We start from the raw sequence: 115,343 nt of genomic DNA, 5'->3' as shown, positions 1-115,343 counted from the left end.
CGTGTACTTTCACTTCCCACAAACCATTTTTCGTGCGTTTAATGTTTTCGACACTATGTTTGTAGTTTAGCTCGACATTTTTCGTTTTTAAGTAATCAAACAACATTCGTGTTAATGCACCAAAATTAACATCTGTTCCAGAGTCAATTTTCGTTGCCGCCATAGGCTCATTAGATGTACGACCTTCCATAATGAGTGGAAGCCATTTTTTTAATGTTTCAGGAGAATCGGAAAACTCCATTCCTTGAAACAGCGGATTTTTTGAAAGCGCTTCAAAACGGTTTTTTAGAAACTGCACATTTTTTTCACCTTGTACTAAACTCATATGAGGTAGAGGCATAATAAAATCTTGTGGATTACGAATTAATTTGCTTTTTACAAGATATGCCCAAAATTGTCTTGAAAGCTGGAATTGCTCATTCACTTTTACAGCCTTACTAATATCTATAGATCCGTCAGATTTTTCGGAAGTATAGTTCAGTTCGCATAGCGCAGAATGCCCTGTACCTGCATTATTCCATTCATTAGAGCTTTCTTCCCCGGCACTTGCGAGTTTTTCAAAAACTTTAATTTCCCATTCTGGTGCTAATTCTTTTAGCAATGAGCCTAACGTTGCACTCATAATTCCTGCACCAATTAAGATAACGTCTGTTTTTTGCTGCATGTTGCTCATGATAATCTCTCCATCCCCTATATTGGCAAAAAAGAGTAGGTGTTTACTGTGTCTAAGCCGTAAAAAGAAAACACCGCCTAGGCCCCACCTAGGTATTTACCTTTTTTGTCTCAATTGTATAACCATCTCATACTCTATTATAATAATTAATAGACTAAAATATCTAGTGTTATCTGATAATTTTAAAATATTTAACGCTTTATTTGCCAAAATTCTTATTTAACAAGCACTTTTCAGTTAATGAATAGAAAAAAATTACAGTTTGAAATTATCTCGAAAAAGCTTACGTATCCAAAAGTGGGTAGAAAGGATACTTTTTTATGGGACTTTTTTAAAAATCTATTATATGATTATTCTGAATATTAAAAAGGGGGATACACATGCGTACACAAGAACAAATCGCAAACTTATTTCGAAATTTTTCAATAAAGGAATGTAAAGGGTCAAGTGACTTATATGAATATTTATCAATGAAAATTGCTGAAGATGAGGAAGTACTTACACTATCGTCCTATGCTCAGGTAGGTCAACCAGTCCCAAACTTATTATTAGGTGCAGTACATTATTTATTGTTAGCAGGGAAAGAACATCATGTAAAAACGTATTATAGTAGCTTAGTTGAACATGCTAATACGGATTTAGATCAAGCTTTTGATCATTTTAAAGATTTCTGTAAAATGTACAGAGAAGAAATGATTAATTTATTACAAACGAAACTCGTTCAAACGAATGAAGTAAGACGATGTGCGTACTTATATCCAAGTTTCAGTTACATATTTAACAAAGTGAATAAACCGTTAGCGTTAATAGAAATTGGGACAAGTTCTGGATTACAATTATTTTGGGACCAATATAGCTATTCGTACGGTACAGATGAAACATACGGAAATATAAACTCGAATGTACATGTAACTTCTGAAATAAGAGGGGAGAATGTGCCTCATTTATTAAAAGAAAGTCCACCTGTCGTAGAAAGAATTGGACTAGATTTACATGTAAACGATTTACATAGTGATGAAGATTATTTATGGCTACGTGCACTCATTTGGCCAGAACATAAAGAAAGGCTTGAACTGTTTGACCAAGCTGCATCTTTAGTAAAAAATAAATCTGTTCAATTAATAGAAGGAGACGGCGTGGCGTTATTACCATCTATTATTGAACGAATAAGTGAAGATGCGGTTATCTGCATTTTTCATACACACGTCGCAAATCAAATACCTGAACAAGTAAAACGTAAGTTAGAAAAACAAATCCAAGAAATCGGTGCAAAACGTGATGTATTCCACCTGTATAACAACATGTGGGACCGGGACCTTCATATTGATTATTATATTAACGGAAACGAATATCGTGAAACGGTTGGAGAAACAGAAGGGCATGGGAGATGGTTTAGCTGGAAACTTGGGAATGAGACGCTTTGTTAATATTTGAGAAATTTTTATTTTCAAGAAATTAGATAATGAAATTCCAGAAAATGAAAGTAACTAGTTACTTTCATTTTTCTTTTGTGATAATATGTTAGTAATTACTTACTTACATATTGAATGGAGGAATAAAAATGGGGAAATTAACAGCACGAGAAAAAGTTATGGAAGCTGCTACGCTATTATTCGGGGAAAAGGGGTATACAGCGACAACCATTCGTGAAGTGGCAGAAAAAGCAGGAGTAAGCGAATTAACGATATTCCGTAATTTTAAAAATAAGGAAAATCTTTTTAGGGAGAGTATTATTTTACGGACGACACCAGTTGCTTTGCTAGAGGAAATAGAAGAGCAATTTACTGGTGATTTACATAAGGACCTTACGAAAGTGGCGGAAACATATATTCAAACCAATTTACCAAAGCTAAATTATATTTGGGCTGCGTTAATAGAATCAAGACAAAATAGTGAAATGAAAGCATTACTACATGAGTTGAATTCACATCTAGTGAATCACTTAGAAAGATATTTAAAGCAACTTGGTGAGAAGGGACACATTTCCAACTGTAATTACCGTTTGATAGCGAATATGTTTTATGGACAACTGTTTTTATACATTATGAATGTAAGTATATCGGAAGAAGAAATTCAATTAGAAGAGTATATAGAGACATGTGTAAATTTATTTATGAATGGGATTTTAAATAAATAAAACGAATAAGGGTGGCAGAAATGAGGAATATATTTGCATTAATAGCTTTAATTGCAGGTTTTTTTATGGCAATTTTAGATTCGAATATTGTGAATATTGCATTACCAGAAATGACAAAGACATTTCATACTTCAATTGATACAATTTCTTGGGTTGCTAATAGTTATAATGTTGCCTTTGTATCGTTTGTATTAATTGCAGCACGCCTGGCGGATCAGTTTGGTCGCAAGAAACTGTATATTATTGGTTTATTGGGGTTTTCTATTAGTTCATTTATGTGTGGTATAGCCAATTCTTTTCATATATTAGTAGCTTTTAGGATAATACAAGGAATTTCCGCCGCAGTTATCGTACCAGTTGCTATGCCATTAGGCCTTAATTTAGTACCGAAAGAGAAACAAGGTATGATAGGAGGCATCATGGGAGCTTTTGGGGGATTAGCAGCGGCAATTGGCCCTTCACTTGGAGGTGTTTTAACTGACAAATTAAATTGGAGTTGGGTGTTTTTTATTAATATACCAGTGGGTATATTATCTTTCATCTTCGTGATTCTTTGTATTAAGGAATCGTATGATCATGCTACAAGCTCTAAAATAGATTGGGCAGGGATGATTACTTCTGCATCTGCACTATGCTTACTCGTATATGCACTCATACAAGTAAATACAAATCATTTAAGCACGATAAGCTTAATACTTCTTTTTATGCTCTCATTCATAGGTTTTATATTATTTTTTATCATTGAAAAGAAAAGTGAAAATCCAATGTTGCCATTAAGAATATTCACAAATAAAGAGTTCTCAATCTCGAATTTTTCTTTATTCTTTGTTGGAATGGGACTAATGAACTTTTTATTTATACTTGCTTTTTATTTCGTTCAAGTAGAAGGTATGTCTGAATTACAGTCAGGTTTAATAATTAGCACGCTAGCGATTGTTTCGATGCTTGTTACAGCAATAGTAACACCACTTGCAGCAAAGCGGGGAAGTTCATTAATAGGTAGTATAGGGCTATTAACATTTATCGTAGCGTCATATTTATTTAGTCAAATAGATTCAAACTTTACTACATGGGATTATATTTGGAGGCTAATAATCGTTGGAATTGGAACTGGGTGCACATTAGCACCATATACAACAACGGCAGTTTTAAGTGTGCCTATTGAAAACTCAGGTGTTGCTGCAAGTATTTGTAATATTTCAAGAACAGTTGGAAGTATTGTTGGGGTTGCGATACTTGTGATGTTTCTGAATCATCAATTGTTAGTTGAAAAAGAGAAGGTAAATAGGGAAGTAGTAACTGTGATTAAAAAAAGTGATTTGTCAAATTTAGAAAGTGGAGAAGTATTGCAAGCGATAAATAAAAAACAGCAAATCATCTTAAAATCTGATGGAGAGCGAAAAATTTACAAACAAGTAAAGGAGGAATATCAGCAAGGAATAATTCGTAGTTATAATTTAGCATTTTTAATGGGCGCAACTATATTTTTTATCGCATTTATTTTTAATATAGGAAGAGTCTTATTAGAGAAGAAAAGAAGAGGATCGTTTGAATAAAGAAAAAGGCTGTGCGTCATATAGAGCACAGCCTTTTTATAGTGATATGTATTTAATCAAAACCCAGGTAATCCATCAATCTCACAAACTTTCTTGGATGTAAAACTGATATTTAGTAAAATTTTGCGCGAGGGGATGTTGTTCGGATCAATAATTACAATATAGTTTTGGTATAGTATTCCTCCAAACTAAAAATTTTTTTGTTCGTCAGAAAAGATTGTCTTTAACACTATTACTTACACTACCATAACCGTTGTTTTCAGTAAAACACGCTCCATCTAATGTAAGATTCCCTGAATGTTGTAATGTATTAAAGGTTCATTGGTACGCTCATTACTAAGTCGTAACATGTCATATATGTATTTTTGGCTATATTGAGGATAGGTTGGTTTTATATATGTTTTAGTAATTGAAAGAAAACTATTAAGTATGAAGAAGGGGATAAAACGTTTATAGGGGATATAGAAAGTTATAATATATAGAATTAGAAATGAGAATTTGATAGTATTGGAGTAAGGAGTTTTAATAACAGTATATTAAGTCGTATTAATATATCTGTTGCGAATGCTTTCATTAAATCTCTTATTTTAATGGGAGTATTTGATAGAATTCAAAAAATATAATGGAGGTTAATATGAAAAAAGTAATTGGCGCAGCAACAGCAACAGTTTTTGGATTGGGAGCATTTACTACAACTGCTACCGCAGAAACAATCGTAACAGCAGATGTACTCAACGTACGTGAAAAACCGACTACGGAATCAAAAGTTGTCGAAAAAGTAAAAAACGGGGAAGAACTAAAAGTCATAAATACTGAAGATGGCTGGTCAAAAATTGAGTTGAATGGTAAAGAAGTATTTGTAAGCTCGGAGTTTACGAAAGATATTTACCATGTAACAGCAGATTTATTAAATGTACGTTCTGAATCAAACACGGAATCAGAAATTCTTGGCAGACTGAAAAAAGATGATGTAATTGAGTCAACGAACCAAGTAAAAGATGGATGGCTGCAATTTGAGTATAAGGGAAAAACAGCTTATGTAAATGTTTCTTTCTTATCAAGTAAAGCACCAATTGAAAAAAAGGCTGACGAGAAAACGAAGCAAGTAGCGAAAGTACAAAAAACGGTTAAAGCTAAGGAAGAAGCTAAAACACAGAAGATAACAAAGGCAAAAGAAACAATAAAACCTAAGGAAGAAGTGAAAGTGCAAGAAGTAGCGAAACCTAAGGAAGAAGTGAAAGTGCAAGAAGTAGCGAAACCTAAGGAAGAAGTGAAAGTGCAAGAAGTAGCGAAACCTAAGGAAGAAGTGAAAGTGCAAGAAGTAGCAAAGCCTAAGGAAGAAGTGAAAGTGCAAGAAGTAGCGAAACCTAAGGAAGAAGTGAAAGTGCAAGAGATAGCCAAAGCTAAGGAAGAAGCAAAAGTGCAAGAGATAGCCAAAGCTAAGGAAGAAGCAAAAGTGCAAGAGATAGCCAAAGCTAAGGAAGAAGCAAAGGCACAAGAGATAGCAAAGGCTAAGGAAGAAGCAAAAGCGCAAGAAATAGCCAAAGCTAAGGAAGAGGCGAAAGCACAAGAGATAGCCAAAGCTAAGGAAGAGGCGAAAGCACGAGAAATAGCAAAGGCTAAGGAAGAAGCGAAAGCACGAGAAATAGCCAAAGCCAAGGAAGAGGCAAAAGCACGAGAAGCACTAAAGGCAAAAGAAGAGTCTAAAAATAACGCGCAGTCTGCTAAACGTGAATTAACGGTGGTGGCGACAGCATATACTGCTGATCCGAGTGAGAATGGTACATATGGTGGACGCGTTTTAACTGCGATGGGGCATGATTTAACGGCTAATCCAAATATGAGAATTATCGCAGTAGATCCGAAAGTAATTCCATTAGGATCTAAAGTATGGGTAGAAGGTTATGGAGAAGCAATCGCTGGAGATACCGGAAGTGCAATTAAAGGTAATCGCATTGATGTATTAATGGGTTCAAAAAGTAAAGCGATGAATTGGGGAAGACAAACAGTTAAAGTGAAGATTTTATAATAAATCTAGAATATAACATAATGAAAATAAGACTGACATATTCTGTCAGTTTTATTTTCGTACCATCACATCATTAAGAATTGCATCAAATATATCTTTTTGTGTGAAGTTATCTGTAAAAATAGTTTCTCTAGTAACTTCAATTGTATCGTGCGGATTATACCATTTTTGTAGGGAGTCCTCACCAAATTCATGCCGCTTTTCCCTTGTGTTATGTCGTCGAATCGTTTCTTTTAACGATAAATCAAAGTAATATGTATACGCGTTTCCTTCAAAAAAATGTATTAATTCTTTCAGCATATCACCGTATCTACGACTGTTTAAAATACCTTCTAAAATAACAAACTCACATTTCCCTTTTCCGTACTTTGTAATTTCAAATAGTAAATTGTGTGATAAATTACCGATCGTGTCGTGTACTCTAAGCATATCTCTACGTACAACATCCTGTGATACTAAAAGTGTGCCTTGTCCGAAATGTTCTTGTAGTTGCTTTGCGATTGTTGTTTTACCACTTGCGGAGTTTCCTCTAAGGATGATTAATGTTGATTTTATAGGATTAGACATAATGTATTCCCCCAACGTGAATGATTATATAGAAAATTTTAACAAATGAAACGTAGAAAGTGTATAATTAATATGATGTAAATAAAAAAGGTGGGGCGAAATGGAAGCGAATTTAAATAAGGCGCAACCAATTTGGAAACGAACATGGTTTCGCTATCTTGGGGTATTTATAATTTTACAATTGTTGTTTATTATTTGTGAAGTAACTGCATGGGCACCAAACTTTAGACCTGGCGGAGAATTTTTTAATAGAGTATTAAATTCTCAATTTTTCACAGAATGGTTCACTCCATATGAAATTCCTCATTTTAATGTGTTTACAGCATTTTTTGCGATTACATTGTTACCATACGCACTAATAGGTGCAATGAAAGATTTCACTACAAGAAAAATATAAAGAATTAAAAAGAGGTACTATATGCTATTTCAAAAAGATAATGTATCGGTTAGGTACGTAGTAGAAGAGGATGCACCAATCATTTCAAAATGGTTAACAGACCAAGAAGTACTTCAATATTACGAAGGACGAGATAACCCGCAATCAGTAGAAATGGTACTGGATCATTTTATACATAATCCAAATAGTCATGAAAAAAGATGCTTAATAGAGTTTGATGGTGTGCCGATCGGTTATATTCAAATGTATCCAGTTGATTCGGAGTGGAAAACTTTATATGGCTATGAAGCATCACAAAATGTATGGGGGATGGATCAATTTATTGGAGAACCAACTTATTGGGGAAAAGGAATTGGAACAAAATTTGTTAAGGCCGCAATTACATACATTTTGAGCGAAATAGGAGCAGAAGCAATCGCAATGGACCCGAAAGTAAATAATGAACGTGCAATAAAGTGTTATGAAAAATGTGGATTTAAAAAGGTGAAGATTTTAAAGGAACATGAACTGCATGAAGGGGTATTAGAAGATTGTTGGATGATGGAATATAAATAAAAGGGAGCTGCGCGATATGAAAAAAGCATTAATAGTAATCGATGTACAAGCAGGTATGTATACAGCAGGAATGCCAGTACATAATGGGGAAAAGTTTTTAGAGACATTACAAGAGCTTATTGGGGAATGCCGTTTAAATGATATACCGGTTATTTATGTACAACATAACGGACCAAAAGATCATCCGTTAGAAAAAGGTACAGATGGCTGGAAGATCCATGTGGAAATTGCACCACAAGAAGGGGACAGTATCGTTGAAAAAACGACCCCAGATTCATTCCACAAGACGAACCTAAAAGAAGTATTGCAAGACAAGGGAATCGATCATGTTATCATTTCAGGAATGCAAACGGAGTACTGTGTGGATACGACAACGCGAAGAGCGTTTAGTGAAGGGTATAAAGTAACGTTAGTGAGCGATGCACATAGTACGTTTGATACAGAGGTGTTACGTGCTGAAGACATTGTGAAGCATCATAACGTAGTGTTTGGAGCGTTTGCTAATGTTGTTACGTTAAAAGATTTGAAAGAAACTGTCTCTAAATAAGAGGCAGTTTTTTATTAGAGGAAATCATGTCAAATAATGTCGGTAAGTCGATATCCTTTGTCGAAACGTCGATATATTGCAATAATCGTTGATATATTTGAAAAATCGTTCATATAATTTCACGTACCATAATGAAAACTTAAAAAAGGAGCACCACAAAATTAAAAAAGGCGCTCCTGCATCAAAATATTACTTCTTCTTATCTTTATCCAATATATTCTGTTCTTCCGCAAACTCCGTACCATATGCGAAGCGGCGATTAATACGAATATTATCGTTGTGGTGCCTTGTGTGAGAGCCAGAGAAACGATGAACGATTACTTCAGATAATGTAAAGACAATCGCGGAAAGGATGCTTCCCCATGCAATTTGCATATAGTTGTCTAATAAAATATTACCGAAAATCCATACGCTTAAATACGTTAGTAAGAAATCCGACATAATGGCACCGGTATTACCGATTCGATTTAATATGATTTTATCAACGAACATATAAGATACGATTGTAACAAAGAGACTGAACGAAATAATTTGGACGAACGTTGCTGGGAAAAATAAAGCGAGTCCGATACTAAATGCGATAATGCACGATATAAACTTGATAAGCACTACTGTGAAATCATTCAAAATTTACACCTCCGTTTTATCCATAGTTTTGCAATAAATATAGGAGTTCATACATTGTAACGAATATATTTACATAAAACTTTTTCATGTCAATTATTTGTCTAAATATTAAAAAAACAAAAGGAAAATGTTATAGTAAAATGAGAGTATATGACATTTTTAGGTAAGGGGGAATCCTCGGTGTGGATTACTTCAGAAGTAGAAATTCCAGACGAGTTAATTGATCATCTTGAAAAAGGAAAGTTAGTGCTATTTGTTGGAGCGGGAGTTTCTATGAAAGGGAAATCAAACTTACCGAATTTTGATGATTTAGTTGATGAAATTGCAAAAACGTTATATGTCGAAAAACGTGAAATTACAGAACCGCATGATTATTATCTTGGTAAAATTGCGAAAACAAAAGATGTACACCAAGTTGCAAGAGATTTAGTTCATATTGAAAAGTCAAAGCCGAATCCGCTTCATTATGCGATTCCGAGGTTGTTTCCTTTAGATACAGAAGTCCGCATTGTAACAACAAATTTTGATCGACATTTTACAACTGCGATAAAAGAAATGAATAGAGAATTAAACGTATATTACGCACCTGCGTTACCTACAGGTAGAGCGTTTAAAGGACTTGCTTACATACATGGCAATATAGAACAAGAAAAAGAAGCGTTAATTTTAACAGATGGTGATTTTGGAAGGGCTTACTTGACAGAAGGATGGGCAAGAAGGTTTTTAGTTGATTTATTCTCGAATTATACCGTTTTATTCGTTGGATATAGCCATAATGACCCAGTAATGAAATATTTAGCAACTGGTTTACCACCAAGTACAAGACGTTATGCATTTGTCGCACAAGGGGAAAATACGTACCACTGGGAGCATTTAGGAATACGGCCGATTGTATATCCGAATAAAGGTAATAATCATCAATCTCTCGTTAAAGCAGTAAAACGATGGGCGGAGTTAATGGGGGATAATTATATTACAAAACGAATGCGAATTCGTGACATAGTAACAGTACCGCCGTCAGTAGAGCAGGAACAATTATCATACATAAAACAATCTATAAAAAAAATTGAAACAGTCCGCTACTTCGTTGAATTTGCTCACGATTATGAATGGGTGGAATGGCTTGAAGCGGAAGGGAAATTACAAAATTTATTTTTAATTACATCAAACTATAATGAGGTAGATGAATTACTTGCAAAATGGTTAGTGGAACAATTTCTTTTTAGTCATCAAAAAGAATTATTTCAATTGATTTTTAAAAATCATTCTAAACTATCTCCGTTATTATGGAGAACAATTTGTAGCTACTTAAACGAAACGAAAATGAAAATGGACCCGTTGTTGTTTGCAAGGTGGACACTGCTTTTATTAGAAACAGCTGAAAAAGATAGTAAATCGATCGAAACAATTGCTTACTTACTGCAAAAATGTTCTTTTCCTGAGCATAAAGAAATCGCTTTATTGTTACTAACGTTTATTTTGGACGGCAAACTTAAGTTGAAGCGTGAAAGAAAGTGGGGAAATGATACCGGGGAATCAATAGAACTTGAGGAATCGAGTCGTTTACCCGTGTCTACATTTTCTTTTGTGGAGCAAATTTGGAATGAAAAGATGAAACCGCATATTTCCTATTATGCCGTTCCAATTATGATGATGGGAATAGAGAAGATGCGGATGTTATCACTAAGGCAAGCGGCACTGAAAAAAAGGGATAAGGAAAATGTGGAAAAAGAGTTTCAGCAAAATGATCTAGCGTTTTTAATTCAAATTGTAAAAGAATGTTTAACCTATCTATGTGAAAACGATGAGAAAAAAGCAAATTATTATATTACAGAAATGATAGAAGCAAACAGCGTACTTCAAAATCGAATTGCAATTGATGCGATGAATAAAAATGTATTTGTTAGCGCCGATGAGAAAATGAAATGGTTGTTACAGGAAGGAATTCTTTTAGACGTCACGTATAAACACGAAGTTTTTCAACTTATAAAAAATCATTACGCACTCTCTTTAGAAAAAACAAAGGAAGAAGTCATTCAAATTGTATTGAAGGACCTTGCGGAGGAAAGAGCATTTGATGTTTGTTTCGTGTTGGATTTATTATTCACTTGTGATTCGAATAGTCCATCTACGGCAAAAGGTTACGAGTTAATGAAGCAAAAACATCCTCATTTTCATTCTGAGCGATACAGTGTACAAAAGAAAGAGGCGGCAGAACAAAGTATTACTTGTAATGTGACAGCTGATGGATTATTGCAACTAAAAGACGATGAAATTATGAAGCAAGTTCAGCAATTTTCTCAAGATGGTGTTTTTGAACAACGTCATTTTTTAGAGATGTTATCGAAAGCATGTAAATTGAATACAGAATGGAGTATTTCATTTGCATATCAATTAGTTGGAATGCACGAAATAAGTAATGAAGTATGGTTTGTTTGTATTAGGGAGTGGCGAAATAACCGAGGACTGACAAATGAACAAATACAAAAAGTTATTCCTCTATTACAGAAATTCGTTAGAAATACAGCTTTTCATTGGTTAATTAGTAGCTTTCTATATGAAATTAGTAATCGATTAGAAGAGTTAGAGGAAAATAGTATACGCAATGTAAAGCGGTTTGCTTTTTCGGTATTCCCTCAAGTCATGAAAAGTGACACGGATTTTAAGCTGGCAAAACAAGATTTTTACAATGAATCGATTCAGCATCCTGTTGGGAAAATGACAGCAGTATTATTAAAACTGTTATCATATGATCATTTATACGATCGTAATGTGTATGAATATTTATTTTTGTTTGAAGAACAAGTAAGAATTAGTACAGAACGAACAAATTTTATGATAGCTCGTTTAGTAGCAGATATTACATTTCTTTATCATATTGAGAAGCAATGGTGCCGAAAATATTTGTTACCGTACTTAGAGTTAAAGAAGGAAAATGAGATTACGAAATATGCATGGGCTGGCCTATGTTACACACAAATCAATTTACCTTTATTTACAGAAATGAAGCGATTTATTAAGTATGCGGTAGAACATTTGAAAGTATTACATCCGCATACGAGGGAAGCTTTCTTAAAATGGCTCAGTTTTGTATTTATTAAATGTGTACTGTATTGGGAACAAAAAACAGACTGGTTATACCCTTTACTTATACGAGAAAATGAAGAAAATAAAATTAAATTTATGCAGTTCTTATGCTATTATGTCAAAACGTTAAGTGCAAAAGAACAACAAAAATTTTGGGCAGCTTGGCTCAGTATATTTTTGCGAGAGCGACCGAAAATGGGGGGAATCACAGCTAGAGAATATGTAATGCTTTTACGTATTATTTTATTTATGGATGAAATAGTAGAAAGAGGATTATCTATCATTTGTAAAACATTTTTGGACGTGGGTGGAAAAGGGAATCAAACGGAGTTAAAACAGTTATTTCATGAAATACTTGAGAAGACAGAGAGTATAAAAATGTATAAAGAGTTGTATGCAAACGTATTTTTCACTTTACTGCAAACGCTTCAGGAAGCTAATTTACTTGAAACGGAAATCATTCAAATAAAAGAATTATTAATTGGATATAGAGTAGAAAAATGTGTAATAAATGCAATAGATAATGAGATAATTCGCATCGGAATTGTTCTGGAGAATTTACAAGAAGAAATGTAGGGCAAAAATGTAATTTAAAAAAATATATAAAAAGTTGTTGACAGTGTTTTGAAAAGCGTTCTATAATACGAATCATACTTATTCAATTTCAAAAAACATTTGAATAAACAAAGTGCAATGAAGAGATCACAGTAGTGGTTAGTCTTACTGTAACAGAGAGCTGGTGGTTGGTGTGAACCAGTACAGAGATAATCATGAATTACAGTCTTGGAGCATCTTTTTCGTAGTAAAGATAGTATTGTCTTTATGAAGAAAAAGCGGTCAATTGATCGTTAACAGTGAAGAGAGGTAGACGGAAAGTTAGTCTACAACTAGGGTGGTACCGCGATAAATATCGTCCCTACTGATTTATTCAGTAGGGACTTTTTGTATTTTAGTGGCCCAACTTGAAAATTAAATATGTATGCGTTGAAAGGAAAAGCAGTAGTTGTTGTTTCCCTGTAACAGAGAGCTGGTGGTCGGTGTGAACCAGTACAAAAACAAGAGCGAATTACAGTCCTAGAGCATCTTTTTCGTAGTAAAGATAGTATATATCTTTATGAAGGGAAAGACGGTCAGATGATCGTTAACAATGAAGAGAGGTAGACGAAAGAAGTCTACAACTAGGGTGGTACCGCGATAAATATCGTCCCTACTGATTGCATCAGTAGGGATTTTTTGTACAAAAAAAGTGGGTTTTTAACTAGTAGAGAGTGTCTTTGTACGAATGATTAGTTTAAAATAAGAAGAGGTATCGATTCCACTTTAAATTTGTATAATTGACCAGTTCAGAAAATAGAGAATTTTTCATTCTCTTACTATACTTTTAAAACATTAGAGGAGGATTTCCAAATGGCAAATCATGAATTAGATCAATTACGTAAACAGGTAGATGAAATTAACTTACAACTATTACACCTTTTAAACAAACGTGGTGAAATCGTTCAAAAAATTGGGGAGCAAAAGCAAGTACAAGGTACGAAACGTTTTGATCCAGTACGTGAGCGTGAAGTACTTGATATGATCGCTGAGAATAACGAAGGACCATTCGAAACGTCAACGGTTCAACATATTTTCAAAACAATCTTCAAAGCTAGCTTAGAATTACAAGAAGATGATAACCGTAAAGCATTACTAGTATCACGTAAAAAGAAACAAGAAAACACAATCGTTGATGTAAAAGGTGAATTGATTGGTAACGGCACACAAACGTTCATCATGGGACCTTGTGCGGTAGAAAGCTTAGAACAAGTTCGCCAAGTAGGGCAAGCGATGAAAGACCAAGGCTTAAAATTAATGCGCGGTGGTGCTTTCAAACCGAGAACATCGCCATACGATTTCCAAGGTTTAGGAGTAGAAGGATTACAAATTTTACGCCAAGTAGCAGATGAATTCGACTTAGCAATCATTAGTGAAATTTTAAATCCAAATGATGTTGAAATGGCATTAGACTACGTTGATGTAATTCAAGTTGGTGCACGTAACATGCAAAACTTCGATTTACTACGAGCTGTAGGTAAAGTTAACAAGCCAGTATTATTAAAACGTGGATTAGCAGCAACAATTGATGAGTTCATTAATGCAGCAGAATACATCATTGCACAAGGTAACGACCAAATTATTCTATGTGAGCGTGGTATCCGCACATACGAAAGAGCAACACGTAACACATTAGACATTTCAGCAGTACCGATTTTAAAGAAAGAAACACATTTACCAGTTGTTGTTGACGTAACGCATTCAACTGGACGTAGAGATTTATTATTACCAACAGCGAAAGCGGCTCTTGCAATTGGCGCAGATGCAGTAATGGCTGAAGTACATCCAGACCCTGCAGTTGCATTATCAGATTCTGCACAACAAATGGATATTCCAGAATTCCATAAATTCATGGAAGAGTTAAAAGGATTCAAAAATAAATTATCTTAATTCCATATCATATATGCGCTGAAGAGGAAACAGTAGTGCTTATCTCACTGTTAAAGAGAGCTGATGGTCGGTGTGAATCAGTACAAAGGTAAGCATGAATTACAGCCTTGGAGCATCTTTTTCGTCAAGTTTTGATGGGAAAGACGGTCTAATGATCGTTAAAGAAGAAGAGAGGTAGACGAAAGAAGTCTACAACTAGGGTGGTACCGCGATGAACATCGTCCCTACTGAGCGCTCAGTAGGGACTTTTTTGTACAAAAAAATAGTAAAGGGGCAAGAGAAATGAGATACATTACAGCTGGAGAATCACATGGACCGCAGTTAACAGTTATTTTAGAAGGTGTACCAGCAGGTTTAACGCTGGCGGCGGAACATATTAATAAAGAATTATTAAGAAGACAAAAAGGGCACGGACGCGGAAGACGTATGCAAATTGAAACAGATACAGTTGAAATTGTAAGTGGTGTTCGTCATGGGATGACACTTGGCTCACCCATTACGTTAATCGTAAAAAATGATGATTTCAAACATTGGACGAAAGTAATGGGTGCAGAGCCAATTTCGGAAAAAGAAAGTAAAGAAATGAAACGTACAATTACGAAACCACGTCCAGGACATGCGGATTTAAATGGAGCAATTAAATATGGTCACCGTGATATAAGAAACGTATTAGAGCGCTCTTCTGCAAGGGAAACGACAGTTCGTGTAGCTGCTGGTGCAGTTGCGAAACAAATTTTAAAAGAATTAGGCGTGGAAATAGCAGGGCATGTACTTGAAATTGGCGGAGTAAAAGCAAAACATATTTCTAACTTGTCTATTGAAGAAATTCAAACAATTACTGAAAACTCACCAGTTCGATGTTTAGATAAAGAAGTAGAGCAAGAAATGATGAATGCGATTGACAACGCAAAAAGTAGCGGAGATTCAATTGGGGGCATTGTAGAAGTCATTGCAGAAGGCATGCCAATTGGCGTTGGTAGTTACGTTCATTACGATCGTAAATTAGATGCAAAACTTGCTGGTGCAATTATGAGTATTAATGCATTTAAAGGTGCTGAAATTGGTGTTGGTTTTGAAGCGGCAAGACAGCCAGGAAGTAAAGTGCATGATGAAATTTTATGGGATGAAGAACAAGGATACACGAGAAAAACGAATAATGCCGGCGGTTTAGAAGGCGGTATGACAACGGGAATGCCAATTGTCGTAAGAGGCGTAATGAAACCAATACCTACATTATACAAACCGTTAGCAAGTGTTGATATTGATACGAAAGAAGCTTTCCAAGCGAGTATTGAAAGATCTGATAGCTGTGCAGTACCAGCAGCAGGTGTAGTAGCTGAATCTGTTGTAGCATGGGAACTTGCACATGCACTAGTCGAACAATTCGGAAAAGATCGTATGGAATTAATTCAACAAAACATTACGCAACATAATAAATACGCAAAAGAATTTTAATAAAAAGGTGGTTTTAACATGCAAGTAAAAGATCAACTATCATCATTACAACCATATAAACCAGGTAAATCACCTGAACAAATGAAAGAAGTGTACGGAGATCATTCGTTTGTTAAATTAGCATCGAATGAAAATCCATTCGGCTGTTCACCACGAGTTTTAGATGAGTTGCAAAAATCGTGGTTGGATCATGCTTTATATCCTGACGGAGGTGCTACAACGCTCCGTCAAACAATTGCAAATAAGTTACATGTGCAAATGGAACAAGTACTTTGCGGTAGTGGTTTAGATGAAGTCATTCAAATAATAAGCCGTGCAGTACTAAAAGTAGGTGATAACATCGTAACGGCTGGAGCAACATTCCCACAGTATCGTCATCATGCAATTATAGAAGGTTGCGAAGTGAAGGAAGTTGCGTTAAATAACGGTGTATACGATTTAGACGAAATTTCTTCAGTAGTAGATAACAATACAAAAATTGTATGGATTTGTAATCCCAACAATCCAACAGGCACATATGTGAATGACCGAAAATTGACTCAATTCATTGAAGGGATTAGTGAAAATACGTTAATTGTCATTGATGAAGCGTACTATGAATACGTAACAGCAAAAGATTTCCCAGAGACATTACCGCTTTTACAAAAACATAAAAACATTCTTGTACTTAGAACGTTTTCTAAAGCGTACGGATTAGCTTCTTTCCGCGTAGGATATGCAATTGGACAGGAAGAGTTAATCGAGAAATTAAATGTCGTACGTTTGCCATTTAACGTATCTTCATTAGCGCAAAAAGCAGCGACGATTGCTTTTGGTGATGAGGAGTTTATTGAGGAAATAGTTCGTGTAAATACAGAGGGATTACAACAATACGAGAGCTTTTGTAAGGAACATGATATTCCATTTTATCCATCGCAAACAAATTTCATCTTCTTGCCAGTTGAGAATGCTGGAGAGATTTATGAAGCTTGTGCACACGCAGGATTTATTATTCGTCCGTTCCCAAATGGCGTCCGTATTACAGTCGGAACAAGGGAGCAAAATGAAGGAGTGATTTCAGTGTTACAACAACACTTTGAAAATAAAAAAAGAAAGTCTCGAGATGAGGCAAATGCATAAGAAGGTAGTATTAATTGGAACTGGTTTAATCGGAGGCTCTCTCGCATTAGCAATTAAGAAAGAGCACGATGTAACGATAACAGGTTATGATATATTTCAAGAACAAGTAGAGCGTGCAAAAGAATTACACGTAGTAGATGAAATAGCAGTAAATTTACAACATGCATGTGAAGAGGCACATTTAATTGTTTTTGCTTCACCAGTTGAAGAAACGAAGAAGTTATTACACAAATTAGCGTCATTTCGTTTACGAAAAGATGTTATTGTAACCGATGTTGGTAGCACAAAAGGAACAATTATGAATGAAGCGGAAGCTTTATTTTCAAAGGAAATTTCTTTCATTGGTGGACATCCGATGGCAGGTTCTCATAAAACGGGAGTTGAAAGTGCAAAAGCGCATTTATTTGAAAATGCATTTTATATTTTAACGCCAATGAATCATGTGCCAAATGAACCTGTGGAAGAGTTAAAAGATTGGTTAAAAGGAACAGGGTCACATTTCCTTGTTTTAAATACAGAAGAACATGATTATGTAACAGGGATTGTAAGCCATTTCCCGCATCTTATTGCCGCTGGATTAGTAAAGCAAGTGGAGAAACATGCAGGAGATAATCCACTTATTCATCAGCTAGCTGCTGGAGGTTTCAAAGACATTACACGTATCGCATCTAGTAGTCCGAAAATGTGGAGTGATATTGTTAAGCAAAATCGAGAGCATTTAATGGTATTATTAAAAGAGTGGATCTCTGAAATGGAAGATTTATATGATACAGTTTCTAGCGGAGATGCAGGCGAGATTCAAAACTATTTTGCGGATGCGAAAGAATACCGTGACTCTTTACCGGTAAGAAAGAGAGGGGCGATTCCTGCCTATCACGACTTATACGTCGATGTTTTAGATAAAGTAGGGGCATTGGCTCACATTACAAGTATTTTAGCGCGCGAAGAAATTAGTATTACGAACTTGCAAATATTAGAAGCCCGTGAAGGATTGCTTGGGGTATTACGTATTAGCTTCCAACGAGAAGAAGATCGTATGAAAGCAAAGCTAGCGCTTGGAGAAGAAAAATACCAAACGTATGAAACAATTTAAATGAGAAGGTGAAAACGTGAAGGAAAGAACAATACAACCTGTTAATAACGGATTAAATGGCAACATTACAATTCCAGGAGATAAATCGATTTCTCACCGCGCTGTCATGTTCGGTGCGATTGCAGAAGGAAAAACAACAATTAAAGGTTTCTTGCCTGGTGCAGACTGTTTAAGTACGATTTCTTGTTTTAAAGAAATGGGAGTAGACATCGTACAAAACGGTGATGAAGTTACTGTAGTTGGTAAAGGATTAGAAGGTTTACAAGAACCGAAAGCTGTATTAGATGTTGGTAATTCTGGTACAACTATACGTTTAATGTCAGGAATTTTGGCAAATACACCATTTTTCTCTTGCGTACAAGGTGATGCGTCTATTGCAAAAAGACCGATGAAACGTGTAACAAATCCATTAAAACAAATGGGTGCAAACATTGATGGCCGCGAAGAAGGAACGTTTACACCGCTAACAATACGTGGTGGGGATTTAAAAGCAATTGAATACACTTCCCCGGTAGCAAGCGCACAAGTGAAATCAGCTATTTTACTTGCAGGACTTCGTGCAGAAGGTGTAACAGCTGTTACAGAACCACATATTTCTCGCGATCATACGGAAAGAATGCTTGAAGCATTTGGCGTCAAAGTAACTCGCGAAGGAAAGACAGTGAAACTAGCAGGTGGACAAAAGTTAACAGCGACGGATGTTCAAGTACCAGGTGACGTATCATCAGCTGCCTTTTTCTTAGTAGCAGGTGCAATTATTCCAAATAGTAAACTAGTATTACAAAACGTAGGTATGAATCCAACACGTACAGGTATTATTGATGTTTTAGAGAAAATGGGTGCTACGTTCACTGTAGAGCCAATTAACGAAGGAGCATCAGAACCAGCTGCAAACATTACAATTGAAACATCTTCATTAAAAGGAATCGAAATCGGCGGAGATATTATCCCTAGATTAATTGATGAAATTCCTGTAATCGCATTAGCGGCAACGCAAGCAGAAGGAATTACAGTAATTAAAGATGCACACGAATTAAAAGTAAAAGAAACAAACCGTATTGATACAGTCGTAGCGGAATTAACGAAACTAGGTGCTCGCATAGAAGCAACTGAAGACGGGATGATTATTTACGGGAAATCAGTTTTAAAAGGAAATACAGTTAATAGTTATGGTGATCACCGCATCGGAATGATGCTTGCGATTGCCGGCTGTCTAGCAGAAGGAAAAACAACAATTGAAGACGCAGAAGCAGTAGGCGTATCATACCCTACATTCTTCGAAGAACTTCAAAGGTTAACTAAATAAATGGATGAAAAGCAGATACAGGATGTATCTGCTTTTTTATATTGAATTTGTGTCGTTAAGTCTATATAATTTCATTCACCGCACTGTAATATTTTAAATTATGGTACAATTCAAATAAAGAAGGGGGAAAATTTATGAACGTTATACGATTAAAAGAAGATAAATTTAGAGAAGCATTACGCTTATCAGAATACGCTTTTCAATATAAAGTTGAAGAAGAACGAATGCAGCAGCAACTTACAAGAATGAAGGAAAGTCATGAAGTATACGGTATTATAGAAGGTAATGACTTAGCTGCAAAACTACACCTTATTCCGTTTCATATATACATAGGAAAAGAAAAATTTAAAATGGGTGGCGTTGCAGGGGTAGCGACGTATCCAGAATACAGAAGAAGCGGATATGTGAAAGAATTGCTTCAACATTCTCTTCAAACGATGAAAAAAGACGGATATACAGTATCAATGTTACATCCATTTGCTGTTACATTTTACCGTAAATACGGCTGGGAACTTTGTGCGAATCTTCTCGTATGTCATTTGACAAAGAGTGATTTAGTTATGAAAAAACAAGTGAATGGTACTGTGAAACGTTTCAATAAAGAAAATCACCCAGAAGAGGTCGAGAAGCTTTATGAAACATTTGCAGAACGTTTTTCTGGTATGCTTGTTCGCAATGAAAAATGGTGGTTACAAGCTGTTTATGAGGATTTAACATTAGCAATTTATTACGATGAAAATAAAACTGCAGCCGGCTATATGTTATATAAAATAGAAAACTATAAAATGACAGTAGATGAATTTGTTCCACTGCATAATGAAGCACGAAATGGTCTATGGAATTTTATTTGCCAGCATGATTCTATGATTAAAGAGCTTGAAATGACAGTAAGTGAAAACGAACAGTTGTTATATACATTGCAAGAACCACGTGTGAAAACAGAAATAAAACCATATTTTATGGGAAGAATTGTAGATGTAGAGCAGTTCTTAAAACAGTATGAGTTAAACTGGAACAATGTACAACAAGAAGTCATTCTACACATTACAGATTCATTTGCACCGTGGAATAATGTATCGGTGAGACTTGCAAATTATGAAATAACAATTATAGAAGAACCGATGGATAAAGGGATCAAGCTAGATATAAATGCACTATCTACAATATTGCTTGGATACAAACGCCCATTAGAACTAAATGAATTAGAATTAATTAGCGGAAGCGAAGAGGAAATACGGGCATTTGAGAATGTAGTACCAGTGCACAAGCCGTTTATTTATGATTTCTTTTAATCTGCATATTTGAAATCGGGCTATTCTAAAATTTCATTTGGAATAGCTTCTTCAAATGTTGTCAGTTTTTGTCGGTAAGTCGATATATTTTGAAGATCGCTGATATAATTAGAGATGCGCCGATATATCCTGAAAATCGCTGATATATTTTAATAATCGCTGATATAAATTTTTTCACAAAACAAGGGATTAAAAACGCAATGATACTTGTCACACACTTGACTTTTAACCGATGTAATTTATAATTAAAAACGGAATGAATTTTCATTCCTGAAATTGAGGTGAAAAAATGGCTAAAAATAAACAAGAAGACATTTTTGATGCGGCAATACAACTTTTTGCAGAACGAGGTTATGATGGTACAACAATTCCGATGATTGCTGAAAAAGCAAAAGTAGGTGCTGGTACCATTTATCGTTATTTTGAAAATAAAGAAGCACTTGTTAATTCTTTATTTACGAAAAGTGTTTTACAGCTATCAGAGTTAATAAAAACCGACTTTCCAGTCAATGCAAATATTCGTGAACAGTTTAGCCATACATACAACCGTTTATTTGAATTTGCAAGACAAAATGCAGATGCTTTTCTTTTTACGAATTCTCACTGTGATAGTTATTTTCTCGATGAACATAGTAATGAAATATTCGAGGATTTTATGGGTTTCTTTATGGACTTGATTGAGGATGGAATCGAAAAAGGTTTTCTCCGTCCATTACCACCAATTGCGTTAATTATCATTGTATATCAACCGATTGAAAAATTAATTAAAGTAATGGAAACAGGCCAATTAGAATATACAGAAGAATTGGTAAAAGAACTGGAAGAAAGCTGTTGGAATGCTATTAGAATCATTTGATTCTATAGCGTTATAAGGATAGGAATGAACATTCATTCCGATGAGGGTGTGAAAAAGAAAAGTAGGAGATGATCAATCTGTACAATTAAAGGAATGAATATTCATTCCAAAATCCATAGTTTAATAGAGCTAAAAAGTAAATTAATAGAACGAGAGGAATGAACGTTCATTCCGAAAGGGTGTTTTCAAAATAATAGGAATGAATATTCATTCCGTAACTAACGTAAAATTTTAATCGTGGGAGATGATGCAAATGAGCAAGCTGAGAAATTGGAGAAGTTTATCTTTTCTATTGTGGATAGTTATTACCATTACAATGATCGTTACGATGCCTAATATGGATAAATTAGTGAAAGAAAAAGGGCACATTACGATTCCTAATACAGAACAAAGTAGTATTGCTGACAAAATGATAAAAGAAATGAATAAAGACGGGACAGAAAAGTATGAGATTATAGCAGTTTTTAATAGTGGTAGTAAAACAGCTTTAACGACTGAACAAAAAGAGGAAATAACAAAAACAATCAATGCTTTGCAAAATGAAAAAGAACAATTAGGAATTAAAGAAGTTGTTTCACATTTAGATAATAAAGAATTAGAGAAACAATTAGTTTCTAAAGATAATACGACTATTTTAACGCAAATATCGATAGATAAAAAACATGGTGAAATATCGAAAGTTTCAAATAATCTTCATAATAAAGTGAAAACGAAAGGGGTAAAAACGTACTTAACAGGAAGTGACTTAGTAGCAGGTGATTTTCTTACATCTTCTCAAGAGGGAGTGAAAAAGACTGAAGTTATTTCTATCATTTTCATTCTTGTAGTATTAATCATTGTATTCCGTTCACCTGTTGTTCCGATTATTTCACTTCTTACAGTTGGTGTATCGTACTTAGTTTCAATGGGGGTTATTGCCCATCTTGTAGATCAATTTAATTTCCCGTTTTCAAACTTTACGCAAGTCTTTGTAGTTGTTGTCCTGTTTGGGGTTGGAACAGACTATAACATTTTATTATTTACGAGATTTAAAGAAGAATTAAGTAAACAAGAAAACTCATTTTTGGCTACGAAAGAAACATTTAAATCGGCAGGGAAAACCGTTTTATATAGCGGGATAGCAGTACTAATTGGTTTTGCATCTCTTGCTTTAGCGAGCTTTAAATTATATCAATCTACTTCAGCGGTAGCAATTGGTGTTGCAGTATTATTACTCGTATTAACTACGTTAAATCCATTTTTCATGGTGCTTCTAGGAAAAGGGATGTTTTATCCAGTTAAAACATTTAAAGGCCATGAAGATAGTCGTCTATGGGGATTCTTTGCGAAAAATTCAGTTGCAAGACCGTTTGTCGCTTTAATTATTGTATTCGTGATATCGATTCCTTTCGTATTAAAGTATTCTAATACACTTAATTACAACGATTTATTTGAAGTAGACAATAAATATGAGTCGAAAATGGGGATTAACGTAATAGAAGAACATTTTCCACCTGGTTTTTCTTCACCAAGTACGTTAGTCATTCAATCGAATAATAAGTTAGATGAGGCGAGTTCGCTTCAAACTTTAGATGAACTAACTGAAAAGATTTTGAAAGTGAAAGGTGTTTCAGAAGTATATGCACCGACACGTCCAACTGGTGAAAGAATTAAAGAACTATATATAAATAAACAAGCGGGTGAACTAAATACAGGTTTAGGAGATGCCAATGGTGGTATAAAGGAAATTAATGATGGATTAACTACTGCGAAAGATAAAATGGGTAGTAAGGATTCAAATAGTCTTGCAAACGTTCAAAAGTTAATTGATGGAACAAATGAAGCGAAAAATGGTGTATTGGCATTAGGAACAGCTTTAAATCAACTATCAAATGGCATAAATGACGGAGCAAAAGGTGCGCAGCAAATTGAGAGTGGGTTAACTTCAGTAAATGAAAATATAAGTGTATTATCTCATGCAACTTCACAACTTCATGCTGGCTATACGCAGTTAGAAAAAGGTTTAAGTTCTTACGATCAATACTTCGGAAGTATTTCTCAAGCGATTGACGGTGCGAAGAAAGGTTATGAACAAATTGAAATGTTAATGACCAATTTCATTCAAACGAAACCAGAATTAGCAAATGATCCTAACATTCTGCAAACGATAGGAATTGCTAAAGAGGCTCAAAAGCAATTAGGTGGGCTGTCAAATGAATTAAATCAATTAGCAGCGCAGCACAATGCGGCGATGGGATCATTTAAAGAAGCGAATCAATCGTTATTGAAAGTGGATAACGGCTTAAAAGAAATGAGCAATGGAGTTACTAAGTTACAAAAAGGAGCAGCTGATCTTAAAAATGGATTAAATGAAGGAGCAACAGGTTCAAAACAAATTGCAAACAAGTCATCTGAGTTACAAACCGGATTAACGAAAATAAACGATGGGCAAGGTCAGCTATTAACCGGACTGAAAGACTTGCAAGAACAGATGGGACAATTACAATCAGGACTATCTAAAAGTACAGAAGGCCTTGAAAAGGTAAGTAACGGCCTAGGGGATGCTCAGAAATATTTAGGAGAACTAAATGAATCAAAAAGCTCTGAGAAATTTTATATTCCAAAAGAAGTTTTGGAGGGAGAAGATTTCCAAAAAGCTTTGAATACGTACATGTCACATGATAGAAAGACTGCTAAAATGACAATCATTTTAGACGTAAATCCGTATTCAAAAGAAGCCATGCCAATTATTCAAGAAATCAATAAAACGATAGATGGTACTTTGAAGGGGACGGAATTAAATCATGCGAAAACAGCAATTGGAGGAACAACAGCTAGAAACGTTGATTTAAAAGAAGTAACAGGGCAAGACTTCTTACGTACAGCTACAATTATGTTAATTGGAATTGCAATCGTATTAATCGTGATTACACGTTCATTATTAAACACAATCTTTATTATTGGATCTTTAATATTAGCTTATTTTGCATCACTTGGTATAAGTGAACAAATTAGTACACACTTACTAAACGTAGATTCACTAAGCTGGAATGTTCCATTCTTTAGTTTCATAATGATTGTCGCTTTAGGAGTGGATTATAGTATTTTTGTAATGATGAGATACAATGAGTTAGAAGAGGACCCAGCGACGAAAATTGTAACTGCTTCTCGTCATATCGGAGGAGTCGTATTATCAGCGGCACTTATTTTAGGTGGTACATTTGCTGCATTAATTCCTTCAGGTGTATTAACGCTTATACAAGTAGCATCCGTTGTTGGTGTTGCATTGTTACTATTAGCTATTATTGTGATGCCGATATTGCTACCTGCTTTAATAGGCTTAACGAGTAAAATGAAGAATTATGCAAAGAAATTAAGTGAAAGGAAATAAAAGAATCGCCTTTTAAAAGTAACTGTTTCAGTTATGGGAGAGAACATATAAAATAACACACAAATTAGGGATGTAAATCACATATGATTTAGCATCCCTTTTTTAATTGGTATTACATTGTTTAAGTACTTTTATATAGTAAAATTGCAAAGGAAGAGAAAAAGAAAACAGTAAAAACAGCAGCGCAACGATTGGGGATTACTGACAAAGTATTTGGTTTAAAAGATAAATGGAAAATTTATGTTAAAATAATGGTAGGGATTGTGAAAAAATGTTCTTAAACTAACGGTCAGGATACTTTAAGAAGGATTTTTCAAAGGAAATGGTGAATATCATATTTTGAAGGAGTGATTGCAGTGGAGTAATTAATTTTTTAAATCTTGGTTAAATACTTTGAAGGAAGGGATTTATAAATATGAATGCAAAACTAATAATAGTAGAAGGTTTACCTGGATTCGGAAAATCGACCACTGCAAAGCTAATAAATGAAATTCTAAGCCAAAATAAAATTGAAGTTGAACTATTTTTAGAGGGGAATTTGAACCACCCCGCCGACTATGATGGTGTATCTTGTTTTAATAAATTTGAATTCGATAGATTAGTATCTAACAGTGGAGATTTTAAAGAAGTGCTTCTTAAAAGAGTTTTAAAAAAAGGAAGCAATTATTTATTACCATACAGAAAGATAAAAAATGAGTTTGGTGACCAGTTTTCGGACGAATTATGTAACGATATTTCAAGAAACGATATATATGAATTACCATTCGATAAAAATGTTGAATTAATTGCTGACAAATGGAATGACTTTGCTGAAATTGCTCTAGAAGATGATAAGGTTTATATTTTTGAATGTTGTTTCATACAAAATCCATTAACGATTGGGATGATTAAATACGGTGAACAAAAAGAAAAAATAATAAATTATGTAATGAAAGTTGCAAAAATCATAGAGAATCTAAATCCAATGTTATTCTATGTAGAACAAGATAATCTTGAACTTTCATTTAGGAAGGCATTAAAAGAAAGAACTCCAGAATGGTCTACAGGATTTGTCGACTATTACACGAACCAAGGCTATGGGAAAGAACATAACCATTCAGGTGTAGAAGGAACGATAAAAGTTCTTGAAGCTAGAAGGAATTTAGAGTTAGAAATATTTGATATGTTAAAAATGAACAAAGAAAAAATCAATAATACAAAATATGAAATTGACTCGTATAGGTCAATGTTAAAAGATAAGTTAATAATACAAATGGTGAAATAGCTTTTTACACTACCTGGTGCTTTAGTTGGAGAAGGAAATGAAAACGCTCAGAATATTTTCTGAGCGTTTTAGTTTGCTCTTTATAATACGAAACGTGGTGTGAAATGCATACAAATTATTGTGTTATTTATAATGGGTATTAACATTTTTCTCTCCCTAAATTGAACCCGTTCTTTTAAAAGGTGATTTTCCTTATTTTACAAACTTGTCCATCACATCTTTATATTTTACAAACTCTTCATCTTTCATATCGCCATTCATTTGTAGAAGAAAATTGCCTTTTGCGTGTGTATGCGAGAATAACATAGGAGCAGAATTTCCTAATTCATCGTAATATTTCTTTACTTTTTCTAGGTCTTCTTTCTTTGTAATTTCGAATAATCGACCGCCTTTATCTTCACCAAGAGCAGGTACGACAATACGCTTACCTTCTTTTCGAAGGTTACCAAATTCTTTTTGTGGAAGATCGGTTGGATTTTCTGCTTGGAGACCAGCATTTTTAAATTCAGTGATAATTGAATCGACAGTTACTTTCGTTTCTTTTTTCTCTTGTTTTGATTCAGTAGGTGTTTTTCCATTGTTATTACTACATGCAGTTAAGGAAATAAGAGATAAACATAATGCTCCAATCATAAATATTGTTTTCAAAATGAATCCCCCTTAAAGTGTGTATGTAACTTTAATATAATTAAAAACAAAGGTTTTATTCAAGTTTGGAAAGAAAGGAATAGCAATCAACCGTTGCTATTCATCCAGCTTCTACTATATAATAACTATAGTCTACAATAATTGAGTCGTAATATGCGATTTTTTAAGACAATCGGTGAGAAAACGCTGAAATAAGCGGTATTAGTAGGAGGACACAAATGATTACAGTAAGTAACGTTAGTTTGCGTTTCGCGGATCGCAAATTGTTTGAAGATGTTAACATAAAATTCACGCCAGGTAACTGCTACGGTTTAATCGGAGCAAACGGTGCTGGTAAATCAACATTTCTAAAGATTTTATCTGGAGAAATCGAACCATCAACAGGTGACATACATATTACGCCAGGTGAGCGTCTTGCAGTATTAAAACAGAACCACTTCGAATACGAAGAGTTCCCAGTATTAGAAACTGTAATTATGGGTCATACTCGTCTTTACAAAGTAATGCAAGAGAAAAATGCCATTTATATGAAAGAAGATTTTAGTGATGAAGATGGTATGCGTGCTGCTGAACTTGAAGGTGAGTTTGCTGAGCTGAACGGTTGGGAAGCTGAGTCAGAAGCTGCAATTCTTCTTAAAGGTTTAGGTATTGGTGAAGACCTTCATGATAAGAAAATGTCAGAATTAACTGGGGCAGAGAAAGTAAAAGTATTACTTGCTCAAGCTTTATTCGGTCAACCTGATATTCTATTACTAGATGAGCCTACCAACCACTTGGACTTAAAAGCGATTCAATGGTTAGAAAACTTCTTAATGAACTTTGAAAATACAGTTATCGTTGTATCCCATGACCGTCACTTCTTAAATAAAGTATGTACGCACATGGCTGATCTTGATTTCGGTAAAATTCAACTTTATGTTGGTAACTATGACTTCTGGTATGAGTCAAGCCAATTAGCTTTAAAATTAACACAAGATGCTAATAAGAAAAAAGAAGAGAAAGTAAAAGAGTTACAGAACTTCATTGCGCGCTTTAGCTCAAACGCATCTAAAGCGAAACAAGCAACTTCTCGTAAAAAATTATTAGATAAAATTACATTAGATGATATTAAGCCATCATCTCGTCGTTACCCATTCGTTGGCTTCACACCAGAACGTGAAGTAGGAAATGACTTATTAACTGTTGAAGGTCTTTCTAAAACAATTGATGGTGAAAAAGTGTTAGATAATGTGTACTTCACTTTAAATAAAGGTGATAAAGTTGCATTTATCGGTCGTAACGATATTGCGATGACGACATTATTTAAAATCCTTATGGGTGAAATGGAGCCAGATAGTGGTTCATTTAAATGGGGCGTTACAACATCTCAATCGTACTTCCCAAGAGATAACTCTAAATACTTTGAGAACAGTGACTACAACTTAGTTGAATGGTTACGTCAATTCTCTCCACAAGATGAGTCAGAAAGCTTCTTACGTGGTTTCTTAGGCCGTATGTTATTCTCAGGCGAAGAAGTTAAGAAGAACGTTTCAGTACTATCTGGAGGCGAAAAAGTTCGTTGTATGTTATCTAAAATGATGTTAAGTGGTGCAAACGTTATTACACTTGACGACCCAACGAACCACTTAGACCTTGAGTCTATCACTGCATTAAACAATGGTTTAATTGCATTTAAAGGTACAATTTTATTCACATCACATGACCATCAGTTCGTACAAACAATTGCAAACCGCATTATCGAAGTAACGCCAAACGGTGTAATCGATAAAGAGGCTACTTACGATGAGTTCTTAGAAAATGAAGAACTTCAAAAACAAGTAGATGCAATGTACAAAGGTCAATAATAAATGATGAAAACCCTCGCTCTCGTTTTGAGAGCGAGGGTTTTTTTATAAATTGTATTTTATGGATTGTGAATAATTATTCAAAAATAATTTTATTGAAGGAAAGAGATTTGAATGTTGTACATAGAAGAATGGCTGAAGCATAAATAACTGACGAAATATAATATACATTAAAAAATAAATGTTATCTATTGTGAATTTAATTATATTACATTAATGTTCCAGAACTGGAGACATATTTATTTGCGAAGTAGGGAATAAAGGTATATAGTATGTGATGTCATAATTAGTGGATGAATCTTGGGAGAAAACAGAAAATGTTACAAATTTATTTTGTTAAATAGAAACCAAGGTCAAAATGTATAGAAAGAAATAGTTGAATAAATACTAGCTTCAAATTATAATTACTAGTATTCTTCATATAGTTAAATAAATAGAATCTATTTGAAGATAAAAAATTGAATAGAGAGACAGACTTATAAAAAAATAAGCCTTGGATGATCAAAAGAGGTGGAGAAATGAAACAATTCTTATTAAAGAGCAAAAGCGTGCTAAGCAATCATTTTGGATTCTTTCTGTTTGCCGTTATTTTATTTTGGCTCAAAACATATGCGGCTTATGTAACAGAATTTAATTTAGGTATTTCAAATACAATCCAAAAATTCTTGCTGTTTTTCAACCCGCTTAGTTCAGCAGTTCTATTTTTAGGACTTGCATTATTTGCAAAAGGGAAACGATCTTATATTTGGTTAATTGTTATCAACTTGTTATTGTCGATTCTTTTATATGCAAACGTCGTATACTATCGCTTTTTCAGTGACTTTATTACGTTCCCGACGTTGACACAAACGAATAACTTTGGAGATTTAGGTGGTAGTATTGTTGCGTTGCTACATCTTTATGATCCGCTATACTTCTTAGATACAATTATTTTAATTGTGTTAGTTGCAACGAAATTTGCAAATCCAAAACCAATTCGTGTTGCGAAGCATAAAGTATCACTAGTATTTGTAGCAGGTATTTTATTATTCAGTGTTAACTTAGGACTTGCAGAATCTGACCGTCCTGAATTATTAACAAGAACGTTTGACCGAAATTATATTGTGAAATATTTAGGGGCGTATAACTACACAATTTATGATGGAATTCAAAGTGCGAAAGCATCAACGGAAAGAGCGTTAGCTGATGGAGATAATATGACAGAAGTAAGAAATTATTTAACATCAACTTATGCTAGTCCGAATCCTGAGTATTTCGGTAAAGGTAAGGGAATGAACGTAATTTATATTCATTTAGAGTCATTCCAAAACTTCTTAATTGATTATAAATTAAACGGTCAAGAAGTTACGCCGTTCTTAAACTCATTTACAAAAGATGCGAATACGCTTTATTTTGATAACTTCTTCCATCAAACAGGACAAGGGAAAACGTCTGATGCGGAGTTTATGTTAGAGAATTCTATGTTTGGTTTACCACAAGGGTCTGTATTTACAACGAAATCTCATAATACGTATCAATCAGCACCAGCAATTTTAGGACAACAAGGATACACATCAGCTGTATTCCATGGTAACTATAAAACATTTTGGAACCGTGACGATATTTATAAATCATTTGGTTTTAATAAATTCTTTGATGCTTCATACTATGATATGAACGAAAAAGATGTAGTAAACTATGGATTAAAAGATAAACCATTCTTTAATGAATCCATTCCGTTATTAGAAACATTGAAACAACCGTTCTATACGAAGTTTATTACGTTATCGAATCACTTCCCGTATCCGATTGATAAAGAGGAAGCGACAATTGAACCAGCAAACACAGGTGACTCGTCTGTAGATACGTATTTCCAAACAGCACGTTATTTAGACGAATCTGTAAAAGGTTTCATCGATTACTTGAAACAATCTGGTTTATACGATAATTCTATTATCGTTATGTACGGAGACCATTACGGTATTTCAGATAATCATAATGCAGCAATGTCAAAAGTAATGGGTAAAGAAATTAACTCATTTGAAAATGCACAGTTACAACGTGTACCATTTATCGTTCGTGTACCAGGTGTGAAAGGTGGCGTACAACATCAATATGGTGGTGAAATTGATGTTCTTCCAACTCTTTTACACTTACTAGGAACAGATACAAAAAATTATGTTCAATTTGGTTCAGATTTATTATCACCAGATCATAAACAAGTTGTTGCGTTCCGTAACGGCAACTTCGTAAGCCCAACAGTTACTGCATTAAACGGCAAATACTATGATACAACGACTGGAAAACCAGTAGAATTTACAGATGAAATAAAACAAAATGAACAAATGGTTCAAAACTCGTTAAAATACTCTGACCAAGTCGTAAATGGTGACTTATTACGATTCTACACACCGGAAGGATTTACACCGATAGATCGTTCGAAGTATAACTATAACAATCGTGATAAAAACAAAACGAAAGTAAAAACGACTCCGGAAGGGGAAGCTAAATAAATAACAAAAGGCACTATTCCTATGAATAGTGCCTTTTGTTTGTAAATAAAACATCATCATGAGATAGAACCATCTGTTGCTTTCTGTTTTGCCTTTCCGAAGAAAACTACACCGGCAATAATGATAATGATGAATGCCCATTTTATGAAAGGGTTACTTTCGAAAAATGCAGCGAACCATTTCTCGTCTACAATCATTTTCGCAGCGGTATAAGCTAAAACAGCTGCTCCAATCGTAATGATGATAGGATAACGGTCAACCCATTTTAAAATTAATGTACTGCCCCAAACTACTACTGGAATTGAAACTAATAGCCCGATGATTACTAAAGAAAAGTTGCCATGCGCAGCTCCAGCAACAGCGAGAACGTTATCAATTCCCATCAATGCATCAGCAATGATAATGGTTTTAATAGCAGACCAGAAACCTTCTTCCGCCTTAATATCGTGATCTTTGCCTTCAGCAATTAATTTGTAAGCGATCCATATAAGGAGTGCACCACCAATTAGAAGTAGCCCTGGTATTTTTAACAACCAAACGACAACTAAAGTAGCGAGGGCTCTAATCGCGATTGCCCCGATAGTTCCCCATATAATAACTTTCTTTTGTTGATCTTTCGGTAATCGTCTTGCTGCTAACCCAATTACAATGGCATTATCACCTGCTAACACTAAATCAATTACAATAATGGCAAGTAAGGCTGACAAATATTCAGCTGAAAGGAAATCCATATACATATCACTCCTTAAGAGTAATATGTGCTAAAGTGTTGATAATATAAAAAATAGGATTGACTTTGTATATTCAATCCATAATTTCTTACTGTATTTTGATAAATCTGTTTTAATTTCGTATCAATCGCCTTTGCAATCTCTTTTGCTTTTCGATTCATCTTTTTAATACGGTTTTTTCTTCTACTATCCAAGTTTTTACTTCTGATTTCATGAATAGATCTATCTTCCTTAGCACGAAAACGTCGTATTTTTTTACGAAGGAGAGAGGGGGAATTGAGTCGAATATACGAGGAGTAATTCCAAAAACGATAAAAAGACTTGATTCCTAGTTAAAGGAAATCAAGTCTTTTTATTACATACGATTATCGTGCCAGAAGTTTAATGGGAAGTGTTCGTTCTCACTATAGGCTTCTAATTCATATCCTTTTTCTTTCAGCCCTTTAATAATACCAGGTACTGCTTTTACGGACTGTGGATGAATGTCGTGCATAAGGATAACTTCTGTTGGCTTGTTTGCACCATTAATAACGTTTTCTACAATTTTAGCTGATGCAGCGTCAACCGGCATTTTGTTATATCTCCAGTCTAATGAATCAATTGTCCAATCCCAAACTTTTAGCCCATTCTCAACAACTTTGTTGCGAAGCGCTTCGTTTAATCCTGGCATTGAGCCGTAAGAAGGACGAGTTAATACTGGTGATTTACCTAGAACGCCAGCGATTAATCCTTGATCTTCTTTCATCTCATCTACGTAATGACCTTCTGTGTAAAGTTTCTTGTAGTTATGAGTCATACTGTGCATCCCAACGTAGTGGCCTTCAGCATCTTCACGCTTTACAAGATCAGGAAAAGCTTTTACATTTGAACCAATAAGGAAGAATGTTGCTTTTGCATTTTCTTTCTTTAACATATCTAAAAGCTCAGCTGTGTATTTTCCAGGACCATCATCAAATGTTAAATAAGCTACTTTTCTAACTTGCCCATTGTATTGTTTTGGAGCTTCTTTCGGTGCAAGAGACGATTGAATTTCACTTACAAGTTGAACAGATTTTGCTTCATCCTCTGTACTTGCTAGAGCAGTATGTGTTGATCCTAAAGCCGCTTCGTATGTAAATAATACCCCCGCGCAAATCAACATAGCCCTTTTCACTAAAGTTGTCATTCGAATTCCATTGTGCATAATTTTCCTTCTCTCTATAAAAGTTCTACTCTACTATATTAGCAATTATAGGGAGGTAATTGCAAAAAAACTTTTTTACAAGTGCAAAAAAGTTTGTCCAAAAGTATGCAAGATTTCAATATTTTGCAGGTTTATTAAAATGAAACAAAAATTGAATGAAAATGCATGTGATTTGTTCATATATAGTAAATTCAATGAGTGAGTTAGTAGGGGGTATACATAATATGCTAGCGAAGAGGGTGCCTGTTGTATGAAAACGTGTCTTTAAAATTTCACATACCGAATTTAAAAAGTAAATATAGGAAAACCAAAAAGTAATGTAGAATATATCGTACATACATATATGAAGTCAACATAAAAAATAAAGAGGTGGGTATATGTTACTTGAAGAAGTAATGCAGCAACTAGAGGAATACGGAACAGAACAGAATCGTAAAACGTATAAAAACCACGGAGCGAAAGAGCCACTATTCGGAGTTAGTTTTGCTAATTTAAAATTGTTAAAAAAGAAGATAAAAAAAGATCATGATTTAGCAATTTCATTATGGGAAACAAAAAATATGGATGCAATGACTTTAGCAACAATGATATTAGATCCAAAAAAAGTTACGACAGAACTACTAAATAAATGGGTACAGGAAGTTGATTATTATTGTTTAATGGACGTTTTAATGACGGCTATTTGTACGTCGCCAATCGCGATAGAAAGAATGGAAGACTGGACAAAGTCTGATGATGAATGGATTGGAAGAGCAGGCTGGTCTTTATTAGCAAATATAGCGATTAAAAATAAAACGTTACAAGATGATTTCTTCTCTCCTTATCTAGAAGAAATTAAAGTAAATATACATAATGAAAAAAATAGAAAAAAAGAAGCAATGAATAGTGCTTTAATTGCGATAGGAATTCGTAATGAAGACTTAGAGCGAAAAGCGATTGAAATTGCACGTGAAATTGGAAAAGTACACGTTGATCACGGAGCAACGTCATGCAAAACACCAGCCGCAGAGTCGTATATAAAAAAAGCGAGAGAAAGAGCTGCAAAAAAGAAAGTGAAATAAGAAAAGGGGAACGGTTATGAAAGCAATGGAAGCGGCAAAAAGCATCATTACATCACACTTTCCGAATTGTGATGTAGCTTTACTTGGAGGAAGCGTTGCAAGAGGGGAAGCGACAAAAACATCTGATCTGGACATTGTAATAATAGATCCTAGTTTGTCATCTTGTTATAGAGAATCTTTCTATAGTAATGGATGGCCAGTTGAAGTGTTTGTACATAATTTTGAAACGTATAAAACCTTTTTTAAAATGGATTGCGATCGCGGGAGACCTTCGTTACCACAATTAGTTGCAGAAGGTGTTGTATTAAAAGGTGAAAATGAAATTGTTGAAAAACTAAAAAGAGAAGCAAATAATTTACTAAATAAAGGACCAGCAAAATGGACCGAAGAAATGATGAAGCAGAAGCGGTATTTTATTACAGATACTTTGGATGATTTTATTGGTGCATCAAAAAGAGAAGAAGAGTTGTTTATCGCGAATTTATTAGCTGATTTATTACATGAATATGTATTAAGAGTAAATGGGAAATGGCTTGGAAGTTCAAAATGGTTTATAAGGGTACTTAGAAAATATGATGAACAATACGCAGATCAATTTGTAGCGGCGTTCGATCATTTTTATACAACGGGAGAGAAAGGAAACTTAATTACTTTTGTAGAACAAACGCTAGAACAGTATGGAGGAAGAATGTTCGAAGGGTTTTCTATAGGAAAATAAAAAGGGGATAGCATAATGAATGTACCATTTGTTCAATTAAGAGAACTGACATTAGATGATGTAGAAGATCGATATCAATGGTCATTAGATACACAAATAACGAAACATTTAGTTGTACCAGATCAATATCCACCGTTCACTCGTGAAGATACAAAAAAATGGATTGAAGCATGTATAAATCGAAAAAATGGTTACGAACAAAGAGCTATCACTGCGGAGAACGGCATACATATTGGATGGGTAGATCTTAAAAACTTTGATAAAACAAATAAAAATGCAGAATTGGGAATCGCGATTGGTAATAAAGAATACTGGGGTAAAGGGTATGGAATAGCCGCCCTATATAGTATGTTACATGTAGCATTCTTTGAGTTTGAATTAGAAAAAGTATGGCTACGTGTAGATGAAGATAATTTACAAGCTAGAAAGAGCTATGAAAAGGCTGGTTTTGTATGCGAAGGGTTAATGAGAAATGATCGATTACGTAAAGGTCAGTTCATTCATCGCTATCGTTATAGTATGTTAAGAGAAGAATATCAATCTTTAATTAGTAGTTTGTAAAAATATTATGTTAACTAAAAGGGGATAGAGAAATATGATTCGATTACTTACGAAAGAAGATGCAAAAAAATATTGGGACTTACGTTTACAAGCATTACAAGTAAATCCAGAGGCATTTGTAACAACTTATGAAGAGGCGATTCACCAAGAAAATCCGATTAAGCGAGTGGAAAGTAATTTAACAGCTGCTACTAGTTGTACATTTGGTGCTTTTAATGAAGAGCATCAATTAGTTGGAGTTGTTACTTTACTAACAGAAGAGAAAGAGGCGTATAAACATAAAGGTCATATCGTTGCGATGTATGTAGATGCAAGCAATCGAAGAAGTGGTCTTGCACGTGAGTTAATACGTAAGGCAATCGAAAAAGCAAGAGAAATGAACTTGGAACAATTGACATTAGGTGTTGTATCCACTAACGAGCCAGCAAAAAGGTTGTATGAATCAATAGGCTTTAAAACGTATGGGATTGAAAAGAGAGCTATAAAGATGAATGGTGTGTATAGTGATGATGAACATATGGTTTTGTTCCTTTAAAAGAGGGAGTTTACTATGAAAGATCTCTATTTAGAAAAAAATATGAACCCGCAAGTAGCAATTCTATATGCGACAGTTGCCGATACATTTAAACGGTTGCAAAAGTTAGTAGAGGGTACCGATGAGAAAGAACTGTCTTTTAAAGGGTTAAAAAATAATGAAAATAGTATTGGACAACTACTTCAACATTTAGCAGTTGTCGATTTGCATTGGGTATACCGCTTAAAAGGAGAACCCGTTCCACTGGCACTTGATAATATATATGGACCTATGTTAAATGAAGCAGGAGAGCTGCCCAGTTTAAGAAAACATACATTGCAACAATTAATGCAAGATTATGAAGCAGTGCAACATATGTTTTATGAGGAATGTTTGAAACTAACAGAAAATGATTTAACACGAGAGGTTTTTTATCCGACTTTAATGGGCAGTAAGACCCCCACCTCAAAATGCAGCGAAAGCAAAGAAGTTAGGTGGGGGATCAACTGCCCATAAAAGTCCGATTGGTTCAACTAATAATCAGTGGGGGATGAACAAAACCCCCACTGATTAAAGTTTCACTTTATGAAAAGGGAGAAAATGCGACTATAAGGTGGGGAATATGGCATATAGCTGATCATAATCGGTACCATCAAGCTCATATTAGTCAGTTAAGAAAACTATATAGAGCTAGAATGCATACGAGATAAAGATTTCGAATTTTAATTATATTTAATTTGTTGTATAGTATAAGAAGAAACTAAACAAGGGGTTTTATAATGAAAGCTATTGCAGTAGGGATATTGGCATCATTTTTCTTTGCCTTTACCTTCGTTTTAAATCGGGCAATGGACCTAGAAGGTGGAAGCTGGATTTGGAGTGCATCATTACGGTACTACTTTATGGTTCCAATGCTTTTACTTATTGTCATGTATAGAGGGAATTTAAAGCAACTCTTTCAATATATGAAAAACAATCCGAAAGAATGGTTAGTGTGGAGTATCGTTGGATTTGGTCTCTTCTATGCACCACTTAGTTTTGCTGGAGCTTTCGGACCTGGTTGGCTCGTTGCATCAACATGGCAAATTACGATCGTAGCAGGGATTTTGTTAACACCATTTTTTGCAGTAGATCCGTTACATAAAAAACTCCCAATGAAGGAATTAGTTATGTCGGGTATTATTTTATGTGGTGTTGTACTTATGCAAGTAGAACATGCTTCTTCATTAGGAATTCGTGAAACCGTTTTATGTGTAGTTCCTGTACTTATTGCAGCGTTTGCGTACCCTCTTGGAAATCGAAAAATGATGCAAGTTTGTAAAGGGGAATTAGATGTATTTCAGCGAGTTCTCGGTATGACATTAGCAAGCTTACCATTTTGGTTTTTACTATCTGGTTATGAAGTATCAACAGGTGGTCTACCGTCAAGTAGCCAAGTTTTCCAATGTTTTATAGTAGCAGTTAGTTCAGGTTTAATCGCAACGGTATTATTCTTCTTTGCGACAGATCTTGTAAAAGATGATCCGCAAAAACTAGCAACAGTGGAAGCAACTCAGTCCGGTGAGGTTTTATTTGCGCTAGTAGGAGAACTTATCTTGTTATCTGCACCAATTCCGTCATTTTTATCTTGGATTGGTATGAGTCTAGTTATTATTGGAATGATACTACATAGTTATGTAGCGGTCGTTGTGAAGAAAGAAGAAAAAATAACGGCATAATGAGATTAGCTCTTTATATAAAGAGCTAATCTTTTTTCATAGAAAGGAATGATGATATGAATTTGCAACGCGTTGAACAAATTGAGAAAGATCCTATTTTAAATGTACTACAGTATGCAGTCGGACCAAGTGAAATTAGCTTAAAGAAAGCAGTTTTATTTTATGAAAGGAATAAAGCGACTTTGCATAGATATGAAGAAAAGGCTTGCATAGGTATTGAAATAATTGGAGCAAAGAAAGCGAGAATTTGTCATATAGCAGTCGTTCCACAATATCGTCATAATGGAATTGCGTGGCAAATGATAAAGGAAGTATTAAGAATGCATCAATTGATGTATCTAGAAGCAGAGACGGACGATGAAGCGGTAGAATTTTATAAAAAAATTGGTTTTCAGGTTAAAAGTTTAGGAGAAAAATATCCGGGGGTTGAAAGGTTTTGTTGTTATTTGGAAGTTCATTATAAAAATATATAAATATACATCTTATGTTTCGTTTGAAAAAAGTGATATTTACATTATATAATAAAGGTATCTGGAAAAATATAGATAATAGAAAATAGGTGTATAACACATGAGAATGGATAAAAGTAAATTTATAAAAATTGCTACTTCAATAGGAGTGTCATCTTTTTTATTAACGGGCTGTGGAGATTATGAAGAAGATACTGCCCAGCAAGAAAGTACTGCTGTTAAAACAGATGGTGCAAAACAAGGAAATGAACAAGAAAGATTAAATTGTGATGATAAAGCTCCAACTAATGAAAATGTAGAAAAAGATGAGTTATGTAAGGAAAATAATCCGTCATTTTCTTCTTATCATGAAAATTCACATTTACCGATACTGCCGTTCGTTGCAGGATATTTATTAGCAAGCAGAACTTCAAATATGAATTATACAGTAAAACCGAATATAATGAAGAAACCGTATGCAAATAACATTATTCCATATCGTGAAAAAGACCAAAGTAGAACTGGAGGCAGCGGTGGTGGCGGGTATTACGGCGGAACTAACAGTAACAATAATAAATCTTCCAATAAAGTGGATTTAAATAAACAACAGCCAAATCCATCAAATAAAGTAACACCAGATACAAATACGCCGAAATCATCTACGACACAAACGCCGAAAGTGAATTCTGGTTCTAGTGGAATTGGGAACGCAAAAGCGCCAGCAGGATCCTAAAATGAAAGGATAATGGAGTAATGTATACAGAACAAGAACAGAAAGAGTATATGAAAGTATGGTTTTCACTTGCAGAAGAGGCTGGTCGGAATGGGTTTACTTGGCCGAGTCTATTAGAAAATGAAGAATGGAATCAATATATGGCAACAGGTATGTATCGTATGCCAGTAAAAACTTATACTGCTATTTCAAAAGCGACAGAAGAAATTATGTATGTGCTATATAGAACGTATCAATACATTCTCAATACGACAAAAGATTTTCAAAAATTAGGATTTCCAGCTGAAACGTGGGAAATTGCGAGAATGAAACATACAGGTTTGTTTTCATATTTTACAAGGTTTGACTTTATCGTAAATGGTGAAGATATAAAGTTAATAGAAGTAAATTGTGATACACCAACAGGTTATTTAGAGCCATCTGTCGCAAATGAAGTATTATGCCGTTATCACGATGTAAATCATCCAAATCATATAGAAGAGCATATTGTGCAGGCGTGGGAACAAATTAAACATGACTATAGTATAGATCCTAGAGAAACGATTTATTTTACGAGTTATGATTGGCATGATGAAGACCATCAAACAGTTCAATTTTTAAGAAGCTATTGTTTAGATCAGTCAACGGATTATATAGGTATTCAAGATATCGTCGTTGCAGATGATGGTATATATACGCAAAATGGTGAGAGAATTCATTATTTATATAGACTATATCCAATTGAATATTTAGTTTCAGATGCTGATAAAAGCGGGAAAAGAATTGGACTCCAGTTTTTAGATCATATAGCGCAAGGCAGAGTGAAAATCATTAATCCACCAGCTGCTTTTCTTATGCAAAATAAAAGTGTACTCGCATTAATTTGGCAACTTTACGAAGAAGAAGTTTTCTTTAAGGAAGAGGAGCGAGGAATCATTCAGAAATACTTCCTACCAACATATTTTACAAATAAACCGTTTATAGAAAGAAATGAATCCTATGTTTCTAAACCTTTATACGGCCGTGAAGGCGGAGGAGTATCTATATACGAAAATAATGAACTATTAGCTGAAGATAAAACAGAGTATTACTTTGAACAGCGGAAAATATATCAGCAATACATAGAAATGCCAGACTATACAATTGACACGTGGGACGGTCCGTATACTGGTAAACTATTAATTGGTTCACACTGTATTAGCGGGAGAGCTGCTGGTTTATTTTTACGTGTAGGTGAGAAAATAACAGGAAATTTATCGATGTTTACTGGAGTTACAATTGAAGGATAAATGAAACAAAGAGCTTATCATTTTTGGTGAGCTTTTTGTTTGTATATAGTGTTTTTATGTTTTTGATGTAACGCCTTCATTTTTTGCATAGATAAAATGATTAAGTTAAAAATTAAGAAAAATATGATAATATATGTATGTAGTAGTTTAAAACAAATGGGGGAACAATCGTGAAAATGAATGACATAGTGGCAAGTACGCAATTGCCAAATACAATCAAAACAATTACAAATGATTTAAGAAAATTAGGATTAGAAAAAGGAATGACAGTTATTGTACATTCTTCGTTAAGTTCCATTGGCTGGGTATCAGGCGGAGCAGTTGCAGTAGTAGAGGCGTTAATGGAGGTTATTACAGAAGAGGGAACGATTATTATGCCAACTCAGTCTTCGGATTTATCTGATCCGAAACATTGGTCAAGACCACCTGTACCTGAAGAATGGTGGCAAATTATTCGGGATAACGTTCCAGCATTTGAGCCACATATAACACCAACAAGGGCAATGGGAAAAGTAGTTGAATGTTTTCGTACATATCCGAATGTAGTACGTAGTAACCATCCATTAGGAAGCTTTGCTGCATGGGGAAGGCATGCAGAAGAAATAACAGTAAATCAGTCACTATCGATGAGTTTAGGAGAAGAATCTCCATTAAGAAAAATATACGATCTAGACGGATACATATTATTAATTGGTGTTGGATATGATTCGAATACTTCTGTACATTTATCAGAAGTACGTTCTGGTGCATGTGAGTTAATAAAAGTAGGGGCACCTATTATAGAAAATGGTGAAAGAGTATGGAAAGAATTTGTTGATATGGATTACGATTCTGACAAATTTGTAGAAATTGGTGTAGAGTTTGAGCAAAAAGGAACCGTAACAATGGGGAAAATAGGAAACGCAAAGTGCCGTCTTATGAAACAACGTGATATAGTTGACTTTGGAACAGAATGGTTTCGTAAGAAAAATTAGTAAGGGATGGTTACGATGAAGGGGAAAAAGGTATTAATTACAAGCGGTGGTTGTTTAGAAAAATGGGATCAAGTACGCGGCCATACAAATATGGCAAAAGGAACAATTGGAAGAATAATCGCCGAAGAGCTTATAAGTAAAGGGGCCCATGTTATATATTTACATGGTTATTTTGCGGAGAAACCGAATGATATAAACAATCAATTAGAATTACATCCATTTGAAGGAATTGTTGATTTACAAGATAAAATGAAAAGTATCATTACGCATGAAAAAGTCGATGCGGTTATTATGGCAGCGGCTGGATCTGATTGGATTGTGGACAAGATTTGTGATCAAGAGGGTAATGTTCTTGATATGAATGGAAAAATCTCAAGTGATATAGCGCCAATTATACATTTTCAAAAGGCACCGAAAGTATTAAAACAAATAAAAGAGTGGGATCCAGAAACTGTACTCGTTGGCTTTAAACTTGAAAGTGACGTAAATAAAGAAGAATTGTTTGAAAGAGCGAAAAATAGAATGGAAGAAGCGAAGGCGAGTGTAATGATTGCAAATTCACCACATTCTTTATATTCGCGCGGAGCAATGCACTACGTAATTGGACAAGACGGTAAAGGGCAGTTATGTAATGGAAAAGATGAAACAGCGAAAGAAATTGTCAAAAGGTTAGAGGTACTATGTAATCGCGTTACTGCTTCATAATTTCAAGTATTTGGATAAGAGTGAATCCGCATAGTATATATTGGTAAGCGCAACTTTTTGCTTTGATACAAACGTTAACCATTCAATATGGATACATAGAATAATTGGTGAGGAGTGAATTCTATGGAACATTTATTAAAGCAAGCTATTAAACTCCGGAAAGAAAAGAAATATGCGCAGTCTAAAGAGATACTCATTGGATTAACGAATTTTACGAGGGATGCAGAAGTACTTTATCAATGTGCTTGGATACATGATGTAATGGGGCTGGAAACAGAAGCTATGCCGTATTATGAACAGGCAATTGCAAACGGTCTTGAAGGTGAGTCACTTTGCGGAGCTTATATCGGCCTTGGTAGTACATATCGTTGTATAGGTGAGTATGACAAAGCAATTACTGTTTTAGAAACAGGATTACAGCAGTTTCCAGATAATGATGTGATGAAAGTATTTTTGTCATTAGCGAAATATAACGTAAACGATCATGAATCCGCGATGAAATTATTACTTGAAACAGTCGTAAAAGTAGAAGAAGTGAAAGAATTTGAACGTGCTATTTCATTTTATAAAGATCATTTAAATGAGGTTTTTAAATAGAGGAGTGAACATATGAGTGTCACACTTTCGCGAAGGCGAAAAGGTATATGGATTGGACTCGTATCTTTAATCTTGTTATCAAACTATTTATTATATGCTCTTCCAATTGTACCAGCTGCTCCGAAAGAAGTTGTCCTTGGATCAATATTAGATTGTATGTTTGTAATTCCAATCATTACGTATTTCTTTATTATTCGAAAAAGATACTCGTTAACGTATATATTTCCTGTTGTAATAGCTGGTTATATATTTGCAAGATTTATTATTCCAAGCGACTATTTACAAGCTTTTTCATACGTTTCTTATATTATAGTTGCAGGGGAAATTGCTTTTGTATGTTTTGAGTTATTCCTTCTATATAAAATTGTTAGAATGCTTCCTACAATAAGAAAAAAATATAAAGAATATAAAAGTGAGTATTCTTCATTTTCTTATGCAATTGATGCAGCGTTTGACACCACTATGAAAAGAAATAAATTAGTAGATATCATTGTAACAGAGTGTAAGTTAATCTATTATGCATTTTTATCGTGGCGTGAAAAAGTGCCAGAAGGTGAATGCGTATACTCATATCACAAAAAGACTAGTGCAATAGGTGTATATATTATGATCATCCATGCGACTTTAATAGAAAGTATCGGTTTTCATTATTTGTTTCATCAATGGAATCCAGTTGTAGCATGGGTGTTACTTATTTTAAACGTATATGCAATGTTTTATTTTTTAGCTGAAATACAAGCAATGCGTAAAAATCCAATTATTGTTACGGAAGAACAGGTAATTATTCAAATTGGATTAGGGAAGAAAATCATTATACCGTTTACACAAATTGATAAGATTACGTTTTATAAAGGAGAACTTTTAAAAAAAGAGAAAGAGCTTCTTGACGCAACGGTGATGGAATTTATAAAGGAACCTCCAACATTTGAAATAATACTTAAAGAGCCAATAAAAGCACAATTGTTATATGGATTTTCTAAAACAGTAAGTCGCGTTCACTTAAATGTTGATGAGGAACGGAAATTTTATGATGCAGTTACCGAGAAATTAAAACATGGGTAATGCTATTAATTTTCATCGTGCGTTTGGTGTGTACGGTATTTGTATCGAAAATAATAATATATTAGTAATCGATAAATCAAAAGGTCCATATAAGAATAGATATGATCTACCTGGTGGGAGCTTATATGAAGAGGAGTCGCTGTTAGCGGCACTCCATAGGGAATGTAAAGAAGAAACTGGATTAGAAGTAAAGGTTATAAAGCAAGTAGGAACGGTTGATTTTCAATACCTTTCAAAGTTTAAAGATTATACACATGTACACCATATTGCAGTTTTGTATGAAGTTGAAAAGAGTGCAGGGAAAATCATAGTACCAAAACAATTTGAAGGTCAAGATTCTTTAGGAGCGAGATGGGTTTCTATAGAAAGCATTACAGAAGACAATTCATCTCCGCTTGTATGTAGTGCAGTAGAGTGGCTGAAAACAAATGAGCTTCCATTAGAAGTAAAAAAATATGAAACATGGACAGTGAAAAACTCCTTCTAAAATAAGAGGGAGTTTTTATTGTGTATTTGGAGACCAAACACTTCTTTATCACTATATAAATGGATATAATTAAGGTTAGAAATAGCATAAGGGGAAACAAAGAATGAATAAATTACTAACACCAAAAAGTGAAATTATAGAAAGAAAAATAAGATATGACTCGACAACAGTAGAACACACTTGTTTATTACTTGAAAAGCAGTTGCAAAGTATCGTGCTATTTCATGAGGTTCAGTATTCATTTACAATGACTGCACATCGTGCGAGTTTAACAATCCCAAAAGGAAGTTACACCATTGCATACTACTGGGAAGATCGTCCGTACAATTTATACATATGGAGAGATAAGAATGGAACGTATTTAGGCTCTTATTTTAATGTTGTAAAAAATACGCAAATAACAGATGAACTAGTGTCATTTGAAGACTTAATTATTGATATTTTGGTACTTCCAAGTGGAGAATATTTTATTTTAGATGAGGATGAGTTGCCTGAGTCTTTAGAGGAGTTTGAGGATGGTTATGTGAATGAAGCTCTTAATGTATTAGAGGAAATAATTCAAAAGACGCTTCCTCAAATGATTGTAGAGACAGAAAGAGTGAGGTTAAACTAAATTGTAATCGATTTGAAAATAGAATACGTGTTTAATGAAATTGAGTAGTCTCAAGTTATATAATCTAACTTTTTTGATAAGTCTAAGGTTAGATGTATATTTCTTGGGATTACTCTTTTTTTGTGGAAATTAATATTGACTGAATAAAGTTCAGTCGTTTATGATTGAATCATATTCAGTCGCAGAAAAAACATAATAGGAGATAACATATGAAAAGAATATCGAAAGAACCAGATGTTAGAAGGCAGGAGTTGATGGATATTGGCTTTGAACTATATATGAAAAATGGTATGAAAGGATTTGGCATAAAAGATGTTGTGAATCATGCTGGTGTAGCAACGGGCTTATTTTATTATTACTTCAAGTCTAAAGAGAATTTTGTTGATGAAGTATTAAATGATTTTATTGTGAAAAATATGGAGTTAATTGAAGAAATACTTGTTTCTAATGAACGGTCTGTCATGCAAAAGCTGAAAGATTCTCTAAATATATTTTGGACATTTATCGAAAAATTAGCGCCTTATAAAAATGTGAGTTCGTTTCAGACGGAACAACATTTTCAACTGGAACAGAAATTATTTACGCGAATGCAGCCATTAATTCGACAAGTAATCGAAGAAGGGGTGAAAACTGGGATTTTTAATATTGATAACTCATTATTAGCATCAGGATTTATTTTATACGGTCTTAGCAGTATTGCTCATTCAGAGGTGAATTTGAATCTAGACATGAAGCGAGAAATGGTTAATTTAGTATTAAATACACTACGATATGATCAAAGAGAAGGAGAATGTATATGAAGATCATGATTGATGGAAACAATATTTCGAATGAACAACTTACAAAGTGGAAAAAAGAACGTATGAAAAAAGTTTTCAATACATAGGACATAAAGAGCCAGAATTAAATGATACAGACGTTATGATAAAAAAACTAACAGAACTAAAATTAAATTATTCATACAATGAAATGTATGATAAGTTAAAATCTAAACTTAAATTAAGTGAAATGGGTATGCGTATTTGTACTGCTTTATCTGGTGATAGACGAAAATTTTCAAAAACAAATATTTATTTAGATGGGATTACAGCAGAAGAGGCGATAAATGGAATTGATAGTTTTATGCTTGAACAATCAGATGAAAATAATCAAGCGAATTTATCAGCCTGTCCAGATCACTACGTACTAAGACCCTTTGGGGAAAATGAATTGGAGGTTATCGAAACTACTGGTAATTCTCCATTTCCAGTTCAATTTTTTATTGTTTTTGGTGACGAAACAGGATTAAAGACACCTAGAGATAAGTCTTATCAATACCAATCAACAGGTGTTGCACGTATGAAAGACGGTACTACTATTGGTGGAGTTCGACATCAATTCAAAGATACAGATACTGGTATAGAAGTAAGTCTAGTTGTAGAGTTTCCGGCACTTTGTCCTAATAGTCTTATTGAATCGCATCAAATGCATTTGGCATGTGAGTTTTCTTATTGGTTACAGTGGATTAAGGAACATAAAAAATAATTTTTATATAAATAACAATAAGGGTATTTAAACGAATCATATATATTTTTTAATAAAACCTAGTTGACTTATCGGAAATATTTGTATAATATGTACTTAATTCTATTACGTATTGCTGATTGGAGAAACCAAAGGCATTTTATCTATTGATAAAATGCCTTTGGTTTTTTTATTACATAAATACTGAATCTATTCATTTAGATGAATCATTTCAAGGAGGGGAAGAAGTGACTGTTTCAATTAATGAGGTATCAAAATATTTTTCGAAGCAAACTGGTACTGTTCAAGTATTAGAGAATATTAATTTTCAATTAGAAAAAGGGGATTTTGTTACAGTAATTGGTCCGAGTGGTTGTGGAAAAAGTACATTATTAAAAATTATTGCAGGTTTAGACAACGATTTTGAAGGTGAAATCATTATTGATGGGGAGCGTATAACAAAACCGAGTAAGAAGCAAGGATTTATATTTCAAGAGCATCGTCTGTTTCCGTGGTTAACAGTTGAAGAAAACATTGCAGCTGATTTGTCATTAAAAGATAAGTATGTGAAGGATAAGGTAAAGGAATGGGTTAAAATTGTTCGGTTAGACGGTTTTGAAAAATCATATCCGAAAGAAATATCAGGCGGGATGTCACAACGTGTTGCGATTGCAAGAGCGTTGCTAAGAGATCCTAATGTATTATTACTTGATGAACCATTTGGAGCATTGGATGCATTTACCCGAAGTCATTTGCAAGAAGTACTGCTCAACATTTGGGAACAAAAAAAGACGACAATGATATTCGTTACACATGATATAGACGAAGCAATATATCTTTCAAACAGAATTGTCATCATGAGTGCAAAGCCTGGAAAAATACATAAAGTAATTGAAAATAATTTACCTTATCCGCGTAGTAAAACTTCGGAGTCATTCCAAGAAATTCGAAAGAAAGTATTACAGCAGTTTGAGTATGGAGGATTGATTCAAACAAGTTTATAGGGAGAGGGTGAGTATTTATGTATAAAAAATTTAAAGTTCTTTCTTTTGCATTAGCTATTTCTTTATTTTTATTCGGATGTGAGAAAAGTACAGCAAGTAGTAAGAAGGAAGATGTAACAGTACAAATTGGTATTCAGCAAGGGTTAAGTCCACTATTACTCGCGCAGAAAAAGGGATGGTTTGAAGAGGAGTTTAAAAAAGAAGGAGTTAAGGTGAAATGGACAGAGTTCCAAAGTGGACCTCCTTATTTTGAGGCAATCGCATCAAATCGATTAGACTTTGGTGAAGTTGGCAATTCTCCAGTTATTTCCGCGCAAGCAGCAGGTATTGAATTTACTGAAATTGCTAATACAAGTTATGCGAGAAAAGGAACAGGGATTCTTGTACAAAAAGATAGCAAGATTACGAGTGTAAAAGATTTAAAAGGTAAAAAAATCGCAGTAGCAAAAGGAAGTAGCGCATTTAATTTATTGTATCGAGCGCTTGATAAAGAAGGTATCAATGCGAAAGATGTAAATGTTATTCAACTGCAACCAGATGAAGCGCAGCCAGCATTTGAATCAGGATCAGTAGATGCATGGGCAATTTGGGATCCTTTCATATCGTTACATACGGTAAATAAAGGAGCGAAGGTGATTACAGATGGTGAACAATTAAATGTATCTTCTCCAGAGTTTTTAATTGCGAGAACAAAATTTGCGAAAGAGCATCCAGAATTAGTGGAGAAATTCCTTAAAGTATATGAAAAAGCACGTGTATGGCAAGATGAAAACTTGGATGAAGCAATAAAAATATACACTTCTGCAAAGAAAATAGATGCAGATATTGTAAAAGAAGTGTTTAATCACGACAAACCCATCTTAGTTCCGGTAACGAAAGAAATAGTTGCAGAACAGCAACAGACAGCAGATTTTCAATATAAGCTTGGTTCTATAAAGAAAGAAATTAAGACAGATAAAGTTGTAGATAATTCTTTCGTAGAAAAAGCGTTAAAGGCGAAGTGAAAAGAGGTTGTATAAATTGGAGAATACGAAAGCGGTTATTAAAAGGGCGAGTATAACGATTGAGAAAAACAATGTAAAGAAAGTACAGAAGACGAATATCAAATTTTTGATAAGGGCAATTACTATACCGATTATTATATTAATAATTTGGCAATTGGCCGGAGTTTAGGAATTATTTTAGGAACAATTGTTGGATTTTCAACGAGAAGTGAGCAATATTTAGATCCGTCAGTACAAATGTTAAGAACTGTGCCTCACTTAGCTGTTGCACCGCTTTTCGTATTATGGTTCGGTTTTGGGGAAACATCAAAAGTGTTATTAATTGCAGATGGTGCATTTTTTCCTTTATACGTAAACGCGTTTCTAGGAATACGAGGTGTAGATTCAAAGTTATTTGATGTTGCGAGAGTGTTAGAGTTTAGTAAAAGAAAATTAATTACAAAACTAATTTTACCGGCAGCATTGCCAAACCTATTACTTGGGGCAAGATTATCATTAGGAGTAGCATGGGTGAGTTTAGTAGTAGCAGAACTTATGGGATCTACAGAAGGTATTGGCTATATGATTATGGATGCAAGGCAATTTTCAAATACAGATATTGTATTTGTCGGTATTATTATTTTTGCATTCGTTGGGAAGTTTTCGGATTCACTCGTACGTTTACTAGAAGTGAAGTTTTTAAGATGGCGAGATAACTTTAAAGGCGAGATAGGAAATTAACATATAAATTATTAGGGGTAATTTATATAGAGTAGTTTAGTGTACGTTTCAAAATAAATAAGGGGTGTGTAAAGGTATGGAATTATTATGGTTTATTCCGGCGTATGGAGATGGACGATATTTAGGAACGACAAAACGAGGAAGAGCAGCTGAGTATGGTTATTATAAACAAGTTGCACAGGCAGCTGATTATTTAGGATATACAGGTGTGTTACTTCCAACTGGCCAAGGTTGTGAAGATCCATGGGTATTAGCATCGGCACTTGCAGCTGAGACAGAAAAGCTAAAATTTTTAGTAGCAGTTAGACCGGGACTAATGTCACCGACAGTTGCAGCAAGGATGGCATCTACATTTGATAGAATTTCAGACGGGAGGTTACTTATTAATGTAGTCGCTGGAGGAGATCCAGTTGAATTACAAGGAGATGGATTGTATCTTGAGCATGATGAAAGATATGAAGCAGCTGATGAGTTTTTAAAAGTTTGGAAATCGACATTGCAAGGTGAAACATTTTCTTTAGAAGGAAAACATATTAAAGTTACGGAAAGTAAAGTTGTGTTCCCGCCAGTGCAAACGCCATACCCTCCTATATATTTTGGAGGATCATCCGCTGCTGGAAAGGAAGTTGCAGCAGAACATAGTGATGTATATTTAACGTGGGGCGAGCCACCAGAGCAAGTGAAGGAGAAAATAGAGGAAGTAAGAAAACTGGCAGAAGAGAAGGGACGTTCAGTGCGATTTGGCATCAGGTTACACGTAATTGTAAGAGAAACAGAAGAAGAAGCGTGGGAAGAGGCAGAACGTTTAATTCAATATGTAGATAATGAGACAATTGAACTTGCTCAAAAGACATTTGCAAGATATGATTCAGTTGGTCAAAAGCGAATGACCCATTTAAATAAAGGTACACGGGAGTCGTTAGAGATAAGTCCTAATTTATGGGCTGGCATCGGGCTTGTAAGAGGTGGTGCAGGTACTGCGCTTGTTGGAGATCCGCATACAGTAGCAGATAGAATAAAAGAATATGAAGCGTTAGGAATTGATACGTTTGTATTATCGGGATATCCTCATTTAGAAGAGGCATATGAAGTGGCAGAACTGTTATTTCCTTTATTGAAAGAAGATAAGAAACAAGAAAATAAAATTGTTGGTGAAATGATAGCTGATGCATATGCATTAAAAAAATAGTGAGAAAAAACCCGCAAGTAAATCACTTGCGGGTTTTCATCGTAAACTATCAGAAAATATGGTAAAATTAAATAGTAACTTAAGGTACGGTTGGTTGTTCAATTATCACTTCTCCAAGTAGGAGGGGGGTGATAATAAGTGAGTGAAATAGCGTTGTTACTGCAAGGTGGACTGTTTCTCGTTGCATTGTTAACATTCGTCGTCGTTTTAATAGACAAGCTCAAAAAATAACAACCCACCTATGCCAATAGAATGTGGGTTGTTTTGTTTGTAAGAAACAAATAGGATAAATGAACAATCCAATCTGCTAAGTTACGTGGACTAGTGTGTAGCCGCACACTAGTCTTTTTTATTTATATACAATTTATAATTGGTTTATGTGATTGTATTGTTCTTTTCATACTTATTATAACACAGTGTCTTTTCATCAAGAAAGGAGACCGTATGTTCTATTTCTAATTAAATAGAAGGTGACTTTTCTTTAAAGAGCCCGTCCATATACTGTTTTAAAGTTTGAACGTAAAATTTTTGCTTATTTACATCATTTACACCGACTATTGGTGATGGAAGTTCATATCTCTTTTCGGATAAATGAACGACAACGTCAAAAATATCAAATAGACGGATGAAACAGAACAGACCATCTTTATCACTTAATAAAATAAAGTAATGGTTTTCACTATTTGTATTTAATGTATTCCATAATGAACTTTTGCTTAAATCGCGAACAATGCTCTTTTCTTTTAATTCCATGAAGTCGGCATTCGATAGGATGCTAGAAATATCAATCGCATCTGGATCTTCAAAATAGCCATCGACTGCTTGTACAGCGAAAGTATAAGCCATTTTTAATACACTCATTTTATACTTACGGTTATCTAAAAGTAATTCCCGTTGAATAGAGCTAGCTACTTTCGTTACACGTTCTTCTTTCCAGATTTCGTTATGTAGTGAAATATCGTGCTTTTTACATAGTTTCATAATTAATGCATTGGAATAAAGTATTTCGTCACTTACTTCAACAACATCTGTCTCAGCGGCCGCAAGTTCCTCACCATGCTCATTCGTATAGAGCGGGGAGTCAATCTGTTTTTTCATATGTTCAATCTTAAACTGACTTAATTTATGCCGAATTAAGGGGCGATCAATATTTGTTGTCATTTGTTCATAACAAGTATCACAAATTGAGTTTGTGAAATAATATCCACATAATATTTCTGGGATGACATATTGTTCACTAAGTTCTTTCGTATCTTTTCTGCAAATGATGCATTGTGTCATTTTTATCACCTTTACCTGCAAATTTGTATGTAATCTCATTGTAGTGTATTTATTGGTATTTTGGAATATTGTAAAGGAAAATATTATGTGAAATTGTTACTTATTTTGGTACAATGAAGAGAAGTGCTAGTTTAAAGGAGGACGTTTTTTTGAAATCGAAAGTGCACTTTTGGACATTAGAAGTGCTAATGGTTGTAGCGATCATATTTATTTGCACAAAAATATCGTTTCTATTTCAACCGATTGGTATCTTCATATCAACGTTGTTTTTCCCAATCTTAATCGCGTTATTTTTATACTTCATATTTAATCCGGTGTTAGTCTTTTTAGAGGAGAAAAAAGTACCTAGAAATTTAGCGATTTTACTGTTATATCTTTTTATCATAACATTAACTGCGGTTGGCGTTGGGGTAGTTGTTCCAACGATCTCACAACAGCTAATGGATTTAGTGAAAAATATGCCAGGCTATATAAAAGAGGGAAAACTATACATACAAGATTTATCCCATCATAGATTGTTTGAATGGTTATCTACACAAAATTATGTTTCCATTGAAACAATTGAAAAAAATGCAATTGAATACTTAAAGGATATACCAAACACAATTACGTCGAGTGCAACGGCTTTATTTGGTATCATAACGAACGTCGCATTAGTTATTTTTACAGTACCGTTCATTTTATTTTATATGTTTAAAGATGGACATGCGTTTCCAGGAAAAGCAGTAAGCTTATTACCAGAGTCATACCGTGAAGAAGGGCTTCGTATCATTAAGGAAACGAACGAAACATTATCTGCATATATTCAAGGGCAAGCGCTCGTTTGTATATTTGTAGGTGCTTTTACTTTTATCGGTTATTTAATTATCGATTTACCGTACGCTTTTGTTTTAGGAATTATAGCTGCATTTACAAATATAATTCCTAACTTAGGCCCATTTATCGGTGCAGCACCAGCTGTTATTGTAGGTTTGTTCGTATCTCCGATGCAAGCGTTGTACGTAATTATTATCGTAACAATTGTACAACAATTTGAAAGTAACATCATTTCACCGCGTATTATGAGTTCAAAATTAAATATCCATCCGTTAACAATTATTATTTTAATTTTAGGGGTAGGTAACTTTGCGGGAATTATTGGAATGATCTTGGCGGTGCCAGTGTACGCAGTAACGAAAACAGTTGTATCGAACTTAGTGAGACTGTTTAAGACGAAACGAAGTAATCGAAAATAGTATATGTTGAGAAAGATACACCACTTTTTAAGTGGTGTATCTTTTGTTTATTAATCAATGTTAAAAAGTGTACGAATGCAATTTTATTATATATTTATTACATATCAAATAAAACGGTAAAGTTGTATGATATAGCCCCCAATAAACTATGTGGAATCCCTCTGAACTATCCAAATCATTTCCTTACAACGTGCTATCAACATCATAATCGACTCCTTTCAAGTTTTATATTTTTAAAGGATTATAGGTGAGTGTAGTATTTGCTTCTACGATCTCGAATTTCGTCCATAATCTTTTTGTATTGTTGCTCTTGTTTTAATTCATCTTCAGAAAAGATTTCTTTCTGGATTGTAATTGTTAAGAAGAAAAGATGAAACGTCATGATACATTCCTCCTTTCGAAAGGAATTATAGATGGCTACAGTAGTGACTTTGACGTTCTTTTACATCTTCCATAGCTTTATTAATTTGATGGTCATGCAATACCTCACTGTCCGAGAACTTAGTTTTTTGAATGGTAATCGTTAAAAAGAATACTTTAAATTTCATTAGATAAAACCCCTTTATAATTGATTTAGAAAAGACGGCTGTAATAAGAAGCTTGACGCTCTTTTACTTCGTCCATAATGGTTTGAATGTGTTGCTCACGTAAAATCTCTTTCTGTGAAAGTTTACGTTTTTGAATAGTGATAGTTAAAAAGAATGCTTTAAATTTCATTAGATAAAACCCCTTTATAAGTTTATTAGAAAAGACGGCTGTAATAAGAAGCTTGACGCTCTTTTACTTCGTCCATAATAGTTTGAATGTGTTGCTCACGTAAAATCTCACTTTGAGAAAGCTTACGTTTTTGAATGGTGATAGTTAAAAAGAATGCTTTAAATTTCATGAAGGTATTGCTCCTTTAAAATATATTTTTAATACATATGCGTATAATATGAACTTTTAATGTCAGTCATTTTATCAGTCAGTTGTTTTATTTGTTGTTTACGAATGATTTCACCTTCAGATAAAGTATTTTTCTGAAGTACAGTCGTAAAAAAGAAAATATGAAAAGTCATAAATGAATTCCTCCTTTCGAAAAGGAATTACATGTGATCACAATAAAGTGTTTGGCGCTCCTTAACATCATTCATAGCTTTTTCAATTTGCTCATTATGAAAAATTTCATGTTTGGAAATTGTATTTCTTTGAATCGTAATACTTAAAAACAATACGCTAATAGTCATCGAATGTTGCTCCTTTCTTTAAAAAATAATGTAAGAGACTAAAAAATCGCACAAAAAAGCCACAGGAAGATATAGTTCTCCTATGGCAGGGCGTGAAAAAGCCACAGGAAAGTATACGACCTCCTGTGGCGAATTTATGAATTAATAGAAATAAAGTACGATTTTCAATTCTCCATTAGGGTGGTCGAATTCATATTTAATTGTTCAGAAAATACAGGTGCAGTTAACGCTAAAGTTAAAGCATGTAATTGTAATTTCATCATTTCCTTCGACCTCCTTTTAGAATATTTTTCTTACGTTAGTAAGTATATACAATTAATGGATAATTGTAAACATAAAAAGCGAAAATTTTTAATTTTGATTAAAATGCGTATATTTTAAAGGGTTTTGAGAAGGTGTATTGTAATTAACGAAATATCGATAAAAATGGGGGATGCTAAATGAAATATATGCATCGTAATGTAGTTGTTATGCTAACAATTTTTTTATGTATTACTGCTTGTTCTAGCGGAGAAAGAATAAAAGAAATATCTGATGTTGAACCTGGTGACTTTAAGAAATATGCTGGGACATATGTTGGGAATAACTCAGATGTAGTTGCAATTGTTAATCGTTTACCCGGTGGTGAAACATTTCAAAGTGTAAGTTTAGAGAATGAAAGTATAAAGGTGAACTATGGTACAAAAGAAAATGGAACTTTGACAGAAGACATGGTTGAGACGTATTGGTTTGATGGTAAGGATACGATGGAGAAGAATTTTCTCTTTAACGTTATTTATTTAGCGATTTTAGTACCAAATGCAAAAGGTTACGAGTTGCAAGTAGAAAATAAAAATTTCACGATAAAAAGAGAAGAAATACTATCAATCCTGTATGAAAAGTTTGATAATTTCCCAAAAGAAAATGATATATGGGATAAAAAGGAAGTAGTAAAGTTTCTTAACGAAAATAACGAAGAAATTACAATGCTTATGAATGATAAAGAGTTTAGGAATGCTTTATTTGTAAAGTATCCAGTACAGCAGTTGAAATGATGGGAGGAAAATAGGTGGAGTTAGTATATAAAATTACTTATCATCGAATGCAAGATCATTATTTACCTAAGTTAATACAGGCAATTAGCTTCGTTAGTGAAGAAGATTTATGGAAACAAGGGGATTCTGTGAATTCAATTGGTGGAATCGTACTACATATTTGTGAACATATACAGAGAAATACTAGTCGTTATAAAAATCCAAATATAGTCTTTGAAAAGGGAATTGAGGAGTATTTTCCAGTAAAGCGACAACGTACTGAACTTTTGCTACAGTACGTTGAAGACGTATTTGATGAATGGGGAACAGAATATATGCAAGCATGTGGAGAAAAAAGACATATTGACCTTCATAGTTTATTACATTTAGTGGAGCACACAAGTTATCATTTAGGGCAAGTTGTAGATCGTACAAAGTCTATAAAGGGACAACAATTTAATTTTTGTCAAAATGGTATAAATGAAAAGAATTTAAAAATTAGAGTTGAAACTTCAAAATTTTAGAAAGAGAGTCATTCTTAAACGAATGACTCTCTTTTTTTATAAAAGAAATTTATGGAAATATACATTTTTATGTGATATGGTTAATTACATAAGTAATGAACCTATGAACCTAAGGTGGTGAAATTATGAAACCTACTCTGGAGCAAAATAAATTAATATACTTGCAAATTGCAGAAACGATTGAATCTGATATTTTAAAAGACATATTACTTGAAGAAGAACAAGTCCCATCAACAAATCAATTTGCGAAGATGTTACAAATAAATCCAGCTACTGCAGCTAAAGGGGTAAACGTATTAGTGGATGAAGGGATTTTATATAAAAAGAGAGGGATCGGGATGTTTGTTGCAAAGGGAGCGAAAGAAGTTGTACTTAAAAAAAGACAAAATACTTTTATGACCGAATATTTACCTAAAGTGTGGGAAGAAGCGAAAGTATTAGAAATATCCAAAGATGAATTGATGGATATGATTCAAAAAATTACGAAGGGGGGGAACGAGGGATGATTGCACTTGAAACGAAAGATATAACGAAAAAATACAAAAAGAAAGTAGCAGTAAATGAAGTAACGATTTCATTGGAAGAGCATAAAATATATGGTTTGCTCGGTAGAAACGGAGCAGGAAAAACGACACTATTAAATTTACTTGCAGGTCAAATTACTTCAAGTAGTGGAAGCGTATCAATATTTGGCGAACATGTTTTTGAGAATAGTAAAGCGATGCAAAATATTTGTTTTGTTAGAGTAAAAGAAGAAGCTCAGTTAAGTTTTAAAGTAAAAGAAATTTTTAAGATGTGCAGCATGTTTTATAAAAACTGGGATGGAAAGTATGCTGAAGAACTCGCTAATAAATTTCAGCTTAATATGACAGTGAAATATCATAAATTATCACACGGCATGCAAACAGTCGTCGGCATTATTCAAGGGTTAGCAAGTAGAGCACCAATTACTATTTTTGATGAACCAACTACAGGTTTAGACGCAGCACACCGTGAATTATTTTATAGTCTACTACTAGAAGATTACGGTGAGTATCCACGAACAATTATATTATCAACACATTTAGTAGAAGAAGTAACCCATGTGATTGAAGATGTGATAATCATAAAAGAAGGAAGATTAGTTGTTCAATCATTGGTAGAAGATTTATTACAACAAGTTCAGATTATTTCAGGGCAAAAGGATAAAGTGGACGAGTTCTTGATCAATAAAAAAGTATTAAATCGAGAAGTTTATGGAAATAAGGGTATTGCTGTTATATGGGAAGAACTTTCTAATGAAGATTATTACTCTCTTGAAAAAGAAGGTTTAGCAATTGATAGAATTACATTGCAAAAATTATTTATTCATATAACTGGTGGTGAAGTGAAATGACGATGTTAATGAAGCAGTTAAAGTTACATATTAATTTTCATTATAAAGCAATTTTAATATTTTGGATTGTAGCCTTATTAATAAAAGGAGCTTTAAATGCTGCGCATTTAAATGGAGTGAACATTGGTTATTTACCCGAAATTATAAATAACCCGTCAATAGCAATTATGTTGTTTATAGTAGGGAGTGTTTTCATCATTCAAGATGAGCTATTTCGTTTAGCTGTTTCATTTGGTGTAACGAGAATTCAATATTTCATCGGAGCAATTTGTTATATCATCTTGCAATCCGCAATGTTTTCGTTTCTTCAAATAATGCTTTTACAAGATATAAAATATAATTTAGTAAATGTTAGTTTTGGGGAGCAATCGGTGCAACAATTTATTTTGCAATTTTTATTTTATGTTACAACAGCATGTTTCTTTCAAGTGGTAGTAGTTTTTAAACAACGATTTCAGTGGATCGGTCTTATGATTGGTGGGACCCTTTTCTTATCAACAAATAGTGTACTTTATGGAGAAGCAGGGGTAACCAATTTATTATTTACGAGTGATGGATCTTTAGTAAATATACCGTATTTTACTGTTATTTCAATTGGATTAACTGTCCTTTATATCATAACTAGTAGTATATTTATTCGTAAAGTATCATTCGAAAAAACGATTTGAAATATTATTAGATTACTATAGAGAGAAGGATAGCAAATGGGAGACACATCTTCACTCATTACAGTCTTTTTAGGCATTGCACTATTAATATTCTGGCGTCGTTATCGCTCCATGCATAAGCCAATAAAGGGATCAGGAAAACGTATTTTATGGCCGTTATTATTTTTAACACCAGGTGTTGTATGGTTTTTTGGTCCAGTACATCCAGCTATATTACAAGTAGTTATAGCGGTATTCATTGGGGTACTTTTCTCTGTGCCGCTTATAGTATTAACAAATTATGAACGAAGAGATGATGGGAATATTTATACGAAAAAAAGTGCTGTCTTTTTAATTACTTTTATTGCACTTGTCGTTTTAAGATATGGTTCAAGACAATTTATTGTAGATTTAGATCAACAAACGGTTGGTTTATTATTTTACGTAGTTGCAGTATCGTATATTATTCCGTGGAGAATTGCTTGTTATATAAAGTTTAGGAAAGTTTTGCGGGGGAATAGTAATCATACAGTGTAAAAACAAAGACTTCTCAATAGAGAAGTCTTTGTTTTTATGAAATCATTATATGCTATGTAACTAATTTTCCCTCTCAAAATCATCACTATATGGTAAAATTTTATAATGAATGAAAGAAATGTATGGTAATGGGGGTAAATCAAATACATGAAATGAAATAGTTCTTTTTGAGAGGAGGTAATGAGTCGATATGAGCTACTTTATTGCGTTAGTATTTGCTGTTTTATTAGCTTTTTCATATAAAATTGTTGATATTACAGTTGGCATTATTATTGGAAAAACGTTGTACCGCAAGATAGAAAATGAGATTATTTATATATGGGGGACAATACTGACGATAATTAGTTATTTTTATGTAGATAATTATGTATTCCGTTTACCAATTCACTATGAATCAATTGTTGTATTAATCTTGATTGCTTTGATAACGAATATTGTCATTTCACGATACTCAGGATATAATCCAATTGGGAAAAAGAATATCTTAAACTTTGTAATTATGTATCCTATTTTTGAAGAAGTAATTTTTAGAGGGATGATTATACCAATACTTAACAACGCATTCCCAATCCTCTCTAATTTTGAAATAGCTTACATACCAGTTACGCTACCAATTCTAATATCTTCCTTTCTATTTGCTGTATCTCACTTACAATATTACAAATTTAATCAGACTAGTATAAAATTTATGCTGTTCGCATTTTTAGGTGGAATAATACATGGTATGATTACGGATTCCACACTATCAATTGTTTTCCCAATATTATTACATATAGAATTTAACTTCCTTTCTGTATATTACGCAAAAAAGCTGTAGTAAATTGATAATTGAGTTAGTGTATTTATAAATGAATTATTGAAATCTTATTAAAAAAGGTAAGAAAATAGTTTTTTTACTACAGCTAACGAATTTTACGTCAACAATCACCTCTAGCTGGGGAACTAGTTGATTTTTACAGTAACAAAGATAAAATCTCACATGTAGAGACTGTTTTAGCGTATAAAATCCGCATTTCAAAAAGCTGACAAAAGTCAGCTTTTTTTATTCGTAGCATAAAGTAAAGCACCAATCGCACCGCTATTACCACCATCTCGTAAAAAGATGGGTGTTTTATTTTGGTATTTTGTGTAGCTACTAATAATATTTTGAAGATGTATGTTATTACATAGAGTCGAACCAATATAAATAATATGGTCAATGTTTTTTGTTTCGGCGAATTGAAGGCTTAATGCAGTAACGACTTCACCGACAAGTCCTTGTACAGTAGCAAGTATATCTGAGCTATTATAATTTGATTCTGTCATAGCGGCTTTACCAAAATTGCTTGCAGTTAAACTATTATCAATAGGGGAGAGAATACCACCATAAATATCTCCAACCGTAATATCTAGTTTTTTTCTAGTTCCTACTTTTGTTAAAGGGATCACATCTTCAAAATGATCTAGATTTGTTAATAATTTTGAAAGTCCCATGATAGTACCACCGCCAACACCAGTTCCGCCAGCTCGAATATATTGGTCATTATAAACGTAATGAATAGAAGTACCTGTACCGATATTTGTTAAAATAAAGTTGTTTATATCATACTTCTCTTCTTTTAAAATGTATCGGACGCCTATAAGAGTAGCTTCAAATTCATTTAGTTCTACTATTTTATATGAGTTTGAAAGTAGTTGCTGTAATTCTTTCGCTTTACCACCTGTAATACATATTTGCTTTTTACCAGTGTTTTTCTTAAGCCAATCTATTATTTTATCTTGTTCATTTGAATAAAATTTTTCAAAAGCTAATTGCCTTTGTTCATCCAAATAAGCAATTTTCGTTAATGTGCCTCCAGCATCGATACCAATAGTACTTTCCATTTGTCTGCTCCTAACCAAGTGATTTATTTACTCTGTTCATGTTGATGAAACGAATTTTTAGGAGATAGACACCCCCGTTGAATTACATGATTTTTATTCTGCTTGATATATTAATAGCTTTTCTATCGTTACAATCGGTTGATTATTAACGGTTGCGGTACCTTTACCGAGAACAAAACCTCGGCGATTGCGAGTTAACTCATAATGCAAATTAAGTTTATCACCGGGATATGCTTTTTCATGGAACGTAACCCCATCTAACGAGGAAAGGAAGCCTAGTCCGTTAGAATCACTTGTATGTACAAATGCACTAAGCTGAGCAAGTGCTTCTACAATTAACATATGAGGCATATGTTTTTGACTATCATTTATAAACCATTCGTTATTTGTAATGAGTTTATATCCTGTAACGGATTCACCTTGTTTTACATTTGTTACTTTATCAATCATTAAAAATGGATAACGATGAGGAAGAGTGTCTTTAATATGCATTTAAGTACCTCCAATGAATAATACCCCTGCTTATAGTTAAGCAGGGGAGTTATCATTAATTTTTAACTAATTCTTCTGCTTTTTCAAGAGAAAAAATGCCACTATTTCTAATGTTTTCAACAACTTGTTGTAACACTGCTTTATCTTGAACGAGTGCAATGCGTACAAAGCCTTCTCCGTGAGGTCCAAATGCATGACCTGGCGTAACAACGACATTCGCACGATCCATTAATGCATAAGCGAAGTCTATAGAAGTCCAGCCTTTTGGAATTTCGGCCCAGACGAACATACTGCCAGCTGGTTTATCAACATTCCAGCCAAATGTTCGGAATCCATCAACTAAAGTATCTCTACGTTCTTGATAAATACCGCGGTTTTTCTCACAAAAAGCAGCGCCATTTCTTAGTGCAACACATGCCGCTTTTTGGATTGGTAAAAACACTCCGTAATCTGTATTAGATTTAAATTGTGTAAGTGCCCCGACAATTTCTTCATTTCCAATCATATATCCAATACGACTACCTGCTAAACTATAACTTTTTGACAAAGAGTTGATTTCTACGCCAACTTCTTTAGCGCCAGGTACAGAGAGGAAGCTAATTGGTTTATTACCATCAAAATAAAATTCAGCATAAGCAAAATCATGGACAACAATAATGTTATGCTTTTTCGCAAATGCGATTACTTCTTTAAAGAAATCTTCATGAGCCATTGCTGGAACCGGATTCCCTGGGAAGTTTAAAATCATCATCTTCGCTTTATCTGCAATTTCTTCAGGAATTAGCTCTAAGTTAGGTAAGAAATCATTTTCTTTTTTTAAAGGCATGTAGTAAGATGTTGCTCCAGCCATTTGAATTCCTGTTTCATAAGCTGTATATCCTGGATCAGGAACTAATATAATATCTCCCGGATTCGCATAAACCATAGGTAAATGAACGAGTCCGTCCTGTGACCCCATTAATAATAAAACTTCTTTATCGGCATTTAATATAACATTATGAGTGTTGTTGTAATATTCAGTTACAGCTTCGTGAAATTCTTGAATACCACTTAATGTGTATCCATAGCTTTCTTTTTGATTTGCTGTATGTACCATTTCTTCTCTTACGAAATCAGCAGGTGGCATATCAGGATTCCCGATACTTAAATCAATCATTTTGTGACCTGCTGCAATTTTTTCTTTTTTATAGGTCCCTAATTCACTAAATATAGAAGATTGAAATGCTTTCATTCTAGTTGCTAACGTGTAAGTCATCAAAACCCCTCCTAAAAACAGTGTTTTCTTTCTGCATTTTTAATTATTCTGAAAACACATGGTTACATTTTATCACTTTTTTGTGAAAATTAAAATGATTGACAAATTTAGAGGGAGGATAAAGAGATGGAATACAAAATAACGCAGAAAACATTTTCTGCGTTTGATATGAAGTGTAATTATTTCTTTTTATATGTACATAATTTTTCCACTGCATAAAAGTATACGTTTAATTTGCCATCGACAACTTTTAAAGTTTGATCTGATGTAAATGAGTTACCATAATCAATGTGATATACATTAGAATCCTTAACAAATGAGCCTTTGTATAAATCTTCTTTTTTCTTCGTTGTTTGCATCTCTACTAAATATTGAATGATTTTTTCTTTCTTTTCTTCTTTTACAACTGTTTCAAATTTATACGATATAGGACAAAGACCGTTTTTGTTGTCAACGACTTCCCAAGTGCCGTATATGTCATTATTGCTACATCCACTGAGTAGTATAATGAATAATGGAATAAGTAATAGAATCTTTTTCATTTTGTACTCCTTTCTTTGCATTTTCAATAAACGTGCGAATACGATACGAACATTGTAATAAATAAAGTTTAAATTTTTATAAAGAATTATTTAATTTCATATAAAAATTTAGGGGGGATTGAAAAAGCATGAATCTAGTGTAAAGTCAGATTCATGCCGAGTACAATAGTTTATGTGATGTTTCTTTTGAGGAAGAATAAAGAGGAAAGTAGGATCACAATTCCATTTAAAATATATACAATTGCAACAATAAAGGCTAATGTACCTGCGACAAATCCAGCTTTATCAAATATAGAAGCGAATGCTGTGGTAGTCAAAAAGACAAGGGGAGTCAGTAGTGAAAATATAAAACCTGCGACAATTCTTCTTTTAAAGTTATGCTGAGAAAGGAAAATGGCTAAAAAGTTTAGGATGCTAAACATAACTATTACAAAAATAAAGATAATAAATAATTGCATACCATCAGACATTCCTACACCGCCTTGTTGTAGATAATAGTTTATATAATGTATTCGAAGGTAAGAGTGTTTACTCCTTTTAATAATTTCAATAAACGTAATAAATAAGATTATATAAAACAAAGAAGCATGGATTAGTTTAATACTACTAAATCCATGCTTCTTTAATTATGTTATAAATTCGCAGATTGCGAAGGTTGTTTTTCATACTGTTTCTGTTTAGATAGCGATATGAAGATAATGAATAATGAAATAACACCGAAAATAAGAACCATATATTGCAATCCAATCGTATCTAAGAAGAAGCCTGTGCCAAGTAAGACAATTTGGAACATCACTCTCTCAAACATATTACGGAATGAGAAGAGTCGGCCGTGATAGTTCTTTTCCACTTTCGTTTGGAAAATTGTTGACATAATAGGGAAGAAACAACCAACACTAAAACCAAACAACCCAAATGATGTAAGAGACATCCATTTTATATCGCTAAAGAACAATGATAGATGTGCAAAAGCGGTACAAACAGCGAAGAAATATAGTAACTTTTCAGGTTTGAAATGATCAGATAAACGTTTAATAACGAAGGCACCTAACATAAATGCGATACCTTCAATCGTATATATAAAGCCTTTAATCGTTGGATCATGTTGCATTTCGCTAATATTAATTACCATTAAATTAAATCCAGCTATAAATAATAGAGGGATAATACTTAATATAAGTGCTGTGAAAGCAATCGGAATTCCTCTTAAAATACGAAATACTTCCATAAAGCTATTATCTTTTGCCGCTTGCTTACTAGGTGTTGTTGATTTCTTATCTTCGAATTGTAGGAAGAAAGTTGAGAGGAATAATAAAGCATATGCTGCCATTGAGAAGGCGTACATATATTGTAAACTCATTACAACTAAAAGAATTCCACCTAGTGAAGTACCTGCAATACGAGCGATTGTACCTACATTCATATGTACACCGTTCATTTGTAATAACTCATGCTCACGTACGATGAGTGGAATTACAGATTGTAATGCAGGGAAATAAAATGCTGCTGAAATTTGAAGCGCAACCATAAATGCAATCATAAAGGCGATACTTTCAAATTGGATAGCGAAAAACATAAAAATAACACTAATAACACGACCAAAACCAGCATAAAGAAGGACTTTTTTCTTTTCATATTGATCGATGATACGACCAGCCATAGGTCCCACTAGAACACCTGCTAATAGCCCGATAAACAATATAACTGATTTCATGAAATCAGAAGGGACATATTTTTGCATAAATTCCAGGTTGCCAAGAATTCCAAGCCATAACCCTAAACCAGCAATAAACTCCCCAATTAAAACAATCCAAACATTTTTATTACGCCACATAATATAAAACCTCGCCGTCTTTTAAAATGAAAAACTCGTATATAAAACCTCCTTATTTTATGTATTATTTTTAACGAACTTTTTTAGAGTCAGAGTCTATATTACGTGTTTCATGAATGGAATTCAATCTTTTTGATTTGTCAAAAATTTGATGTGTTAATAGATGAAACAAGTAAGTCCAAATGTACAAAACTTATGATTAAAAATTCATTGAAGGTATGGAGAAATAAAATAAAAGCATCAAGAAATTATCACAAGTAAATGATATTTTTCTTGATACTTTTTATACATTAGGCCGAAAATTCTTCTTTGCGTACTTCGAAAAATTCATTACGACGTAAGTAATTATAAACTTTCTCGGAAACCTCTTCTTCTTCAGACATTAAGAAACGATGATTAAAAGCATAGAAGGATTGACCTTTAATTAATTTTACGTAGTAAATTTTACACGCCTCCTCTAGCAAAATTAGTATTCACTTAATATTATGATGACCTATATGCTTGTGAATCATACTTGAAGTTTCAAAGTATAGAAGCGAAACAAATTAAAAAGCTTACAAAACTGTAATGTTGTTGTCACGTTTTCCGATAGTTAAAAATAACCAATCTCTTCTATACTACAAATAAGTTACATAAAATAAGGGGGTAAACATGATGGATGAAGTGATTGGAGAAGTTGTAGCAGGAATTTGTGAATTTGTGGTGGAAGTAACAGCAGATGCTATTGGGAATTTAGTTTCTGGAAAGGATGAGGAAAAAGAAACATTATAATAGTTTGTAAAAGTATACAGATGATTAAACTATAAAGGCTGATTTCTAAAGGGAAGTCAGCTTTTTTATTTTTTACATTATATTAATATTATTTGAATATTCATTTGTTATTATGTTTATGAAACTCATAAAGGAGGTGAATAAATAAAGATGTCGAATTTAGAGGCTGATTTATCTGATTTTCGTTTAATTGTGGCGAATGTGGAGGAAAAGGAATATCACTTTATTGTTCGTGAACACCCGATTGTAGGAAAAATTATATCGCTATTGGAAAATGGAAAAGAATATGGTTTAATAGATAAACAAATTGCTAATAAAGATAAATTTATTAAATCGGAGCTTACTAAATTAGAGTATTTTAACATAGATGTTCTCTATCATACACCTGGATGGATATGGATTGGTATGGATCAATTTGGTTTACATGCTCGTGAGGCTACTTATAACGAAGTAGACGTTATTATGAAGTTGAAAGAGGATTTATATTATATAGATGTATATGAAAAAGTAAAAATGTAATTGATATTTGGTCAGGTTAGGGGACAAGTTCCCGTAGCCTTTTTTGTTTTATATGTAAACGGAAAATCGATTTTATGTTGATGATAGGACAGCATGATAAGAAGTGAGCTGAAAAGAGGATTTGAAAATACATAAAGAGAACTTTAATTATTATATGAATTCTATATGTAAATAACAATAGAAAGAAGATGATAAAATGAGTAAAGAAGAGCTTGTGAAACAACAGTTTGGTAATAATGCGGAGAAGTATGTAAAAAGTAAAATTCATGCTAAAGGACCGGATTTACAATATGTAGTTCAACAAGTTGAGTCTCGTCATAATAATCGTCTTCTTGATATTGCTACTGGCGGAGGACATGTTGCAAATGTATTAGCGCCATTGTTTAACGAAGTAGTTGCTTTAGACTTAACAGAAAAAATGTTAGAGAATGCAAAAAAATTTATTATAAGTAACGGCCATGAAAATGTGTCTTTTGTTGCTGGAAACGCTGAGAGTTTACCGTTTTCTGATAGTTCTTTTGATACAATTACGTGCCGAATTGCAGCACATCACTTTACGAATCCAGCTCAGTTTATTTATGAAGTAAATCGTACGTTAGAAGATAATGGATTGTTTATTTTAATAGATAATGTTTCACCGGAAAATAATGAATACGATACATTTTATAATTTTATAGAAAAAAAGCGGGATCCGAGTCATGAACGGGCTTTGAAAAAAACAGAATGGATTACCTTATTAGAGAAAAATGGTTTGCAAATGCAGTCATGTCTTACTTTTGACAAGAAATTTGATTTTGACTGGTGGTGCGATATGATGAATGTACCTTTGCAGAAGCGGGTGAAGTTAACAGAATGTATGATGAAAACATCAGTTGAAATGCAAGAATTCTTTAACATTCAATATGAAAATAATAAAATTATATCGTTTTATACTGAAATGGCATTGTTTGTATGTAGAAAAAGTTTAACATTAAAAAGATAAATTTCTTGCAGTCTTTCCAAAGTACGTTATACTTAGTAACAGAGAAAATGAGAATTGAGGAAATGTAATAATGATTCGCGTACGTATTGAAGGAACTGAAGAAGAAATGCTTGAATTTATGGAGAAAATGCCGGATATTCCTGGATTTGAAAAAACACATACGAGAGAACCAAGAAAAGGAAATAATCCAAAGTATGATTCAAGTAAAAATGTGCTAGCATATTTATCTTATAAAAAGATTGAAGTCGCCAATAAATAGGCGGCTTTTTTAGTTTGCACCGTTTCACAGCCTTGTCTTTTTTACATACTAATAATAGTAGATAATGCTGAAGAGGGGTGAGTATAGTTAATAAGAAAATCATCTTTTTTGGAGACTTTGGTATTGATGATGCTGTGGCGTTAATTTATGCAAATAAAACATGTAAATTAGATATTTTAGGTATTGTTGCTGAATATGGGAATGTATCGCGAGAAATCGTAACAGAAAATGTGTATTTTTTAGAAAGATACTATGCTACAGAAGTAAAAATCATTGAGGGTGCAGCAAGACCGATGACAGCTGAAGAACCTTTGTTTTTTCCTGAAATTCATGGAGAGCACGGCCTAGGTCCCATTATTCCACCTGAAATGAGGATTTGTAAACGGGAAAATTTTTGTGAATTAATTAAATTAATTGAGCCTTGTCCAGAAGATATTATTATCGTAGCGACAGGACGATTAACAACATTGGCAACATTATTTTTATTATATCCAAATGTAATGGATAAAATATGTTCGTATTATATTATGGGCGGTGCGTTTTTATTTCCTGGTAACGTTACTCCTGTATCGGAGGCAAATTTTTATGGAGATCCAATTGCTGCAAATATTGTAATGAAGTACGCAAAGAATGCGACTATTTATCCATTAAATGTAACGCAACAGGCCCTAATTACGCCTGAAATGGTGGATATTATTAATAAAGAAGGAACAGGGCAGGCAAAGCTTATTAAACCAATGATTGATTTTTATTATGAGAACTTTTATAAAAAAGAATACCCGGGTATTGCTGGAAGTCCGATTCACGATTTGCTTCCGTTCATTTCATTTATAAATGATGATATTTTTGAATATAAAAAATCTGCAGTTTGGATTAGTACGACAAATGACGTAACAAGAGGACAAAGTGTGGCTGACTTTAGAAAAATAGCTGAGCCGACGAGGTTTGATGATCGGCCGATACAAAGAATTGCGGTTGGTTTTAATTATCCTGCATTTAAAGAAGAGTTTATGCGGACAATATTGAAGCCCGATTGTCCATAATAAGTGTAATATCTCAAGCTGCATAAATCGTTAGTCTAAAAAGTTAATTAACATGTATTATTTTTACAAAAAAATACAGTTATGCTCCATGAATAACTTATGAAAAATGTAACATAACTAATGGTAAGCAATTGTTTCTAATTATATTTTGATTGGTGAAATATAAAGGAGGTTATCATATGATTTGGTCTTTAATCGTTGGTGGTATATTAGGGTGGCTTGCTAGCTTAATTACTGGTAGGGATGTACCAGGCGGTGTAATTGGTAATATTATTGCTGGTATTATTGGTTCTTGGATTGGTGGGAAATTACTTGGTAGTTTCGGCCCAGTAATCGGCGGATATGCAATTATTCCAGCTTTAATTGGTGCGATTATTTTAATCTTCATCGTAAGTTTCTTATTGCGAGCAATGCGAAAATGAATGTAAGGACTGTTTACATTTGTAAGCAGTCCTTTTTATATGTTATGCTAGTATTATACAATCAGGAGGTGTCAGCATTGAAAACATTTACAGTAAATTTTCATCAAGAAGATAATGCTAAAGCGACAACAGTACATAAATTAAGTGAAGAGGACTTCAATAAAGCGACAGAAAAAGGTACTCGTCATCTATTTGATTTAGATACAAACGTTGGATTCTTCGTATTCTTTGACGCAGAAGATGCAGAAGGAAATGATCAATACTTAATGCTACAATATGAAGGAGATCATGAAGAGCCAACTGCGTGTTACGGATTTGACTTAAAATTATACTATCAATTTTTAGCACTATACTTAAATGATCTTGAATTCCAAGGCGAAACGGATGAGGAAGAGGAAGAATATGGTCCAATTCATCATTTAGCTCACTTACTTTACCATATTGTTGAAGATGGTAAGTCAATCGAAGTGTAAAAATACATATGTAAAGCTGTCCTTTTTGGGCAGCTTTTTTCTATTTAAGGAAGGAGTGCAGTGTAAATGGCGAGAAGGGATATATAAGGAGATGGAAAAATGATAAACAATACAATTCCAAGTTTTTTAAAATTATGGGAAAGCACCGACGTAGAATTAGCAGTCCTCAATCAATACTTCACTTCGCATCCAGAGATATTTGAAGAATACTTTAAGTATCATTGTCCTAATACGAATGAACGTCTTTCTAATGCCATAAAACAATATCCCGCAAAAATAGAAGACATTCGTATCATTACTAAAACATTACCAATCATTATCCAAGAGGTAACAAATGCATATCATAATAAATTTAACTTTGATGTAAAAATGAAATTTCATTTATTTGTTGGAGGATTTGGATCAAATGCATTTGTAGAAAGAGAGATTATTGGAGATATGTTTTTTGCCGCAGAAAAATTATCTCCAAATTTAAATCACCTTCGTGTTATTGTCGCTCACGAAATAGGGCATATATATCATAATGTTATGTTACAAAATAATGGAATGGATTGGGAGAAAGCTGAGTGGACCGATGCGGCAGTTAATTTGTATCGTGAAGGTGTTGCAACATACGTATCAAAGCAAATTGTGAAAGGTTTAAATGAATCCGTGTATTACTCATATGACGATGATGGTGAACGTTGGTTACAATATTATATAGAAAATGAAGAACAAATAAAGAAACGTTTTTTGAAAGATTATATAGAAGGATGGACGTTTGAAAAAGAGAAAGAGTGGTTTCGGTTATCTGGCGGACAATATTTTGGATACAACCGACTCGGTTATTTTTTAGGAACAACTTTTGTAGAATATGTTGCACAAGCATTGGGCGAGAGTGAAGTATTTACTTTTTGGAACAAACACAATTTGAAAAGAGGTGTAATGGATTGGTTATCGAAATGAATCAGATTATGATAGGGGGCTGAAATGTATGAGAGTGTATGTAAAGATAGGTATGTTATTTCTCGCTTTTACATGTATTTTTGCATTAGTAGCATGTAAAGGAACGGACGAAAAAAAGGAAACAGATCCAACAACGGAAAATAGTAAAAATGAACAGAATAATACTTCTGAAGAAAAGAAAGAGCCTGAGGTTAAATCAAATACCGATTCAAATTCGAAGGATACAGTTATAAACCAAAAATCAATTAACCACGTTAAAAACTTGTTTGAACTAGCGAAAGAAGGAAAAGTACCTAATGTTCCGTTCGCAGCGCATACAGGAGATATTGAAGAAATAGAAAAAGCGTGGGGGAAAGCAGATAAAACAGAACAAGCAGGAAACGGAATGTACGCAACTTTTACAAATAAAAATGTTTCCTTCGGTTTTAATAAAGGATCACAAGTTTTTGATGTACGCTCCTATCATGCAGAACTAAAATCAATTACATTACAAGAAATTGAAAAGGCATTAGGAAAACCAAACTCAGTTAAAGGAAATGGTGAAGATAAAATATATGTATATAAAGTAAACAATCAGTTTGAGTTAAAATTCATCATTCCAAAATCGACTGGTAAGGTAAATCATATTTCGGTATTTTCACCTGAGGATAGTATTAATAAAATGGCAGGGTAGGATAATAAAAAAGGATGTCACAAAAGTCGAAATCGATGACCGTGTGACATCTTTTTTGGTGTAAATAAGAAACTTCTTTTTATAAAATATGATGGGGATGCTCTAAAACATCTTTTTGAATATCTTTTCTTCTTTTCTTACGCTCTAAATTTTGAACAAAAAGAGCTTGGATAATGCCGCCAATCATTAAGAAACAAGCACAACTATAAAATAGCATACTACCGTTTAGTTTACTTAATAAAACCGCACCGATAACAGGGCCGCACGTTCGAGATACATCCCAGTGTAAGCCGTAAATTGAAAAATACAATCCACGTTTATCTGAAGGAGCGATTTCTGAAACAAATCGAAGTAAATGGTTTAAAGCAATACTTTCGCCAATGACTAAAAAGAGTAATGTGAAAAATAGTGACACGATTGTTGCTGAAAGGCCGTAGCCAATTGCAGCTATCGTAAAGCAGGTGTAAGCAATAAGTATGATTTTCGCCATAGAAAATTGTTCAGACCATTTCACAAGGAAAACTTGTAGAGTGATTTCCATAAGAGCTTTGCATGTTGTAATAAAAACGAGTATGCGATCGAAATCTGGAATTGTATGTTTCACGAAAATAAGATAATTTGTTTCAGTTTGTGCATAAAAAAAGCTAATAGGAATTGTAGTAATCATTAGTCCAAATACGGCGTAATGTTTGTGTACAAATTGCTTTGGAGATGATACTTTAAGCTTTTGCGTTGGTGTTATCATTGCCGGAGCAGTTTCTGGAAGCTGCGTCCAAACAACGACTGCATATGCTATAAGTGTAATGCTTTGCACTATAAATACATATTCAGGGTGAGTCTTATAAAAAATAGTACCAATTAAAGGACCGATTAGAGTACCTATTGCTCCCATCGTTTGCAGAAGTGAGAAGATTTCTGCTTGCTGCCCATGTTTTGTTAAATCAGCAATTTGTGCACGTTGAGCGGGAATATATAAGGAACGGCCAATACCATTTATAACGTATAATAATGCAAAGATAAAAACGGATTGAGCGAAAATGAAACTACCGATTGCAACGCCCTGTAGTAACAATCCTAGTAACATAATTTTCTTTCGTCCATATTTATCAGTCACTCCTCCAGCAATAAGTGTAAATACAATGTCTGAAAGTGGTTGTAATCCGAAAATTAGCATAGTTATTATGATATTACCGTTTAACATTTTATCAACGTAAATAATCATAATGATGGCTAACATGGATTCTGTTGTTCGGATTAATAATTCGCCGCACATTCTTATAATAATTGGTTTGTTATAACGTAGTAAGAGATTGGTCAATATTAATTCCTCCTTTCTATATTGAAATGATAAGATGAAAGGAGAAAGAGAAAAAGGGTAGAAATAAAAGGGGGTATTTTTCACCTTTTAGGGGGAGTATGATGTTTATTTTAGATCAATATATTGAACTATGGTGTGCCTATGGTAAAGAGAGACAAGAAGGCGAACAATTTGAAGTAACAGTACAAATGATTGCAGAAACATTATTTTGTACAGAACGGAATAGTAAATTAATTATCAAAAAGTTAGATGAATTAAATTGGATTGCTTGGTTTCCAGGGCGCGGAAGAGGGAATCGTTCTAAACTAATATTTCAAAAGCAACCAATGACATTAATTTTAGACAGAGGAAAAGAACTAACGAAAAAAGGGGATGTAAGAAGCGGAATTTCATTTGTGGAACGCTACAGCTTACAATTTCCGTTAGTAAAGAAAGAGTATGAAGCTTGGATGGATTCCATATTTGGTCATCAAATAGAAAGGACATCCGAAGGGAGAAGAGATGTCCTTCGTTTGCAGGTTCAAATGAATTTAGATATTGCATTAGATCCGGTCTACGCTACAATGCGATCGGAATGTCATATGGTTAAACATATTTTTGATACACTCGTATATGTAAATGAGGAATCAAACTATATAGAACCAAGGCTAGCTTTTCAATGGGAATATAATGATGCAGAAAAGATATGGACGTTCTATTTACGAAAAGGAGTTCACTTTCATAATAGGAAACAACTTACTGCACATGATGTTATACATTCATTGAATCGATTTATGAATGCTGAAAATAACCCACATACGTGGATGTTACAACATATTGAAAGCTTCCGCGCAGTAGATGAATATGTTATTGAAATTCAGTTACGTACGGAAAATAGGATGTTTTTACATATGATAAGTGCAGAACAGTGTTCTATCGTAAAGGAAGATGAAGCAGGAAACCTCATTGGAACAGGTCCCTTTAAATTAAGCGAAAAGAATGCACATTTATTTGTATTGGAAGCACATGATTTATATTATCGTGAAAGATCTTTTCTTGACCGAATTGAACTATTGAATGTAGAACAAAGTGTAAATACATACGATATTTTAGTAAAGGCGCAGTATAAAGATAAAGAAAAATATAATAAAGAATTATCTCGGCTTGAGTCGAACGTGACATATATAACATGCAATATTGCAAAAGAAGGACCAATGCAAAATTATATGTTCCGAAAAGCGTTATATAAAATCATTCATGGCCATGCAATCGTTCAAGAACTCGGCGGAGAACGTGGAGAAGTGGCAAAGGAAATACTATTAGCTAGTGACAGTATAGTAGAGATTGAGGAAGATATAGAAAGTTTAATTAAAGAAAGTATGTATCAAAATGAAGTGTTACAACTTTACACATTTACAGGGCAAGATCATGTAGAAGATGCGCAATGGATACAAAAAGAGTGTGCGAAGTACGGGATTCGTGTAGAAAATAATTTTCTTGAAATAGAAGAGTTATTGGAAATAAATACAATACAAAAGGCTGATATGATGCACGATAGTGCAACGATTAGCGAACGAATAGAAGATAGTCTACTATACATGTTTCTTACAAAAAACAGTTTTATTCATGGGCAAAGCAGCGTGGATTTTCATAAATTATTGTCCCCTTATTTTAAACAAGAACAAGTAGAGGAAAGAGTTACACTGTTACGCGATATTGAGGACACATTGTTACGTCAAATTCATGTTATTCCTTTATATCGCAACAAACAACAAGTAACTTCTCATGAAAAAGTACAAAATATAATGATTAATTCACAAGGGTGGATTGATTTTTATAGAATATGGTTTAAACCTTGATAGATAAAGGTTCTTATGCATTTTTTATGAGATGTGTAAGAGCCTTTTTGTATGTAAAATAGGATTGTTTTACACATTGTTACGCTACTTGTGATAAAAGTCCATTTACAACGTAACAGTGTTATGTTACATTGTTATCAGGAAGGAGTGTTATACAGTTGAGTACAGATTTAATTTCAAAAAAAGATTTATTAGAACTTACTGGTATTTCATATGGACAGTTATATAGGTGGAAAAGAAAAAATTTAATACCGGAAGATTGGTTTGTACGAAAGTCTACATTCACGGGTCAGGAGACATTTTTTCCGAAAGAAAAGATTTTAGAGCGAATTGATAAAATCCAAACGATGAAAGAGGATCTATCACTTGATGAACTAGCGAATATGTTTTCACCGAGTGTGAGGGAAATTCTTTTAACGAAGGAAGACATTTTACGTAAAGGGATTGCATCAGAACCAGTTTTACAATTTTTCATAGAACAAACGAATAAAACAGCGGAGTTTCAATTTGTAGATATTCTTTATGTGTACATGTTAGAAGAATTACTACAATCGGGAGAGATTAGTTTAGAAGAAGGAAAAATGGTCTTGCAAGTTTTATGTGAAAATTATGAAGCAATGAAACATAAAACGTGTGACTTAATCATTATCCGAAAGTTAGGGATTTCTACATGTTTCTTAGTTTCAAACGTGGACGACTTAATTTTTGAAAAAGGCACCAAAATCGTTTTACGCGAAGCGATTATGAAATATACCGAAGCATTAAAAACTAAATTGTTGTAATGGAGGAGAAAGTATGCGTACAGATAATTTGATTATAAATGGTTACGGTTCATCGAATGGCGGTGAGTTTCATAAAGTGCAATTAAACGGAAAAGGAACTGTGAATGGAAATGTCGAATGTGAGCAATTTGAATGTAACGGTTACGGAGCAGTTACTGGCGATTTGAAAAGTAACAGTGCACGAATTAGCGGATCTGGTAAAGTCGATGGCACAGTTCATGCTGAAACGATGCGAATTGATGGGAAAGCTACAATTACGCAAAATGTAAAGGCAAACAGTTTGAAAATTGCAGGAAAAGGTACGATAGGCGGAAATGTCACAGGTGAAGAATTTAAAGTCAATGGTCAAGCAACAATTGACGGTAATTGTGAAGTGGATACTTTTTCTTCAGAAGGACAATTTACAATTGGCGGATTATTAAGCGCTGATGAAATAAATATTAATATTCACGGTACATGTCGCGCGAAAGAAATTGGTGGTCAAACGATTAAAGTAAGACATAGATCAGGTACATTAAGTAGGCTATTTAAAACAGTATTTGGCTTGCAATTAGAAGCTGAACTATTAGAAGGTGACAATATTGATATTGATTATGCTCACATAAGAACGGTAAGAGGAAACAATATTACAGTAGGACCGAACTGTGAGATTGAACTCATTGAATATACAGGTGTTCTTACTGTTGATAAAAGCGCAAATGTAAAAGAAATTAAGCAGGTTTAATGGGAAGGAGAAAGTAATATGGAACATCCACATAGTCTCACAGTAAATGGTTCCGGTAATTCAGCGGGCGGAGATTATAATAAAGTGAAGATTCGCGGTGAAGGAACGATTTCTAATGATATGAGCTGTAATGAATTTAAAACGTACGGCACGAGTGATGTACGGGGGAATATGAAAGTAAAAAATTATGTTGTGTATGGAGATAGTGAAGTACAAGGAACTGTAGATGCAGAATATGTAAAAGTATATGGTAATACAAAAATGCATGGTGATGCACATATTGAAAAAACAAAAGTTAGAGGTATGATAGATATTGCTGGGAAGTTTTCAGGTGATTTTGTCGATGTAAAAGGTGCTTTAAATGTGAGGGGAAATATTGAAGTAGAAGATTTATCATTAACTGGTGGTCTTGAAAGTGATGGATTACTTAATGGTGAAAATATTCAAATCTCACTTCGTTATGAAGGAAGTAAGGTAAGAGAAATTGGTGGTAAAAAAATTACGATTCGTAAAAAAGCGAGATTTCTTCCTTTTATTAGTCATGTTGGAAACCTTCAAACTTCAATTGTTGAAGGAGATGATATTTATTTAGAACATACGATTGCTGACATAGTGAGAGGAAACAACGTTACAATTGGCCCTGGGTGTGAAATTAGTGTTGTAGAATATCATACTAGTTTTAATCAAAAGGGTAATACAGTCGTAAAAGAACATAAACAAATATAAGTAGTATGAGGGAGAGCAAGGTTATGGTTGAGAAGAATAATAAGCTCGGCTTTATTGTGGCGGGCTTATTGCTAGGTATTTTAATGGCATCAATGGATAATACCATTGTCGTAACAGCGATGGGAACGATTGTTGGTGACTTAGGAGGTCTTGAAAACTTTGTATGGGTCGTTTCTGCCTATATGGTCGCAGAAATGGCAGGTATGCCGATTTTCGGTAAACTATCAGATATGTATGGAAGAAAGAGATTCTTTATTTTTGGTTTAATCGTCTTTATGATTGGTTCGGCACTTTGTGGTACTGCTGAAAACATTACACAGTTAGGCATTTATCGTGCCATTCAAGGTATTGGCGGCGGGGCATTAGTACCGATTGCATTTACTATTGTTTTTGATATTTTCCCTCCTGAAAAGCGCGGGAAAATGGGTGGTTTATTCGGAGCGGTATTTGGATTGTCAAGTATTTTCGGGCCGTTACTTGGCGCATATATTACAGATTATATTAGCTGGCACTGGGTATTTTACATTAACTTACCGCTTGGCATTTTAGCACTTATTTTTATTACATTCTTTTATAAAGAATCACGAGTTCATAGAAAACAAAAAATTGATTGGTTTGGCGCAATTACTTTAGTTGGTGCAGTAGTTTCTTTAATGTTTGCACTTGAACTTGGCGGACAAAAATATGATTGGGATTCTAGCTTTATTTTAAGTTTATTTGGTGGATTCGCTATTTTAATTATTGCATTTATTTTTATTGAACGAAAAGTAGAAGAGCCAATCATATCATTTGAGATGTTTAAGCAGCGCTTATTCGGAATGAGTACCATTATTGCTTTATGTTATGGTGCTGCGTTTATGTCAGCAACTGTATACATTCCGTTATTCATTCAAGGTGTATACGGAGGTACCGCAACAAACTCAGGGTTATTACTATTACCGATGATGTTAGGATCAGTTGTAACAGCGCAATTAGGTGGGTTTTTAACGACGAAGCTTAGCTACCGAAACATTATGATTATTTCTGCTGTTATTATGCTAATTGGACTATTTTTATTAAGCACATTAACGCCAGAAACAAGTCGTGTATTATTAACAGTGTATATGATTATTATTGGATTTGGAGTTGGTTTCTCATTCTCTGTACTAAGTATGGCGGCTATCCACAACTTTGGTATGGAACAGCGAGGGTCTGCGACTTCAACGAGTAACTTCATTCGTTCATTAGGCATGACGCTTGGTATTACAATCTTCGGAATGATCCAAAGAACAGGTTTCCAAGATCAATTAGAAGAAGCATTTAAAGGTATGAACGGGGGAATGAATACAAACGCTTTAGGAGATTCAAGAGCTATTTTATCAGAATCGGCAAGATCTCAAATTCCACCGCAAATATTAGATAAAATTATTGATGCTCTTTCTAGCTCAATTGTCCAAACATTTATGTGGGCATTGGTACCAGCTGGTTTAGCATTCATATTTATTTTCTTTATGGGAAATGAGCGCATGGTAATTAAAAAACAACAAAAGAATAAAAAGAGTGAAACATCAAAAGCGTGATGAAAAAGCTCCCTTCCAATTGGAAAGGAGCTTTTTCGTATGTACGGATTTAGATTAGCCTTCGATGATTTCGTATTCTTCGTCTGCTAATAATAAAATTTGTGTTTTCTTACCTTTGTTTTGAACTTCGATTACATCGTAAGCACCTAGGTCTCTTATTTTGCTTTGAGAAGCGTTAACCATAACTTCAATAGAATCAATTAAGATATCTTCTTCAATGTATGATTCAGGCAATGCCATATCTTCAGTATCTAATACACATGCGTATAGATTTTGTAAGTTTTCAGCAGTTGGATTTTGTTCTTCAACATCAATGATGTTTTTTACTGCTTCCATATTTTCTTCTTTTGCTTGGTATACTTTAATTTTAGCCATTGTTTTAATCTCCTTTATAACGTAATCGTAGAGGCTACACTTCATTATAACGTTTTTTTCATGAAAGATGAAATTGTTATATGTATTTATAGGGAAATTTATGTGTTAGTACTCATTTTTAATGCGATAAGTAGGCAAATATATTCCTACGTTAAAGTTATATTGTCCAAGCTTTTCTCATACCCCCCTCATATTATGTGTATGAGATAAAACATATAGAGAAGGGATGGAGTGTAAGTGGGTTGTGAGCCGAAACGAAATGATCGATGTTGCCAAAATAGTATTTGTGAATTTTTGCGAAGTCTAGAGCCTTTTACAAAAGTTGAGAGTATTGTAATTGCCGGAAATGAAATTGTTGTATCTTATTTTCTTTCATTTAATAAGAAGAATGGTGTCGTATCCTTCGTACAAGAGGACGATGAGGTTATTTTTGTAGATTGCTCTAAGATTGATGCAATTCGAATAGGAAAAGTTTGTAGTTGTAAAACGAAAGTCAAATTTATTGAAGAGGATTTCAGTCTACTTGGAAACGTTTGTCCGCAATGTTTAACAGAGGGAAGCACACTCTTTTTTGACTTTCACAATTCAGAATTGAATTTATCACTTCAAGCAAAAACAATTGATGGACCTAGTTGTACTGAGTTTATAGATGAGATGGGAAATGTAGTAAAACAAATTACTATAATAGGTGAAGCAATTGTTTCTAAAGATTTTGTTCAAGTGCCTGAATTATTAAGTTTCCGACTAGTATTATCTGATACGGCTACGAATCCTTTAAAGTTTGGAATACTGTTCATTAATTTCCCTGATCTTACGTTTATTATTCTTTTCGCATCGAGTGGACACCTCAATATTTCGAACTGTTTGAAAATTAAGAGTGGAGCTGGTAATGTTGAAATAGAAGAGATGAAAAAGATAATATCGAATGACGATAATACGTACACATCAGTTGTTAAAGTGACTAAAGTATATAAAAACGGAGGAAGAGAATCATTTGTTTATAAGAAGGAGTTATAACATATATTTTTAAATGAACCCTTAAACTAATGTTAAGGGTTTTACATAATAATATAGATTGCGAATTATTATTAAGTATATTATCTGTAAACCTTTTTACAGGACAGTTATTTACTTATTTTTAGATGTTATAATAATTTTATATTTATGAATAATTTATAATTATATGGAATGTAGTAGACGTTTGCTTATATGTAGAAAAGAGTAGAAGTACATTAATTCTAAAGAAAGCAGGAATGTAAATGATATATGAAGCGAATATACATACAAGAGAAAAATGAGTTACTATGTTCGAAGATTTCAATAACGTTGTTTTACTTTCTTATTTACAAGGACATATGGGTACCGCTTGGGTAAATAATCTTGAAAATCCGACAGTAGCGCAAATTACAGCCCTTTCCGAACGGGAAAGCCCATCGCCTTTAGGCATGGGATGAAAGTGAGGTTGGATACGGAGTACCACTAAAAATCGCTAAGTTTGTGATACTTTAAGTATTCAAAATATTGGTATCTTTTGTGGTGTAGTTTAAAAGTAAAACTGATACAATGTGAATATGATACATGATTATAGAAGAACCAAAACAACTGTGTCATTAATTAACTACCATTTTGTGTTTTGCCCGCGATACAGAAGAAAGATTTTTCTTAACACAAAAGTAGAAGAACGTTTCAAAGAGTTGGTTCAAGAAATATGCGGAGAAATGGATGTTGCTATTGTCGCAATGGAATGCGACAAAGACCACGTTCACTTGTTCTTGCATACACTACCAACACTTAGTCCTGCTGACACAATGGCGAAAATTAAAGGAGTGGCATCGAAGCGTTTGAGAGGAGAGTTTCCTCATCTTCAACACTTGCCAAGTCTATGGACACGTTCCTATTTTGTTTCTACTGCTGGAAATGTATCGACTGAGACAATTAAACAGTATGTTGAAAATCAAAAGACGAGGGGGTGAAAATTGTGTCACAAACAATCACAGTCAAAGTTAAATTGCTTCCAACAAAAGAACAAATTCAGTTATTGGAACAAAGTAGCTATGAGTATATCAAAGTCATTAATACACTTGTATCTGAAATGGCTGAAGCGAAGAAGAGCACTAAGAAAAGTACAAAAGATGTTGAAGCTAATCTTCCAAGCGCAGTGAAGAACCAAGCAATTAAAGACGCTAAAAGTGTGTTTTCTACAAAGGTGAAAAAAAGTAAATACAAAGTTATTCCGATTCTAAAGAGACCTGTTTGTGTATGGAACAATCAAAACTATTCGTTTGACTTCACGCACATTTCAGTTTCACTCATGGTAAATGGAAAATCAACTCGCTTAAAGGTTCGTGCTTTATTAACTGATAAATATAATCGCAATTTTAATTTGTTAACACACAAGTTAGGTACACTTCGTATCACGAAGAAATCTAATAAGTGGATTGCTCAAATATCTGTCACGATTCCTACAAATGAAAAAACAGGAACGAAGATTTTAGGGGTAGATTTAGGTCTTAAAGTCCCTGCGGTAGCTATCACAGACGATGATAAAGTTCGTTTCTTCGGCAATGGTAGACAAAACAAATATATAAAACGTAAGTTTCGTAGTGTTCGTAAGAAGTTAGGTGAAAATAAGAAATTAAATGCCATTCGACAACTTGATGATAAAGAACAAAGATGGATGCAAGACCAAGACCACAAAGTAAGTCGTGAAATCATTGACTTTGCAACCGATAATAACATTTCTGTTATTCGTTTAGAACAACTAACGAATATTAGACAGACGGCAAGAACAAGCCGTAAAAACGAGAAAAATCTACACACTTGGTCATTCTATCGTTTAGCACAATTCATTGAATACAAAGCGAATTTAGTTGGTATTAAGGTAGAATATGTGAACCCTGCTTATACAAGTCAAACATGTCCGAAATGTTCTGAAAAGAACAAAGCACCAGACAGAAAATACAAGTGCCGATGTGGATTTGAGAAACATCGTGATATTGTTGGGGCGATGAATATTCGCTACGCAACTGTGATTGATGGTAACAGTCAATCAGCCTAAGATGCTATACGTACTGTCTTAGGAGGGGCAATGAGATGCCCTCATCTTGAAGTCTGTTCAAAACAGAAATGGACTGCGAACGTTTAGTCATTCAAGAATCCCACCCGTCAACCCGTAAGGATAAGGGCTTGCGACTTTAGTCGTGGGAGTCTCAAGCTGGGGATTTAAAGGTGAAAGAAACAGAAGAATTGCTTCGAAACATTCCTGATAGAATGTTAGCCATCGTAAATAGTGTAGAATGGAAAAAGCGTCTAGAAACATTTTACGAAAGAAAAATAGATAAGTTTTTACGCTATAAATTTAAACGTAATGCAGAAGTTTTTGATCGTTCAAAATTACAATCTCTTATATCAGCGCTTCCAAAAGGATACGAGTTAAGAAGAATAGATGAAAATATCGTAAATAACCCTACATTACATAAAGTCTCTAAAGATTTTACAAGTCAATTTCAATCAGTAGAAGATTATATAAACCGAGGTATAGGGTATTGTATCTTGTATAAAGGAGAAGTTGTATGCGGTGCATCATCATATAGCATTTATGATAATGGCATTGAAATTGAAGTTGCGACTGATCACAATTATAGAAGAAAAGGATTGGCGACTATAGTTAGTGCAGCACTAATCTTGGACTGTTTAGAAAAAGGGATATATCCAAACTGGGATGCAGCGAATACTACATCTGCAAAACTAGCTGAAAAACTAGGATATGTTTTTGATAAGGCGTATGATACTTATTTTGTGGATAATAGTTCAAATAAAAGAGCAGTTAGCCAAAGCTAACTGCTCCTCTCCAAAGGGGGAATGGAGAGATACAATCATGTTATTTACATTATTGACGGGAGGTTGATTTTTAATCAATCTTCTATAAAAGTTGAGATAAAATATTTTTAATTAACCCTGAGGATCCAATTAAGAGTACTGATAAAAAAACGATTGAGAATATACTTTTTTTAGGTTTTTTAAATTCTATGTATATGTTAATAATGGCACCAATTGCAACTACAGTAAAGATAACGAGTCTTATTACATCTATCATAAATAACGCTCCTTTTAATTACTTAATTGTATTATATAGGAATTGTCCTTTCGATTAGTTTATTTGAATACGATTTAAGGTAATTTTAAACAAACTAATCATTTATACAAAAGTAAGGTTAAGAAAAAAGACAGCGTAAGAAGTAATAGTATATCTTGTAGAAGCTGATGTTGACCAAATAAATTAGGGTTATTATCTATGCAGAAAAGTATAATTAATATTTATATATACTCACTTTAGGTACTTTTACAACTTAAATAATAAAACATGCTTTTCATAATGATCCAAACACCAATTATATTTTTCTAGAATAATTGGATGAACAACTTCTTTCGGAGTATCGACCTCAGTATAGCCATATTTCTTATAAAAGTTTTTTAATTCCTCAAAAGGAAGACAATATACATTTGGAACTTGTAATTTCTTCGCAGTTTCTACTAAAAATGAAACAAGATCCCCAGCTAATTGTAGCCCTCTAAATTGAGGAAGAATATAAATTCCACCCATTTCTAAAGTATCTTCATCTATTTGGACTAATCGTCCAACACCTGCATAATCATTGTTGTATGTAATAATTGCAACTTTGTCTCTTTTTAAATCACTTCGTACAAATCCTATTGAGTCATATTGATTATTAATCCATTCTAAATCATTAGATGTAGCCATTTGGATACTCATAGACATCCTCCTTCGGAATACTAGCACTATCTTTATTATATAAAACATAAGATGCTATATCAAAAGAACCTTGATATAGCACATTTGCAAAATTTATTAGTTGAAGTTGTAGATTTGCTGGTATTGAAATGATAATTTCAACTAAAAGAGGATAAGAACCTTGTGAATTTAGTGTAAAACTAGTTCTTGTGTTTGGTAACGCATTATTATTTAAGCGTATAGAGTTTATAGGCTTATTTTAATTGGTGTAGCTACTATATTATTGGAACTAGTAAGGAAATATAATAATCCCCAGCCTGAGTGATAAAAATCGTATTAGGATTTAGCAAAAAAAACCTCCTGAAAAAGAAAAGGGATTTAAAAATAAGAGCACTTCGAAAAGTGCCCTTCAGTAACGACTACTCATTCTAAAAAGAAAGGATGCAATATATCATATGAAGTTAAGTGTATTTAATTATGGGCCTTTTATATAAAAGTTTTATTTTGTATTTTATTCCGAATAAAAAGGCGGTTGTTTCCGCAACCACCTTTCAGTAAAATAAAGCACTTTTTATGAAATAAATTATGGATGATCCCTAAAAAAGGTTATAGGATATACTCACATTTTTATAACTAAAGTGACGAGTTCAGGTTATAAGAAAGGAACAATTATATTGTATGAAATCTATTCTAGAGTAGTCGCAAAGAAAGCTGTCTTCTTATTTGAAGGCAGCTTTCTTTTATTAGAAAAAGAAGTAGAAGTAAAATAAAAGATTAAGTTACTTGTCCAAACAAATCTTTAAAAAATACATAAAATGCTAATAGTTAGTCAATATTTTAATATTGCTAACTTTTAAGACTAAAAGGGGTGATTTTATGTGTGAATGTGAAGTTTGTAGAAGAAAGAAAAACCGAGATCCATTAAATCGGGATTGTGAGCCGAAAAAACGAGCTCCTAAGCTAAAAAAAGAGGATTGTGAACCAAAAAAAGAGGATTGTGAACCAAAAAAAGAGGATTGTGAACCAAAAAAAGAGGATTGTGAGCCAAAAAAAGAGGATTGCGAATCATTAAATTATTATTCGTTTAGTAAAAATACAAATTTTTTAGAGGAAGCTATACAAACAGATAAAATCGATCAAATTTCTGAGGAATATATTGAAATAGTTGATTCAGCAGATGTACAAGTTACTACTACAGATACAAAAGCTGCGCTATCTATCCAAGCGGCATTACAAGCAGCTATTGTGGTTGTAGTAAGTATTTCTATAGCAGATAGTGAAAAGGCAGATAAAATAACACAAGAATTATTTCAAAAATCAGCTATTAAACAAATTAATAGACAAAAAACATTTATTAAAAATTCCAGAAACGTAACCGTAACAACTACTGATACAGATATTGCAGTGAATATTCAAATTCTCCTTCAAATTTTATTAGCTTTATTAGTTAAACTAAACATTTTATAAAGTGTCTATCCTATTGATATTTAGCTATAAGTTTTCACTCTAAGTAAACGTTTTTTGTTGTAACATATGGTACAAGCTTGGACTTCTTATTATGACTGAATTAATATTCAAGATAAATGAAAAAGCAAGTGTGGAAAACTACAAATGAAGTTGAAATACATTATTTAACAGTAAATGAAACTTATATTTATGTGAAGTGAAGGAAAGAAAGCTGACTTCTTATTAGAAGCCAGCTTTTTAAAGTTATTAGTAAAAAGAAGTGGAAAATAGAAGATTAAGTTACTTGTCCAAGCAATTTTTATTAAATTACATATAATGCTCTTAGTTATTTGAAATTTTTATAGAAAATTGATTGGAGTGAATATTGTAAATGGATGATTTAAACAAATTTTCTTCCTTTAAGTTTGATAAGGATCAAAAGAATATAATTATAGACCTTTTACTCTCAGATATTTTTAATAGGCATGGGATAAATGAAGAAAAACTAAAAAATTTATCGCCAGAAAAAAAGCAGCAAATTAAAAGTATTGTTTCTGAAATACAATCACAAGTTAATAATTATTTAGATTGAAAGGGGGTGAACGTATGGACAAAACATGTCATTCAGATGAAAATAAAAAATGGAGTGCATTAGATTACTCAAATCCTCATCCATCTTTTAAAAATGCTAGTGTTTCAGAAGCAGCTGCGCAAGAAAGTAAAACTTACCAAATTTCTGAAGAATCAATTACAATTGTCGATTCAGCAGATGTAGAAGTTACTACTACAGATACAAAAGCTGCGTTATCTATTCAAGCGGCATTACAAGCAGCTATCGTGGTTATAATAAGTATTTCTATAGCAGATAGTGAAAAAGCTGATCGTGTTGCACAAGAATTGTTTCAAAAATCATCTATTAAACAAATTAATAAACAAGAAACTGTTATTAGAAATTCTAGAAATGTTACAGTTACGACTACTGATACAGACATAGCAGTAAATGTTCAAATTCTTCTCCAAATTTTATTAGCGTTACTAGTTAAATTGAATATTTTATAAAGTGTTTAACTTGTTTTTTATCTAGTGATTCTTTTACTGTTTTAATTATAGTACAGGCTATAAATATTACTCATAGCTGGATTAATATTTAACATCGCTAAAATAATAATGAGAGCAATGTGATGGAAAATGAAGTTTGGTTATTTTATGAAAATTTAAAAGCCATTTCCTTTATTGGATTTGGCTTTTAAATTTTAAACAGTATGAATTTGAAAAGATTATATTAAGATAAAGAATTAAAATATAATGATACAAAATACTTATAAAATTATTCGTGTTTTAGAAAAATAATAAGAAAAAGGTGTTTAAAATAGAATCATTTGTATTAACAGTTCAAGTTTTGAAGAATAGTGCATACAATATAAAGTGTTTTCCTTTCTTCATTTAAGTTTTACGTATATAATTTAAAAGTACTATTTTTATTTTATATTTTTTATATTTATAACAGAATAGAGGTTTAAAAATGGGTGTTAAAATCATTACGGATAGTGCGGCGGATTTACCAGTAGAATTGCTGCAAGCATATGATATTGATTTAATTCCACTCCGTGTTTATGATGAATCAGAAACAGAGTATTTAGATGGAGTAACATTAGAGTCAGTTACATTATTGCAAAAAATGAGAGAAGGCGCTGTTTATAGAACGTCATTGCCCTCACTTGAAACTTTCCAAGAAAAATTTGTTTCTTATGCAAAAGAAGGTAATCCTTGTATATATTTAGCTTTTTCATCTGAACTGTCTGGTACATATCAATCATCAGTTCTCATTAAAGAGGAAGTAAAAGAAACATATGCTAACTTAGATTTAGAAATTATTGATACGAAATGTGCTTCGCTTGGTCAAGGTCTTGTTGTTTTAGAAGCTGCTAAAATGGCGAAAGACGGTGCATCAAAAGAAGATATTTTAAAACGTGTTGATTTTCTAATGAACCATATGGAACATATCTTCACTGTAGCTGACTTACAGTACTTAGTGAGAGGTGGACGTTTAAGTAAAGTCGCAGGATTTATCGGTGGTTTACTAAACATTAAACCGATCTTAAACGTGGAAGAAGGAAAACTTGTACCACTTGAAAAGGTAAGAGGGAAAAAGAAAGTACTTGGCCGAATTGTCGATATAATGGAAGAGCGTGGAAAAGAACTTAAAGGTCAAACAATCGGTATAACTCACGGTGACGATTTAGAAACAGCTGAAGCATTAAAAGCATTAATTACAGAAAGATTTGGCTGTGAAGTATTTATCGTAAATACAATTGGTGCAGCAATCGGAGCACATACAGGACCTGGCGTTATAACGTTGTTTTTCTTAAATGAAGTAGAGTAAAGGATTGATCTTTTGATCAATCTTTTTTTCTTCAAGGTAATGTTACTATTTCTGTAGCAGATGAGCTGAAAAAATTTAAGGGATTATTACATATGGGTGTTATTACAGAAGATGAATTTAATGCGAAGAAAAAGGAGTTACTAAATATATAAATTAGTTTTTTATGAAATTAGTATGAAAATGCTAAATATAATATATAAAAAAGATGATTCTGTTGTGGACAGAACCATCTTTTTTATGTATTGAAGTATTTTGTTTATAGAAATCTAAATATTTGAAGATATTAAAATTTTACCATTTCATATATAATTGTGTAGGGAGAAGAATCTGTAACTATTTGTAAAAAAAGGGGGCGGCTATAAAATGCATGAAATTGCTAGATGGGATTTAGATCGATTATATACGTGTGGAGACATTATATTTCCAATATTGGAGTTAAAAGAGCAATATATTGTGACAAAGGACGTAGAAATCCTTTCAAAACTTATTCAATCTATTGAAAAAGCAGAATACTATTTGTACTGTCGATTGACTGAAGAAAGTGTTTCATCTGACATTACTAGATTAACTATGAAAGTAAAAGAACTAAAAAGTGAAGTGCAGCAAGTCATACAGCAAAGTGAAGTGGAAATTACTGATAATACTAGGCTAATAAAAGATGAACTACATGCGTGGGAAAATATGTACATACAATTAAGGAATAGGATAGAAATAGAGCACAATAATAAGCAATTATCATTTGGACAAGCAAATCATGTTGCAATGAATAGTGATAATGAAAAGGAAAGACTAGAAGTATTCGAGTCATTAATATGTGCTTTACATAAGGAGAAAGAAATTTTTGCTACTGTATTAAATCAAATAGGAAGATTGCGTAATACAAAGAGTAATGAATTAGAAGACATAGATATTTTAACTCAATCTTTTCATGCAAATGGCATTTCAGAAACTGTATTATTACAAATATGGAATACGACAGAAGAAAACCTAGATAAATTAGTAAGTGCTTTAAACGTGTATAAGAAAGGTAGAGCTTCGATTACATGGCATGAACTTATGACAGTAAAGGAGAATAATGAGGTTATTATTCCTTTTTCAGTAGCAGTACAAAACATATACGATGCATTAAAAAATATAGATGAAGAATTAGCAGAATTTGCACGTCATGCGATAGAAAGTGGTTGGGTAGATGCAGAACCGAGAGAGAATAAACCCCCAGGTGGATTTTGTGCTCCTTTTTTCAATGAAAAAGAATCTCGAATCTCTATGCGTTATGACGGAAGTATCGATAGTGTAAGGATACTTGCCCACGAACTAGGACATGCTTGGCATTTTTATAATATGAGTTTTGAGCAATCCTCTTCTTTTTTAGATGATTATTTGCCAATGAGTACAGCTGAATCAGCGTCTATTTTCTTTGAAACATTGCTTATAAATTATCTAATTCAAACAACAGATAGTATAGATATAAAAAAGTCATTGCTTAGCTGGAAAATAAGAAACTGTTTTAATTATATAATGGCAATTCGAGCATCGTTCGAATTTGAGAAGAACTTTTATGAAAAATGTAAAGTAAGTCCTTTAAGTGCTGATCAAATCGAGAAATTATCTATAGTAGCGCAAGAAAAAGCATATGGAAATTCATTATCAGAATATCAGCCGTTTGTTTGGATGAAATATGTTCAGTTTTATTTAGCAGATGTTCCTTTTTATAATTATCCATACACATTTGGGTATTTAGCTAGTTTTAGTTTATTAGAAATAGCTAAAGAAAGGAAAAGTACTTTTCACTTGAAATATAAAGAGTTTTTACGAGAAACAGGAAAAAATTCAGTGGAAGAACTTATGAAAAAACATTTTGAAATAAATATAACAAGCTATGAATTTTGGGATAAAGCTTTTAAACAAATTTCTAAAGATATTGATGAATATTTGCAACTTATGTAAGGGGAGAGTAAAGTGAATCACCAACTTATAAAGGGAATACCTTTTTCAACTTTAGAATATGCACAAGTTATAAGTTTATTAAAAGGTTGGCTACATGAAAAACAAGAGAAACCAAGATTTGTAGTAACTGCAAATCCTGAAATTGTGATGTCTGCAAAGGAAAGCACGGCTAAATCTAAACAGTTTAAAAAGATGTTACTATCTGCGGATTTAATAACAGCGGATGGAATTGGTGTCATAATTGGCTCGAAAATATTAAAAGGAACGCTGAAAGAACGCGTCACTGGGGCAGATATCACTCACGATTTAATAAAATATTGTAACGATAATAGATACCGCGTCTTTCTTTTTGGAGCTGCTCCAGAAAGTAATAAAAAGGCATTAGAAAAATTAAATGAGCAGTTCCCGGGAGCACAGTTTAAAGGACAGCATGGATTTGTAAATGGCGAAGAAATAGAAGAAGTAAAAATGAAAATAAAGCAATTCAAGCCGCACTTATTGCTAGTAGGACTAGGTTCACCAAAACAAGAAGAATTCATCTATGAAAACATACAAACATTAAACATTCCACTATCTATTGGTATTGGAGGTATGATCGATATATTATCTGGTACTGTAAAAAGAGCACCGAAAATTATGAGGGATACAGGAACTGAATGGTTATATAGATTACTCTCACAGCCGAAAAGATTAAAGAGACAAATCGTACTTCCGAAATTTTTATTGTCGGTTATGTCTGAAAGAATTAAAGGGAGTAATTAATAAAGGAGAGTACATTCATGAACAGAATCGGCATTATCGGAGCAATGCAAATTGAAATAGACTTACTTTTAGAAAAATTAGTTGTACAAGAAGAACAAATAATTGCGGGAATGCCTTTTTACGTTGGAGAATTCATGGGAACTGAAGTAATTGTTACAAGATGTGGTGTAGGGAAAGTAAATGCAGCCGCATGTACGCAAACATTAATTCATAAATTTGATGTAGATGCTATCATCAATACAGGTGTTGCTGGTGGGTTACACCTAGATGTAAAAGTTGGTGATATCGTTATTTCAACGAATGTTACCCATCATGATGTAAGTAAGACTCAAATGAAAAACTTATTCCCGTTTCAAGAAGAATTTATCGCAAGTAAGGAATTAGTAGAGTTAGCGCGTATTGCATGCAATAGTAGTAATTTACATATAGAGGTTCATGAAGGAAGAATTATAAGCGGTGAATGTTTTGTTGAAGATTCAAAACTAAAAGCGAAATTAATAGACGAATATGCACCGCATTGTACAGAAATGGAAGGTGCAGCAATTGGACATGTTGCCTACATAAATGAAGTACCGTTTCTCGTAATGCGATGTATTTCTGACAGTGCAGACGATGAAGCACAAATTTCTTATGATGACTTCGCGAAAACGGCCGCAAACTATTGTTCAGAAATTATCGTTGAGATGCTGAAAAATATATCAAGTAAAACTGTATTATAATTCAAAAGGAGAGAATGAAATGTTACAAGCATTAATTTTTGATATGGACGGAACGTTATTTCAAACAGATAAAATTTTAGAATTATCGTTAGATGATACTTTTAATCATTTACGTTCATTACAATTATGGGATACGGTAACACCTATTGATAAGTACCGTGAAATTATGGGCGTGCCGTTACCGAAAGTTTGGGAAGCTTTATTACCGGATCATTCTCTTGAAATAAGAGAACAAACAGATGCATATTTTTTAGAAAGATTAATTGAAAACATTAAGAGCGGAAAAGGTGCTTTATATCCGAATGTAAAAGAGATTTTTACATATATAAAAGAAAATAATTGCTCAATACATATTGCAAGTAATGGTTTAACTGAATATCTACGAGCAATCGTATCTTATTATGATTTAGACCAATGGGTTACTGAAACGTTTAGTATTGAACAAATAAACTCACTTAATAAAAGCGACTTAGTAAAAAGTATTTTGAACAAATATGATATAAAAGAAGCAGCTGTAGTCGGGGATCGTTTATCTGATATAAGCGCAGCTAAAGATAATGGCTTGATTGCGATTGGATGTAATTTTGATTTTGCACAAGAAGATGAACTTGCCCAAGCTGATATAGTAATAGATGATTTACTGGAGTTGAAGGGGATATTGCCTGCTATATAGAGAGAATGAAGTTGTTTAAATTACAATATAATCATTCTAAAAATAATAAAGTCGTTTAAAAATCTTTCTTCCATTAACGGAGTAAATTGCTTAGTGGGGAATTAAAATAAGTACTTGTGGCTTCTGAAGAAATGGAAAAAGAAAGATGTTAAATACAAAGTAGACTCTGTTATACAGAGGTAGAGATAGTGGTATTCATTTGTGATGGATTAGTAATGGTTTGATTTGGATTATAAAGTGTGTGCGTTTTTTGCCAAGTACTATATGACTTATTCTATGGAGGAAATATGCTTAAAGATAATTTTAACATTAATAATATTCCCACGGTTTTGTGGGGAGATAAAAGTGAAAAAGTTTTTATTGCAGTACATGGAAATATGTCAAATAAGGAAGATGCAGTTATTCAAATATTAGCTGAAGAAGCTAATCAAAAAGGTTATCAAGTATTAAGCTTTGATTTACCTGAGCATGGAGAAAGAACAAATGATAATACTCCTTGCAAAGTACAGTTTTGTGTTAGTGAATTATCTATAATTATGAATTACGCAAAAGAGCATTGGAAAGAAGTAAGTGTGTTTGCATGTAGTATAGGAGCTTATTTTAGCCTTTTAGCCTATCAAAATGATGTGATTGAAAAGGCATTATTTTTATCACCAGTAGTTAATATGGAACGAATTATCGAAAATATGATGAAATGGTTTAATGTAACACCAGAACTTTTGCAAAAAGAAATGATTATAGAGACACCGATTGGTCAAAAGTTATATTGGGATTATTTATGCTATGTAAAAGAACATCCTATTAATACATGGAATATAGATACATATATTATGTACGGAGCTAAGGATGAACTGTGTGAATTTGAAATTATTAACGATTTTACAAAAAAACATCGTTGTGCATTAGAAGTCATGGAGACAGGTGAACATTATTTTCATACTGAAGAACAGTTAAAGATATTTGAACTGTGGTTACACAAGCTTATAGATTAACAAATTATAACTTAACTTGAACAATGTTAGAGTAGAATGATGAATTTATAAACTGATATTATATTTGAGAGACATTATAAATGTAAATCTATTCATTTAAGCAAACAGCTACTTTAGTTCAATAAGACTTAAACAACTATATTATCGATTTAAAACTGAAGTGAAGAATACACATACTACGAATTGAATAAGATAACAATCATAAAAATGCTCAGAATAAATGATTCTAGAGCATTTTTATGTGTTTCTATATTAAGGGGGGATTTACTTGAAAGATATACATATTCAACAAATTGAAGATTTAATGATATACGAACACGAATATCTTGTTCAGGAAAGCAAAGACGAAGGATTTTATTTCCTAATAAAATTAATAAGTGAATATGAAAATAAAATAAACACATTTAATAAAACGGGTGAATGTCTATATGGTATTTTTCAAGGGGAAAAGTTAATTGGAATAGGAGGGTTAAATGAGGATCCATATACAGAAAATAATAAGATTGGCCGATTAAGGCGATTTTATATTTCAAAGGACTATCGTCGTATAGGGCTAGGAAAGTCGTTATTAAACAAACTATTATCTCATGCGGAAAAGAATTTTAAAGTAGTTGTTTTACATACAGATACAAAACAAGGTGATGCATTTTATAGTGCAAATGGATTTGTGAAGGGGCAGGTATATAAAGGCTCTAGTCACTATAAAGTATTATGTTAGTAAAAAAAGAGACCTCTGCTTCGAAAAATAAGCGTATGAAGTCTCTTTTTTCTAGTCAATTATGTTTAACATTCATTTTTTTCAATAGTCCCTTCGGATCACCTTTTACATAATAAAAATGTGGATTATTTTCATCGTCGTAAAGCATAATATAAGGTTTTTGATTAAGAGGGAGAAGAATAAGTACTTCATCAATTGTTGTTTGTAGCCATTGATTTGTAATAGAAACTGGTTTAGATAAAGGAATTTTTATCATGTGACCATCTTTTGGAACGACATTTAAGTTTTTGAAGGGGCCAGTAATGGATTTAGCATATTGAACAGCTTTTTTTTGAATAGCTGGATCTAAAGATTGTTTTTGAACGACCATTTCTTTTTGACAATCAAATACTTCAATTTGTTGATTTGTATTTGCGAACGCATTTGTTGATAATAAGAAGAAAAGAAGAGTAATGACCCCGATTTTTTTCATCATAGTACAACACCTCGTTTTTACTATACCCTTAACTGGTTCAAATATTTTTCTGTCACATACATGTAACAAAGAAGTTGTATGATACAATTAATTTTTGTTTAAAAGCAATGGAGGATAATGTATGAAAGTATTAATCACAGATGATGAACAAGATATGCTAAGGATTTTAAAAGCTTATTTTGAGAAAGAAGGCTTCGAAGTTTTCTTAGCGAAAGATGGAGAAGAAGCACTTCAAATATTTTATGATGAAAAAATTGATTTAGCTATTTTAGATTGGATGATGCCGAAACATAGTGGTATTACTGTTTGTAAGGAAATAAAGAAAAACTCAAGCGTAAAAGTATTAATGCTTACGGCGAAAAGTGAAAGCGAAGATGAATTAGCAGCGCTTCAAAGCGGGGCAGATGAGTACGTAAAAAAACCATTTCATCCAGGTGTATTAATCACTAGAGCGAAAAAGCTTATACAGCACGATGATGTCATTCAAGTTCAAGATTTGAAAATAGATTTTACGAAAAATAAAGTTTATAAAAATGACAAAGAGTTAGATATTACAAAAACAGAGCTAGAATTAATAAAGTGTTTTTTAAGTCATAAAGGCATGATTTTGACTCGTAAAAAATTGTTAGATATCGTATGGGGATTTGACTATTTTGGAGAAGAGCGAACTGTTGATACACATGTAAGAAGGTTACGTAAAAAAGTAGGAGAAAATATTATAAAGACGCATCGTGGTTTAGGGTATAGTTTGGAGGAGCAGAGTGAATAAACTTGGAAAAAAACTATTTCTCAGCATTTCTTTAACTGTTATTCTTATTTTTACGATCTCTTTATTAATAATTAACTATCTTTTACCGAAATATAATATTTACAAAACGAGAGAGAACTTGAATGAATTTACAATGCAAATACAAAATACATCTGTAAATGAGTTAGAAGATGTAATTCGTACAATTGAAAGCGAAAATAACGTTACGTTTGCATATACGTCAATCAATCAGTCAGAAGATGATATGAACGAATCGTTACGCATGCAACTTACGAAAAAGAAAGTAGTTTTAAATAAACTGTGGATTACGAAAGATGCAGTCATGAAGGTGAAAGTGGAAGGGCAATCGAATAAACTATATGATCAAGAGAAGTTAAAAGCAAGTTTTTTCGCTAAATATATTGCAAAAGATAATACAATAATTTTAATGGGAACTTCTATTGCACATTCTAACGAAATTATAAAAACGTTAAATACATTTTATTTATACATTCTTTGTTTCTCACTCCTTCTTATTATTTTACTTGTGTGGATACTTTCAAAAATAATAACGACTCCATTAAAAGAGCTAAGTGATGTAGCTCAGGACATTTCACATTTGAAGTTTAAAAGAACAAAAGTGAAAACGAACGATGAAATAGGGGAGTTAGCCGATAGTATTAATATCATGAGTGATACACTACATGAAGCACATCAAGATTTAACAGATCGTAATGAACATTTAAAACGATTTATGGGTGATGTGACGCATGAATTAAAGACACCAATTGCATTAGTAAAAGCATATTCTATGGGAATTAAGGATGGGTTAGATGATGGGACATACGTAGATACAATTATAAAACAAACAGATCAAATATCAAACTTAATTGAAGAACTATTACGATTTTCGAAGTTAGAAAGAGATGTTTTACAAAAAGAAGAATTCCCTATTGAACCATTAGTCCGAAGTATAATAGATAAGCATAAAATTGAACTGGATTCAAAAGAAATACAGTTGCAGACGAACAGTAATATTAAAAATCAGGTCATTTATGCGGATTTAAATAAAATGGGAATGGTGTTTCAAAATTTAATTTCTAACGCAATAAAATATACAACAAATCAAAACATAATAATCACTTTAGAAGAGAGAAATAAAAGTGTATATTTTCAAATTAAAAATGGGATTAATGCAGAACAAATTCAAGATATCGAAAAAATTTGGGAACCTTTTTATGTCTTAGACTCTTCACGAAGTAAAGAAAAATCAGGTACAGGATTAGGACTAGCGATAGTAAAAAGTATTTTAGAAAGACATGGTCTTGACTATGGAGTTTCTTCTACAGATGGAGAAATTCAATTTTATATAAATATGAAAAAGGACTAATGGAAATATTAGTCCCTTTTATAGTTTTAGAAGTTAGTCACCGCAATTTTCAAAATTGAGGTATTAAATGGAGAATTTGCAAATGTCCTACTTTAATTTAATTCACGTGAAGTTCACAGGGAAACGTTATATTTATATAGTTGTATTTAATTTTAATAAAGCGAGGTATTAGAATTTGATAAGAAAGAAAATCGTAATTGGTAGTGTTTTAATGGGAATGACGTTATCTTTATCTGCATGTGGTTCATCAGAAAATATTGTAACTACAAAATCAGGGAGTATTTCAGAAAGTGATTTTAACAAGAAATTAAAAGAGAATTACGGGAAACAAAATTTATCTGAAATGGTAGTAGAGAAAGTATTAAACGATAAATACAAAGTTACTGATGAAGAGGTAACAAAACAAATAAAAGAATTAAAAACAAAGATGGGCGATAATTTTAATACGTATATGGAATCAAATGGTGTGAAAAATGAAGACCAGTTGAAAGAGAAGCTAAAGCTTACTTTTGCGTTTGAAAAAGCGATTAAAGCAACTGTGACGGAAAAAGAAGTTAAAAATCATTATAAACCAAAACTTCAAGCAAGTCATATTTTAGTGAAAGATGAAAAGATAGCAAAAGAAATTAAAGAAAAACTAAACAATGGCGAAGATTTCGCAGCACTGGCTAAACAATATTCAGAGGATCCAGGCTCTAAAGAAAAAGGTGGAGATCTATCTGAATTTGGACCAGGTATGATGGTAAAAGAGTTTGAGGATGCTGCATATAAATTAGAAGTTGGTCAAGTGAGTGAGCCTATTAAATCTTCTTTCGGCTACCATATTATTAAGCTAACGGGTAAAAAAGAGCTTAAACCGTATGAAGAAGAAAAGGTGAATATTCGTAAAGAATTAGAACAGCAACGTATACAAGATCCTCAATTCCATCAACAAGTTACGAGAGACATACTTAAAAATGCAGATATAAAGGTATCTGATAAAGATTTAAAAGATACCTTTAAAGAGATTGAAAAATAATATATGGAATGTAAGGCAATCGATAGAGATATTGGTTGTCTTTTTGTATTTCTAAGCAAAGAGTGAATGAGAAAAATAATTTCACATTTGAATTGAATTTTACTTAATATGAAATCTCTAAGTTTCTCAACTTTTAAAGTTTATTAAAACTGAATTTTCAGTCATTTTGTTATATAGTAAAAGAGAGTGATTTTAGGGAGGGGACATTTTGAGAAAAAAGAGTATAGCAATTACATTTTCAGCAATGCTATCTATGGCAGTTATACCTAGCTTTACAATGAATGTATTTGCAGAGAAGACGGAAGAGACAAAAAACACGAAAATTGAATTAGAAAACGGGATGACAAAACCGATTTACTCGCTTGATGAAGCGATTATTGAAAATTTATTTGTAGAAACGGAAGTAGATAGTGATCGAGATGGAAAAAAGGATCGTGTATCGGTAAAAGTTATGCGTCCAAAAACTGATTCGAATGTGAAAGTTCCTGTTATATATGAAATGAGTCCATATCGAGCTGGCTTAAAAGATGTTCCTGTATATAACGTAGATGAAGAATTGTATGCGTATGAAGGGAAACCGTATGGAGCTGTTAATCTTGGTTCGTATGGAAATTATTATGTACCAAGAGGCTATGCAGTCATTTTAGGTGAAAGTATTGGAACTGGGAAATCAGATGGGTGTCCGACGACTGGGGATGAGCAAGAAATATTAGGGACGAAATCTGTAATTGATTGGGTAAATGGACGTGCGAAAGCATATAAAGAAAATGGTGAGGAAGTTAAAGCTGATTGGTCAACGGGAGATGTCGGTATGACAGGAGTCTCTTATAATGGTACGTTACCAAATGCTGTTGCGACGACAGGCGTTGAAGGGTTGAAAACAATTATTCCAATCGCAGCGATTAGTAGTTGGTATGATTATTATCGTGCAAACGGTGCAGTGATTGCGCCAGGTGGATACCAAGGAGAAGATACAGATAATATGGCAGAAGCAGTATTAACAAGGGAAAACCCTGAAGTTTGCGGACAAGTAATAAAAGAGCTAACAGCCGGACAGGACCGGAAAACTGGTAATTATAATGATTTTTGGGATAAACGAAATTATGTAAAAGATGCTAAAAATATAAAGGCGAGTGTGTTTGTTGTTCATGGTTTAAATGATTGGAATGTAAAAACGAAGCAGTTCGCGCAATGGTGGGAAGCGCTTGGAGAGAATGATGTTCCTCGTAAAATGTGGCTACATCAAGGTGGACACGGTGGAACATCAACGAATGACTGGCAAAGAACACAAAATAAATGGTTCGATTATTGGTTATATGGAATTGAAAATGGGATTATGAATGAGCCAATGGTTGATGTACAACGTGAAAATAAAACATGGGAAAAATTAAAAAACTGGCCAGATTCAGCAGCTGTACCGTCAAAAGTGCGAATGTATTTAAGTAATAAAGCAGTTAATTTACCATTCAGTATGGGTTCTGTTAATAAGATGTTTTCATTCGTAGATGATGCAAAAATGAAATCAAACGAATTAGTAGCAAATCCAGAATTAGAAGTAGCCAATCGATTAGTGTATACAATGCCTGTACTGCAAAAAGATACGCGTATAAGTGGTACACCAAAGATTTCAATTACAGGAAATATTGATCGATCTGTATCAAATTTAACAGCATTACTTGTTGATTACGGAGGAACGAAGCCGGAAATCGTAACACGAGGCTGGATGGATCCACAAAACGTAAAAAGTATAGAAAATTCAACAGCGATTCAACCAGGCAAAGATTATACATTTACATGGGACATGCAGCCAGATGATTATGTCTTTAAAGCTGGGCATCAAATAGGAGTCGTTTTAATTGCTAGCGACTATGATTATACAATTAGACCGAAAGCGGGCACGAAGCTTACAGTGAAATTAAGTGAAGTGACATTGCCAATTGTGAAATAAATAGTTATGGATAAAGAGGCTGTCCCAAAAGGTGCTTTTTAGCCAAAACCGAATAGAAAGTGAAAGGAAGAAACGTTGATTTAATAACGTTTCTTCCTTTTCAATTTCATGTGATTTTACTTCGAAAGAGACTTATGAGACAACCTCTTTACATTTTGAAAGGGAGAGTTTAATGTGAATGTTTATTGGTAGATACAAAAAGGCTTACAATAAATAAAAAAATTGCATTTATGATCAATAGGCCACTAAATGTAAGCCCAGCAAAACCTCCAGCGAATCCATCGCCTACTTTTTCGCCAATTATGTGCAAAGTGGCGAAGAAAACAATGGGGGCAGCAAGAATGAAAATACCACTAGATATTTTCCATATTTGCCTATATTTCTTCGCTATAAAGAAAATTAGAGCATTAAAAGCAATAAGAAGTAAAAGAAATATAGTGAATGAATTCATCATATCCTCCTTTCGGTAAAGAGTTTGAATTTTCATTATTTACATTGGCATTTCAAAGGAAATATTATAAAATATGATTATATTCTATGGAAAGTGAGTGATATAGTATGACAGTCAGCTCTTTCGAATTTTTATTAAAAATACAGGTACAGGAAGATTAGTTGAATGGAAATCTTCCGTACGTAAAAAACGGAGGAGAAAATAAATGTTTAGTTTTTATAGTACACTTTGCACGGAACTTTATGATTACACAAAGCCTGTCGGTTATTCTTTAAATGGTGATATTGAGTATTACGAAAAACGTTTAAAAAATTGTAGAGGAAGAATTCTCGAAGCAGCAGTAGGATCAGGGCGTGTCATCATCCCGCTTCTTGAGGCTGGTTTTACAGTAGATGGGATTGACTATTCACCTGAGATGCTAGAATCGTGCCGTATAAGATGCAAAGAGAGAGGCTTACACCCTAATTTATATGAAGGAAGCTTACAACAATTTTCACTTCCGCATAAATATGAGGCAATTATTATTCCTACTGGTTCTTTTTGCTTAATTGAAAATCGAGAGGATTCTATAAATGCATTGAAATGTTTTTATGAACACCTTAATCCAGGCGGACGATTAATCGTAGATATTATGCTTCCGTATGACTGGAAGACGGGGGAGATTCATACATCGACTTTTTCTTTACCAAATGGTGACGGAATTACATTAGAAAATAAATCAATTGAAATAGATTGGCTGAACCAAGTTACTCTATCCTATTTAAAATATGAAAAATGGAGTAAAGGGCAGTTAGTGCAAACGGAATTGCAACGCTTTGCGGTGTGTTGGTATGGAATAGAAGAGTTTAAACTTCTTTTAGAAAGTATTGGTTTCTCTAATATTACTTGCTCTGCTGACTATGTTTTTGAAAAAAAACCGTCAAATGCAAATCAAATGTTTACTTTTGAAGCTGTGCGAAAAGAAAAATAAAGAAGTATGTAAGAAAACAAGGCAATCGATACAATATCGATTGTCTTGTTTTAATTGTATATTATTTACATGCTATTACGTTTTCATTGTCCAAGCATCCTTCTACTAACTACATATACTATTTATATTAAAGACAGTCACTATTTTAAATAGAACTGTAATGTTTCTATAAATGATATTTTAGAAAGGTAGGGGATCAATTTGGCAAACGAAGAACAAGATAGAATTGAAAATCAAGTGTATTCAAATCGTGTAGTAAGATCAGAATTTGATGCGAATTGGGAAACTTGTCTATCAAAAAGTGGTTATATAATTTATGTAGCAACAAGTAATAATGCTGAAGTAATAGTACTTCTTGCAGATGGTTCAAGTAAATTATTAATTTTCGAACAAGGCGGTAAAGTAGTAGTAGGCGGTGGTGGAACAAGTCATTACAGTAAGCCGCACATCGCAAGAAATATTTAAGGTAGAACAAAATGCCGGAAAATGGTTAACTCATTTTAGTAGAACTTGATGTACTACAAATACTTTTGAATGATCAGAGAAGTTTGTAGGGAATTGTACGGATCAATATTTGAAATATAATGTATGGTTTGAAGAATTCTATAAGCAATAAAAAAGCATTTCCTATTTCGGGAAATGCTTTTTCTATGTTATAGTATAATAGTGTTTTAAAACAATGTTATTTTAATATATTTCGAATTTTGTTATGTATTATTTTTATATTAAATTAGTTGCGTAAGTATTTTTTTATATAAGGAGTAATAATTAGAGAAATGAAAAATATAGACTTTATACTAGAAAGTGATGAGGCATTAAAACCGTCTGAACGATTAGTACTATTATTATTAGAGAAGCATAGAATGTTATATACGAACGATCTATTGGCATTATCTAATTTATCATATAAAACATTAACAGATTCATTAACGGCGCTTGTATTAAAATCATATGTGTTAAAGGAAACAGGTAAGGGAAGAAGACAGAATTGTTATAGATTGGTATGATAAGACTGCTGATTTTAGAGATTTTATATTAATATTTATCGAATGTAAGGGGAAAACGCATTTTTGTTTTTAAATGAAAAAATGTAATAAACTTAAATGTTTTTAATTTCATTTTTGTTAATGATAATTTATTTATTTTAAAAAATAGAAAAATAAAATAAACTGCATAAAACAGAAATAAAAAAACAATCCGTTTTTAAAACGGATTGTTTTTTATTGGAATAATATTATAAGATGAATGGAACACAGGAATAATTATTCTACTTCACTTGTATACTTTTCAGGTAATAATTCCATTACGTTACATTTTACAAGTTCACCATTATAAGAGAGTATAACATTCGTATTTTTTCCGTAATCACTTATTAATTCTCGACACATCCCACATGGAGCAACAACCCAACATTTTTCTATATCTTCATGAGGGTGTGGGTGTGCAACTGCTACAATGGTATCAAATTCATGATCACCTTCTGAAATAGATTTTCCAATTGCCATAGCTTCACCACATACTGTTATTCTTCCAACATTCGCTTCAACATGCACTGCTGCATAAATATTACCCGTTTTAGTTCGTACAGCTGAACCGATATGATGACGACCATATTTATAGTTTTTTTCGATTACTTTTTCAGCCGCTTTAATTAAATCATAGTCTTCACTATTTAAAGGTATTACGTGTAACATAATTTCTCCTCCATACTAAACATGATTAGCATTATTTTAGCGGGAAATTTTAATATTTAAAATAAAAGATAAATGTTAAATAGATAATATTATTATGTAAACTATAATTAAAAAAGGAATTTATAATAATCAACAGAACATATAGAAGAGTGTGATGATGAGAAAACAGCCTATGATATAGCCTTAGAAAAAGGTCATACTCACCTTTTACATTATTTGCAACAGGGAGTGAACGTGTGATGAATAAATGGAGTGTAGGGATATTTTTATTTAATGAGGTGGAAGTGTTAGATTTTGCAGGGCCATTTGAAGTTTTTTCTATCACTAAAGTACATGAAGAGAAACCATTTACTGTTTATACAGTTAGCCAAAATGGAGAAATGATTACAGCAAGGAACGGATTAAAGGTAAAGCCTGATTATAGTATTGAAGATTTACCACCAGTTGATATATTAATCATTCCAGGTGGTAAAGGCGCACGGGAAAATGAAGTGAAAAATGATATTGTAATAAATTGGGTTCGTCAGCAAATGAAAGAAGTAAAGCTAATGACTTCAGTTTGTACCGGAGCGTTATTACTCGCGAAAGCTGGTTTACTGGAAGGGTTAAAAGCAACAACACATTGGGCTAGTATTCAAACTTTTAAAAAAGATTTTCCGAATGTAGAAGTAATGGAGAATGTGAAATTTGTAGATGAAGGACATATTATTACATCGGCAGGTATTTCAGCTGGTATTAACATGTCATTTCATATTGTGAAAAATTTGCTAGGTGTGGAGATCGCTGAAGAAACGGCCAAAAATATGGAATATGATATTGATTTACAAAATTAAAAAAGCCCAAATTGGGCTTTTTTCTTATTTTGAGTGTATATAGGTATGATCTATGCTCTAAACTTAAGCTCTTAAACAGTCATTCTAGTTTATCGAATGTACGAAAATGCATCTCTTTTCTCCTTGTAACCATGTTAAAACAAGGAGAACTTTGTATGTAAAAAAACTCTTCTACAATAGTAGAAAAAGAATAACAGAAACTACTATTTTATGCCAGCATACATAAAAAAATGCAATGTAAATATGGAAATGTCGTCGAATGCTATCTTTAATTGGTTAATTAGTGAGATATTTTTGTGAAGGAGCTTATTTTATAAGAATAGAATTAAAGTTAATAAGAAATCATGCCGATGGTAGTGAAAATATATGTGTTAGGGGGATTTCATAATGAGGAAACTCAAGCGAATAAATGTTCCTAATATACAAGAACAACTATCACAGTCTAATGAAAATCGAGCAATTAATAAGAAAAAACTAAGACGATTTATATTCATGTTTATATTTATTGCGGCGGCTACTTTGTACGTTCAATTTATTTTAACGAAACAACAAGAAATAATTGTAGAAAAAAAAGATACAATTACGAATCAAAAAAAACAATTGGTTTCTTTAAAGAAAGATGAGGCTTCTTTAAAGACTAACATAGAAAATTTAACAGATGATGATGAAGAAATTTTGAAGTTTGCGAGAAAAGAATATCAATTTTCTAAGTCAAATGAAACTATATTTGTGTTGCCGAAATAGTGTAATAGAACAGTTAGCGATAGCTAGCTGTTTTTTCATGTAGGAATGTCATGGTACAAGAAACAATTACATATTGTAAAAATGAAGAGCTGGAGCTGTTTTTATACTTATGGAATATATACGAAAATAAATGTTGTTAAAATTCTGTCAATTGTATTATAATACAAGGTAAGCGGATACATTTTTTAATCCATGTTGAGTTTATCACTCATACGACTATTAAGAAAACCGTTATCCCGTATTAGAAAGGAAGAGAGCTGTGTACGCTTCAAATACAATTTATGTCGTAGGGGATGCGAAAGCACCTCAAAATAATCCCATTACCGAAAAGTTTAAAAGCTATTTTGTAGCGTTTGTACTTGTTAAGGAGACTGGGGAAATTGTAGATGCAGATTGCTCAGCGACAATTGCATTAACATCTCAATTTGTTAAATATTTATTTCTACATAAAAATATTAATGACCCAGAATTAGTAATGGAAATAAAAGATCGTTATTTCGGTTCGTCTCAAAAAGCATTACTTGTAGCATTAAAAGATGCACAGAAAAAATATAATCAAATCGCTGCTTTGTCTACCCATTCATAGACAAAATCCAGCCGTAAGAATCTTCTTATGGCTGGATTTTTTTATTTCACATTTACCTTCTATATGAAAAGTAAGCGAAAACGGAGATCTTTTGCTCCAAAAAAGTTGAGAATTAAGGATCCGTTTTGCCAGACAACGAAAGGATGAACAAAATGAAAATTACCGATGTAAAAGTAAATCGTAGACGTGTAAATCTTCATACACCGTTTAAAACCGCGCTTCGTACCGTAACCGAAATAGAAAGTATAGATGTATATATTCATACAGATGAAGGAATTGTTGGCAAGGGTGCAGCAGCTGCAACACCGGTTATTACGGGGGATTTCGCTAACGGGATTGAAGAAGCAATTTTAGGGCCGATGCGTTCCAATTTAATTGGTCAAGATATCATTCAATTTCAGCAGTTACTACAGCACATCCAAATGAGTTGCATTGGAAATCCAAGTGCGAAAGCCGCGGTAGATATCGCATTATATGATGTGTATTGTCAATATCATAACATTCCACTTTACGCATTATTAGGCGGGAAGAAAGAAATTCATACAGATATTACGGTGAGTGTAGATGAGCCTTTCATTATGGCGAAAGAGGCAAAGCAACATGTAGAAAAAGGATTTCAAACTTTAAAAATTAAAGTGGGGAAATCTGCACACTTAGACTTAGAACGTATTGAAGCGATTCGAAATAGCGTACCAAAAAATACGACGTTACGATTAGATGCAAATCAAGGGTGGAATCCAAAAGAGGCAGTTTCTATCATTAAAGAGATGGAAAATCGCAATTTAAATATTGAATTTATTGAACAACCTGTTCATGCGAAAGATTGGGATGGATTAAAGTACGTCAAAGATCATGTACAAACACCTATTATGGCAGATGAAAGCATATTTTCAGCGAGTGATGCATTAAAAATTGTGCAAGGAAGATATGCAGACTTAATCAATATTAAATTAATGAAATGTGGAGGCATACGTGAAGCGTGGCGTATTGCCGATATCGCAGAAGCAGCTGGTGTGAAATGTATGGTAGGAAGCATGATGGAATCTTCTCTTTCTGTTAGCGCTGTTGCACATTTAGCTGCTGCACATCCTAATATTCATTACTTCGATCTTGATGCGCCACTTTGGTTAATGGAAGAACCGGAAGGAATGACTTATTCTGGATCAAAGGTAAACCTTCAATCGACAGTGAATAGTAAATCTTAGGAGAAGAGACTAGTAAATTATCTTTTAAGGGGGATATGTATGAAAAAAGTAGGAACTGCATTTTTAACAACTTTATTTATATTTTCATCGTTTACATCAGCAAATGCTGAAGAAAAGAAAGATAGTAAGGCGTTTATCGATGTATCTGCCGCAACACTTTGGACCACGCCTGATTCATTACGGCCAATTGATGCACCAAGTGCTACAAATCCAGTTGATTTGTGGAAGTGGACGAAATCGATGACGCTTGATGAGAAACTTTGGTTAACAAGTGCAAATAAATTAGAAACGCAAGCGTTATTAGGCCAAGAAGTAACAGTTGTAGATAAAAAAGGGGATTGGGTGAAAGTGTTAGTCCATGGTCAGCCAACACCTCGAAATGAAGAAGGCTACCCAGGATGGATGCCTGAAAAACAGTTAACATATAATCAAGAATTTGCAGATAAAACAAATAAACCTTTCGTATTAGTAACGAAACCGACAGCCATTTTATATATAAATCCTTCTGAAAAACATAAATCGCTTGAAGTGAGCTATAATACGCGACTGCCGCTACTTAGTGAAGATACGATTTCATACCGCGTGTTGCTACCAAATGGGCAGAAAGCTTGGCTACGAAAACATGATGGAACGGTTTACCGTTCTCAAAATGATATTCCAACCCCGGCGGCCGATGATCTAATAAACACAGGGAAAATGTTTTTAGGATTACCGTACATTTGGGCTGGTACAAGTGGCTTCGGATTTGATTGCTCTGGATTTACACATACGATTTATAAATCGCACGGTATTACAATTCCACGAGATTCTGGTCCGCAATCGAGAAATGGAGTTGCAGTTGATAAAGAACATTTACAAAAAGGAGATTTAATCTTCTTTGCACATGATCAAGGGAAAGGCAGTGTTCATCATGTGGGGATGTACATTGGTGATGGAAATATGATTCACTCACCGAGAGCTGAAAGATCGGTAGAGATTATACCGCTAAATACACCAGGATATATAGAAGAATACGCTGGCGCCCGTCGTTACTTACCTAAAAAAATAGAGGGGGTTTTCAAATGAAAAAAGTTGTTCGTTACTCATTAGTTAGTACTCTATTCGTTTCTTCAATTTTAGTTGGCTGCGCAAAAGAAAAAACAACGACAAAGCCAAAAGATGAGAAGAAAGTATTACAGTTACTAGAAACGGGTGAAATTCCGTCATTAAATTCAGGGAAAGTAACAGATGCAGTATCATTTAACGTTTTAAATAACGTCATGGAAGGATTATTCCGCTTATCGAAAAACGATGAAGTGATTGAGGCTGGAGCACAAAAATATGAAGTGAGTAAAGATGGGAAAACATATACATTCCACTTGCGTGATGCGAAGTGGTCTAACGGAGATCCAGTAACAGCGCAAGATTACGTATATGCTTGGAAGCAGCTTATTAATCCGGATACGGCTTCTCAATATGCATACATTGCGTACGATGTGAAAAATGCGGAGAAAATAAATAAGAAACAACTAGGGTTAGAGGAATTAGGAGTGAAAGCGACGGATGATAAAACATTCGTTGTAGAGTTAGAACATCCTGTACCGTATTTTACGAAATTACTTATTTTACCATCGTTCTATCCAATTAACGAAAAATATGCGAAAGAACAAGGTGATAAATACGGATTAGAAGCAAATAAAGCGGTATATAATGGGCCATTTACATTAGCTGATTGGAAGCATGAAGCTAGTTTTACGATGAAGAAAAACGATAAGTATTGGGATAAAAAAGAAGTGAAGCTAGATGAAGTAAATTATCAAATTGTTAAAGAAATTTCAACTGCGGTAAATTTATATGAAACAGATAAAGTTGATCGAGCTGTCATTTCAACTGAATTCGTAGATAAATATAAAAATAATAAAGAGCTTAAACAATATACAGATCCGGTTATGTACTTCTTCCGATTCAATGAAAATGTACCGATTCTTAAAAATAAAAATGCACGTCTTGCACTAAGTACAGTGTTTGATAAGAAAGGACTTGCGACTTCATTTTTAAATGATGGTTCGGTTGCTGCAAACTATTACGTGCCAAAAGGATTTTTAAAAGGTCCAGATAAAAAAGATTTTAGAAGTACAGCAGGTGAGTTTAATAAAACGGATGTAAAACAGGCGAAAGAATATTGGGAAAAGGCGAAGCAAGAAACAGGTACAAATGAAGTAACGCTTGAGTTATTAAACTATGATTTAGAAAACTTCAAAAAAGTAGGAGAATATATTAAAGAGCAGCTTGAGAAAAACTTACCTGGCTTAAAGGTAAATGTGAAATTACAACCACACACGCAAAAATTAGCGCTAGAGAAGAAGAAAGAATATGAAATGTCGTTATCACGCTGGTTACCAGATTATCCAGATCCAATGACTTACTTAGAAGTATTCCTTTCTGGAAGCAGTGTAAACAATACTGAATATGCAAATCCAGAATATGATGCGTTAATTAAGAAGATTAAAACAGAATTAGGTAATGATGAAAAAACCCGTTGGAAAGCATTGCAAGATGCTGAGAAGATGTTGCTGGATGATGCGGTAATTGCTCCAGTATTCCAGCGCGGATTATCGTACTTACAAAAGCCGTATGTGAAAGATTTATACGTACATCAATTTGGACCAGCAACAAGTTTAAAGTGGGCAGATGTACAAAAATAAAGGATGAGAAAACAGACTCCACGTTTGTGGTAGTCTGTTTTTTAGTTAAAGTCGGGTAAATAGTACATGGTATAATTTACTAGTCTGTATAAAATTTTGGAGGGGAATGAAGTTTTATGTTTGAAGAAAAGAAAGTAATACATACAAAAAGGTTATTCATGAGAAAGCCCATTATAGAAGATGTTGATCAATTTTATAGCATAGTAAAAGAAGAGGCTGTTGGCAAATGGCTTGCTAAATCAAAGGGAATGTCAAAGGAAGAAGCAAAGGACTATATTATGCAACTAATATCACATTGGGAACAGTATGGTTTCGGGGTATGGTTGTTAGTTAATAGAAATACAGGAGAGCTTTTAGGACATTGTGGTTTAAGAAAAATAGATGAAACAGGTGAAATAGAAATTATGTATTTACTTGATCCAGAATATTGGGGAAATGGATATGCGTCAGAAGCAGCAAAGGCTTCCATTCAATATGCAAAAGAGATGATGAATGTAAAAAGAATAATTGCTAGAGTAAAAGTAGCAAATGAGAACTCGAAAAAACTTTTACGAAATCTAGGGTTTATATATACTCATGAAGTTGATTATAGCGGGCGCTTATTATCATATTTTGAACTCAATACATCATCCGAAGAATTCTAGACATTTCATATGTTTTTTCATTGTTAAAAAATAAAATTATTACTAAAATTTCAGTGTGAAATGTATGTAGAATCTTGTATAATTAACGTGTTTCTATGGAAACATTTTCTTGCGCTATATATAGGTCTTAATAGAACAAGGAAAGAAATACATACATGTATATAATAGATAAATAGAATGGAACATGTATAGAGAAAAAGGAGAGAAATGATGACGTGTCAAAGACAAGGGTTACAATTTAATTGCGATAGGAAGAGGAATAAAAAATGAAAATGAAGCATGCCTTTGGTCCCATAATTTTAGCGTGTGTGCTTTTTTTTATTATCATACTCATCCCATCGAAAAGTTTAGTATCACTGATTAGTGATAAGAAGGTAGAAGATGCGGCAACTTCCTTACAAAAAGAAAAATTACAAAGTGTATTCTTGCAACAGAAAATGTTAGAGAATTCGCAGTATTTACCGATGTACGGTTCATCTGAATTTTTACGAATGGATGCATATCATCCGTCTAATTATTTCAAAGTAAATCCCGCTGGTTTTACGCCATATTTAATTGGGATTGGCGGTACACAAAGTTTAGCTCATATATTAAATATGACATCTACAATGGATGAGTTAGAAGGTAAAAAAGTAGTCTTTGTTTTATCACCACAATGGTTTACAAAGACTGGTGTATCGCAGGGGGATTTTACGAACAATTTCTCTAAACAACAAGCATATCATTTTATTTTTAATGATAAAATAAATGTAGAAATGAAGAAGCAAATTGCGAAACGACTTTTAGATTATAAAGTTGTTCAAGAAGATGATATATTAAAAAATTCCTTAGAAGGTATTGTATTTAATGATACGAAACATAACGTAAAAGCGGGTTTAGTTAAACCACTTGCTTATATGCATCGAAATATTTTAGATCATAGAGATTTATTTAACTCCATATTTAAGATTGAGCCGATGAAAGAAAAAACAAATGTGGGACTACGTTCAATTTCTTGGGTAGATGCACGTAAACATGCGGAAGAAGAAGGGAAAGCGGAATCTACTACAAACACATTCGGAATTGAAAATCCATATTACTATAAACATAATTTGAAGAAAAAGTTAAAAGGTTTAAAAAACTTTAGAGCAAATGAATCATATGACGAATCACCAGAATATGATGACTTACAAATTGTTTTAAATATTTTTAAAGAGAAAAATGTCAAGCCGCTCTTTATTTCTGTACCTGTAAATGGACCGTGGTATGATTACGCTGGTTTCCCTAAAGAGCGCCGTGAAGTGTATTATAAAAAAGTTAGGGAACAAGTTGAGAAAGCTGGGTATCCAGTAGTCGATTTCTCTGGCCATGAATATGATAAGTATTTCTTAAAAGATACAATTCATTTAGGTTGGAAAGGCTGGATTTACTTTGATGAAGCAGTGCAAAACTTTTATACTGAGAAATAAGTGTGGAGAAAAAGGAACGGCTATAAGCTGTTCCTTTTTTTAGTATAGAGGATTTTGATGTGGGCAATTCGGAAAGGCATGTATATCTTGAATTTGGCTAAAATCATAATGCTTCATTGCGAACTGCGCTTGATAAAGGTATTCATACACATATAATTGACCATCATGTGCTGAACATAATACACCAGAGGTTCCTTGCCCATTTATGAAGGAAATACCAATAGGGCGTCCGATTAAGTATTGTATTTTTTGTTGCCAATGCATAGGGGAATCACTCCTTTTTGAGATAATATACGAAATGAATGAGTGAATTGTTGCTTATCCACATAATTATGGAGGCTTTTTATATAATTCCTAGAAGATATTCATATGAATGAATTACAAGTGCGAGAAAGGAATGCATAATGAAGAAAGAAAATATTTTAGAAGAAAAGTTAAATATAATAGAATGGTGTCAAACATTACAGCAAGTACCTGATGATATATGGTTTCAGGCATTAAGAGAAGGTTCATGGGCAATTGCGGATGTGATTTCACATTTTATAGTTTGGGACGTGTTTTTAATAAAGGATAGAATTGCATACTTTATAAGTGGACAATCTGTACCAAATGTTCCAATAGATGTTGAGGAAATGAATAAGGGAGCAATTAAATATGCGAGATCTGGTATTTCAAAAGAAGGACTATTAAATCAATTCAGTGTTACTCGTAAACAGTTAGTGGATGAAATTGAGCGAATTCCCACCCAATATTTTTATAATGTCTACCAATTTGGCACTAAAAAAGTGAAATTAAATCATTACTTTTCATCACTCATTCAACATGACTTAAAGCACAAAGAAGAAATAATACAATTTCTAATACAAAATCAAGCCTATAATAAAAACCGCTAACATTCGTAATGAATGTATAGCGGTTTTTATTATATATTTTTACGCAAAATTTTACGTTTTTTTGTCCATTTTTTTATAACGAAGTATAAAAAAATAAGTATGACGCCACCAATTGCGAATGATTTCACATATGGTCCGGCGATATCATTAATATTCTCCCAATTTTCACCTAGTTTTTCACCTAAGTAAATGAAAATGATAGACCAAGGGATGATTGCGAGTGCTGTTAACGTAGTGAAACGTAGGAATGACATTTTTGTAATACCAGCAGGAATTGAAATCGCATGACGCACTACTGGAATGAAGCGTGCTGTAAAAATGACGCCAGTTCCGTAACGATTAAACCAATCTTCTGCAGCATCTATTTGTTTTTTATGTATGAAAATATATTTTCCATAACGTTCTAATATAGGGCGTCCGCCGTATCGGCCAATCCAATAAATAAAGATTTGAGCAATAACACCACCAATTGTACCAAACACAACTGCGCCTAAAAATGAGATACTACCATTGAATACTAGGAATCCCGCATAAGCAAGGACAATCTCACTTGGAATAATCTCAATCATAAGTCCAAGCATAATGCCCCAATAACCTAGCCCTTCAAAAAATGCTAATACTGAGTGAATAAAACTACTTACCATTGTTGCACCTTCTAGTTTATGTATTTTTGAATAGGTGAACCTTATAGTTAATAATATAAAAGATTCACTATGTGTAGATTATACCTTATTTGTATAGGGGATTGCTATTTCAATTCTTTTATGTCCTTTATAAGTATTATAGTAAAGTATATAAGTTCAATTTTTATGAAGAGAGAATGAAAAGATTATTAAAAATTTCTCATATTCCAATGATAATAGACTGAAAATTAAGTATAATGGTGAAGGTCTTTAATTTACAAAAATAGGAGGAGAACATATGTATATTACAGATCCGATTTATGGACCAATATCTATTCAGGATAGATATATTCTTCAATTGATAGATACAAAAGCATTTCAAAGGTTGGCTTATATTAAACAGCAGGGACATACATACTTTTTACACGAAAACGCAATACATACGAGGAAAGAACATTCAATAGGTGTATATGTACTTGTAAATAGAGTGATAGAACTTCTTACGGGTATTGGTGATATTCGTTTATCAGAATATGAGAGGGAATTATTATCTGTTGTAGCACTTCTACACGATATTGGCCATGGCCCGTATTCGCATTGTTTTCAACAAATATCAGGTGAAGATCATGGTGAGTGGACTATACGAATCATTCAAGAGGACGAAGAAATACGCACGATTTTAAATCAGACCCCTGGATTATTAGATGATGTAATGAAAGCTTTAACAGAAGATGGAGTTTTTCTAATTATAGATGAACTATTATTTAATTCATTAGGCATGGATCAATTAGATTTTTGGAATAGAGATTTATATTATTCTAATCTTGAATTAGAGGGTTTAAGAATTGAAGAACTGATTGCTAGTATGCGTTTTATTAATGGTAAACTTGTAATTGAAGAATCTGGAATCCCTTTGATTGAACAACTAATGAAAATGAAAGAAGGACTTTATAATAATGGCTTTGGTCATCCGTTTGTAATGGGAAAAGATTTATTGTTGCAATCCATTTTTCGAAAGGTAATGGAAAAAAATCTTAAGTTCTATACTCCTGAATTACAAAATTTCTTTTATAAAGAAGATTTACTAGTAGAAGACTTTCTTCCGTTACAAGATGAAATGATTTTACATGAAATTCAGTGCTTTGCAAAATCAGAGGACAAACAATTAGTGGCGTTAATTCAACTTTATTTTTTGGGTGCTAAAAGTTTATCATTTCAAAAAGGGGTGGAGGGTGATTTTAAAAAGGAAAACAACAATTTAGCGATAATAACTGAGAAAAAGGCGTACAGTTCATATGTAGGTGGTATTTACGTCTATAGTGAGGGGCAGCTAGAGGATATTGTAGAAAAATCCCCTTTTATTCGAGAGATAGTAAGGTTACCTAAAAAAGAATATGCATATTCAATTTAATTAGTTTGAAAACATAAAATGGATGAGGTGGAAATGTGGATTGGAAAGAACGCCTTTTAGAAATGGATGATTTACCAGTTATATTAGAATGGTATAACGATGAAAAATTACATAACATAGCGGATATAAAACCATTTAAGCGATATACAATCGAAGAGCTTCGTCAGTACTGGGCCGAAAAATTGTCGCGTTCTTATGCAAGTTATCATGTAATAGTAGTGAAGGATGAAGTAATAGGGAGGGTCGGATTAAAAAAGACGAAATATGATGATACATATGTGATGGAATACTCTATTCTCATCGGCGTTTCGAATTTATATTCAAAAGGGCTTGGGACGGAGATTACAAAGTATTTTATTAATAAATCATTTTTAGACCCTGATATAGAAGCAGTTCTATTGCAAGTTAGGGAAGATAACAAGAGGGCAATTCGTTGTTATGAGAAAGCTGGACTAAAAAAAATAAAATCGTATATAGAGAATGAAGTGAAAGTGTACGAAATGATTAAAGTTAAGAAAGAGGAAACGGTATCGAAAGAAAAAAGTATGTGTATTTAGTTCTGAATATAGCGTGAATTAGGGAGAGTGAATAAAATACATGAAACATAAAATTGCATTACTGGCAGATGTACATGGAAATGCAACTGCTTTAAAAGCAGTTATCGAAGATTCTATGAAAGAAAGTGTGACTGAGTATTGGTTTTTAGGAGATTTAATTATGCCAGGTTCTGGATCGAATGATTTATTTGAAATGTTAGAAAGTATTAACGTTGATACTTATGTACAAGGAAACTGGGAAGATAGCTTTCTTGACGTTCTTAATAAAAACATTGATATTGATAACGCAACTGATATTTATGTTTCTAGATTAGTTCAGTATCAATGTGAAAACTTGGATGAAAACTATATTAAGCATATTAAAAATTTACCATTACAGATAATAAAACAGGTTAATGATTTATCAATCAGTATTAGTCATAATTTACAAAATAAAAATTACGGAGGAGATTTGTGGCCCACTAATAATCAGGAACAGTTTGATCGGTTATTTGATCGTGAATATGATATTGCGATTTACGCTCATACCCACCATCAATTGTTGCGCTATAGTAGCAATGATCAATTAATTATTAACACAGGAACAGTTGGACAACCTTTTTACAAGTGGAATAAGCTAAACTCTGACTTACGTGCTCAGTATGCAATTCTTGAGATTGATGAGGCAGGGATTGCGGAGGTGAGATTTAAAAAAGTTTCTTATGATGTAGAAAAGGAATTAAAAAACGCTATTAGTAAAAATCTTCCTTATATTGATTTATATCGCGAATTGCTCGAGACTGGAAAAACTCATACTCACGATATTGAATTATTGCGAGAAATTAATGATAAATACAATTACAACGATGATGTAATTAAGTTTATCGAGAAAATCTAATAGGCATTTAATAGCACGAAATGAAGATTGTTGAATGAATTATAGATTAGTAATGATAATTACATAATCAAGAGCAATTGTAAAATGAAACTTATATGTAAACGATTTTTGCATCTTATATTGATATAAAAAACAAGCATCTCCCAGTTCTACATATAAGATAGGGGGATGCTTGTTTTTTTACGGCTTCACATCTAAATTTTGTAGAAATAAAGTTGCTGTTACGTAACGTTTCGCTAACATTTGTACATATGCGGTATGTACAGAAAGTGTGGCGATAATAATGGCGTTACGGATTGCTTCACGTTGTTCGTTATTAACCTGATCGAACTTGCTTGCAATTTTATCAGCTCTTTCTTTTACGATGTTTTCAATTGTATGGATTGTATCTGTTGCATTTAATTGTAAGCAATTCCCTTGATTGAGTTCTTCAAATAGAGAAGAGTATGCTCCATATAAATGAACAGGATTGATTAAGTCATCACTTCGATCGGCTGGGTCGTTTACGATAAGGCGTAATAGCTTACGAATGGATTCAAAATCAAGTGCTGTTTTTAAATCTTCAACAATGAATAGTAAGGCTGCTTGTTCAATTGAATATTTTTTTCCTTTTTGAGGAGAGCCAATCATTTCTTTTATATCTCGTTTCACCCAGTTTTGCATGGCAGTTACAGAGAAACTTGTGTTTTCGATCTGATTGCCAAGCGCGACTATTTCATTTAAAGAGAAACCGACGTCTGTATCGTCAATTTTTATCAGTTTTTCAAAAATAGGTGAAAGTGCGGTAGTGATAAAAGCAGTTACGCTTTGTCCGCTTTCAATATCTTTTTTATGTGACTTTGCCCAAGCTTCTTGTAAAATACCGAGAGGCTTTTTCGTATTCCATCCTCTTAATGATAGAAGAAGGGTAGCCATTTCGTTTCGTGTGAGATGAAATGTTTCCATCTTTTCACCTCCATAAATAATAAAAAGTTCTTATGAACCTATAATATGTTTTGTTTCATTTAAAGTCAATTCTGTTTTGCTTAATTTTTCCTTTGTCACTAAACTGTCGGAAGTAAATAACACTTGCATATTTCGACAAAAGTTCATATAATAAGTTCATAAGAACCTTTAAAATGTTTTTAAAAATAAATCTATCATTCTGAATTTACTAGAAAGGTAGATTTCACATATATCTATATAAAAGGAGAATGGATATAATATGTTGAAAAAACTTGTAGCAGTCATGACAGCATTCATGGTTATCTTTGGAGCTAGTAGCTTCATGTTTGTAGATCACGCAGCAGCGAAGAGTTACAAATCTGGTAAAAAGTCGTTTACACCAAGTTCAGGTCAAAAGTCAAAAGTTGATTTAAACAAAAAAGACTCAAATGTAAATTCTCAAAAAACGACTCCTGATTCAAAAACAAAAGCAACAAATACAGCACCAAAAAGTAATAAAGGAAGCTTTATGAAAGGTTTATTACTAGGTGGTCTCGGTGGTTTACTAATGGGTAGCTTATTTGCAAATATGGGAGCTCTTGGTTCTGTATTAGCATTTATGGTAAATATGTTAGTAATGGCTGGTATCGTAATGTTAGCAATTCGTGCATTTAAATACTTCAAAGATCAACGTAAGAAAAAGGAAGATGAAGTAGCATGGAAACGATAAAAATTTCTGAACAAGAACTGATCAATGCCCTTTGCGTATATATCGCTGAAAAAAGACAAGTTGGTCCAGAAGAAGTTTTAGTTGAACTTATGTACGACGATGACTATGGTTTTTCTGCTGAAGTAGAGGTAAATGGTCGCCAGCAAATTTTAATTCAAGCGAACTTAATCGAAGCACTACGCTTATTACTTGACAGAGAATATAATGTCAATTCATTTGCGGCGAGATTACAACTTGAATTAGATGATGAAGAAGGTATTTACGCGTTAGCGAAATTTAATAACTCAGATGAGTAGGAAAAAGAGCTGTTGAGAGTATTCTCAGCAGCTCTTTTTAGTATGTGCATATGCAAGGGAATAATCACGCCAAATTTCATTCATTTTCCGTCTACCGACATCAACACCTTGGTTAAATTGAATGGCAGCTTGTTGACGTACCGCATGTACATGTTGGATTGCTTGTTGCAATTGTTGTTCCACAGAATGGGATTTTTTATTTGCCTGTTTTACAATTGAATATCCAGCAACAGTCCCTTGTGCCATGGCAATTTTCCCGCTTTCAATGCCAGTTATATTGCCGGCTACAAATAAACCAGAAAGAGGGGTTTCCATTGCTTCGGAATGGAGAGGAACATGCCCGCCTAATTCCGGAATGTAACGGAACGGACAGCCA

121 protein-coding genes, 10 pseudogenes and 3 other annotated features (2 of these 134 running past the window's edge) are annotated in these 115,343 nt (G+C 33.2%); of the genes and pseudogenes, 99 read left to right on the top strand and 32 right to left on the bottom strand.

Annotated elements, in window-relative coordinates; genetic code table 11:
- A protein-coding gene (locus tag ACTFR9_RS07180) for a malate:quinone oxidoreductase (RefSeq protein ID WP_000069168.1) crosses the window boundary here: on the bottom strand, positions 1–673 show its start. It extends 830 nt beyond the left edge of the window; only the first 673 of its 1,503 coding nucleotides appear in the window; its start codon is at positions 671–673; the stop codon falls past the left edge of the window.
- Between the two features lie 380 nt (positions 674–1,053).
- On the opposite strand from ACTFR9_RS07180, the gene ACTFR9_RS07175 reads away from it, so the two are divergent.
- The 3 genes from ACTFR9_RS07175 to ACTFR9_RS07165 all read left to right on the top strand — a co-directional run bounded on the left by ACTFR9_RS07175 (position 1,054) and on the right by ACTFR9_RS07165 (position 4,366).
- Entirely contained in the window at positions 1,054–2,100 is a 1,047-nt protein-coding gene (locus tag ACTFR9_RS07175; RefSeq protein ID WP_048557975.1) for a DUF2332 domain-containing protein, read from the top strand.
- A 134-nt stretch (positions 2,101–2,234) separates the two neighbouring features.
- Positions 2,235–2,810, top strand: coding sequence for a TetR/AcrR family transcriptional regulator (locus ACTFR9_RS07170; RefSeq protein WP_048557974.1), 576 nt, complete (start codon positions 2,235–2,237; stop codon positions 2,808–2,810).
- A gap of 20 nt (positions 2,811–2,830) precedes the next feature.
- Positions 2,831–4,366: an MFS transporter gene (locus ACTFR9_RS07165; RefSeq protein WP_229136684.1), complete on the top strand. Its 1,536-nt coding sequence runs from the start codon at positions 2,831–2,833 to the stop codon at positions 4,364–4,366.
- 56 nt (positions 4,367–4,422) lie between these two features.
- On the opposite strand, the pseudogene ACTFR9_RS07160 reads toward ACTFR9_RS07165, so the two are convergent.
- A pseudogene (locus ACTFR9_RS07160) lies at positions 4,423–4,521 on the bottom strand (GNAT family N-acetyltransferase); the annotation flags it as partial.
- A gap of 479 nt (positions 4,522–5,000) precedes the next feature.
- On the opposite strand from ACTFR9_RS07160, the gene entB reads away from it, so the two are divergent.
- Entirely contained in the window at positions 5,001–6,395 is a 1,395-nt protein-coding gene (gene entB, locus ACTFR9_RS07155; protein WP_440048961.1) for a cell wall-binding protein EntB, read from the top strand.
- 51 nt (positions 6,396–6,446) lie between these two features.
- Here entB and ACTFR9_RS07150 read toward each other — a convergent pair whose 3' ends face one another.
- Positions 6,447–6,962, bottom strand: coding sequence for a kinase (locus tag ACTFR9_RS07150; protein ID WP_061130971.1), 516 nt, complete (start codon positions 6,960–6,962; stop codon positions 6,447–6,449).
- A 100-nt stretch (positions 6,963–7,062) separates the two neighbouring features.
- Between ACTFR9_RS07150 and ACTFR9_RS07145 the strand changes: the two genes are divergently transcribed.
- From ACTFR9_RS07145 to ACTFR9_RS07135, 3 genes are read left to right on the top strand one after another with little or no spacing between them, the layout of a single operon-like run.
- Positions 7,063–7,359 (top strand): YfzA family protein, encoded by a 297-nt coding sequence (locus tag ACTFR9_RS07145; RefSeq protein WP_061130972.1) that lies wholly within the window; start codon positions 7,063–7,065, stop codon positions 7,357–7,359.
- Between the two features lie 21 nt (positions 7,360–7,380).
- Entirely contained in the window at positions 7,381–7,914 is a 534-nt protein-coding gene (locus tag ACTFR9_RS07140; protein WP_061130973.1) for a GNAT family N-acetyltransferase, read from the top strand.
- A gap of 16 nt (positions 7,915–7,930) precedes the next feature.
- Positions 7,931–8,461, top strand: a complete 531-nt coding sequence (locus tag ACTFR9_RS07135) for a cysteine hydrolase family protein (protein ID WP_073535833.1) — start codon at positions 7,931–7,933, stop codon at positions 8,459–8,461.
- A 189-nt stretch (positions 8,462–8,650) separates the two neighbouring features.
- Here the strand turns inward: ACTFR9_RS07135 and ACTFR9_RS07130 are convergent, their stop codons facing one another.
- Positions 8,651–9,088 carry a YndM family protein gene (locus tag ACTFR9_RS07130; protein ID WP_000997699.1) on the bottom strand — a complete coding sequence of 146 codons (438 nt, stop codon included), beginning with the start codon at positions 9,086–9,088 and terminating at the stop codon, positions 8,651–8,653.
- Positions 9,089–9,238: 150 nt separating this feature from the next.
- On the opposite strand from ACTFR9_RS07130, the gene ACTFR9_RS07125 reads away from it, so the two are divergent.
- From ACTFR9_RS07125 to ACTFR9_RS07080, 10 genes are all read left to right on the top strand, one after another.
- Positions 9,239–12,751 (top strand): DUF4020 domain-containing protein, encoded by a 3,513-nt coding sequence (locus ACTFR9_RS07125; RefSeq protein ID WP_080012511.1) that lies wholly within the window; start codon positions 9,239–9,241, stop codon positions 12,749–12,751.
- Between the two features lie 108 nt (positions 12,752–12,859).
- Positions 12,860–13,096: a binding site (T-box leader), on the top strand.
- A gap of 54 nt (positions 13,097–13,150) precedes the next feature.
- Positions 13,151–13,387 (top strand) — a binding site (T-box leader).
- Between the two features lie 195 nt (positions 13,388–13,582).
- A complete protein-coding gene (locus ACTFR9_RS07120; protein ID WP_001273581.1) occupies positions 13,583–14,659 on the top strand; it encodes a bifunctional 3-deoxy-7-phosphoheptulonate synthase/chorismate mutase in 1,077 nt (358 codons plus the stop codon).
- Between the two features lie 9 nt (positions 14,660–14,668).
- Positions 14,669–14,888: a binding site (T-box leader), on the top strand.
- Positions 14,889–14,941: 53 nt separating this feature from the next.
- On the top strand, positions 14,942–16,114 hold the full coding sequence (aroC, locus tag ACTFR9_RS07115; RefSeq protein ID WP_001269407.1) for a chorismate synthase: 1,173 nt from the start codon (positions 14,942–14,944) through the stop codon (positions 16,112–16,114).
- Between the two features lie 18 nt (positions 16,115–16,132).
- Positions 16,133–17,233 (top strand): histidinol-phosphate transaminase, encoded by a 1,101-nt coding sequence (gene hisC / locus ACTFR9_RS07110; RefSeq protein WP_098947307.1) that lies wholly within the window; start codon positions 16,133–16,135, stop codon positions 17,231–17,233.
- Positions 17,226–18,326, top strand: coding sequence for a prephenate dehydrogenase (tyrA, locus tag ACTFR9_RS07105; protein WP_000549201.1), 1,101 nt, complete (start codon positions 17,226–17,228; stop codon positions 18,324–18,326). Before hisC ends, tyrA begins: the two co-directional genes overlap by 8 nt.
- 16 nt (positions 18,327–18,342) lie before the next feature.
- Positions 18,343–19,632 (top strand): 3-phosphoshikimate 1-carboxyvinyltransferase, encoded by a 1,290-nt coding sequence (gene aroA / locus ACTFR9_RS07100; RefSeq protein WP_000664611.1) that lies wholly within the window; start codon positions 18,343–18,345, stop codon positions 19,630–19,632.
- Between the two features lie 134 nt (positions 19,633–19,766).
- Positions 19,767–20,924 carry a GNAT family N-acetyltransferase gene (locus ACTFR9_RS07095; RefSeq protein WP_001100972.1) on the top strand — a complete coding sequence of 386 codons (1,158 nt, stop codon included), beginning with the start codon at positions 19,767–19,769 and terminating at the stop codon, positions 20,922–20,924.
- A 289-nt stretch (positions 20,925–21,213) separates the two neighbouring features.
- A complete protein-coding gene (locus ACTFR9_RS07090) occupies positions 21,214–21,780 on the top strand; it encodes a TetR family transcriptional regulator (RefSeq protein ID WP_001107293.1) in 567 nt (188 codons plus the stop codon).
- Positions 21,781–22,033: 253 nt separating this feature from the next.
- On the top strand, positions 22,034–25,150 hold the full coding sequence (locus ACTFR9_RS07085) for an MMPL family transporter (protein WP_000040977.1): 3,117 nt from the start codon (positions 22,034–22,036) through the stop codon (positions 25,148–25,150).
- A 415-nt stretch (positions 25,151–25,565) separates the two neighbouring features.
- Positions 25,566–26,414, top strand: a complete 849-nt coding sequence (locus ACTFR9_RS07080; RefSeq protein ID WP_000992226.1) for a hypothetical protein — start codon at positions 25,566–25,568, stop codon at positions 26,412–26,414.
- Positions 26,415–26,606: 192 nt separating this feature from the next.
- Here ACTFR9_RS07080 and ACTFR9_RS07075 read toward each other — a convergent pair whose 3' ends face one another.
- Complete coding sequence (locus ACTFR9_RS07075; protein ID WP_001997685.1) at positions 26,607–27,047, bottom strand: hypothetical protein; 441 nt, start codon at positions 27,045–27,047, stop codon at positions 26,607–26,609.
- A 233-nt stretch (positions 27,048–27,280) separates the two neighbouring features.
- On the opposite strand from ACTFR9_RS07075, the gene ACTFR9_RS07070 reads away from it, so the two are divergent.
- A complete protein-coding gene (locus tag ACTFR9_RS07070; protein ID WP_000633868.1) occupies positions 27,281–28,906 on the top strand; it encodes an ABC-F family ATP-binding cassette domain-containing protein in 1,626 nt (541 codons plus the stop codon).
- Between the two features lie 518 nt (positions 28,907–29,424).
- Complete coding sequence (locus ACTFR9_RS07065) at positions 29,425–31,398, top strand: LTA synthase family protein (protein WP_000808752.1); 1,974 nt, start codon at positions 29,425–29,427, stop codon at positions 31,396–31,398.
- 56 nt (positions 31,399–31,454) lie between these two features.
- On the opposite strand, the gene ACTFR9_RS07060 is transcribed toward ACTFR9_RS07065, so the two are convergent.
- The 3 genes and pseudogenes from ACTFR9_RS07060 to ACTFR9_RS07050 all read right to left on the bottom strand — a co-directional run bounded on the left by ACTFR9_RS07060 (position 31,455) and on the right by ACTFR9_RS07050 (position 33,312).
- Complete coding sequence (locus tag ACTFR9_RS07060) at positions 31,455–32,129, bottom strand: TerC family protein (protein WP_000346926.1); 675 nt, start codon at positions 32,127–32,129, stop codon at positions 31,455–31,457.
- A 112-nt stretch (positions 32,130–32,241) separates the two neighbouring features.
- A pseudogene (locus ACTFR9_RS07055) lies at positions 32,242–32,404 on the bottom strand (DUF3841 domain-containing protein); the annotation flags it as partial.
- 80 nt (positions 32,405–32,484) lie between these two features.
- Complete coding sequence (locus ACTFR9_RS07050; protein ID WP_000551437.1) at positions 32,485–33,312, bottom strand: peptidoglycan-N-acetylglucosamine deacetylase; 828 nt, start codon at positions 33,310–33,312, stop codon at positions 32,485–32,487.
- 377 nt (positions 33,313–33,689) lie between these two features.
- On the opposite strand from ACTFR9_RS07050, the gene ACTFR9_RS07045 reads away from it, so the two are divergent.
- The 22 genes and pseudogenes from ACTFR9_RS07045 to ACTFR9_RS06940 all read left to right on the top strand — a co-directional run bounded on the left by ACTFR9_RS07045 (position 33,690) and on the right by ACTFR9_RS06940 (position 50,423).
- Positions 33,690–34,373, top strand: a complete 684-nt coding sequence (locus tag ACTFR9_RS07045; protein ID WP_229136687.1) for a DNA alkylation repair protein — start codon at positions 33,690–33,692, stop codon at positions 34,371–34,373.
- 16 nt (positions 34,374–34,389) lie between these two features.
- Positions 34,390–35,091 carry a nucleotidyltransferase domain-containing protein gene (locus ACTFR9_RS07040; RefSeq protein ID WP_000646301.1) on the top strand — a complete coding sequence of 234 codons (702 nt, stop codon included), beginning with the start codon at positions 34,390–34,392 and terminating at the stop codon, positions 35,089–35,091.
- A 15-nt stretch (positions 35,092–35,106) separates the two neighbouring features.
- Positions 35,107–35,652: a GNAT family N-acetyltransferase gene (locus tag ACTFR9_RS07035; protein ID WP_001102432.1), complete on the top strand. Its 546-nt coding sequence runs from the start codon at positions 35,107–35,109 to the stop codon at positions 35,650–35,652.
- Positions 35,653–35,686: 34 nt separating this feature from the next.
- Positions 35,687–36,187, top strand: a complete 501-nt coding sequence (locus ACTFR9_RS07030; RefSeq protein WP_000620335.1) for a GNAT family N-acetyltransferase — start codon at positions 35,687–35,689, stop codon at positions 36,185–36,187.
- A gap of 15 nt (positions 36,188–36,202) precedes the next feature.
- Positions 36,203–36,876 (top strand): annotated as a pseudogene (locus tag ACTFR9_RS07025) (DinB family protein).
- Between the two features lie 69 nt (positions 36,877–36,945).
- On the top strand, positions 36,946–37,884 hold the full coding sequence (locus ACTFR9_RS07020; protein WP_000643663.1) for a DMT family transporter: 939 nt from the start codon (positions 36,946–36,948) through the stop codon (positions 37,882–37,884).
- A 56-nt stretch (positions 37,885–37,940) separates the two neighbouring features.
- Complete coding sequence (locus ACTFR9_RS07015; protein ID WP_001053311.1) at positions 37,941–38,357, top strand: GNAT family N-acetyltransferase; 417 nt, start codon at positions 37,941–37,943, stop codon at positions 38,355–38,357.
- A 97-nt stretch (positions 38,358–38,454) separates the two neighbouring features.
- Entirely contained in the window at positions 38,455–39,066 is a 612-nt protein-coding gene (locus tag ACTFR9_RS07010) for a hypothetical protein (RefSeq protein WP_001242156.1), read from the top strand.
- Between the two features lie 20 nt (positions 39,067–39,086).
- Complete coding sequence (locus ACTFR9_RS07005; RefSeq protein WP_000287873.1) at positions 39,087–40,334, top strand: glutathionylspermidine synthase family protein; 1,248 nt, start codon at positions 39,087–39,089, stop codon at positions 40,332–40,334.
- A 176-nt stretch (positions 40,335–40,510) separates the two neighbouring features.
- Positions 40,511–41,308 carry a BA2930 family N-acetyltransferase gene (aacC, locus tag ACTFR9_RS07000; RefSeq protein WP_130776749.1) on the top strand — a complete coding sequence of 266 codons (798 nt, stop codon included), beginning with the start codon at positions 40,511–40,513 and terminating at the stop codon, positions 41,306–41,308.
- Between the two features lie 15 nt (positions 41,309–41,323).
- A complete protein-coding gene (locus ACTFR9_RS06995) occupies positions 41,324–42,013 on the top strand; it encodes a phosphopantothenoylcysteine decarboxylase domain-containing protein (RefSeq protein WP_000676710.1) in 690 nt (229 codons plus the stop codon).
- 123 nt (positions 42,014–42,136) lie between these two features.
- Positions 42,137–42,610, top strand: a complete 474-nt coding sequence (locus ACTFR9_RS06990; RefSeq protein ID WP_000400626.1) for a tetratricopeptide repeat protein — start codon at positions 42,137–42,139, stop codon at positions 42,608–42,610.
- Between the two features lie 12 nt (positions 42,611–42,622).
- Positions 42,623–43,672: a hypothetical protein gene (locus ACTFR9_RS06985; RefSeq protein WP_000117470.1), complete on the top strand. Its 1,050-nt coding sequence runs from the start codon at positions 42,623–42,625 to the stop codon at positions 43,670–43,672.
- Entirely contained in the window at positions 43,665–44,159 is a 495-nt protein-coding gene (locus ACTFR9_RS06980) for an NUDIX hydrolase (protein ID WP_000525961.1), read from the top strand. Before ACTFR9_RS06985 ends, ACTFR9_RS06980 begins: the two co-directional genes overlap by 8 nt.
- A 103-nt stretch (positions 44,160–44,262) precedes the next feature.
- Positions 44,263–44,772 (top strand): DUF402 domain-containing protein, encoded by a 510-nt coding sequence (locus ACTFR9_RS06975; RefSeq protein WP_073535821.1) that lies wholly within the window; start codon positions 44,263–44,265, stop codon positions 44,770–44,772.
- Positions 44,773–44,981: 209 nt separating this feature from the next.
- Positions 44,982–45,572 (top strand): TetR/AcrR family transcriptional regulator, encoded by a 591-nt coding sequence (locus ACTFR9_RS06970; RefSeq protein ID WP_000822635.1) that lies wholly within the window; start codon positions 44,982–44,984, stop codon positions 45,570–45,572.
- Positions 45,569–46,296: pseudogene (locus ACTFR9_RS06965) on the top strand (hypothetical protein). The gene ACTFR9_RS06970 and the pseudogene ACTFR9_RS06965 overlap by 4 nt, the downstream one beginning before the upstream one ends.
- 227 nt (positions 46,297–46,523) lie before the next feature.
- Entirely contained in the window at positions 46,524–47,279 is a 756-nt protein-coding gene (locus tag ACTFR9_RS06960; protein WP_000218625.1) for an ABC transporter ATP-binding protein, read from the top strand.
- A 17-nt stretch (positions 47,280–47,296) separates the two neighbouring features.
- Positions 47,297–48,283, top strand: a complete 987-nt coding sequence (locus tag ACTFR9_RS06955) for an aliphatic sulfonate ABC transporter substrate-binding protein (protein ID WP_000276920.1) — start codon at positions 47,297–47,299, stop codon at positions 48,281–48,283.
- A gap of 16 nt (positions 48,284–48,299) precedes the next feature.
- Positions 48,300–49,003 (top strand): annotated as a pseudogene (locus ACTFR9_RS06950) (ABC transporter permease).
- A 76-nt stretch (positions 49,004–49,079) separates the two neighbouring features.
- A complete protein-coding gene (ssuD, locus tag ACTFR9_RS06945) occupies positions 49,080–50,192 on the top strand; it encodes an FMNH2-dependent alkanesulfonate monooxygenase (RefSeq protein ID WP_000422271.1) in 1,113 nt (370 codons plus the stop codon).
- Positions 50,193–50,330: 138 nt separating this feature from the next.
- Entirely contained in the window at positions 50,331–50,423 is a 93-nt protein-coding gene (locus ACTFR9_RS06940; protein WP_001289320.1) for a putative holin-like toxin, read from the top strand.
- A gap of 228 nt (positions 50,424–50,651) precedes the next feature.
- On the opposite strand, the gene ACTFR9_RS06935 is transcribed toward ACTFR9_RS06940, so the two are convergent.
- Positions 50,652–51,473, bottom strand: coding sequence for an HNH endonuclease (locus tag ACTFR9_RS06935; RefSeq protein WP_000189721.1), 822 nt, complete (start codon positions 51,471–51,473; stop codon positions 50,652–50,654).
- Between the two features lie 149 nt (positions 51,474–51,622).
- Here ACTFR9_RS06935 and ACTFR9_RS06930 point away from each other — a divergent pair, with 149 nt between their 5' ends.
- On the top strand, positions 51,623–52,708 hold the full coding sequence (locus tag ACTFR9_RS06930; protein WP_000837888.1) for an AI-2E family transporter: 1,086 nt from the start codon (positions 51,623–51,625) through the stop codon (positions 52,706–52,708).
- Between the two features lie 241 nt (positions 52,709–52,949).
- On the opposite strand, the gene ACTFR9_RS06925 is transcribed toward ACTFR9_RS06930, so the two are convergent.
- Genes ACTFR9_RS06925 through ACTFR9_RS06900 form a run of 6 tightly spaced genes read right to left on the bottom strand, consistent with a single transcriptional unit; the run spans position 52,950 to position 53,934 of the window.
- On the bottom strand, positions 52,950–53,090 hold the full coding sequence (locus ACTFR9_RS06925; protein ID WP_000142740.1) for a YrzI family small protein: 141 nt from the start codon (positions 53,088–53,090) through the stop codon (positions 52,950–52,952).
- 25 nt (positions 53,091–53,115) lie between these two features.
- On the bottom strand, positions 53,116–53,256 hold the full coding sequence (locus ACTFR9_RS06920) for a YrzI family small protein (RefSeq protein ID WP_000669815.1): 141 nt from the start codon (positions 53,254–53,256) through the stop codon (positions 53,116–53,118).
- A gap of 25 nt (positions 53,257–53,281) precedes the next feature.
- Positions 53,282–53,425: a YrzI family small protein gene (locus tag ACTFR9_RS06915; protein ID WP_000668966.1), complete on the bottom strand. Its 144-nt coding sequence runs from the start codon at positions 53,423–53,425 to the stop codon at positions 53,282–53,284.
- 25 nt (positions 53,426–53,450) lie between these two features.
- Positions 53,451–53,594: a YrzI family small protein gene (locus tag ACTFR9_RS06910; RefSeq protein WP_000668983.1), complete on the bottom strand. Its 144-nt coding sequence runs from the start codon at positions 53,592–53,594 to the stop codon at positions 53,451–53,453.
- 28 nt (positions 53,595–53,622) lie between these two features.
- Positions 53,623–53,766, bottom strand: coding sequence for a YrzI family small protein (locus ACTFR9_RS06905; RefSeq protein WP_000142725.1), 144 nt, complete (start codon positions 53,764–53,766; stop codon positions 53,623–53,625).
- Positions 53,767–53,793: 27 nt separating this feature from the next.
- Complete coding sequence (locus ACTFR9_RS06900) at positions 53,794–53,934, bottom strand: YrzI family small protein (RefSeq protein ID WP_229136688.1); 141 nt, start codon at positions 53,932–53,934, stop codon at positions 53,794–53,796.
- Positions 53,935–54,374: 440 nt separating this feature from the next.
- Between ACTFR9_RS06900 and ACTFR9_RS06895 the strand changes: the two genes are divergently transcribed.
- The 7 genes from ACTFR9_RS06895 (at position 54,375) to ACTFR9_RS06865 (ending at position 58,847) form a co-directional block, all read left to right on the top strand.
- Positions 54,375–54,968, top strand: a complete 594-nt coding sequence (locus ACTFR9_RS06895; protein WP_229136689.1) for a DUF4825 domain-containing protein — start codon at positions 54,375–54,377, stop codon at positions 54,966–54,968.
- A 14-nt stretch (positions 54,969–54,982) separates the two neighbouring features.
- The gene (locus ACTFR9_RS06890; RefSeq protein WP_229136690.1) at positions 54,983–55,471 is read left to right on the top strand and encodes a DinB family protein; all 489 of its coding nucleotides are present in this window, start codon (positions 54,983–54,985) and stop codon (positions 55,469–55,471) included.
- 125 nt (positions 55,472–55,596) lie between these two features.
- On the top strand, positions 55,597–55,977 hold the full coding sequence (locus ACTFR9_RS06885; protein WP_000805196.1) for a GntR family transcriptional regulator: 381 nt from the start codon (positions 55,597–55,599) through the stop codon (positions 55,975–55,977).
- Complete coding sequence (locus ACTFR9_RS06880; RefSeq protein ID WP_000560908.1) at positions 55,974–56,846, top strand: ABC transporter ATP-binding protein; 873 nt, start codon at positions 55,974–55,976, stop codon at positions 56,844–56,846. The genes ACTFR9_RS06885 and ACTFR9_RS06880 overlap by 4 nt, the downstream gene beginning before the upstream one ends.
- A complete protein-coding gene (locus ACTFR9_RS06875) occupies positions 56,843–57,514 on the top strand; it encodes a DUF4052 family protein (RefSeq protein WP_000178193.1) in 672 nt (223 codons plus the stop codon). The genes ACTFR9_RS06880 and ACTFR9_RS06875 overlap by 4 nt, the downstream gene beginning before the upstream one ends.
- A gap of 36 nt (positions 57,515–57,550) precedes the next feature.
- On the top strand, positions 57,551–58,030 hold the full coding sequence (locus ACTFR9_RS06870) for a CcdC family protein (protein WP_048557960.1): 480 nt from the start codon (positions 57,551–57,553) through the stop codon (positions 58,028–58,030).
- A 190-nt stretch (positions 58,031–58,220) separates the two neighbouring features.
- A complete protein-coding gene (locus ACTFR9_RS06865) occupies positions 58,221–58,847 on the top strand; it encodes a CPBP family intramembrane glutamic endopeptidase (RefSeq protein ID WP_048557959.1) in 627 nt (208 codons plus the stop codon).
- A gap of 215 nt (positions 58,848–59,062) precedes the next feature.
- Here ACTFR9_RS06865 and coaW read toward each other — a convergent pair whose 3' ends face one another.
- The 7 genes from coaW to ACTFR9_RS06830 form a co-directional block, all read right to left on the bottom strand.
- Positions 59,063–59,893 carry a type II pantothenate kinase gene (gene coaW, locus ACTFR9_RS06860; protein WP_000446244.1) on the bottom strand — a complete coding sequence of 277 codons (831 nt, stop codon included), beginning with the start codon at positions 59,891–59,893 and terminating at the stop codon, positions 59,063–59,065.
- A gap of 93 nt (positions 59,894–59,986) precedes the next feature.
- Positions 59,987–60,385, bottom strand: coding sequence for a 3-hydroxyacyl-ACP dehydratase FabZ family protein (locus ACTFR9_RS06855; RefSeq protein WP_000547657.1), 399 nt, complete (start codon positions 60,383–60,385; stop codon positions 59,987–59,989).
- Between the two features lie 55 nt (positions 60,386–60,440).
- Positions 60,441–61,640 (bottom strand): LL-diaminopimelate aminotransferase, encoded by a 1,200-nt coding sequence (locus ACTFR9_RS06850; RefSeq protein ID WP_061536294.1) that lies wholly within the window; start codon positions 61,638–61,640, stop codon positions 60,441–60,443.
- 179 nt (positions 61,641–61,819) lie between these two features.
- Positions 61,820–62,182, bottom strand: a complete 363-nt coding sequence (locus ACTFR9_RS06845) for a lipoprotein (protein WP_046199223.1) — start codon at positions 62,180–62,182, stop codon at positions 61,820–61,822.
- Between the two features lie 170 nt (positions 62,183–62,352).
- Positions 62,353–62,652, bottom strand: coding sequence for a hypothetical protein (locus tag ACTFR9_RS06840; RefSeq protein WP_001279503.1), 300 nt, complete (start codon positions 62,650–62,652; stop codon positions 62,353–62,355).
- Positions 62,653–62,813: 161 nt separating this feature from the next.
- Positions 62,814–64,016, bottom strand: coding sequence for an MFS transporter (locus ACTFR9_RS06835; protein ID WP_000269249.1), 1,203 nt, complete (start codon positions 64,014–64,016; stop codon positions 62,814–62,816).
- A gap of 290 nt (positions 64,017–64,306) precedes the next feature.
- Positions 64,307–64,459 carry a YqbF domain-containing protein gene (locus ACTFR9_RS06830; RefSeq protein ID WP_071729165.1) on the bottom strand — a complete coding sequence of 51 codons (153 nt, stop codon included), beginning with the start codon at positions 64,457–64,459 and terminating at the stop codon, positions 64,307–64,309.
- A 478-nt stretch (positions 64,460–64,937) separates the two neighbouring features.
- Here ACTFR9_RS06830 and ACTFR9_RS06825 point away from each other — a divergent pair, with 478 nt between their 5' ends.
- The 8 genes from ACTFR9_RS06825 (at position 64,938) to ACTFR9_RS06790 (ending at position 70,103) form a co-directional block, all read left to right on the top strand.
- Positions 64,938–65,306 (top strand): hypothetical protein, encoded by a 369-nt coding sequence (locus ACTFR9_RS06825; protein ID WP_000067092.1) that lies wholly within the window; start codon positions 64,938–64,940, stop codon positions 65,304–65,306.
- 196 nt (positions 65,307–65,502) lie between these two features.
- Complete coding sequence (locus ACTFR9_RS06820; protein ID WP_000031333.1) at positions 65,503–66,288, top strand: class I SAM-dependent methyltransferase; 786 nt, start codon at positions 65,503–65,505, stop codon at positions 66,286–66,288.
- A gap of 70 nt (positions 66,289–66,358) precedes the next feature.
- Positions 66,359–66,547, top strand: coding sequence for a YvzF family protein (locus ACTFR9_RS06815; protein ID WP_000621882.1), 189 nt, complete (start codon positions 66,359–66,361; stop codon positions 66,545–66,547).
- A gap of 77 nt (positions 66,548–66,624) precedes the next feature.
- A complete protein-coding gene (locus ACTFR9_RS06810; protein WP_000029504.1) occupies positions 66,625–67,590 on the top strand; it encodes a nucleoside hydrolase in 966 nt (321 codons plus the stop codon).
- Positions 67,591–67,769: 179 nt separating this feature from the next.
- Complete coding sequence (locus ACTFR9_RS06805) at positions 67,770–68,012, top strand: GlsB/YeaQ/YmgE family stress response membrane protein (protein ID WP_000638307.1); 243 nt, start codon at positions 67,770–67,772, stop codon at positions 68,010–68,012.
- A 77-nt stretch (positions 68,013–68,089) separates the two neighbouring features.
- A complete protein-coding gene (locus ACTFR9_RS06800) occupies positions 68,090–68,485 on the top strand; it encodes a hypothetical protein (RefSeq protein ID WP_000847587.1) in 396 nt (131 codons plus the stop codon).
- A 99-nt stretch (positions 68,486–68,584) separates the two neighbouring features.
- Positions 68,585–69,430: an aminopeptidase gene (locus ACTFR9_RS06795; RefSeq protein ID WP_229136691.1), complete on the top strand. Its 846-nt coding sequence runs from the start codon at positions 68,585–68,587 to the stop codon at positions 69,428–69,430.
- Positions 69,431–69,458: 28 nt separating this feature from the next.
- Positions 69,459–70,103, top strand: coding sequence for a YjgB family protein (locus tag ACTFR9_RS06790; RefSeq protein ID WP_001267136.1), 645 nt, complete (start codon positions 69,459–69,461; stop codon positions 70,101–70,103).
- A 79-nt stretch (positions 70,104–70,182) separates the two neighbouring features.
- Here the strand turns inward: ACTFR9_RS06790 and ACTFR9_RS06785 are convergent, their stop codons facing one another.
- Complete coding sequence (locus ACTFR9_RS06785; RefSeq protein ID WP_098947297.1) at positions 70,183–71,421, bottom strand: MDR family MFS transporter; 1,239 nt, start codon at positions 71,419–71,421, stop codon at positions 70,183–70,185.
- 101 nt (positions 71,422–71,522) lie between these two features.
- Here ACTFR9_RS06785 and ACTFR9_RS06780 point away from each other — a divergent pair, with 101 nt between their 5' ends.
- The 5 genes from ACTFR9_RS06780 (at position 71,523) to ACTFR9_RS06760 (ending at position 77,050) form a co-directional block, all read left to right on the top strand.
- The gene (locus tag ACTFR9_RS06780) at positions 71,523–73,259 is read left to right on the top strand and encodes an SgrR family transcriptional regulator (RefSeq protein ID WP_098947295.1); all 1,737 of its coding nucleotides are present in this window, start codon (positions 71,523–71,525) and stop codon (positions 73,257–73,259) included.
- Positions 73,260–73,417: 158 nt separating this feature from the next.
- On the top strand, positions 73,418–74,041 hold the full coding sequence (locus ACTFR9_RS06775) for a YhbD family protein (protein WP_000102247.1): 624 nt from the start codon (positions 73,418–73,420) through the stop codon (positions 74,039–74,041).
- Positions 74,042–74,054: 13 nt separating this feature from the next.
- Positions 74,055–74,765 carry a bactofilin family protein gene (locus ACTFR9_RS06770; RefSeq protein ID WP_001258377.1) on the top strand — a complete coding sequence of 237 codons (711 nt, stop codon included), beginning with the start codon at positions 74,055–74,057 and terminating at the stop codon, positions 74,763–74,765.
- 18 nt (positions 74,766–74,783) lie between these two features.
- Positions 74,784–75,491, top strand: a complete 708-nt coding sequence (locus ACTFR9_RS06765) for a hypothetical protein (protein ID WP_000400898.1) — start codon at positions 74,784–74,786, stop codon at positions 75,489–75,491.
- Between the two features lie 23 nt (positions 75,492–75,514).
- Positions 75,515–77,050, top strand: coding sequence for an MDR family MFS transporter (locus ACTFR9_RS06760; protein ID WP_000229602.1), 1,536 nt, complete (start codon positions 75,515–75,517; stop codon positions 77,048–77,050).
- A 54-nt stretch (positions 77,051–77,104) separates the two neighbouring features.
- Here ACTFR9_RS06760 and ACTFR9_RS06755 read toward each other — a convergent pair whose 3' ends face one another.
- Positions 77,105–77,425, bottom strand: a complete 321-nt coding sequence (locus ACTFR9_RS06755) for a hypothetical protein (protein ID WP_001062732.1) — start codon at positions 77,423–77,425, stop codon at positions 77,105–77,107.
- A gap of 237 nt (positions 77,426–77,662) precedes the next feature.
- On the opposite strand from ACTFR9_RS06755, the gene ACTFR9_RS06750 reads away from it, so the two are divergent.
- The 5 genes and pseudogenes from ACTFR9_RS06750 to ACTFR9_RS06730 form a co-directional block, all read left to right on the top strand.
- Positions 77,663–78,442, top strand: coding sequence for a BC_2878 family exosporium-associated protein (locus ACTFR9_RS06750; protein WP_229136692.1), 780 nt, complete (start codon positions 77,663–77,665; stop codon positions 78,440–78,442).
- 287 nt (positions 78,443–78,729) lie between these two features.
- Positions 78,730–78,834 (top strand): annotated as a pseudogene (locus tag ACTFR9_RS06745) (GNAT family N-acetyltransferase); the annotation flags it as partial.
- 162 nt (positions 78,835–78,996) lie between these two features.
- On the top strand, positions 78,997–79,398 hold the full coding sequence (gene tnpA, locus ACTFR9_RS06740; RefSeq protein ID WP_046199214.1) for an IS200/IS605 family transposase: 402 nt from the start codon (positions 78,997–78,999) through the stop codon (positions 79,396–79,398).
- A 5-nt stretch (positions 79,399–79,403) separates the two neighbouring features.
- Positions 79,404–80,483 carry an RNA-guided endonuclease TnpB family protein gene (locus tag ACTFR9_RS06735; RefSeq protein ID WP_440048960.1) on the top strand — a complete coding sequence of 360 codons (1,080 nt, stop codon included), beginning with the start codon at positions 79,404–79,406 and terminating at the stop codon, positions 80,481–80,483.
- 155 nt (positions 80,484–80,638) lie between these two features.
- A pseudogene (locus tag ACTFR9_RS06730) lies at positions 80,639–81,265 on the top strand (GNAT family N-acetyltransferase); the annotation flags it as partial.
- 502 nt (positions 81,266–81,767) lie between these two features.
- Here ACTFR9_RS06730 and ACTFR9_RS06725 read toward each other — a convergent pair.
- On the bottom strand, positions 81,768–82,199 hold the full coding sequence (locus tag ACTFR9_RS06725) for a GNAT family N-acetyltransferase (protein WP_229136294.1): 432 nt from the start codon (positions 82,197–82,199) through the stop codon (positions 81,768–81,770).
- 855 nt (positions 82,200–83,054) lie between these two features.
- On the opposite strand from ACTFR9_RS06725, the gene ACTFR9_RS06720 reads away from it, so the two are divergent.
- The 10 genes and pseudogenes from ACTFR9_RS06720 (at position 83,055) to ACTFR9_RS06675 (ending at position 91,818) form a co-directional block, all read left to right on the top strand.
- On the top strand, positions 83,055–83,645 hold the full coding sequence (locus tag ACTFR9_RS06720) for a spore coat protein (RefSeq protein ID WP_000333022.1): 591 nt from the start codon (positions 83,055–83,057) through the stop codon (positions 83,643–83,645).
- A 370-nt stretch (positions 83,646–84,015) separates the two neighbouring features.
- Positions 84,016–84,216, top strand: coding sequence for a spore coat protein W (locus ACTFR9_RS06715; RefSeq protein ID WP_000342253.1), 201 nt, complete (start codon positions 84,016–84,018; stop codon positions 84,214–84,216).
- Between the two features lie 14 nt (positions 84,217–84,230).
- The gene (locus ACTFR9_RS06710) at positions 84,231–84,683 is read left to right on the top strand and encodes a spore coat protein (protein ID WP_000361679.1); all 453 of its coding nucleotides are present in this window, start codon (positions 84,231–84,233) and stop codon (positions 84,681–84,683) included.
- A 463-nt stretch (positions 84,684–85,146) separates the two neighbouring features.
- Positions 85,147–86,007 (top strand): DegV family protein, encoded by an 861-nt coding sequence (locus tag ACTFR9_RS06705; RefSeq protein ID WP_000538295.1) that lies wholly within the window; start codon positions 85,147–85,149, stop codon positions 86,005–86,007.
- Positions 86,008–86,054: 47 nt separating this feature from the next.
- A pseudogene (locus tag ACTFR9_RS06700) lies at positions 86,055–86,159 on the top strand (SHOCT domain-containing protein); the annotation flags it as partial.
- 211 nt (positions 86,160–86,370) lie between these two features.
- Positions 86,371–87,954 carry a M3 family metallopeptidase gene (locus ACTFR9_RS06695; protein ID WP_229136295.1) on the top strand — a complete coding sequence of 528 codons (1,584 nt, stop codon included), beginning with the start codon at positions 86,371–86,373 and terminating at the stop codon, positions 87,952–87,954.
- A gap of 12 nt (positions 87,955–87,966) precedes the next feature.
- Positions 87,967–88,716: a WecB/TagA/CpsF family glycosyltransferase gene (locus ACTFR9_RS06690; protein ID WP_073541756.1), complete on the top strand. Its 750-nt coding sequence runs from the start codon at positions 87,967–87,969 to the stop codon at positions 88,714–88,716.
- 17 nt (positions 88,717–88,733) lie between these two features.
- Positions 88,734–90,108, top strand: a pseudogene (locus ACTFR9_RS06685) (5'-methylthioadenosine/adenosylhomocysteine nucleosidase).
- A 287-nt stretch (positions 90,109–90,395) separates the two neighbouring features.
- On the top strand, positions 90,396–91,100 hold the full coding sequence (locus ACTFR9_RS06680) for an alpha/beta hydrolase (protein WP_000910323.1): 705 nt from the start codon (positions 90,396–90,398) through the stop codon (positions 91,098–91,100).
- Between the two features lie 268 nt (positions 91,101–91,368).
- Positions 91,369–91,818 carry a GNAT family N-acetyltransferase gene (locus ACTFR9_RS06675; protein WP_000651665.1) on the top strand — a complete coding sequence of 150 codons (450 nt, stop codon included), beginning with the start codon at positions 91,369–91,371 and terminating at the stop codon, positions 91,816–91,818.
- 55 nt (positions 91,819–91,873) lie between these two features.
- On the opposite strand, the gene ACTFR9_RS06670 is transcribed toward ACTFR9_RS06675, so the two are convergent.
- A complete protein-coding gene (locus ACTFR9_RS06670) occupies positions 91,874–92,293 on the bottom strand; it encodes a hypothetical protein (protein ID WP_000976095.1) in 420 nt (139 codons plus the stop codon).
- Between the two features lie 121 nt (positions 92,294–92,414).
- Here ACTFR9_RS06670 and ACTFR9_RS06665 point away from each other — a divergent pair, with 121 nt between their 5' ends.
- The 4 genes from ACTFR9_RS06665 (at position 92,415) to ACTFR9_RS06650 (ending at position 97,397) form a co-directional block, all read left to right on the top strand.
- Positions 92,415–93,062 (top strand): response regulator transcription factor, encoded by a 648-nt coding sequence (locus ACTFR9_RS06665; RefSeq protein WP_000866097.1) that lies wholly within the window; start codon positions 92,415–92,417, stop codon positions 93,060–93,062.
- Complete coding sequence (locus ACTFR9_RS06660) at positions 93,055–94,431, top strand: sensor histidine kinase (protein ID WP_001037244.1); 1,377 nt, start codon at positions 93,055–93,057, stop codon at positions 94,429–94,431. Before ACTFR9_RS06665 ends, ACTFR9_RS06660 begins: the two co-directional genes overlap by 8 nt.
- A gap of 175 nt (positions 94,432–94,606) precedes the next feature.
- Positions 94,607–95,449, top strand: coding sequence for a peptidylprolyl isomerase PrsA (locus tag ACTFR9_RS06655; RefSeq protein WP_000619728.1), 843 nt, complete (start codon positions 94,607–94,609; stop codon positions 95,447–95,449).
- A gap of 208 nt (positions 95,450–95,657) precedes the next feature.
- Positions 95,658–97,397, top strand: a complete 1,740-nt coding sequence (locus ACTFR9_RS06650) for a Xaa-Pro dipeptidyl-peptidase (protein ID WP_001227890.1) — start codon at positions 95,658–95,660, stop codon at positions 97,395–97,397.
- Positions 97,398–97,566: 169 nt separating this feature from the next.
- Here ACTFR9_RS06650 and ACTFR9_RS06645 read toward each other — a convergent pair whose 3' ends face one another.
- A complete protein-coding gene (locus ACTFR9_RS06645; protein ID WP_229136298.1) occupies positions 97,567–97,848 on the bottom strand; it encodes a hypothetical protein in 282 nt (93 codons plus the stop codon).
- A 205-nt stretch (positions 97,849–98,053) separates the two neighbouring features.
- On the opposite strand from ACTFR9_RS06645, the gene ACTFR9_RS06640 reads away from it, so the two are divergent.
- The 3 genes from ACTFR9_RS06640 to ACTFR9_RS06630 all read left to right on the top strand — a co-directional run bounded on the left by ACTFR9_RS06640 (position 98,054) and on the right by ACTFR9_RS06630 (position 99,825).
- Positions 98,054–98,818: a class I SAM-dependent methyltransferase gene (locus ACTFR9_RS06640; RefSeq protein ID WP_000490900.1), complete on the top strand. Its 765-nt coding sequence runs from the start codon at positions 98,054–98,056 to the stop codon at positions 98,816–98,818.
- A gap of 201 nt (positions 98,819–99,019) precedes the next feature.
- Entirely contained in the window at positions 99,020–99,283 is a 264-nt protein-coding gene (locus ACTFR9_RS06635) for a hypothetical protein (RefSeq protein WP_001262615.1), read from the top strand.
- A 311-nt stretch (positions 99,284–99,594) separates the two neighbouring features.
- Positions 99,595–99,825 (top strand): hypothetical protein, encoded by a 231-nt coding sequence (locus tag ACTFR9_RS06630; RefSeq protein ID WP_000789031.1) that lies wholly within the window; start codon positions 99,595–99,597, stop codon positions 99,823–99,825.
- 255 nt (positions 99,826–100,080) lie between these two features.
- Here the strand turns inward: ACTFR9_RS06630 and ACTFR9_RS06625 are convergent, their stop codons facing one another.
- Entirely contained in the window at positions 100,081–100,512 is a 432-nt protein-coding gene (locus ACTFR9_RS06625) for a cytidine deaminase (protein WP_000903440.1), read from the bottom strand.
- A 153-nt stretch (positions 100,513–100,665) separates the two neighbouring features.
- On the opposite strand from ACTFR9_RS06625, the pseudogene ACTFR9_RS06620 reads away from it, so the two are divergent.
- The 9 genes and pseudogenes from ACTFR9_RS06620 to dltD form a co-directional block, all read left to right on the top strand.
- Positions 100,666–100,752, top strand: a pseudogene (locus tag ACTFR9_RS06620) (ankyrin repeat domain-containing protein); the annotation flags it as partial.
- Positions 100,749–101,345 carry a DJ-1/PfpI family protein gene (locus ACTFR9_RS06615; protein WP_000981417.1) on the top strand — a complete coding sequence of 199 codons (597 nt, stop codon included), beginning with the start codon at positions 100,749–100,751 and terminating at the stop codon, positions 101,343–101,345. The pseudogene ACTFR9_RS06620 and the gene ACTFR9_RS06615, both read left to right, overlap by 4 nt.
- Positions 101,346–101,732: 387 nt before the next feature.
- Positions 101,733–102,089, top strand: coding sequence for an FtsB family cell division protein (locus tag ACTFR9_RS06610; protein ID WP_001228720.1), 357 nt, complete (start codon positions 101,733–101,735; stop codon positions 102,087–102,089).
- Between the two features lie 259 nt (positions 102,090–102,348).
- Entirely contained in the window at positions 102,349–102,675 is a 327-nt protein-coding gene (locus ACTFR9_RS06605; RefSeq protein ID WP_000271328.1) for a DUF3870 domain-containing protein, read from the top strand.
- 143 nt (positions 102,676–102,818) lie between these two features.
- On the top strand, positions 102,819–103,880 hold the full coding sequence (locus ACTFR9_RS06600; RefSeq protein WP_001997652.1) for a dipeptide epimerase: 1,062 nt from the start codon (positions 102,819–102,821) through the stop codon (positions 103,878–103,880).
- Between the two features lie 39 nt (positions 103,881–103,919).
- Positions 103,920–104,945, top strand: coding sequence for a C40 family peptidase (locus tag ACTFR9_RS06595; RefSeq protein WP_229136299.1), 1,026 nt, complete (start codon positions 103,920–103,922; stop codon positions 104,943–104,945).
- A complete protein-coding gene (locus ACTFR9_RS06590) occupies positions 104,942–106,564 on the top strand; it encodes a peptide ABC transporter substrate-binding protein (RefSeq protein ID WP_229136300.1) in 1,623 nt (540 codons plus the stop codon). Before ACTFR9_RS06595 ends, ACTFR9_RS06590 begins: the two co-directional genes overlap by 4 nt.
- A gap of 116 nt (positions 106,565–106,680) precedes the next feature.
- Positions 106,681–107,208 (top strand): GNAT family N-acetyltransferase, encoded by a 528-nt coding sequence (locus ACTFR9_RS06585; RefSeq protein ID WP_000461339.1) that lies wholly within the window; start codon positions 106,681–106,683, stop codon positions 107,206–107,208.
- A gap of 266 nt (positions 107,209–107,474) precedes the next feature.
- A complete protein-coding gene (gene dltD, locus ACTFR9_RS06580) occupies positions 107,475–108,656 on the top strand; it encodes a D-alanyl-lipoteichoic acid biosynthesis protein DltD (protein WP_229136301.1) in 1,182 nt (393 codons plus the stop codon).
- A gap of 39 nt (positions 108,657–108,695) precedes the next feature.
- On the opposite strand, the gene ACTFR9_RS06575 is transcribed toward dltD, so the two are convergent.
- Complete coding sequence (locus ACTFR9_RS06575) at positions 108,696–108,920, bottom strand: hypothetical protein (RefSeq protein WP_000558707.1); 225 nt, start codon at positions 108,918–108,920, stop codon at positions 108,696–108,698.
- 140 nt (positions 108,921–109,060) lie between these two features.
- Between ACTFR9_RS06575 and ACTFR9_RS06570 the strand changes: the two genes are divergently transcribed.
- Positions 109,061–109,549, top strand: a complete 489-nt coding sequence (locus tag ACTFR9_RS06570) for a DinB family protein (RefSeq protein ID WP_229136302.1) — start codon at positions 109,061–109,063, stop codon at positions 109,547–109,549.
- Between the two features lie 29 nt (positions 109,550–109,578).
- Here the strand turns inward: ACTFR9_RS06570 and ACTFR9_RS06565 are convergent, their stop codons facing one another.
- Positions 109,579–110,193, bottom strand: a complete 615-nt coding sequence (locus tag ACTFR9_RS06565) for a DedA family protein (RefSeq protein WP_073541745.1) — start codon at positions 110,191–110,193, stop codon at positions 109,579–109,581.
- 277 nt (positions 110,194–110,470) lie between these two features.
- Here ACTFR9_RS06565 and ACTFR9_RS06560 point away from each other — a divergent pair, with 277 nt between their 5' ends.
- Genes ACTFR9_RS06560 through ACTFR9_RS06550 form a run of 3 tightly spaced genes read left to right on the top strand, consistent with a single transcriptional unit; the run spans position 110,471 to position 113,017 of the window.
- Complete coding sequence (locus ACTFR9_RS06560) at positions 110,471–111,583, top strand: HD domain-containing protein (RefSeq protein ID WP_229136303.1); 1,113 nt, start codon at positions 110,471–110,473, stop codon at positions 111,581–111,583.
- A 35-nt stretch (positions 111,584–111,618) separates the two neighbouring features.
- Positions 111,619–112,140: a GNAT family N-acetyltransferase gene (locus ACTFR9_RS06555; protein WP_000383822.1), complete on the top strand. Its 522-nt coding sequence runs from the start codon at positions 111,619–111,621 to the stop codon at positions 112,138–112,140.
- Between the two features lie 40 nt (positions 112,141–112,180).
- The gene (locus ACTFR9_RS06550; protein ID WP_229136304.1) at positions 112,181–113,017 is read left to right on the top strand and encodes a metallophosphoesterase family protein; all 837 of its coding nucleotides are present in this window, start codon (positions 112,181–112,183) and stop codon (positions 113,015–113,017) included.
- Positions 113,018–113,197: 180 nt separating this feature from the next.
- Here ACTFR9_RS06550 and ACTFR9_RS06545 read toward each other — a convergent pair whose 3' ends face one another.
- Positions 113,198–113,962, bottom strand: coding sequence for a DUF1836 domain-containing protein (locus tag ACTFR9_RS06545; RefSeq protein ID WP_000447224.1), 765 nt, complete (start codon positions 113,960–113,962; stop codon positions 113,198–113,200).
- Between the two features lie 259 nt (positions 113,963–114,221).
- Here ACTFR9_RS06545 and ACTFR9_RS06540 point away from each other — a divergent pair, with 259 nt between their 5' ends.
- Positions 114,222–114,671 carry a hypothetical protein gene (locus ACTFR9_RS06540; RefSeq protein WP_000914477.1) on the top strand — a complete coding sequence of 150 codons (450 nt, stop codon included), beginning with the start codon at positions 114,222–114,224 and terminating at the stop codon, positions 114,669–114,671.
- The gene (locus ACTFR9_RS06535; RefSeq protein ID WP_000447759.1) at positions 114,659–114,967 is read left to right on the top strand and encodes a YxcD family protein; all 309 of its coding nucleotides are present in this window, start codon (positions 114,659–114,661) and stop codon (positions 114,965–114,967) included. The genes ACTFR9_RS06540 and ACTFR9_RS06535 overlap by 13 nt, the downstream gene beginning before the upstream one ends.
- Positions 114,968–114,991: 24 nt before the next feature.
- Here ACTFR9_RS06535 and ACTFR9_RS06530 read toward each other — a convergent pair whose 3' ends face one another.
- Positions 114,992–115,343, bottom strand: partial view of an NAD(P)/FAD-dependent oxidoreductase gene (locus ACTFR9_RS06530; protein ID WP_074532466.1) — the 3' end only. The gene runs 884 nt beyond the window's last position; only the last 352 of its 1,236 coding nucleotides appear in the window; the start codon falls outside the window, past its right edge; its stop codon occupies positions 114,992–114,994.

The organism is Bacillus cereus group sp. MYBK222-1 (genome assembly GCF_051916425.1).
Classification (GTDB): Bacteria; Bacillota; Bacilli; order Bacillales; family Bacillaceae_G; genus Bacillus_A; species Bacillus_A paranthracis.
This window is presented reverse-complemented; position numbering and strand designations above follow the sequence as displayed.

Excerpts from the sequence above, each read along its gene's own strand:
- ACTFR9_RS07175 (WP_048557975.1), top strand. The coding sequence starts at position 1,054 with ATGCGTACACAAGAACAAATCGCAAACTTATTTCGAAATTTTTCAATA.
- ACTFR9_RS07170 (WP_048557974.1), top strand. The coding sequence starts at position 2,235 with ATGGGGAAATTAACAGCACGAGAAAAAGTTATGGAAGCTGCTACGCTA.
- ACTFR9_RS07165 (WP_229136684.1), top strand. The coding sequence starts at position 2,831 with ATGAGGAATATATTTGCATTAATAGCTTTAATTGCAGGTTTTTTTATG.
- entB (WP_440048961.1), top strand. The coding sequence starts at position 5,001 with ATGAAAAAAGTAATTGGCGCAGCAACAGCAACAGTTTTTGGATTGGGA.
- ACTFR9_RS07150 (WP_061130971.1), bottom strand. The coding sequence starts at position 6,962 with ATGTCTAATCCTATAAAATCAACATTAATCATCCTTAGAGGAAACTCC.
- ACTFR9_RS07145 (WP_061130972.1), top strand. The coding sequence starts at position 7,063 with ATGGAAGCGAATTTAAATAAGGCGCAACCAATTTGGAAACGAACATGG.
- ACTFR9_RS07140 (WP_061130973.1), top strand. The coding sequence starts at position 7,381 with ATGCTATTTCAAAAAGATAATGTATCGGTTAGGTACGTAGTAGAAGAG.
- ACTFR9_RS07135 (WP_073535833.1), top strand. The coding sequence starts at position 7,931 with ATGAAAAAAGCATTAATAGTAATCGATGTACAAGCAGGTATGTATACA.
- ACTFR9_RS07125 (WP_080012511.1), top strand. The coding sequence starts at position 9,239 with ATGACATTTTTAGGTAAGGGGGAATCCTCGGTGTGGATTACTTCAGAA.
- ACTFR9_RS07120 (WP_001273581.1), top strand. The coding sequence starts at position 13,583 with ATGGCAAATCATGAATTAGATCAATTACGTAAACAGGTAGATGAAATT.
- aroC (WP_001269407.1), top strand. The coding sequence starts at position 14,942 with ATGAGATACATTACAGCTGGAGAATCACATGGACCGCAGTTAACAGTT.
- hisC (WP_098947307.1), top strand. The coding sequence starts at position 16,133 with ATGCAAGTAAAAGATCAACTATCATCATTACAACCATATAAACCAGGT.
- tyrA (WP_000549201.1), top strand. The coding sequence starts at position 17,226 with ATGCATAAGAAGGTAGTATTAATTGGAACTGGTTTAATCGGAGGCTCT.
- ACTFR9_RS07095 (WP_001100972.1), top strand. The coding sequence starts at position 19,767 with ATGAACGTTATACGATTAAAAGAAGATAAATTTAGAGAAGCATTACGC.
- ACTFR9_RS07090 (WP_001107293.1), top strand. The coding sequence starts at position 21,214 with ATGGCTAAAAATAAACAAGAAGACATTTTTGATGCGGCAATACAACTT.
- ACTFR9_RS07085 (WP_000040977.1), top strand. The coding sequence starts at position 22,034 with ATGAGCAAGCTGAGAAATTGGAGAAGTTTATCTTTTCTATTGTGGATA.
- ACTFR9_RS07080 (WP_000992226.1), top strand. The coding sequence starts at position 25,566 with ATGAATGCAAAACTAATAATAGTAGAAGGTTTACCTGGATTCGGAAAA.
- ACTFR9_RS07075 (WP_001997685.1), bottom strand. The coding sequence starts at position 27,047 with ATGATTGGAGCATTATGTTTATCTCTTATTTCCTTAACTGCATGTAGT.
- ACTFR9_RS07070 (WP_000633868.1), top strand. The coding sequence starts at position 27,281 with ATGATTACAGTAAGTAACGTTAGTTTGCGTTTCGCGGATCGCAAATTG.
- ACTFR9_RS07065 (WP_000808752.1), top strand. The coding sequence starts at position 29,425 with ATGAAACAATTCTTATTAAAGAGCAAAAGCGTGCTAAGCAATCATTTT.
- ACTFR9_RS07060 (WP_000346926.1), bottom strand. The coding sequence starts at position 32,129 with ATGGATTTCCTTTCAGCTGAATATTTGTCAGCCTTACTTGCCATTATT.
- ACTFR9_RS07050 (WP_000551437.1), bottom strand. The coding sequence starts at position 33,312 with ATGCACAATGGAATTCGAATGACAACTTTAGTGAAAAGGGCTATGTTG.
- ACTFR9_RS07045 (WP_229136687.1), top strand. The coding sequence starts at position 33,690 with ATGTTACTTGAAGAAGTAATGCAGCAACTAGAGGAATACGGAACAGAA.
- ACTFR9_RS07040 (WP_000646301.1), top strand. The coding sequence starts at position 34,390 with ATGAAAGCAATGGAAGCGGCAAAAAGCATCATTACATCACACTTTCCG.
- ACTFR9_RS07035 (WP_001102432.1), top strand. The coding sequence starts at position 35,107 with ATGAATGTACCATTTGTTCAATTAAGAGAACTGACATTAGATGATGTA.
- ACTFR9_RS07030 (WP_000620335.1), top strand. The coding sequence starts at position 35,687 with ATGATTCGATTACTTACGAAAGAAGATGCAAAAAAATATTGGGACTTA.
- ACTFR9_RS07020 (WP_000643663.1), top strand. The coding sequence starts at position 36,946 with ATGAAAGCTATTGCAGTAGGGATATTGGCATCATTTTTCTTTGCCTTT.
- ACTFR9_RS07015 (WP_001053311.1), top strand. The coding sequence starts at position 37,941 with ATGAATTTGCAACGCGTTGAACAAATTGAGAAAGATCCTATTTTAAAT.
- ACTFR9_RS07010 (WP_001242156.1), top strand. The coding sequence starts at position 38,455 with ATGAGAATGGATAAAAGTAAATTTATAAAAATTGCTACTTCAATAGGA.
- ACTFR9_RS07005 (WP_000287873.1), top strand. The coding sequence starts at position 39,087 with ATGTATACAGAACAAGAACAGAAAGAGTATATGAAAGTATGGTTTTCA.
- aacC (WP_130776749.1), top strand. The coding sequence starts at position 40,511 with ATGAATGACATAGTGGCAAGTACGCAATTGCCAAATACAATCAAAACA.
- ACTFR9_RS06995 (WP_000676710.1), top strand. The coding sequence starts at position 41,324 with ATGAAGGGGAAAAAGGTATTAATTACAAGCGGTGGTTGTTTAGAAAAA.
- ACTFR9_RS06990 (WP_000400626.1), top strand. The coding sequence starts at position 42,137 with ATGGAACATTTATTAAAGCAAGCTATTAAACTCCGGAAAGAAAAGAAA.
- ACTFR9_RS06985 (WP_000117470.1), top strand. The coding sequence starts at position 42,623 with ATGAGTGTCACACTTTCGCGAAGGCGAAAAGGTATATGGATTGGACTC.
- ACTFR9_RS06980 (WP_000525961.1), top strand. The coding sequence starts at position 43,665 with ATGGGTAATGCTATTAATTTTCATCGTGCGTTTGGTGTGTACGGTATT.
- ACTFR9_RS06975 (WP_073535821.1), top strand. The coding sequence starts at position 44,263 with ATGAATAAATTACTAACACCAAAAAGTGAAATTATAGAAAGAAAAATA.
- ACTFR9_RS06970 (WP_000822635.1), top strand. The coding sequence starts at position 44,982 with ATGAAAAGAATATCGAAAGAACCAGATGTTAGAAGGCAGGAGTTGATG.
- ACTFR9_RS06955 (WP_000276920.1), top strand. The coding sequence starts at position 47,297 with ATGTATAAAAAATTTAAAGTTCTTTCTTTTGCATTAGCTATTTCTTTA.
- ssuD (WP_000422271.1), top strand. The coding sequence starts at position 49,080 with ATGGAATTATTATGGTTTATTCCGGCGTATGGAGATGGACGATATTTA.
- ACTFR9_RS06935 (WP_000189721.1), bottom strand. The coding sequence starts at position 51,473 with ATGACACAATGCATCATTTGCAGAAAAGATACGAAAGAACTTAGTGAA.
- ACTFR9_RS06925 (WP_000142740.1), bottom strand. The coding sequence starts at position 53,090 with ATGACGTTTCATCTTTTCTTCTTAACAATTACAATCCAGAAAGAAATC.
- ACTFR9_RS06920 (WP_000669815.1), bottom strand. The coding sequence starts at position 53,256 with ATGAAATTTAAAGTATTCTTTTTAACGATTACCATTCAAAAAACTAAG.
- ACTFR9_RS06915 (WP_000668966.1), bottom strand. The coding sequence starts at position 53,425 with ATGAAATTTAAAGCATTCTTTTTAACTATCACTATTCAAAAACGTAAA.
- ACTFR9_RS06910 (WP_000668983.1), bottom strand. The coding sequence starts at position 53,594 with ATGAAATTTAAAGCATTCTTTTTAACTATCACCATTCAAAAACGTAAG.
- ACTFR9_RS06905 (WP_000142725.1), bottom strand. The coding sequence starts at position 53,766 with ATGACTTTTCATATTTTCTTTTTTACGACTGTACTTCAGAAAAATACT.
- ACTFR9_RS06900 (WP_229136688.1), bottom strand. The coding sequence starts at position 53,934 with ATGACTATTAGCGTATTGTTTTTAAGTATTACGATTCAAAGAAATACA.
- ACTFR9_RS06895 (WP_229136689.1), top strand. The coding sequence starts at position 54,375 with ATGAAATATATGCATCGTAATGTAGTTGTTATGCTAACAATTTTTTTA.
- ACTFR9_RS06885 (WP_000805196.1), top strand. The coding sequence starts at position 55,597 with ATGAAACCTACTCTGGAGCAAAATAAATTAATATACTTGCAAATTGCA.
- ACTFR9_RS06880 (WP_000560908.1), top strand. The coding sequence starts at position 55,974 with ATGATTGCACTTGAAACGAAAGATATAACGAAAAAATACAAAAAGAAA.
- ACTFR9_RS06875 (WP_000178193.1), top strand. The coding sequence starts at position 56,843 with ATGACGATGTTAATGAAGCAGTTAAAGTTACATATTAATTTTCATTAT.
- ACTFR9_RS06870 (WP_048557960.1), top strand. The coding sequence starts at position 57,551 with ATGGGAGACACATCTTCACTCATTACAGTCTTTTTAGGCATTGCACTA.
- ACTFR9_RS06865 (WP_048557959.1), top strand. The coding sequence starts at position 58,221 with ATGAGCTACTTTATTGCGTTAGTATTTGCTGTTTTATTAGCTTTTTCA.
- coaW (WP_000446244.1), bottom strand. The coding sequence starts at position 59,893 with ATGGAAAGTACTATTGGTATCGATGCTGGAGGCACATTAACGAAAATT.
- ACTFR9_RS06855 (WP_000547657.1), bottom strand. The coding sequence starts at position 60,385 with ATGCATATTAAAGACACTCTTCCTCATCGTTATCCATTTTTAATGATT.
- ACTFR9_RS06850 (WP_061536294.1), bottom strand. The coding sequence starts at position 61,640 with ATGACTTACACGTTAGCAACTAGAATGAAAGCATTTCAATCTTCTATA.
- ACTFR9_RS06845 (WP_046199223.1), bottom strand. The coding sequence starts at position 62,182 with ATGAAAAAGATTCTATTACTTATTCCATTATTCATTATACTACTCAGT.
- ACTFR9_RS06840 (WP_001279503.1), bottom strand. The coding sequence starts at position 62,652 with ATGTCTGATGGTATGCAATTATTTATTATCTTTATTTTTGTAATAGTT.
- ACTFR9_RS06835 (WP_000269249.1), bottom strand. The coding sequence starts at position 64,016 with ATGTGGCGTAATAAAAATGTTTGGATTGTTTTAATTGGGGAGTTTATT.
- ACTFR9_RS06825 (WP_000067092.1), top strand. The coding sequence starts at position 64,938 with ATGTCGAATTTAGAGGCTGATTTATCTGATTTTCGTTTAATTGTGGCG.
- ACTFR9_RS06820 (WP_000031333.1), top strand. The coding sequence starts at position 65,503 with ATGAGTAAAGAAGAGCTTGTGAAACAACAGTTTGGTAATAATGCGGAG.
- ACTFR9_RS06815 (WP_000621882.1), top strand. The coding sequence starts at position 66,359 with ATGATTCGCGTACGTATTGAAGGAACTGAAGAAGAAATGCTTGAATTT.
- ACTFR9_RS06805 (WP_000638307.1), top strand. The coding sequence starts at position 67,770 with ATGATTTGGTCTTTAATCGTTGGTGGTATATTAGGGTGGCTTGCTAGC.
- ACTFR9_RS06795 (WP_229136691.1), top strand. The coding sequence starts at position 68,585 with ATGATAAACAATACAATTCCAAGTTTTTTAAAATTATGGGAAAGCACC.
- ACTFR9_RS06790 (WP_001267136.1), top strand. The coding sequence starts at position 69,459 with ATGAGAGTGTATGTAAAGATAGGTATGTTATTTCTCGCTTTTACATGT.
- ACTFR9_RS06780 (WP_098947295.1), top strand. The coding sequence starts at position 71,523 with ATGTTTATTTTAGATCAATATATTGAACTATGGTGTGCCTATGGTAAA.
- ACTFR9_RS06770 (WP_001258377.1), top strand. The coding sequence starts at position 74,055 with ATGCGTACAGATAATTTGATTATAAATGGTTACGGTTCATCGAATGGC.
- ACTFR9_RS06765 (WP_000400898.1), top strand. The coding sequence starts at position 74,784 with ATGGAACATCCACATAGTCTCACAGTAAATGGTTCCGGTAATTCAGCG.
- ACTFR9_RS06760 (WP_000229602.1), top strand. The coding sequence starts at position 75,515 with ATGGTTGAGAAGAATAATAAGCTCGGCTTTATTGTGGCGGGCTTATTG.
- ACTFR9_RS06755 (WP_001062732.1), bottom strand. The coding sequence starts at position 77,425 with ATGGCTAAAATTAAAGTATACCAAGCAAAAGAAGAAAATATGGAAGCA.
- tnpA (WP_046199214.1), top strand. The coding sequence starts at position 78,997 with ATGATACATGATTATAGAAGAACCAAAACAACTGTGTCATTAATTAAC.
- ACTFR9_RS06725 (WP_229136294.1), bottom strand. The coding sequence starts at position 82,199 with ATGAGTATCCAAATGGCTACATCTAATGATTTAGAATGGATTAATAAT.
- ACTFR9_RS06720 (WP_000333022.1), top strand. The coding sequence starts at position 83,055 with ATGTGTGAATGTGAAGTTTGTAGAAGAAAGAAAAACCGAGATCCATTA.
- ACTFR9_RS06715 (WP_000342253.1), top strand. The coding sequence starts at position 84,016 with ATGGATGATTTAAACAAATTTTCTTCCTTTAAGTTTGATAAGGATCAA.
- ACTFR9_RS06710 (WP_000361679.1), top strand. The coding sequence starts at position 84,231 with ATGGACAAAACATGTCATTCAGATGAAAATAAAAAATGGAGTGCATTA.
- ACTFR9_RS06705 (WP_000538295.1), top strand. The coding sequence starts at position 85,147 with ATGGGTGTTAAAATCATTACGGATAGTGCGGCGGATTTACCAGTAGAA.
- ACTFR9_RS06695 (WP_229136295.1), top strand. The coding sequence starts at position 86,371 with ATGCATGAAATTGCTAGATGGGATTTAGATCGATTATATACGTGTGGA.
- ACTFR9_RS06680 (WP_000910323.1), top strand. The coding sequence starts at position 90,396 with ATGCTTAAAGATAATTTTAACATTAATAATATTCCCACGGTTTTGTGG.
- ACTFR9_RS06670 (WP_000976095.1), bottom strand. The coding sequence starts at position 92,293 with ATGATGAAAAAAATCGGGGTCATTACTCTTCTTTTCTTCTTATTATCA.
- ACTFR9_RS06665 (WP_000866097.1), top strand. The coding sequence starts at position 92,415 with ATGAAAGTATTAATCACAGATGATGAACAAGATATGCTAAGGATTTTA.
- ACTFR9_RS06645 (WP_229136298.1), bottom strand. The coding sequence starts at position 97,848 with ATGAATTCATTCACTATATTTCTTTTACTTCTTATTGCTTTTAATGCT.
- ACTFR9_RS06640 (WP_000490900.1), top strand. The coding sequence starts at position 98,054 with ATGTTTAGTTTTTATAGTACACTTTGCACGGAACTTTATGATTACACA.
- ACTFR9_RS06630 (WP_000789031.1), top strand. The coding sequence starts at position 99,595 with ATGAAAAATATAGACTTTATACTAGAAAGTGATGAGGCATTAAAACCG.
- ACTFR9_RS06625 (WP_000903440.1), bottom strand. The coding sequence starts at position 100,512 with ATGTTACACGTAATACCTTTAAATAGTGAAGACTATGATTTAATTAAA.
- ACTFR9_RS06610 (WP_001228720.1), top strand. The coding sequence starts at position 101,733 with ATGAGGAAACTCAAGCGAATAAATGTTCCTAATATACAAGAACAACTA.
- ACTFR9_RS06600 (WP_001997652.1), top strand. The coding sequence starts at position 102,819 with ATGAACAAAATGAAAATTACCGATGTAAAAGTAAATCGTAGACGTGTA.
- ACTFR9_RS06595 (WP_229136299.1), top strand. The coding sequence starts at position 103,920 with ATGAAAAAAGTAGGAACTGCATTTTTAACAACTTTATTTATATTTTCA.
- ACTFR9_RS06590 (WP_229136300.1), top strand. The coding sequence starts at position 104,942 with ATGAAAAAAGTTGTTCGTTACTCATTAGTTAGTACTCTATTCGTTTCT.
- ACTFR9_RS06585 (WP_000461339.1), top strand. The coding sequence starts at position 106,681 with ATGTTTGAAGAAAAGAAAGTAATACATACAAAAAGGTTATTCATGAGA.
- dltD (WP_229136301.1), top strand. The coding sequence starts at position 107,475 with ATGAAAATGAAGCATGCCTTTGGTCCCATAATTTTAGCGTGTGTGCTT.
- ACTFR9_RS06575 (WP_000558707.1), bottom strand. The coding sequence starts at position 108,920 with ATGCATTGGCAACAAAAAATACAATACTTAATCGGACGCCCTATTGGT.
- ACTFR9_RS06570 (WP_229136302.1), top strand. The coding sequence starts at position 109,061 with ATGAAGAAAGAAAATATTTTAGAAGAAAAGTTAAATATAATAGAATGG.
- ACTFR9_RS06565 (WP_073541745.1), bottom strand. The coding sequence starts at position 110,193 with ATGGTAAGTAGTTTTATTCACTCAGTATTAGCATTTTTTGAAGGGCTA.
- ACTFR9_RS06560 (WP_229136303.1), top strand. The coding sequence starts at position 110,471 with ATGTATATTACAGATCCGATTTATGGACCAATATCTATTCAGGATAGA.
- ACTFR9_RS06550 (WP_229136304.1), top strand. The coding sequence starts at position 112,181 with ATGAAACATAAAATTGCATTACTGGCAGATGTACATGGAAATGCAACT.
- ACTFR9_RS06545 (WP_000447224.1), bottom strand. The coding sequence starts at position 113,962 with ATGGAAACATTTCATCTCACACGAAACGAAATGGCTACCCTTCTTCTA.
- ACTFR9_RS06540 (WP_000914477.1), top strand. The coding sequence starts at position 114,222 with ATGTTGAAAAAACTTGTAGCAGTCATGACAGCATTCATGGTTATCTTT.
- ACTFR9_RS06535 (WP_000447759.1), top strand. The coding sequence starts at position 114,659 with ATGGAAACGATAAAAATTTCTGAACAAGAACTGATCAATGCCCTTTGC.